The following is a 114923-nucleotide window of genomic DNA, read 5'->3' on the forward strand; positions in this document are numbered from 1 at the left end:
ATCGCGTCCAAATGCGGATTTGCAGGCTGCCGAGGCTTCGAAAACAAGCTCGGGCAGATGCAGCTCCCATGCGCCGAGTTGACCGGCCGTGAGCGCCGTTTGCAGCAGCTCTCCGCTTTCGGTCAGATCGGCAAGGATCGCACGCGCCTCGTATTGCCGGCGCCTTCCACGCACGGCGGAGCCGACGATGCTGACGAGCGTGGTTGGGTGAAACGGCCGCTCGAGAAAGGTCACGTTCCCCAGCGCCTGCCCGATCCGCGCCGCGTCGGGGTTACGCTCGGGACCGCCGCCCTGATGCGTCAGCAAGACGATCGGGAAATCGGACCATGCCGGCTGATCGCTGAGCCAGTTGACGAGACTGCGCAGGTCCGCGGTCTTGATCGCCTCGTCGGCGATCACGGCAAGACCCGCGCCGACCTCGATCTCGCTCAGCAACGCTGGAAGATCCTCACAGGCTTGCGCGTGATAGCCAGCCTCGCGGATCAACGCAGACGCGACCGCAGCGTCGCGGCCTTTCGGCGCGAGAATGAGGGCCCGCTCGGAGGACGGACCAGCCTTCACAGCTCCTGGTCCTCCAGCAGAGGTTTGCCCTCGCCGACATAGACCGGAACGCCCCGCAGCACGCCCTGGAAGCCGACAAGCGGCCCGCCGAGGGTAAGGCCGCGGTTGTCGATGCGATATTCGCGGATCGTTGCTTCATGCGCACTGGTGCGTTTCTTGATGACCGACAGCGCCCGGCGCACACTGCCGATGGCCTCGAAATAGCGCAGCAGGACCACGGTATCCGCAAGATACGTAACATCGACCGGCGTCTTCATGTCGCCGACCAGGCCGTGCTGCGCGACGGTCATGAATGTCGTCGCCCCCTGGCGATTGAGATATTGCAGCAACTCGTGCACGTGCAGGATCAACGAATTCTCCTCGGGCATCGCAGCCTGATAACCGTTGAGGCTGTCGATCAGCACGGTCTTGACGTTGGACTCATTGACCCGCTTTCGAACGCGATGGGCGAATTCGCCAGGCGACAGTTCGGCAGCGTCGACTTGCTCGACGGAGAGGTTGCCGCTGCGCTGCATCGCTTCGAGGTCGATCCCAAGGCCTTTCATGCGGTCATACAGTAAGCCCAACTCTTCATCGAAAACGAAGAAGGCGGCCTTCTCACCCCGCGCTACCGCGGCCACGAGAAAAACGATGGCGAGCAGCGACTTGCCGGTCCCCGCCGGCCCCAGGATCAGCGTGCTCGATCCGCTCTCGATGCCGCCGCCGAGAAGCTGGTCAAGTTCGGCGATCCCGCTCGAAAGCTTGCGCCTCTTGTAGCTTGTCCGATGTTCCGAGGCCACCAGCCGCGGAAACACGTTCATTCCGCCGGTGGCAATGGTGACGTCATGGAAGCCGCCGCGGAATTTGACGCCGCGATATTTGATGACGCGCGCACGACGCCGCTCCGCGCCATAGGCCGGCGCCAGTTCCTCCAGCCGCAACACGCCGTGCGCAACGCTGTGGATGGTCTTGTCGCCGAGGTCGGAGGACATATCGTCCAGCAACAGCACGGTAGCGCCAAAATTCGAGAAATAATGCTTGATCGCCAGAATCTGGCGACGGTACCGCAGCGAACTCTGCGCCAGCAGCCGTATCTCGGAAAGGCTGTCCAGCACCACCCGGTCCGGCTGCGCGCGATCCACGGCGGCAAAGATCTGCTTGGTGGTTTCGCCCAGTTCGAGGTCCGAGGAATAGAGCAGGCTCTGCTGCTGCTCGGAATCGAGCAGGCTCTCCGGCGGCAACAACTCGTAGATTTCGATGCGCTCGTCGAGCGTCCAGCCGTGGGAGGCCGCACCGAGCCGCAATTCGCGCTCGGTTTCGGACAGCGTAATATAGAGGCATTTCTCGCCGGCGCGGGCGCCCTCCATCAGGAACTCGAGCGCAATCGTGGTCTTCCCGGTTCCGGGCGCCCCCTCGATCAGAAACATATGCTCCCGCGTGAATCCGCCAGCCAGGATATCATCCAGGCCCCAGATACCGCTCTTCGCCTTACCCTCAGCCGCCTCGACCAACATACCCTCCCAAACCGAGATCAATTCCGAGCGGTATCAAGCAGTTCCACGAACCCGGAACATTTCTGCATGGAAGGTGGCTGACAGCTACCTGCCTTGACCTGATGGGAGGGGGGCACCAAGGCAGCGCGCCGTTCCATCGGCCGCGTCGGCCCGGCGAGTTCGCCATCCGGGCAGTAAGCTTCCCCAGCGATTGGGCTCAGTCTCGAAACACTGCGCGCAGGGCGCCGGCTGCACCCATGGCTGCGCGCTGCGTTAGGGAAATGCGCGACCGGCACCAGCCACGACGTATCGCCCACCGTGCCGGCGCGAAGGCTTACGATTTCGGGCCGGCCGTCGCGCTCGCCGTAAAGCCGCGTGCCGCAAGTGCCGCCGAACCGCAAGATCACCGCCGTGCCGTTCGGCGAGGTGTGATGCCAGCCGGCCGGCTCGCCGTGCAGGATGCGAAAATCCCTCAACCGGACCGCATGTTCAGCGCGAATGCGCTGCCCGTCTGGTGCTGACAACCGGTGCCGTTGCGGGTGTAAAGCAGCAGCGGAGACGACGCGATCTTGTAATGGTCGCGCCGCACTGGCAGCCACCGGTCATCGGGAGGGAGGGTCGCGGCGATATCATGGCCAGGCTAGGATGCGAATGCCCTCGCATCCTAGCCCCGGCGGATCGATGGTCTATCGATGCGCCGCGTCAACCGGCCATGCGCCGCTCGGAAACCTTCTTGTCGAAATTGTTGGGCACTTCGATATCGACCTCGAGCGTCGAGACCGTCTTGCCACGGTCGAGCTTGACGATGACCTTGTCGGGGTCGAGCTGGATGTGTTTCGACACCACCGCGAGAATTTCCTCCCGCAATGTGACCAGCAGGTCGGACTGACCGAGCAGTCCGCGCTCGTGCGACAGCAGAATCTGCAGCCGCTCCCGCGCAACGGGGGCGGTCGCTTCGCGGCCGCCGAACAGCCGCAGCAGCCTTATGCTCATGCAGCCCTCCGACCCAGCAGCCGATCCATAAAGCCCTTGCGCTCGGTCGGCACGACCATGGCGACTTCCTCGCCCATCAGGCGGCGCGAGGCGTCGGTGTAGGCACGGGCCGGCGCGCTGTCGGCATTGTTGAGCGTCACCGGCGTGCCGACGTTGGATGCCTTCAGAACATCTTGGCTTTCGGGAATGATGCCGAGCAGCGGCGTGGCGAGGATTTCGAGGATATCGTCGATGTTGAGCATCTCGCCCCGCGCGGCGCGCCCCGCATCGTACCGGGTGATCAGGATGTGCTTTTCCACCCGCTCGCCGCGCTCGGCCCGCACCGTCTTCGAATCGAGCATGCCGATGATGCGGTCGGAATCGCGCACCGAGGAAACCTCGGGATTGGTGACGATGATCGCCTCGTCGGCAAAGCGCATGGCGAGCGTGGCTCCGCGCTCGATGCCGGCGGGGCTGTCGCACAGGATCCAGTCGAACCGGCTCCTGAGTTCGTCGATGACGCGGCCCACGCCCTCATCGGTCAGCGCATCCTTGTCCCGGGTCTGCGAGGCCGGCAGCAGCCAGAGAGTTTCCAGCCGCTTGTCGCGGATCAGGGCCTGCGGCAGCTTGGCGACACCCTGCACCACGTTGATGAGATCGAACACGACGCGGCGTTCGGCGCCCATCACCAGATCGAGGTTGCGTAAGCCGACGTCGAAATCGACCACCACCACATTTTGCCCGCTCTGGGCAAGCGCTGCGCCAAGCGCAGCCGTCGTGGTTGTCTTGCCAACGCCTCCCTTGCCCGAAGTAACGACAAGCACCTTGGCCATACGCGATCTCCTTACCGGTTAATTCAGCGGTGTAATTTTCATGGTGTCGCCCTCCAGCCTGGCTTGCGCCGGGCGGTTACGGAGTGAGACGTCGATTTCTTCTGCAGTCTGGTAGTAACCATCGATCGCGAGCAGTTCCGCCTCGATCCTCTGGCAGTAGATACGTGCGCTGGAATTGCCGTTGACGCCCGCCATCGCGCGGCCGCGCAGCGTGCCGTAGATGTGGATCGATCCGCCGGCGACGATCTCCGCGCCGGAGCCGACCGACCCCAGCACGGTGACGTCGCCTTCCATGAAGACGATCGACTGGCCTGACCGCACCGGGCTGTCGAGCAACAGCGACGTCGGCTTCGGCTTGGCTTCGGGCTCGGCCTTTTGCGCCGGTTCGTTGCGCGTGATGACGCAGGCGCGTCCGCCGGTCAGCAGGGGCGGCATGTTCGCCGCGAGTCGTTCTTCCTCGACGCCCTCGATGCCGAGGACGCGGATGTTGCGCTCGTTGAGGCTGCCGACGAGATGGGCGATGGCGGCGCCGGAGAGGTCGACGGCGGCGAGGTCGAGCACGATCGGCTTGCCGACGAAATAGCCTGGCGAGCGCGCCAGCGTGGCGTCAATCTCGGCGAGCCATTCGACGATCGGCACGACGGGGCTGAACACGAACGCGACGTAGGAACGGCCGCGCAGCCGGACCAGTTGACGCGTGGGATCGGCTCGGACGTCCATGATGTTCGACTCGCCTTTCTTATTGAAAGGTTAAGAATCGACCAGTTTGGTTAACGAGTAATTAATGCGCTGACCCGCCCCGCGCGCGGAAAACTGCGAAATTGAAGCCGAATCCGGCGTATTTGTGGCCGATTCTGGCTGCCGCGTTTGGTCCCACGTTCACCAAAGCCTTGTAAACAAGGGTCTTGTGAGTTGTAGCCAAGCCCAACTCAACTTACTTTCGTCACGTTTCCGACCTAAATTAGTCCTTGCGCGGTTCCAAAAAAGTTATGTGCGCTGGTGGACTTGCTTAAGTCTGGCAGCCCATTCCGTCAGGCAGACGGATATTGCCGGCAGGGGAATTGAGGCCGTGGGAGCCGTGGGGAAGGTGTGGTCGCGAGACTCGATCTCGCAGGCAGGGGGCGTCGAGCAAAAAGACGACGCACAACAGCCTGATTTGAATCTTTCTACCGAGCCTGTCGACGCGGGAGCGGACGATTCCTCCGCGCACCTCCTCCGCGAACTGGAACTTTTGTCAGATGCATGCCCCGTAGCCGTGTCGCCACCTGCGAGTGCTCCGGCTCAAGCCAATGCTCAGGTTCATCCACCGAGCGCCGATCCGACCCATTCCAGTCCGCCGAGTGCCAGTCCGCCGAGTGCCAATCCGGCCAGTGTCAATCCGCCCAGTGTCGTGAGGAGTGAGCGTATGAGTAGTGTGAGCGAGCAGGATCATCTCAATCCCCGCGATCCCTTGTACTACGCGCCGCGCTCGCTACGGGAAAGGTCGGCATCGCGCGGCGGGAGCCTTGAGGTGCCGTACACGGCGGCCTCGTTCGATTCCCAGCTCGAAAGCGCGGTATCCGATGCGCTGCGTCATCCTCTCGATCCCGAACTCATGCACGAGCCCACCGTCGAGTCGAAGAAGGCATGGTGGACCGTCGCGGCGCGTTCCGCCGCCGCGATCGGCGTCGCGGCTCTGATCGCCCTGTTCTTCGTCGTTGCCGGGCCGGGCTCGCGCCCGAGCGAAGGCGACCAGGCCTCGGCATTCGCCAACTTCGCACAGTCGGTGAAGAACGCGCTGCCGCAACCCGGAGACGGCGCGCAAAAGCCCGCCATCAACGAATTCCAGGCCCTGCTCGCCGCCACGCCGGCGAGCGCACCGGCCACGCCGGCGAGTACCCAGCCGGCGTCCGAGCCGTCGAACCAGTTGCTCCAGCAGTTCATGCAGTGGCGCGAGAAGCCGGATCCGGCCGCGCCACAACGCACCACCCCCTGATCCGACGGAGGGCTGATCATGCCCGAGAACCGACGTGCGGCGATCTCGTTCTCAAAGGAATTTACCATGACCTCCCACCGCCTTCCCCTGCTGGTCGGGGCCATGATGTTAGGCCTCGCCGCCAGCGCGCAAGCCGCCGGCGACATTACGATCGTTCGCGACCTTGCCAGCCGCGTCGGTCCCGTGATCGGCTCGGCGCAGGCGTGCCGCGACATCGCACGTCCGCGCATCCAGACCATCGTCGACAAGTTCTCCCAGGTGATCCGTGAGGCCTCGTCGAACGAGGCGGAGCGCTCCGACCTGACCCAGACGTTCGATCGCACCGTGGCCGAAGGGCGCTCTGCCGTAACCTCGGGCAGGATGGACTGCATCCGGGCCGACCGGCAACTGGCCGACCTCGAACGCTCGATCTCCGGACCGAGCCTATCCAACGTCATCGGCACGACGCCGGCTGCGGCTGCGACCGCCGCAAACGCGGCGACCGCGCCGACCGCTCCCGTCCCGACCGGACCGCTGCCCCGCGGCATCGGCGAAAAGGAAATCCGCTTCGGCATCGCGGCCCCCTTCTCCGGCTCGGCCCGCGAACTCGGGCGCCAGATGAAGCTCGGCATCGAAACCGCCTTCAACCGGATCAACGATGCGGGCGGCGTCGACGGCCGGATGCTGAAGCTGTTCGCCGCCGACGATGGCTACGAGCCCACGCGTACCGTCGAGGCCATGAAGCAGCTCTACGAGAAGGATCAGGTGTTCGGCATCGTCGGCAATGTCGGCACCCCGACTGCGGCGGTCGCGATCCCTTACGCGCTGGAACGCCGGATGCTGTTCTTCGGGGCCTTCACCGGCGCAAACATCCTGCGCAACGACCCGCCGGACCGCTACGTCTTCAACTATCGCGCCAGCTACGTTCAGGAGACCGACGCCGTCGTTCGCTACCTCGTCAAGATACGCCGCCTGCAACCGCGGCAGATCGCCGTTTTCGCGCAGCAGGATTCCTACGGCGACGCCGGATTTGCCGGGGTCGCCAAGGCGTTCCGCACGATGGGCGTCAGCGACAGCGCCATCCTGCGGCTCAACTATGCGCGAAACACGGTCGACGTCGACGAAGCGGTCAACCAGTTGAAGCTGGCGAAGCCGCCGATCAAGGCCATCGTCATGGTCGCGACCTACCGGGCGGCCGCACGGTTCATCGAGAAGACCAAAGACGCCTATCCCGGCCTGATCTACTCCAACGTCTCGTTCGTCGGTTCGACAGCGCTTGCCGAAGAACTGAAGCTGCTGGGGCCGCGCTACACCAACGGCATCATCGTGACCCAGGTGGTCCCGGCGGTGTCGGGCTATTCGTCAGCCGTGCTCGAATACAAGAACGCGCTCGCCAAATATTTCCCGGGCGAAGCCGCCGACTACGTTTCGTTCGAGGGCTATGTCGCCGCCAACGTCCTGATCGCAGGCATCAAGCGGGCCGGGCCGCAGCTCGACACGGAGAAGCTGATCGACACGCTGGAGACCATGCGCAATCTCGACCTCGGTCTCGGCACCCAGCTTTCGTTCGGCCGGTCCGAGCACCAGGCCTCCAACAAGGTGTGGGGCACCGCGCTCGATGAGAACGGGCGCTATCAACCGCTCGAACTCGAATGATCAAAAAAACACCGACACCGTCGCATCGTCAGGGCGATTTTAGCGCCCGCGATGCGGCGTGCCGGAATTTCAGTAAACTTCAAACTCGAGAGTTTTGTAGTGCGTATTTTGGTAAACCTGCGTTGGACTTCCCTTCTCGTTAGTTCCCTTTTCATCACGGCCGCACAAGCGGCTCCCGGCGACAAGATAGAGTTGGTTCGAGACCTCGCCGGCCGTGTCGGCCCGGTGATCGGGTCGGCGCTGGCCTGCCCGGACGTCACGCGTCCCCGTGTCCAGGCGGTGATCGAAAAGTTCGCGGCTGTGATCCGCGATGCCGCCAGCAACGAGGCCCAACGCGCCGACCTCGCGCAGCAGTTCGATCGCAGTGTCGCGGATGGACGGAACGCCGTTTCGACGGGAAGGATGGATTGCATCCAGGCGGAACGCCGGCTTGCCGACCTCGAACAGTCGCTGGCTCCGCCGGCGTCCCCTCCGGCCGCCGCCGTCGCCATCCCCTCGCTCGCCCCGCCCGCCTTCGCCGCGGCGCCGACGACGACGCTGCCCACAGCGACCGGCCTCGGAAATCCGGTGACGGCCGTCCGTGGCGTATCGGACAACGAAATCCGGTTCGGCATCACCGCAGCCTTCACCGGCCCGGTGCGGGAACGCGGCCGCCAGATGAAACTCGGCATCGAGACCGCCTTCAACCAGGTCAACGACGCCGGCGGCATCGCAGGACGCAAGCTGCGGATCATTGCGGCCGACGACGGCAACGAGCCGGCGCGCACGCTGCTGGCCGTGCGGCAGCTCTACGAGAAGGACCAGATCTTCGGCCTCATCGGCAGCATCGGCACGGCAACGGCGGCGGTCGCGGTGCCGTTCGCGCTCGAACGGCGGATGCTGTTCTTCGGGGCCTATACCGGCGGCAATGTCGTGCGCCGCGATCCGCCCGATCGCTATGTGTTCAACTATCGTCCGAGCTACGCCGAGGAAGCCGACGCGGCGGTGCGCTATCTGGTGAAACTACGCAAAATCCCGATCCGGCAGATCGCCGTGTTCGCCCAGACCGACGACCTCGGGGATGCCGGGTTCTCGGGCGTGGCCAAGGCCTATCGCGCGATGGGCCTCAACGACAGTGCCATCCTGCGCCTCAACTACCCGCGCAACACCATCGAGGTCGACGAGGCCGTCAATACGTTGCGCGTGCAAAAGGTGCCGGTCCGGGCGATCATCATGTCCGCTTCCTACCGGGCCGCCGCCAAATTCATCGAGAAGACGCGCGCCCTCTATCCCGAGATGATCTTCACCAGCATCTCGGGCGTCGGCGGCTCCTCGCTCGCCGACGAGCTGAAGCTGCTCGGACCGCGCTACACGACGGGCGTGCTCGTGACCCAGGTGGTGCCGGCGGTGTCGGGCTATTCGAGCGCGGTGCTCGAATACAAGAACGCGCTCGCGAAGCATTTTCCAGGCGAAGCCCCCGACTACGCCTCGCTGGAGGGCTTTATCGCAGCCAACATCCTGATCGACGCGCTGAAGCGCGTCGGGCCGCAGCTCGATACCGAAAAGCTGGTCGATACGTTGGAGGCGACCCGCAATCTCGATCTGGGCCTCGGCGTGGCGCTCAATTTCGGCCGCTCCGAACACACCGCCTCGAAAAAGATCTGGGGCACGGCGCTCGACGAGAGCGGCCGTTTCCAGGCGGTCGACCTGGAATAACCGCGGGCTGGTCAGCGCTTCTCGATGACCAGGGTCTGGATGGCGCGGCCGAAATAGCCGCTGAAATCGGCGAGCCTCGCCATGGCGAGGCCCGCGCCGTCGGGACCGATCCAGGTCTCGGCGTCAACCAGGATCCAGTCGCCGGCCGGCTCACGCGAGAAATTCACGGTCAGGTCGGCGTTGAGAAAGGTCCATTGGCGGAAATCCAGCACCGCCGAAGTGCCGTTGCAGAAATCCGCCGCCGCCATCGTCCGCATCGACTGCGAGACCGGCGCGCCCTCCACGATCGGCCGGTCGACGCGATACCAGATCGCGCCCGGTCCCACCCGGCCGAAGTGACCGCGGGCGGCGCGCAGCGACATTCCGGTCACGAACGGACTCGATGAGAAATCGACATCCTCGACACGCGACTGTTCCGGTCCCGGCAGCGTGACCTGCTCGATGTCAGCTTCCGACGGCAGCTCCTCGGCCTGCACCCTGATCTTCAATACCGTCGCGCTGACGACTACCACACCCTTCGCGAGCAGCCTGACGGCGCAGAGCTGGATCTTCCGTCCTTCACGCACCACGTCGCTCTCGATCGTCAGCGGCGCCACCGGCACCGGGCGCATCAGGTCGACCGTCACCCGGGCGACCCGCATCGGCACCGCCGTCGGGATCCGCTCCGCAGCCCAGACGACCAACGACGCCGGAGGCGAGCCGTGCTGCATGCCCGGGTCCCACGGCCCCGCCGCATAGGGACTGGTGACGACGTCGTTGCCGTCAACACGAAAGATCGCTTCCATTGGGTGAGAGTCCTGTCGGGTGGAGAAGAAAGGTTCTTGCCCGGTCTGTCCGACGAAGTCGAGATGATCGCACAGCAGCCCCCTGCGCGCTATTCGCGCCTGCTTGCGACCGGCATCAAATGAACGCCATGCCGCCGTTGAGGATGATGGTCTGGCCGGTCATGTACGCGTTGCCGAGCACCATCGCGACGGCCTGCGCCACTTCCTCCGGCTGGCCCATGCGGCCGAGCGGAATGTTGCGGGCCAGGTCCGTTCGGCCCTTCATCATGTCGGTCTCGATCAGCGACGGCGCCACGTTGTTGACGGTGATGCCCTCTTTGACCAGCCGTGCGGCATAGCCCCGGGTAAGGCCCTCCATGCCGGCCTTGGAGGCGTTGTAATGCGGACCGATGGCGCCGGCGCCGCGCGCGGCACCCGACGTGATGTTGACAATGCGGCCCCATTGGCGCGCCCGCATCGCCGGCAGTACCGCCTGTGTGCACAGGAACGCCGATTTCAGATTGACCATGATGGTGCGGCCGAAATCGTCTTCGGTGAGATCGTCGACGCCACGCACGATCGCGATGCCGGCATTGTTGACGAGGATGTCGATCGACCCGAGTTCGCGCGCTATCCGTTCCACCATACCGGCCACGGCCGCCGACTGCGAAACGTCGGCGGCGACGGCGAAGGCGCGACCGCCGCCGGACTTGATTTTGGCGACGACCGCCTCGGCATCCCCGGCGCGTTCGCGGTAATTGACCGCGACCGCGGCGCCTGATTCCGCCAGCCTCAGCGCGATTGCCGCACCGATGCCGCGCGAAGCGCCCGTCACCAGCGCGACACGCGCGCTCAGATCCTGTCCGGCCGCCATGGATCCTCCGTCGCGTTCACGACGGCCCGCCCTACAGTGCGGGGTCGACCGCCTCGTCATATTCCTTCTTGAACCGCGCGATCAGTTCGGCCGCCGGCAACACCTTGCCGATGCCGCCGATGCCCTGGCCGGAGCCCCAGATTTCCTTCCATGCCTTCGGCTTGCTGCGCTCGCCGGAGGCATCGGTGCCAAAGCTCATCTTGGAGGGATCGGAGGTCGGCAGGTCGTCGGGATTGAGGCCGGCCTTGACGATGGACGGCTTGAGGTAGTTGCCGTGCACGCCGGTGAACAGGTTCGAATAAACGATGTCTTCCGCCGACGAGGCGGTGATCATCTGCTTGTAGTCTTCGACCGCGTTGGCTTCCTCGGTCGCGATGAAGGCCGAGCCGATATAGGCGAAGTCGGCGCCGAGAATGCGCGCCGCGCGGATTGCGCGGCCGTTGGCGATCGCGCCCGACAGCGCGATCGGTCCGTCGAACCAGGCGCGCGTCTCCTCGACGAAAGCGAGCGGCGAGATCGTGCCGGCATGGCCGCCCGCGCCGGCCGCCACCAGGATCAGCCCGTCGGCGCCCTTCTCGATCGCCTTGTGCGCGAATTTCTGGTTGATCACGTCGTGAAAGACGATTCCGCCCCACCCGTGCGCCGCCTTGTTGAGATCCTCGCGCGCGCCGAGCGACGTGATCAGCATCGGCACCTTGTACTTCTCGCACATCGCCATGTCCTGCTCGAGCCGGTTATTCGACTTGTGCACGATCTGGTTCACTGCAAACGGCGCCGATGGCCGCTCCGGATGCGCCTTGTCATACGCCGCCAGTTCCTCGGTAATCCGCGCCAGCCATTCGTCGAGCAGTGCTGCGGGGCGCGCGTTCAGCGCCGGAAACGATCCGACCACGCCGGCCTTGCACTGGGCGATCACCAGATCGGGCACGGAAATGATGAACAGCGGCGACCCGATGACGGGTATCGACAGGCGGCCCTTGAACAGCGCGGGCATGGACATGCAGGACGATCCTTTGGTTATTCAGGCGAGCGAGGCGGCTCTAGAGATGCCAGACGTCATACCAACCATCAAGGCAGTCTTTCCAGTGTCAAATATTGCGTTTTGACGCTGGCGGAGTTGCGTTTGGCATGACCGCTCAAGAAGCGAGAATTCGCTACTGGCACAGCGCCCGCGTCACGAAATTTTCGGTCTTGCAATCGCCCGGCTGACGCTTGTAGCCCGGCATGTACACTTTCGGCGAGCATTTCTCGGCCGCATCGGTATCGAGGCTCTTGCCTTCCTTGAAGCCGTTGCCCTGGCATAGCCGGTCGGCGCCGGCCTTGCAGTCGGGCGCACCGTTGGATGCCACCAGACAGGCCGTGCGCCCTTTCACCATGGTCGAAGGTTTTGCGATGTTGGAGAGGCTCTGGCCGGCATCCTTGGTGCGCGCGTTGAGATCGTCGAGGGTCTCGCTCGGACTCTTCAGTGGCGGCAGCAGCGATTTTGACTTTTCGAACAGTTTTCCGATTTCGTTGATCAGGCCCGGATTCTCGTCACGCGTTGCCGGCGGTGGCTCAGCGGGTGTCGACGCGGGAGCCGGTGACTGCAAACCAAGCGTAGGCGGCGGCGCGGCCTGTGGCCTGGCGGTTTCGGGAGCCACCGCCAGCAGAGACGCCACGAGGCCGCCGATCGCAAGTTGCGTGCCGAATGATTTGAACATTGCACGAGCCTAGCCTGAAGCCGGGAGGCCGGCAAAGCGTCGGATCAGCGCGATCCGGATCAGCTTGTAAGCGATCTAGATCAGCTAGTAAGCGATCTAGATCAGCTAGTGAGCGGTCTAGATCAGCTTGAACGCGATGACGAAGCCGAGCACCAGCACGATGCCTCCGATGGCGACCCACAGGCCGAGCCGCTTTTCCAGTTCGCTGCGGATCAGGTCGCCATAGCGGTTGAGCAGAACGGCGACGACGAAAAATCGCCCGCCCCGCGCCACAATCGAGCACAGGATGAACAGCCAGATATTGTAGCCCGCAAAGCCCGAGGTGATGGTCACGAGCTTGTAGGGTATCGGCGTCAGCCCCTTCAGCAGGATGATCACCGCGCCCCATTCGGCGTAGGAGGCGCGGAAGGTTTCGACCTTGTCGCTGAGACCGTAGAGGGTAATCAGCCAGTGCCCGATCGAATCGTAGAGCAGCGCGCCGATGGCGTAACCGAGCACGCCGCCGGCGACGGACGCGATCGTGCACACGGTCGCGAACCACCACGCCTTCTTCGGCCGCGCCAGCGACATCGGCAGCAGCATGATATCGGGGGGAATCGGGAAGAACGAGCTTTCCGCGAAGGCAATCGCCGCCAGTATCCAGAGCGCGTAGGGCTTGTCAGCGGCGTCGATGCACCAGTCGTAGGTCCGTTTCAGCATGGCCGCATCAACCATCATGCGGCGGATTTGTCCATGCCGGAATAGAACGGAAGTCGGAAGGAATCAGTGCCGTTTGCGTATGGAGCGGTTTTCCAGCGCGACAATTCGCCGCCTGGCCGCAGGCGCCGCTGTCGACTTTGCCAATTCCTTCGGCAGCACCTTGTCGGCTGCCGCCTCGTCCGCAATTGCCTTACCGGAAAGCGCCTTCGGCATCTTGACCGCCGACTTCGGCAGCTTCTCGGCGATCCCCAGCAGATCTTCGCGCCGATCCATTTCGCGCCAGACATCCTCCGGCTTCACACCGGCGGACGCCCACAGCACGGTCAGATTATAGAGCAGGTCGGCACTCTCGCGGACCACTGCGTCAGCTTTGCCGTTGACGGCGTCGATCACGACTTCGATGGCTTCCTCGGCGAGCTTCTTGGCCATCCTGGAGGGACCGCGCTGAAAAAGCCTGGCCGTACGCGACGTGGCCGGATCGAGATCACGGGCCGCGAGCACTGCCTGATAAAGCCGTTCGAGCGAATCACTCATTGTTCCAATCTAGTCCAAAGCCGTGGCAAGCGTGTTAACGACCTGACCCGCAACCAGAAAAATCCACCGGCCGCCGCGGCCGGTGGATTCATCTTTAACAGTTGCGATTTTAGCGGTCGCGTTTACCAGCCGCGATAGTGGTGCCCGTGGCCGTAATAGGGACCGCCGCCGTAATAATAGGGCGCCGGGCTGCCGTAATAGGCCGGACGGCCGTAATACCCATCGTCATAATAGTGGCGGCGGTTCTGGGTGGCCGCGATCGCAATGCCCGTGCCGACGATGCCGGCGAAGGCCGCCGCAGCCGCGGCACCGCCGCCGCCGCGGCGGTAGTGCCGACGGCGCGCGCTGATATCGGTCGCATCGCTGGTCCCTGCGGTCGCAGCTACGCCCTTGGCGGGGGTCGCGGAGCCGGCAAAAGCCATGGTCGGCGCGACCGTCGTCAGCGCAACCGCAACAACCGTCGCCGCCGCGCTGGCGCGGCCAATCGATGAAAACATACCCTTTCGCGCAAACATCTCAAAAATCCTCCGTGGGAGCTGGCCTGAGGACAGGCCTCGATTAGCTAACCACTCAGCCCTACTTAGGTTCCCCAATCCGAACGGCAGCTGAACGATCCCAGGCAAAATCGTGGCAGTCATCGCTTGTTCAGGTTACATGCTGCAGAATGGCTCGTTCCAGGGGATTCCTTGGGCGATTCATGCCGTTGGCGATGCGGCACTTGTCCCACCTCGTGCTGATGTACCCCGATGCGTGCTGTCAGGACCAATGCCACCCACTCCCGCCCGAGCGCTCTCCCCAGGGTTCTCTCAAGGGTCTTTTTGGCCTCCCTTGCCGGGCTGTGTGCGATTGCGGGCCTGATGACGGGCGACGTGCTGGCGGCGGACGAGCCACGGCCGCCGCTCGCGATCCAGTTTTCGCTCGATCGTCCGATCGATGCCGCCGCCGCCCCGTTCGTGTTGGCCGCAGCCGGAGGCCTGTTCAGCGCCGAAGCGCTGGCGGTCACCATCAACATCGCCAGCGGCTCGCAGGACGCGATTGCGCGCGTTGCGGCGGGCACCAGCGATTTTGCGGTCGTGGACATCAACGCCTTGATACGGTTTCGCGACAAGGACAAGGGCGCCCCCCGGATCAAGGCCGTGTTCATGCTGTTCAACAAGGCGCCCTATTCCATCATCGCCCGCAAGAGCCGCGGCGTGCTGGCGCTGACCGACATCGAGGGCAAAACGCTCGGCGTCGCCGAAGGCGACCTGTCGGCCCGGCTGTGGCCGGCGGTTGCCAACTTGAATGGCATCAAGCTCAAGAGCGTGAAGCAGAGCAGCATCAGCGCGGCGGTGCGCGAGCCGATGCTGTCCGCGGGCCAGATCGATGCCGTGACCGGCTTCTCCTATCTGTCGGCGATCAATCTCAGGGATCGCGGCGTGCCCGCAGACGATCTGGCGGTACTGAAATTCGCCGACTTTGGCTGCGAGGCCTATGGCTTCGCCATGATCGTCAGCCCGGCGCTGGCGGCAGCCAAGCCGGAGGCGGTGAAGGCATTCGTGCGGGCCGTGATCGGCGGCGTCAATCTGACCATCAAGGATCCGACAAACGCGGCGGCCGAAGTCGCCAGCCGCATGGACGGCGGCTCAAAAGATCTCGAACTCGAGCGCCTGCGGAGCATTCTGCGCGACAACATCCTGACCAGCGAGGTGAAGCGCAACGGCATCGGCGCGATCGATCCGGCACGCTTCGAACGCGCGATCGACCAGGTCGGAGAGGACTTCAAGTTTCAGAAGCGGCCGCAGGCCTCCGATATTTTCGACGACCAGTTCTTGCCGCCGCTGAACGGGCGTTTGATCAACTGATGAGCCGCTAAGACGCGGGAGTCAGCGAGCGCGACCTCGAGCCGGAACAAAATTGATCCCGCTCTGGCCCTCCATCGCATCCCTGTCTAGAATGCGTCCACGCCGACAACGCCCCTGCCCGCTTTCGAGTCCTTCCGAATGTCCATGCTGCGCCTTTACACCCGCGTTCTCCAACTGCTCGGCAAGGAAGCGCGGCTGGGCTGGATTCTCGCCGTCGCCAATTTGCTGCTGGCCGGCGCGCAATTCGCCGAGCCCGTGCTGTTCGGCAAGATCGTCGACGTGCTCTCCGGCAAGCCGCAGGCCGGCCCGCTGGCCGCCAGTTCGGCGTGGCCGCTGCTGGCAGCCTGGGTGGCGTTCGGCCTGTTCACCATCGCCTGCAGCGCGATGGTCGCGCTCCATGCCGACCGGCTGGCGCACCGCCAGCGCCAGGCGGTGTTGACCGATTATTTCGAACACATCATGCAGCTGCCGCTGACCTTCCACACCGGCACCCATTCCGGGCGGCTGATGAAGGTGATGCTGAACGGCACCGACGCGCTGTGGCGGCTCTGGCTCGGATTCTTCCGCGAACATTTCGCCGCGATCCTCTCGCTGGTGGTGCTGCTGCCGCTGGCATTCTACATCAACTGGCGGCTGGCGGTGCTGCTGTTCGTGCTGTGCGTGGTATTCACCGTCCTGACCACGCTGGTGGTGCGCAAGACCTACGGCATGCAGAGCGAGGTCGAGGCGCATTACAGCGACCTCTCCGCACGCGCCTCCGACGCGCTCGGCAATGTCGCGCTGGTGCAGAGCTTTGTGCGAATCGACGCCGAGGTTCAGGGCCTGCGCTTCGTCGCCGACAAGCTGCTCGCCGTGCAGATGCCGGTATTGGGATGGTGGGCGCTGGTCACCGTCATCACCCGCGCCTCCACCACCATCACCGTGCTCGCGATCTTCAGCGTCGGCATCTATCTCCATGGCCGGGGAGAGACCACGGTCGGCGAAATCGTGATGTTCGTGAGTTTTGCGACCATGTTGATCCAGAAGCTCGAGCAGGTGGTGAGCTTCATCAACAACGTGTTCATGGAAGCGCCGCGCCTGCAGGAATTCTTCGACGTACTGGATGCGGTGCCGGCGGTGCGCGACCGGCCCAACGCCATGGACACCGGACGGCTGTCCGGCCTCGTCGAGTTCAACGACGTGTCGTTCTCCTATGACGGCAAGCGGCCCGCAGTCGAGGACGTCACTTTTACCGCGCTGCCCGGCCAGACCATCGCGCTGGTCGGCCCCACCGGCGCTGGCAAATCGACGGCGATCGCGCTGTTGCACCGCGCCTTCGACCCGCAATCCGGCATCATCAAGATCGACGGCATGGACATTCGCGGCCTGAAGCTGACGGCGCTGCGGCGGAACATCGGCGTGGTGTTCCAGGAAGCGCTGCTGTTCAACCGTTCGCTCGCCGACAATCTGCGCGTCGGCAAGCCTGATGCCACCGACGAGGAAATGCGCGTTGCGGCCAGCCGCGCGCAGGCGCTGGAGTTCATCGAGCGCAGCGACAAGCAATTCGAGACCCATGCCGGCGAACGCGGCCGCATGCTGTCCGGCGGCGAGCGACAGCGACTGTCGATCGCGCGCGCCCTGCTGAAGGACCCGCCGATCCTGATCCTCGACGAAGCGACCAGCGCGCTCGACGCGGTCACCGAGGCCAAGGTCAACGCCGCGCTCGACGAGGTGATGAAGGGCCGCACCACTTTCGTGATCGCGCACCGCCTTTCCACCATCCGCAACGCCACCCGTATCCTGATGTTCGACAATGGGCGCGTGATCGAAAGCGGAACGTTCGATGAACTCGTCGCCAAGGGCGGACGCTTTGCGGAACTCGCAAAGGCCCAGTTCATGGTGCATGAAGATGCGCGCGCCGCGATCGAGGCCAAATAAGCCGGCGTGAGCGCAATCACGGTATCGGCATTGCCGAATCTGCGATGATTTCGTCCACGATTTAATCGCCCAGCCCCTGTTCTGGCCCACCAAGGCGGTATAGGTTTGCGCTGCCGCAAAGCGACGGCGCCGGACACGCTTGAAACCCGAACGTCAGATCTACAAGGACCTCCTTTTTCAAGGCGGGTCTCAAAGGACCGGAACGGAACAGTGCATCTTCTTCGCCTGCTGCCTCGCCATACGTTGAACTGGATCTTCCTCATGACGGCGCTTGCCGTCGTGGCGCCGCGCGCCGCGCTTGCCGAGGCGCTGCTGGTCGTCGAAGCCGACACCGGCAAGGTGCTGCAGGCCGACAACGCCACCATGCCCTGGTACCCCGCCTCCGTGACCAAGATCATGACGGCGTACGTCACGCTGAAGGCCGTCAAGGAAGGCCGGATGACGCTCGACACGCTGCTGACGGTGTCGCCCGTCGCCGCCTCGCAATCGCCGTCCAAGATGGGCTTCCCTCCGGGCACCCAGGTCACCATCGACAACGCGCTCAAGATGATGATGGTGAAGTCGGCCAACGACATGGCCGTCGTGCTTGCCGAAGGGGTCGGCGGATCGGTCGACGGTTTCTCGGCGATGATGAACCAGACCGCGCAAAAGCTCGGCATGACGCAGACGAGCTATGTCAATCCCAACGGTCTGCCGGCGGACGGGCAGATCACCTCCGCGCGCGATCTCGCAATTCTCGCCCGCGCCGTGATTCGCGATCTGCCGGAATACGAATATTTGATGCACATTCCCTCGATCCGCTACGGACGCAGGGTGACGCAGAATTTCAACAAACTGATCGGACGCTATCCGGGCGCCGACGGCTTCAAGACCGGCTTCATCTGCGCCTCCGGCTACAATCTGGTCGCCTCGGCGACGCGCAACGGCAAGCGGCTGATCGCGGTCGTGCTTGGTTCAACCTCCGGCCACGCGCGCGCGGTGCGCGCGGCGCAGATACTGGATCGCGGTTTCGGCGGCAGCGGGCTCAGCTGGTTGAAGCCTGAGCTTGGTACCGTCGACAGTCTGGCCCCGATCGATGCGACGCCGCCGAACCTGCGCGACGAGATGTGCAACGGTAAGCGCAAGCGGCCGGCAACCGACGAGGACGCCGATGTCGTCGCCGCTAACGGCAACGCCTCGACCGGCGAAACCGCGGTGACGTTCTTCACCGCCGGTTTACAGCCGCCGGCGGGCAAGCCGTCAGACCTGATCGCCGCGGCGCCGCTGCCGTCCGAGCCCATTCCGGTCTATACCGGCCCGACCAAGACCGGCACGGCGCTGATCGCCGCCGTGGCGGCGGAGGCCGAGAAGCAGACGTCCAGGCGCGGCAAGAAATCGAAGATCGCGGCGAAGAAGCCTGATGCTGCGAAGTCCAAGGCTGAAGCCGGCGCCAAGCCGGCCGCGATCAGGCATGCAAGCGCCAGACCCGAGGCCGCCGCCAAGCCGGCCGCCTCGGCCGACAAGAAGCCGGCCGCCAAGCCCACCGCCGCGGACAAGCCTGCGCCGAAGCCGGCCAAGCCGAACGCTGCCGCCAAGCCGAAGGGCGAAAACAAGCCGGCTGGTTAACGGGCCAAGACGCCGCGCAATTAGGCAGTTTTCCTGCCGTTCGCCCGAACGATTCCAGTTCGCTGCAATGCGTCGTTAGCGCACAGCCGCTTGCCATCGGCATCAGCATTCACAATACTGCCCCAAAACAAGGCGTGCCCGGCCAGAAAACAGGGACACTCAAAACAAGAATAGAGCACGGATCTGCTCCACATCAGAGCCGGGTTCGGAACCAGAGGGGAACTACCATGGAGCGGATCTGGCTCAAGCAATATCCGGCCGGCGTGCCCGCCGATATCGACGTCACCCAATACTCGTCGCTGGTCGAGTTGCTGGAAGAAAGCTTTGCGAAGTTCGCCGACCGCAAGGCGTTCATCTGCATGGATAAATCGATCAGCTACCGCGATCTCGACCAGATGTCGGCCGCGCTCGGCGCCTATCTGCAGAGCAAGGGCCTGCCAAAAGGCGCCCGCGTCGCGCTGATGATGCCGAACGTGCTGCAATACCCGGTTTCGACCGCTGCCGTGCTGCGCGCCGGCTATGCGGTGGTGAACGTCAATCCGCTCTACACCCCGCGCGAGCTCGAGCACCAGCTCAAGGATTCCGGCGCGGAAGCGATCGTCGTCCTCGAGAATTTCGCCGCGACCGTTCAGCAGGTCATCGCAAAAACCGCGGTCAAGCACGTGATCGTTGGCAGCATGGGCGACCTGCTCGGCTTCAAGGGCGTGATCGTCAACCTCGTCGTCCGCAAGGTGAAGAAGATGGTGCCGGCCTGGTCTATCCCGGGCGCGGTTACGTTCAACGACGCGCTCGCCGCCGGCCGCAGCCTCAAGCTCAACAAGCCCAAACTGACGCTCGATGACGTCGCCTTCCTGCAATATACCGGCGGCACCACCGGCGTCTCCAAGGGCGCGACGCTGCTGCACAGGAACATTCTGGCCAACGTGCTGCAGAACGACGCCTGGCTGCAGCCGGCGCTGAAGAAGCCACCGCATGTCGAGCAACTCTTCATTGTCTGCGCGCTGCCGCTCTATCACATCTTCGCGCTGACAGCGTGCTTCCTGCTGGCGATGCGGGCCGGCGGCGTCAACCTGCTGATCCCGAACCCGCGCGACATGCAGGGCTTCATCAAGGAACTGATGAAATACCAGGTCAACAGCTTCCCGGCGGTCAACACGCTCTACAATGGCCTGTTGAATTCGCCCGGCTTCGACAAGGTCGACTTCTCCAAGCTGAAGACCTCGTTCGGCGGCGGCATGGCGACGCAGAAGTCCGTCGCGGAGAAATGGCTTGCGGTCACCGGCTGCGCGCTGTCGGAAGGCTATGGCCTGTCCGAGACCTCGCCGACGCTCACCTGCAACCCCGCCGACACCGACAAGTTCTCCGGCTCGATCGGCATTCCGGTGCCGTCGACCTATATCTCGATCCGCGACGACGACGGCAAGGAAGTGCCGCTCGGCCAGCCCGGCGAAATCTGCGCCAAGGGCCCGCAGGTGATGTCCGGCTACTGGAACCGGCCGGAGGAGACCGCGAACGTGATGACCGCGGACGGCTTCTTCCGCACCGGCGACATCGGCGTGATGGACGAACAGGGCTACACCAAGATCGTCGACCGCAAGAAGGACATGATCCTGGTCTCGGGCTTCAACGTCTATCCCAACGAGATCGAGGAAGTGATCGCGAGCCATGCGGGTGTGCTGGAATGCGCGGTGATCGGCGTGCAGGACGCCAAGTCGGGCGAAGCGGTGAAGGCCTTCATCGTGCGGAAGGACCCGAGCCTGACGGCCGACGACGTCATCAAATATTGCGGCACGCAACTCACCGCCTACAAGGTCCCCAAGCAGATCGAGTTCAGGACGGAACTGCCCAAGACCAATGTCGGCAAGATCCTGCGCCGCGAACTTCGCGACGAGAAGAAGGCCGCAGCCTGAAGCCGAAGGGGCGCTCTCGTTAATGATTGACGATTCGGTCACGCCGGCCGCCATCCTGGCGTTCTGGCGCGACGCCGGCGCCGATCGCTGGTACCGGCGTGACGACGCCTTCGACGCCGAGGTGTGCTTGCGCTTTCTCGGCCTCTGGCAGCGCGCGGCAGCCGGCGAATTGGCCTCGTGGGAAGCGAGCGATGACGGTGCTCTGGCGCTCGTCATCGTGCTCGACCAGTTTCCCCGCAACCTGTTCCGCGGCGATGCGCGGACGTATGCGAGCGATGCCCTCGCGCGCGAAGTGGCAGGCCGCGCCATTGAGCATGGCGTGGACGCGCGGATCGATCCAGTGTTGCGTGAATTCCTCTATCTGCCGTTCATGCATTCGGAGCATCTCGCCGACCAGCTGCGCTGCGTCGAGCTGTCGCGTGCGGCCGGCCATGCCGAAAACCTCAAATGGGCCGAGCACCACGCCGACATCATCCGCCGCTTCGGCCGTTTTCCTCATCGCAACCGCCTGCTGGGCCGCGCGACCACGCCGGACGAGCAGGCCTTCCTGGACGAAGGGGGCTTTTCGCCCTGATGACGCGGGCGTGAACAGGCGCATTCGTTGCCGTTTCAGCCCCCGCGAATATTGTGCCGGTCACCTGCCCGGTCTAAGAAACTAGCTGATCATTGAGGGAGAATTGACGATGACAATCCAAGTTGGCGATACGCTACCGGAAGCCAAGTTTCGCGTCATGACCGCGGAAGGCCCGCAGGTCAAAACCACCGACGACATTTTCAAGGGCAAGAAGGTGGCGCTGTTCGCGGTGCCCGGCGCCTATACCGGCACCTGCCACAAGATGCACCTGCCGAGCATCTTCCTCAACGCTTACGCCATCAAGGACAAGGGCGTGAACACCATCGCCATCGTCTCGGTCAACGACGCCTTCGTCATGAACGCCTGGAAGCGCGACACCGACCAGCGCGATGAGGCGGTTTTCCTCGCCGACGGCAATGCCGACTTCACCAAGGCGATCGGCATGGAGCTCGACGCCTCCGGCAACGGCCTCGGCATCCGCTCCAAGCGCTATTCGATGCTGGTGGAAGACGGCGTCGTCAAGAAGCTCAACCTCGAGCCGGCGCCGGGCAAGGTCGAGGTCTCCGGCGGCGATACGCTGCTGGGGCAGCTGTAAGCATATAAGCGCAGCCTCGCGCGATATTTTCTTCCTTCTCCCCTTGTGGGAGAAGGTGGCGCGAAGCGCCGGATGAGGGTTTCTCCGCGAATTCTAAAGTGAGAGAATTGCTCGCGGAGAGAACCCCTCACCCGTCTCGAATGAGCTGCGCTCATTCGATCCACCCTCTCCCACAAGGGGAGAGGGGAAGACCTACGTCTTCAATCTCGCCATCGCCACGCCCTCGCGTGCCAGTTGGTCGGCGCGTTCGTTTTCGGCGTGGCCGGCGTGGCCCTTGATCCAGTGCCAGCGCACCTGGTGCGGTTTCAGCGCGGCATCGAGCCGCTGCCATAGTTCGACGTTCTTGACCGGCTTCTTGTCGGATGTCCGCCAGCCGTTCTTCTTCCAGCCGTGAATCCAGGCGGTGATGCCCTGGCGCACATACTGGCTGTCGGTGGTGAGGTCGACCACGCACGGCTTCTTCAGCGCCTCCAGCGCCGAGATCGCAGCCATCAGCTCCATCCGGTTGTTGGTGGTATGCGCCTCGCCGCCCTTCAGCTCTTTCTCTTTTTCGCCGAACCGCAGGATGGCGCCCCAGCCGCCGGGGCCGGGATTGCCCGAGCAGGCGCCGTCGGTGAAGACCGTGACGTGAGGCAGTTCGCTCAAGCGACGCATCCCGGCTGGGTCAGACCGTAATCGCGCACGCTGGCGACGCTCTGGTGGAAGCGCAGCTTGCGGACGTATTCCAGCGGGTCCTTCGGCTTCACCAGCGCACCCGGCGGCACGTTGAGGAAATCGACCAGCCGCGTCAGCAGGAAACGAAGTGCGGAGCCGCGCGCCAGCAGTGGCAGCGCCTCCTGTTCGGCATCCGACAATGGCCGCGCGCGGCCGTAGGCGTTGAGCAGCGCGCGCGCCTTGGTGACGTTGAAGGAATGATCGGGCTCGAAACACCACGCGTTCAGGCAGATCGCGACGTCGTAGGCCAGCATGTCGTTGCAGGAAAACGGGAAATCGATCAGCCCTGATAATTTGTCGCCGAGGAAGAAAACGTTGTCGGGAAACAGGTCGGCATGGATGACGCCGGGCGGCAGATCCTTCGGCCAGTGCGCTTCGAGATAATCGAGTTCATTCGCGATGAAATCGTGCAGGCCGGGCGCGACGCCGTCGGCCCGGGGCGCGGCGAGATCGAACAACGGCCGCCAGCCCTCGACCGACAGCGTGTTCTTGCGGACAAGCGGAAAATCGCGCCCCGCCAGATGCATTTTCGCCAGCGCCTCGCCGACGCCGGCGCAATGCATGACGTTAGGCCGCCGTGGCCACACACCTTCGAGGAAGTTGATGATCGCCGCAGGCCGCCCGGCCAGTTCGCTGTAGACCTCGCCCTTGCGATTGCGCGCCGGCTGCGGGCAACGCACGCCGCGCTCGGCCAGATGCGCCATCAGCGACAGGAAATACGGCAGGTCGTCCACCGCCACGCGCTTTTCATAGAGCGTGAGGATGTATGAGCCCTTGCTCGTGTGCAGCAGAAAATTTGAGTTCTCGACGCCTTCGGCGATGCCCTTGTAGGAGAGCAACTCGCCGATGTCGTAGCCTTTGAGGAATTCCGCGAGGTCTTCGGCGGCGACGTCGGTGTAAACCGCCATGAAGAACCTCAGGCGGCGTCGGGTCGCAGCGAGCGCGGCAGCGGGAAGAACTCGTTCTCCTCGGCGGCCGACACCGTCTCCACATGCAGCTGATAGCGCTCGGCGAAGGCGCCCATGATTTCCTCGACGATCACTTCGGGCGCGGAGGCGCCCGCCGTGATGCCGAGGCTCTTGATGCCCTCGAAGCGCGACCAGTCGAGATCCGAGGCGCGCTGCGCCAGGATCGCGATCTTGCAGCCCTCCCGCTCGGCGACTTCGCGCAGGCGCTGCGAGTTCGACGAGTTCGGCGCGCCGACCACGATCAGGGCATCGACCACCGGCGCCACCTTCTTGACCGCGAGCTGGCGGTTGGTGGTGGCGTAGCAGATGTCTTCCTTGTGCGGGCCATTGATGTTCGGGAAACGCGCCTTCAAAAGCGCGACGATCTCGGCGGTGTCGTCGATCGACAGCGTCGTCTGGGTCACGAAGGCGAGGTTGTTGGGATCCTTCGGCGTGAAGGTCTTGGCGTCTTCCGCGGTCTCGATCAGCGTCACCGCACCGGCCGGCAATTGGCCGAGCGTGCCGACCACCTCCGGGTGGTGCGAATGCCCGATCAGCAGGATTTCACGGCCACGCTTGAAATGGATCGCGGCCTCGCGGTGCACTTTCGTGACCAGCGGGCAGGTCGCATCCAGCGAGAAGAAATTGCGCGCCCGGGCATCCGCGGGGACCGACTTGGGAACCCCATGGGCCGAGAACACCACGGGCGCGTTGGTATTGTCGGGGATTTCGGCCAGTTCCTCGACAAAAATCGCGCCCTTGGTCTTCAGGCTGTCGACCACGTAACGGTTATGCACGATCTCGTGACGGACATAGACCGGGGCCCCATAGATGGCGAGCGCCCGTTCGACGGTATCGATGGCCCGGACTACCCCGGCGCAGAAGCCGCGGGGAGAACAAAGCACGATTTTGAGGTCTGGTTTGGCTGGCATCAGGGCTATCTCGGGACCGAATCACCCCTTGCCGGCGGGCAGGGAACGGCCAGTTTGAATAAGGACTTGGGACTGCTTTCGGGCCCTGTCAAGGCACTTTAGCAGACCATTGCGCCAATACCCCGGGAAGGCGTATATAGCGCCCTAATTCCCGTCATCACCGATGACCATAGGCTTCGCCTCCAGAAAGAGGTGGGCGAGGCACAAAGGAGATTTGCCATGAGCAATGCACCGCTGATGCCAAAGGCGACGGCCGTGTGGCTGGTTGACAATACCGCGCTGACCTTCGACCAGGTGGCCGATTTTACCAAGATGCACCCCCTCGAGGTCCGCGCCATCGCCGACGGCGACGCCGCCCAGGGCATCAAGGGCATGGACCCGATTTCGACCGGGCAATTAAGCCGGGACGAGATCGAAAGGGGTGAAAAGGACCCGAATTACCGCCTCAAGCTCGGCGAGAGCAAGGTTGTACTGCCGCCGGCCGCCAAGAAGAAGGGCCCGCGCTACACCCCGGTGTCGCGCCGCCACGAGCGCCCGAGCGCGATCCTCTGGCTGGTACGCAACCACCCCGAATTGAAGGACGCGCAGATCATGCGCCTGGTCGGCACCACCAAGACCACGATCGCCAGCGTCCGCGACCGCACCCACTGGAACGCCTCGACGCTCACCCCGATGGACCCGGTGACGCTCGGCCTGTGCTCGCAGATCGAACTCGATTTCGAGGTGCAGCGCGCCGCCAAGGAAAAGCCGGTGCCTGCAGCCTATGGCGGCGCCACGCTGCTGCCGGCCTCCGAGACCACCAAGAAGGAACCGGAATTCGAGACGAGCGAGAGATCCGAAGACGACCTCAACGTCGACGCCGTGTTCGCCAAGCTGAAGACGATCGGCGGCAAGAAGCAGGACGACGAGGAAGAGTGAGGATTTCGGCTACGGCTGAGGTCGAACGCGGCGGGGCAACCTGCCGCGTTTTTGTTTAGGGATCGCTTTCTTCCTTCTCCCCTTGCGGGAGAAGGTGGCGTGTAGCGCCGGATGGGGTTTGTCCCCGCGAATTCTAACGTGAGAGAATTGCTCGCGGAGAGAACCCCTCACCCGTCTCAATCGCGCTCAGCGCGATTGATCCACCCTGTCCCACGAGGAGAGAGGGTCAGCTAGCCCAGTTCGATCTCGTCTGAAATTTCATGCGACAGCGCGACGCCGCCGATGGTCAGCACCATCTTGGCCGACAGCTTCTCATTGCCCTTGAGCTTGCCGGATGCGACGGCGTCGCGCACGGCCTTTTCGATTTCGCGCTGCGAGGTGATGCCGACCTTTTTCAGGAATCCGCGCAGGCTGGTGTTGAAGACGTCTTCGTTCATGAGGGCCTCCTGATCACGGCCGGACCGGATTGTTGAGCATCTGCTCGGCCATATTGCGCTGGGCGCGGTCGGCGCGGGCGTTGGCGTTGCCGCGCTGCACGTCGCGGTTCTTGCGGCAGTTGACATAGTCGTTCGAGCCTGCCGCCACATTGTTGGCGCGGCAGAACGCGTCGTCATCGGCGCTGGTATCGACCATGGTCGGCTGGCCGCGCTCAAGGCAGCCGGCGAGCAACGGGGCTGCCAGCAGCAGTGCGACGAAGTACTTTGCGGGTCCCAGTTTCATTGGAGGCCTTCCGTTTTCCGATCTCATCATTGCCGGGCGCCTCCCCGACCCGATCGGGGATGATCCTGCAATCCATCGAAAAGATGGCGGCCTGCTTTGAAGCCTCGGAATGCCCGGGTCAAGCCTCCTTCAGCCCCACCTGGAACCGGAACGTCTTGCCGTCAATCCACGAACGTCACTGTATCGGCGACACTGGCCCGCGAGGTGCGGTAACTGTTCACCTTGGCCGCATGGTCGGCAAAGCCGAACGAAATGCCGCAGACCACCTTGCGGTCGTCGGCCAGCTTGAAGTGCCGACGGATCAGCCCGGAGTGCCGCGCCAGCGCGGCCTGCGGAATCGTGCCGAGGCCCAGCGCCTGTGCCGCCAGCATGAAATTACCGACATAGGCGCCGCAATCGACCGCGCCGTAGATGCCGAGCGGCTCGTCGGTGTGGATGATGGCGACATGCGGCGCGCCGAAGAAATTGTAGTTCTCCAGCGCCTGCTTCGCATACGCCATCCTGTCGCCGCGCGCGATGCCGAGCGTGTTGTAGAGCTGAAAGCCGCTCTCGCGGCGGCGCTCGAGATAGACGCCGAGATATTCGCGCGGCGGCGTGAAATCGTGATCGTCCTTCGCGCCGGACGCGGCCTCGGCATAGATCGCCTTGCGAAACGCTTCCTTGGCCGCACCGCTCGCAATCAGCACCTGCCATGGCTGGCTGTTGCACCATGACGCCGTGCGTTGCGACACCGCAAGAACGCGCTCGATGGTCTCGCGCGGCACTTCCTGCGGCAGAAAGGCGCGCACGGAATAGCGTTCGTTCAGGAGCTCTTCGAGCACGCCGATGCGATCTTCCGACGCATAACGCGCCTTTGCCGCAACATCCATGGTCAGCGCCCCTTGGTCGGGATCTTGTTGAACGGCACGTCCTTGTCGACGCGGATATCGCCGGGCAGGCCGAGCACACGCTCGGCGATGATGTTGCGCAGGATCTCATCGGTGCCGCCGGCGATGCGCATCGAGGGCGACGACAGCAGCATCTGCTGGAACTGGCCGCTCGCCGTTTCCTCATCGGCGCCGGTGAGTGCGCCCGCTGCGCCCTCCAGATCCATCGCATAGGTGGCGATATCCTGCAGCATCGAGCCCGAGACCAGCTTGCCGATGGAGTTTTCCGGGCCGGGCCGCTCGCCCTTCGACAACGAGGAGATGGCGCGGTAGCTGGTGTATTTCAGCCCGCTCGCCTTCACCGCCCAGCTCGCAAGCTTCGAACGCGTCGCGGGATCATCGATCGCGAGGCCATCGTCGGTCATCAGGTTCGAGCAGAACTCGAACATTTCCGGGAAACCCGTCGCCAGCCGCGAACCGATCGACATGCGCTCGTTCATCAGCGTGGTCAGCGACACGTTCCAGCCATCGCCGACGGCGCCGAGGCGCTGGCTGTCCGGGATCACGACGTCGGTGAAATAGACCTCGTTGAACTCCTGCATGCCGTTGGCCTGCTTGATCGGCCGCACCTCGACGCCCTTGCTCTTCATGTCGAGGAAGAACATCGTCAGGCCCTTGTGTTTCGGCACGTTGGGATCGGTGCGGGTGATCAGAAGGCCGTAATCGGAGTAATGCGCGCCCGAGGTCCAGATCTTCTGGCCGTTGACGATCCAGTTGTCGCCCTGTTTTTCCGCGCGCGTGCGCAGACCCGCCACGTCGGAGCCGCCGGCCGGCTCGGAGAACAGCTGGCACCAGATATGTTCGCCGGAGGCCAGCTTCGGCAGATAGTGCCGCTTGTGCTCCTCGTTGCCGAACGCCATCACCGTTGGGCCGCACATGCCCTCGCCGATCTGGAACGGCTGCGTCAGCTTGCCGTAGACGCCCTCTTCCTGCTGCCAGATCACCTTCTCGATCGGAGTCGCGCCACGGCCGCCATATTCCTTCGGCCAGTGCAGGCAGGCCCAGCCGCCTTCGGCCTTCTTCTTCTGCCAGGCCTTGCCGACATCGACGATCTCTTCCTTCTCCAGCCGGATGCGGCCGAGCGAGGACTTTGACAGCTCCGCCTCATATTTCTTCGGCGCGTTGGCCTCGATCCATTTGCGGGCGGTTGCGCGGAATTCGGCTTCCTGCGGGGTATCGTCGAAGTTCATGGCGGACCTCTTTTTCTACGAACTTGTTTATGCCCGGCCCTTGGTCGGGATCTTGTTGAACGGCACGTCCTTGTCGACCCGGATATCGCCGGGCAGACCGAGCACGCGCTCGGCGATGATGTTGCGCATGATCTCGTCGGTGCCGCCCTCGACGCGGGTGCCCGGCGCGCGCAGCAGCATCGCCTGGAATTTGCCGGCGACTTCGGCATCTTCACCGCTCAGCGCGCCGGCCGCGCCCTGCAGGTCGAGCGCATACATCGCGACTTCCTGGACCATCGAGCCCGCGACCAGCTTGCCGATGGAATTCTCCGGACCCGGACGGTCGCCTTTCGACAACGCCGATATCGCACGCATACTGGTGTATCGCAGGCCGCTGGCTTTCACCGCATAGTTCGCCAACCGCGAGCGAACGCTGCGGTCCTCGATCGCGGGGCCATCTTCCAGCATCAGGCTGTTGCAGAACTCGAACAGCTCCGGGAAGCCCGTCGCGACGCCCGCACCGATCGACATGCGCTCGTTCATCAGCGTGGTCAGCGACACGTTCCAGCCATCATTGACGGCGCCGAGCCGCTGTGAGTCCGGGATTTTCACATCGGTGAAGTAGACCTCGTTGAAGTCGGAGTGGCCGCTGGCCTGCTTGATCGGCCGCACCTCGACACCCGGGCTCTTCATGTCCAGGAAGAACATGGTGAGGCCCTTGTGCTTGGCGACGGTCGGATCGGTACGCGTGAGCAGGATGCCATAGTCCGAGTAATGCGCGCCCGAAGTCCAGATCTTCTGGCCGTTGATGATCCAGTCGTCGCCCTGCTTCTCGGCGCGGGTGCGCAGGCCCGCGACGTCGGAGCCGCCGGCGGGTTCCGAGAACAGCTGACACCAGACCTTCTCGCCGGAGGCCAGCGGCGGCAGGTATTGCCGCTTCTGCTCCTCGCCCGCGAACGCCATCATGGTCGGGCCGCACATGCCATGGCCAATGATGAACATGCCGCTGAGCTTGCCGAACGGCCCCTCTTCCTGTTGCCAGATCACGCGCTCGATTGGCGACGAGCCGCGGCCGCCATATTCCTTGGGCCAGTGCAGGCATGCCCAACCGGCGTCGGCCTTCTTCTTCTGCCAGGCTTTTGCCACCTCAAGCATGTTGGCGTTCTTCAGCCCGGAGCGGCCGAGCGAGGCCTTGCGCAGCTCGTCCTCATACTGCTTCGGCGCGTTGGCCTGGATCCATGCGCGGGCCTCGGCGCGGAACGCGGCTTCCTGCGGGGTGTCGTCGAAGTTCATGGCGTTCTCGCTGTCTGTGTAGGGTGTGTTAGCCGAAGGCGTAACCCACCAGGTCTATCTAGCTTCGCTACTGACAATGGTGGGTTACGCCTTCGGAAAACCCACCCTACGGTCAGCATTACGCCGCGTTCTTCTTGCGCATGCGGTCGATCAACTGGTCTTCCCAATATGACAGACTGCCGAGCGTCAGCGCGGTGGCGTTGGCGCGGCGGTAGTACATGTGGCAGTCGAACTCCCAGGTGAAACCCATGCCGCCATGAACCTGGATGTTGTTCTTTGAGCAATGCTGGAAGGCCTGAGTCGCGCTGATGCGCGCGGCAGCCGCGGCTTCCGGCAATTCCGAAGCGTTGGTCGAGAGCGCCCACGCGCCGTAATAGCAGTTTGAGCGCGCCAGCGTTGCCGAGACATACATGTCGGCCAAGATGTGCTTCACCGCCTGGAACGAGCCGATCGGCCGGCCGAAGGCGATACGGTCGAGCGCATAGTCGCGGCCCATTTCCAGCGCACGGTCGGAGCCGCCGACCTGCTCGAACGCCAGCAGCACGGCGGCGCGGTCGAGCACTTGCGTGAGGATGCTCCAGCCTTCACCGGCCGCACCGAGCGGCTCAGCCTTGGCGTTCTTGAAGGTGAGTTCGGCCTGGCCCCGGGTCGGATCGACATTGGTCAGTGACTTCGCTTCAACGCCGCCGGCCTTGAGGTCGACCAGGAACAGCGAGATGTCGGAGTCGCGGCCGGTCGAGCCGGTGCGCGCGGCAACGACGGCAAAATCGGCGATGGCGCCATCCGGCACCGGCTTCTTCACACCGCTAAGCGTGCCCCCGGAGGCCTGCAGCTTGATCGCCTTCGGCGACGGATTGCCCTTGCCTTCGAACAGCGCCAGCGTACCGATCGCCTCGCCGCTTGCGATCTTGGGCAGCCACTTCTGCTTCTGCGCGTCGGAGCCGGCCAGCAGCAGCGCCTCGGCCGCGAGATAGACGGTGGAGGAGAACGGCACCGGTGCGTTGGCGCGGCCCATTTCCTCCGCGATCACGCACAGCTCGAGATGACCGGCGCCCGCGCCGCCGAATTCTTCCGGGATCGCGACGCCGAGGAACCCCATGTCGGCGAGGCCCTGCCACAGCGCCTTGTCGTAGGTCGCCTTGCCGTCGAGCACTTCGCGCACGGCCTTCGGCGGGCACTTTTCGGTGAGGAATTTCCTCGCCGCGTCACGCATTTGTTTTTGGTCATCGGAGAAATCGAAGTTCATGGCGTGTTACTCGCGTTGTGTAAGAGTGTGTTTCCTTGGTTCGTCGTCCCCGCGAACGCGGAGACCTATAACCACCGGCGTTTGTTTTTTATTCGGTATTGGCTCCAACCTGACATCGACGGGCCCCGGCGTATGGGTCCCCGCCCCGTGCGCAATTGCGCACTAGGCGGGGACGACGTTGGTAGGTGAGTGGTTTCATTTCAGCACAATCACATCTTGGCCCGGCTTGTCGGCGTAAAGCTTCTCGACCAGCCCCTTACGGCGCTCAAGGCCTGCGCGCTGGTTGATGTAGCCCTTGTCGGTGAGTTCGTTGCCGTCGATCGAGGGCGGCTCGGCCATCAGCATGGCCCGCGCGATCCGCATGCTGCTGCCGGTGGCAGAGGCATTATGCGCTTCCAACCCGCGCTTCAGGCAGGCGATCACGTCGGGATGCCTGACGACATCTTCGAACGTCGCGTCGGGATTGCCGACCACCTGCCGACAGGCGTGCAGATTGGGCCACGCGAGCAGCCCGATGAATTCGCGGTCCTGGCCGGCCACCAGCGCGTCGTGCACCACGGGCGTGGCGGCGGCAATGGCGTCCGTGCGGAGCGAGCCGACATGGACGAAGGTCCCGGTCGTCAGCTTGAAATCCTCGACCACACGGCCGGCGAAGATGATGCCCTGCAGCGGATCCGCTTCATCGACGAATATGCCGGCGTCGCCGATGCAATAAAAGCCTTCCTCGTCGAACATCTTCCTTGTCAGATCAGGCTGACCGAAATAGCCGGGCGTGACGTTGATGCCGCGCAGGCGCAGCTCGTATTTCGAGCCGCACGGCACCAGCTTCAGTTCGACGCCGGGGAACGGCAGGCCGATCAGGCCGACGCGCTCGGTGTCCCAATAGGTGCCGGTCGAGGTCGGCGCGGTCTCGGTCGACCCCCAGCCGGTGTAGAACACGATACGCTCGCCGGTGGTCTTCACCGCCAACGCCTGCATGCGGTCATAGAGGTCATCCGGCAGCCGCGCGCCGCCATAGGCCATGATGGAGAGATTCTTGAAGAAGCTGCGGCACAGCGCGTCGTCTTTCTCCATCGCCGCCGCCAGCGCCGCGTAACCGGCGGGCACGTTGGCGTAATAGGTCGGCGAAATCTCGCGCAGGTTCCGCAGCGTCTCCTCGATCTGGCCCGGCATTGGCCGCCCATCGTCGATATAGAGCGTGCCGCCATCGACCAGGATCGGATGGAACGCGGCGTTGCCGCCCATGGTGTGATTCCACGGCATCCAGTCGAGCATGGTCGCAATCGGGCCGTTGGGATCGCGTGGGCGCACCTGCATCATCATCGCCGCATTGGCGCACATCATCTCCTGCGTATTGATGACGGCCTTCGGCATCCCGGTCGAACCCGAGGTGAACAGCAGCTTGCCGACGGTCTCGGGCGCGATCTTCGCAATCGATTCCTCGACGGCGTTCGTCACCGGCGTGGCGGCAAGGTCGGCAAACGACACGCTCTTGATGCCGTCGCAGGGCCGCAGCACGTGCACGACGGTGACGCCGGTGAGATCGAGGGCTTTCAAGGCCTTCTCGAAGGTCGGCCCGTCCTGCACCATCACCACCGCGGGCTTCACCAGGTTGAACAGATATTTGAGCTTGAGATGATCCTGGCTCATCAGCGAATAGGCTGGCGACACGGGTGCTGCCGGAAGGCGGGCCTGCATCGCCGCCTGCGTCATCAACGCATGCTCGATCGAGTTACCGGAAAGGATCGTGACGGGACGTCCGTCGGCTACGCCAAGATTGAGCAGGCCCTGCGTCAGCCCATCCACGGTGCGCTTGGCTTCGCCGTAGGAGACCTTCCGCCATTGCCGGTCCGCGCCGCCGCGCTGCGCCAGCCAGATCCGTTCGGGCGCCTCCTTCGCCCATTTTGCGAGCGACGCCGGAATATGCTTCTCGTAAGGCTGCAGCGGAATGCGCGACTTCAGAATGATAATGCCATCCGGACGACGCTCGACCGCGATGTCACGCGCCAGCCATTCGATCTTGCGAAAGGCCGGTTTTGTCAGCACGGCGGCTGCACTCCCACTCATATTGCGTCTCCCGGAATTCAGTCCTTTGCGGATCTTGTCGTCATCGCTTGATATAGACAGGCTTTCGCTTTTCGAGAAAGGCCCTGATGCCTTCGTTGAATTCTTCCGAGCGGCTGCACAACACCTGATTGCGGTCTTCCATCGCGATCACGGCCTCGATCGAACCGGTATCGACGCTCATGTTGAGGCACTCCTTGGACAGCCTTAAACCCACCGGCGAGGCCGTCATCATCGCATCGACATAGGGCTCGACGGCCGTATCCAGCCCGCCTTCCTCGACGACCTCGGAAACCAGGCCGACCGCCAGTGCACGTTCCGCGCCGATGAAGCGGCCGGTGAGGATCAGTTCGGAGGCGACCGACACGCCAACAAGGCGCGGCAGGAAATAGGAGGTGCCGATATCGCAACCGCCAAGGCCGAGCTTGATGAAGGCGCAGTTCATCCGCGCCGATTTCGTGGCGATCCGGATATCGGCGGCCAGCGCCAGCGCAAAACCGCCGCCGGCGGCAGCGCCCTGAACCAGCGCGATGATCGGCTGCGGGCAGCGCCGCATCAGCATCACGATGTCGGCAATACGGCGCTGCGAGTCCAAGGACTCCGTTACCCCTGGCGGCTCCTGCTGCCCGGCGCGGCGCTTCATCGCATGCTTGAGGTCGAGGCCGGCGCAGAACGAGGCGCCGGCGCCCTTCAGCACCACGACGCGCGTGGAGCGGTTGCGCTGCAGGCCTTCAAAGTAGGTGTTGAGCGCGTCGATCAGCGAGGGATCGAGCGCGTTAAGGCTGTCCGGGCGATTGAGCGTCACCCGGTCGACGCCGTCATGGTGTTCGATCAGCAGCGGTTGAGACATGCGAGGCTCCAGCAATACGCCGTCGGACTTCACCCTCCCTTGAGGGGGAGGGTCGGCGCGAAGCGCCGGGGTGGGGTGATCTCTCCACTCGGGCACTGTTCAAAGCGGAGAGACCGTCACCCCACCCCGCTCGCGCTGCGCGCGATCGACCTTCCCCCTCAAGGGGAGGGTAAAAACGCAGCGTCGCTTTACCGCGGGGCCATGCGAATGGCGCCGTCGAGGCGGATGGTCTCGCCGTTCAACATCGGGTTCTCGACGATGTGAACCGCGAGATTGCCATACTCCGAGGCATCGCCGAGGCGCGCCGGGTGCGGGACCTGCGCGCCGAGGCTCTTGCGGGCCTCTTCGTTCAGGCCCATCAGCAGCGGTGTCAGGAACAGGCCGGGCGCGATGGTGTTGACGCGGATCTTGAGGCTAGCGAGGTCGCGCGCGGCCGGCAGTGTCATGCCGACGATCCCGCCCTTCGACGCCGAGTAGGCGATCTGGCCGATCTGGCCTTCATAGGCCGCAACCGACGCGGTGTTGATGGCAACGCCGCGCTCTTCGCCGATCGGCGGCGCGGTGGCAAGGCGCTCGGCGAACAGCCGCAGCACGTTGAAGCTGCCGATCAGGTTGACGTTGATGATGCGGACGAATTTTGCCAGCGGATAGACGCCGTCCTTGCCGACGGTGCGCTGCGAACCGCCGATGCCGGCGCAGTTCATCAGCACGCGCGCGATGCCGTGCGCGGCTTCTGCTTTCGCAATCGCCGCCTTGATCGCCTCTTCGTCGGTGACGTCGGCGTGCAGGGCAATGCCCTTCACTTCGGCAGCGACTTTTTCGGCGTTTTCCTTGTTCTGGTCGATGACGCCGATTTTCGCACCCTTGGCGGCCATGGCGCGGGCGGTGGCGGCGCCGAGGCCGGAACCACCGCCGGTGATGAGAACGGCTACGTCTTGCAACTGCATGGTAACAACCTTTCCTTGGACGTTTCTTCTCTGGACTTGGAACCTACTTGTATCGTGGCGATGCGACCGTCATCCAGTGGCCGCAGCCCCCTGATCTTTTTGATTGAGCATACCGCCGCAGATCAGCGCTTCCATATGCTTGATGTATTCGCGGCAGACCTCGTCGGTCACCGGACCGACGCCGGTCGCGCGCGACATCGCATGGCGGCCGAAGAACAGGTGGTCGCAGGCGCCGATCAGGCTGGTGTAGAACAGCACCGGATCGATCTTGCGGAACTCGCCGGCCTTGACGCCTTCGGCCAGCAGCCGGCGATGAAATTCCAGCAGCGGTGCGACGAAGAACTTCGACACCTCGTCGGCGGCTTCCGCGCTGCTCTCGTGCAAGAGGTAATGGATCAGCCGGTTCATATAGGGGAACTGGTGATAGGCGCGGATGATGCCGCCGATATGCAGGCGCAATTTCGCGGTTGGCGAGATCGGCTGGCTGATGAGGTATTCGAGCTGCGACACCTCGGTCGCCGCGTCGCGCGCCAGCAGCGCCAGCAGCAGACCATCCTTGTTGCCGAAGTGGTATTTCACCAGTGCGGCATTCACGCCCGACTTTTGCGCGATGTCGGATAGCGACACCTCGATGGCGGCGCGCTCGATCATCAGTTCGCTCGCCGCCACGAGCAGCTTTTCGGCCGTGCTGTTCCTGCCGCCGGGAAGCCTGCTCGTTGCGCTTGTATTCAAGGGTGTTCCTATTGCCCGCTGACCGTAAATCCGGGCCGCACATAAGCGCATGCCGCGGCTGCACTCAAGAGTTAATTGATTGATTGACTAAATCCCCCGATGCCCCTTAAATCCGGCCCAACTTACCAACACCACCAACAAACATTCAGGGAGAACAGACATGGCCGAGGCCTATATCGTCGCCGCTGCACGCACCGCAGGCGGCCGCAAGGGGGGACGTCTGGCAGGCTGGCATCCGGCCGACCTCGCCGCTTCCGTGCTGGACTCGTTGGTCGACCGCACCAAGGTCGATCCCGCGCAGATCGAGGACGTCATCATGGGCTGCGTGATGCAGGCCGGCGAGCAATCCAACAACATCGCCCGCAACGCTGTCATGGCCTCCAAGCTGCCCGAGAGCGTTCCCGCGACCTCGGTCGACCGGCAGTGCGGCTCGTCGCAGCAGGCGCTGCATTTCGCGGCGCAGGCGGTGATGTCGGGCGCGATGGACGTCGTGATCGCCGCCGGCGTCGAATCCATGACGCGGGTGCCGATGGGCCTCGCCTCGTCGCTTCCGGCCAAGAACGGCTTTGGCCACTACAAGAGCCCGGGCATCGAGAAGAAATATCCGAACATCATGTTCAGCCAGTTCACCGGCGCGGAAATGATGGCGGAAAAGTATGGCCTCTCGAAGGACCAGCTCGACGAATACTCCTACAACAGCCACCAGCGCGCGATTGCCGCCACCCAGGCCGGCAAGTTCAAGGACGAGATCGTTTCGCTGCAGATCACCCGCGCCGACAACTCGACCGACACCCACCATATCGACGAGGGCATCCGCTTCGACGCCAGCCTCGACGGCATCAAGGGCGTCAAGCTGATCGCCGAGAACGGCAAGCATACGGCGGCTAGCGCCAGTCAGATCTGCGATGGCGCCTCCGGCGTCCTGGTCGTCAATGAAAAGGGCCTGAAGTCGCTCGGCGTCAAGCCGCTGGCGCGGATCCATCACATGACCATGATGGGCGGCGACCCCGTGATCATGCTGGATGCCCCGCTGCACGCCACCAAGCGGGCGCTGGATAAGGCCGGCATGAAGATCGACGATATCGATCTGTTCGAGGTCAACGAAGCCTTCGCGGCAGTACCCGTGGCATGGCTGAAGACCACCGGCGCCGATCCGGCACGCCTCAACATCAACGGCGGCGCGATCGCGCTCGGCCATCCGCTCGGCGGCTCCGGCACCAAGCTGATGACGACGCTGATCAATGCGCTCAAGCAGAACAACAAGCGTTACGGCTTGCAGACCATGTGCGAAGGCGGCGGCATGGCCAACGTAACCATCGTAGAACGTCTCTAAAAACAAGAAAATCAATGACGACTGGCGAGCAGGGAGTGCGCTTCCTGCTCGCCATTTTCATATGAGGAAGCACCCATGACCCACCCGTCCATCCACGCCCGCACCTACCCGAACAAGATCGCCTACCAGATGGCCGGTACCGGCAAGGCGATCACCTATCGCGAACTGGACGAGCTTTCGAACCAGGGCGCGCAGCTGTTCCGTTCGCTCGGCCTGAAGGCCGGCGACCACATCGCGCTCTTAATGGAAAACCGCCTCGCCTTCATGGAAATCTGCTGGGCGGCGCAACGCGCGGGCCTCTATTACACCGCGATCAGCCGCTATCTGACTCAGGACGAAATCGCCTACATCGTGAAAGACTGCGGCGCAAAGGTTTTCATCACCACGCCGAAATGCGCCGAGCAGGTCCGCAGCCTGGTCGGCCAGATCGGCGGGCCGCTGCTCTACATGATGGACGAGCCCGAGCCGGGCTTCCGTTCGTTCGACAAGGAAGCGGCCGAGCAGCCGGCCATGCCGATACCCGATGAAGTGGCGGGCTACGACATGCTGTATTCGTCCGGCACCACCGGGCGACCCAAGGGCATCAAGAAGGATTTCGAGGGCAAACCGATCGACGAGCCGAATGCGTTTCTCAAGATCCTGTGCGCCGACATGTGCGGCATGTCGTCCGACAGCATCTATCTGTCGCCGGCGCCGCTCTATCACGCGGCACCCTTGCGCTTCAACATGATTGCGACCGTGCTCGGTGGCACCTCCGTCATCATGGAGCATTTCGATGCCGAGGAATTTTTGAAGCTGGTCGAAAAATACAACATTACGCAGTCGCAGCTGGTGCCGACCATGTTCGTGCGCATGCTGAAACTGCCGGACGAGGTGCGGCAGCGCTATGACGTCTCGACGCTGAAGGGCGCCATCCATGCCGCAGCGCCCTGCCCGGTCGACGTCAAGGCCAAGATGATCGAATGGTGGGGACCGATCCTGATCGAGTATTACGCCGGCTCCGAGGGCAACGGCGTCACGGTGTCGACCTCGCAGCAATGGCTGACCCATCGCGGCACCGTCGGCCGCGCCGTGGTCGGCAAGGTGAAGATTCTGGACGAGAACGACGAGGAGCGGCCGACAGGCGAGATCGGCACGGTCTACTTCGCCGACGCGCCGGTTTTCACCTATCACAACGATCCCGAGAAGACGAAGAAGGCCTACAACGAAAAGGGCTGGTCGACGCTCGGCGACGTCGGCTATCTCGACGCCGAAGGCTTCCTCTATCTCACCGACCGCAAGAGCTACATGATCATCTCGGGCGGGGTGAATATCTACCCGCAGGAGACCGAGGACGTGCTGATCAGCCATCCCGCCGTCTCCGACGTCGCGGTGTTCGGCGTGCCGAACGAGGAAATGGGCGAAGAGGTCAAGGCCGTGGTGCAGCCGCACGACATGTCGAAGGCCGGCAAGGCGCTCGAGGCCGAATTGATCCTGTTCTGTAGAAAGCATCTATCGCCGATCAAATGCCCGAAGAGCATCGACTTCGAAGCCGAACTGCCGCGCACGCCGACCGGCAAGCTGGTGAAGCGGCATTTGCGCGACAAATATTGGCCGAAGCCGGCGGTGAAGGCGTAGCACCCGCTTGACCCCGCCCCTTCGAGGGGCGGGTGGAGTTCATCGCGAATATTCTTTTCGTCATGCCCGGGCTTGTCCCGGGCATCCACGTCTTTACAGTCTCGTTTCACAAAAAGACGTGGATGGCCGGGATAAACCCAGCCATGACGAGGAAAATGTCATGACAGATCTCCCCGACATCCCGCTCCCCTCCTCGATCCGTTCCCGATATGTCGACAACATCAACGGCCTCCGCATGCACGTGCTGGAAGCCGGCTTCGAAACACCCGGCCGGCCCTGCGTGCTGCTGCTGCACGGTTTTCCAGAACTCGCTTATTCCTGGCGCAAGGTGATGCCCTCTCTCGCGGAAGCCGGCTATCACGTGATCGCGCCGGACCAGCGTGGCTATGGCCGCACCACCGGTTGGGACGCGGACTACGACGGCGATCTCGCCGCGTTCCGGCTAACCAATCTGGTGCGCGATGCGCTCGGGCTGGTGGCGGCATTCGGCTATCGGAGCGTTGATGCCGTTATCGGACACGACTTTGGCAGTTCGGTCGCGGCCTGGTGCGCGCTGATCCGGCCCGACGTGTTTCGATCGGTCGCCATGATGAGCGCGCCATTCGGCGGGCCGCCGCCCCTGCCGTTCAACACCGTAAACGGTTCGGCTAGCCCCACGGCGGAGGATCCCATCCATCGCGACCTCGCGGCGCTGCCGCGCCCGCGAAAACATTACCAGTGGTATTACTCGACGCGCGAGGCCAACGCCGACATGCACCGCGCGCCGCAGGGCGTGCACGATTTCCTGCGCGCCTACTACCATCACAAGAGTGCAGATTGGAAAGACAACCGGCCGTATCCGCTGACGTCATGGAGTGCGGGCGACATCGCAAAACTGCCGACCTATTATGTGATGGACCTTGCGAAGGATATGGCCGCGACAGTCGCGGAGGAAATGCCGTCAGCCGCCGAAATCGCCGCCAATAAATGGCTGCCGGATAGTGAGCTTGCCTTCTACGCCGCCGAGTATCAACGCAACGGCTTCCAGGGCGGCCTGCAATGGTACCGCTGCGGCACCTCTGGCGCGTTCCTGCCGGAATTGCAGACCTGGTCGGGCCGCACCATCGACATTCCCTCCGCCTTCATTTCGGGCAAGCAGGACTGGGGCACCTATCAGCGCCCCGGCGTCTATGAGGCGATGCAGTCCAGGGCCTGCACCAACATGATCGGCTGTCACCTCGTCGATGGCGCCGGTCACTGGGTGCAGCAGGAACAACCGACAGAGGTCAGCCGGCTTCTGGTGCAATTCCTGCAAGACGCCAAGGCAAAGGCTTGAGAAAAGGCGTTGCCCCATGAAGAATTTTGCCGACCTGACCGAGCGCGAAGTGCTGGCTGTTGCGATATCCTCTGAAGAAGAGGACAGCCGCATCTACATGACCTTCGCGGAAGACCTCAGCGCGCGTTATCCCGATACGGCAAAAGTGTTCGAGGAGATGGCCGAGGAGGAACGCGGCCACCGTCACCGGCTGCTCGAACTCTATGAAACCCGCTTCGGCCCGCATCTGCCGCCGATCCGCCGCGAGGATGTCAAAGGCTTTCTTAAACGGCGCCCGATCTGGCTGACCAAGAACCTGCCGCTCGACACGATCCGCAAAGAGGTCGAGACGATGGAGCTCGAGGCCGAGCGCTTCTACGCCAAAGCCAGCGAACAGGCCGAAGATGTCAGCGTGCGGCGCCTGCTCGGCGACCTCGCCGAGGAAGAGAAAGGCCACGAGCGGTTGGCGGTGAAGCTGACCGGCGAGATCCTCAGCCCCGACGTGCGCGCGGAAGAGGACAAGACCCGCCGGCGCATGTTCGTGCTGCAATATGTGCAGCCGGGGCTGGCCGGACTGATGGACGGATCGGTCTCGACGCTGGCGCCGCTATTCGCAGCTGCGTTCGCCACGCATCAGAACTGGCAGACGTTCCTGGTCGGGCTGGCGGCCTCGATCGGCGCCGGCATCAGCATGGGCTTTGCCGAAGCGCTGTCCGACGACGGCTCGCTCACCGGACGCGGCTCGCCGTGGCTGCGCGGCGCCGCCAGCGGTATCATGACCGCGCTCGGCGGTCTCGGCCACACGCTGCCCTATCTGGTACCGGATTCCTGGGCGAACGCGTTCTGGATCGCGACAGCCATCGCGGGCATCGTCGTGTTCTTCGAACTCTGGGCGATCGCCTATATCCGCGCGCGATACATGGACACGCCGTTCCTGCAGGCGGCATTCCAGATCGTGCTTGGCGGCGGCATCGTGCTCGCGGTCGGAATATTGATCGGGGGAGCGTAGGCTAGCTCCCGTTCAAGCTGCCGATCTCCGGGAAGAACATGTCCTTCCACGACGCCGGCTCGCGCTTGATGGTGCCGACCCGGCGCATGAATTTGGCGAACTTCATCGTGGCGGCAGGCGTCATCGTCCATTCGACGCCGGGGCCGGTCACGACCTTGGTCACCATCTCCAGCGGCAGTTTCGAATTGCTGTCGTTGATCCAGCTCTGCGCGGTGCCGCGGGGATCGGCCGCGATGATCGTCGTCGCTTCCTTCACCGCGTCGAGGAATGCGGCGTAAAGCTCGGGATTGTCCTTGCGGAACCGCGCCGAGGTCCAAGCCACGGTAAAGCTGTGCGGCCCGAGCACGTCGAACGACGACAGCACGGTACGGATGTTTTTCTGCTCCAGTTGCTGGAACTGGAATGGCGGCACGCTGAAGGCCGAACTGACGCCGCCCGCGCCGCTCAGAAGCGCGATCGTCGCGTCCGGCGGCGACATCGACACCGTGAGCGGGTCGAGCTTGGCATAGTTTTCCTCGCCATAGGCGGCCGCTGCCGCCATCTGCAGCAGCACCGCCTGCACCGACACCTTGATCGACGGCACCGCGATGCGGTCGCGCTCGGTGAAATCCTTGATCGATTTGACATCAGGATTGGCGGTGTTGAGCAGGAACGGCTGCGAGCTCAGTGCGCAGATGCCCTTGACCTCGAAGGATGTTCCCTGCGTCTTGTCCCATAGCGTGATCAGGCCGGGCACGCCGCCGCTGACGATGTCGGTTGAATTCGACAGCAGCGCTTCGTTCATCGCCACCGGGCCGTTGAAGCGTTGCCAGGAAACCTTGAAGTCCTTCAGGCCGCGCTGCGTGGCATATTTCTCGATCAGTCGGTCGCGCTTCATGACGTTGAACTGCAGGTAGCCCATCGAGAACTGTTCGGCCAACCTGATTTCCGCGGCGCCCGCCGCCGTCGCGCCGCCGATTGTGACTGATATCACAGCGGCCGCTATCCAGCCCGATCGCATCGGAGCCTCCCCGTGTTGTTTTGTTTATTCGTTGATCGGGAGACTAACGCGCGGAACGTCGTTTCCCAAGCGTATAGCGGCTTGGCCAGCCCGCCATTGTACAGCCATTGCTCTTGCGGCGTCGCCGCAAACTGCGCATCATTCACGCCGCATGAAACAACCAGAGCGGGAGTACCTCTTGGTCAAGTCGCAATGGAGCTTCAAGACCGCGGTTGAATTGTCGGCGGCCCTTGCCGCCAAGAAGGTTTCGGCCGTGGAATTGGCGGAGGACGCCATCGCCCGGATCGAGCGGCACGACGCAAAGATCAATGCGATCTGCGTTCGCGATTTCGAGCGTGGCCTCGCCGCCGCCCGCATCGCCGACGCCGAACTGGCGCGCGGCGTGAAGAAGCCGCTGCTGGGCATTCCCGTGACGGTCAAGGAATCCTACAACGTCGCGGGCCTGCCGACGACCTGGGGGATTCCGGCGCAGAAGGATTTCATCCCGGCCGAGGACGCGCTGGCGGTCACGCGCGTGAAGGACGCCGGCGGCGTCGTTCTCGGCAAGACCAACGTTCCGCTCGGGCTTGGCGACTGGCAGAGCTACAACGAGATCTACGGCACGACCCACAATCCGTTCGATCTCGGCCGCACGCCGGGCGGCTCCTCCGGCGGATCTTCAGCAGCGCTCGCGGCGGGCTATGGCCCGCTATCGCTCGGCTCCGATATCGGCGGTTCCTTGCGCGTGCCGGCGTTTCATTGTGGCGTCTATGCGCACAAGCCGACCTTTGCGCTGGTGCCCGGGCGCGGCCATACCCCGCCGCCGTTGCAGCCGCTGCCGCTCGACCGCGACCTTGCCGTGGTCGGCCCGATGGCGCGCAGTGCCGCCGATCTTTCCCTGCTGCTCGATACAATCGCGGGTCCCGATCCGCTGGAAGCCGGCAAGGGCTACCAGCTCGCGCTGCCGCCGCCGCGTCACGCGGCGCTGAAGGGCTTTCGTGTGCTGGTGATTGATACCGACCCATTGATGCCGACCGACAAAGTGGTGCGCGGCACAATCGACGCGCTCGCGGCCAATCTCGGCAAGGCGGGTGTGGCGATCGAGCGCAACAGCCCGTTGCTGCCGAACTTTGCGGAGACGACCCGGCTCTATATGCGGATGCTGATGTCGTTCCTCGCCGCGGGCTTTCCGCCGGAAACCTATGCCGGCGCGCAGGCCGCGGCCGCCGCGTTGCCGGCGGGCGCGACAAGCCTTGCCGCGGAACGCTTGCGCGGCATCGTGCAGAGCCACCGCGACTGGCTGATGGATGAGGCGGCGCGCGGGCGGCTGCGCGCGCAATGGCGCGAGCTGTTCAAGACCTATGACGCTGTGATCTGCCCGATCATGCCGACGCCGGCCTACCCGCACGATCATTCGGCGGAACAGGAGAAGCGCCGCATCAGGATCGACGACAAGGACTACGTCTATCCTGACCAGCTAGCCTGGCCCGGCATCGCCACTCTGCCCGGCCTGCCCTCGACCGCGATCCCCACCGGCTTTGCGCCGGACGGACTACCGGTCGGCGTGCAGATCGTCGGTCCCTGGCTGGAGGATCGCACAACGTTAAAGCTGGCCGAGCTGATCGAGCGCGAATTCGGCGGCTTCAAGCCGCCGCCGATGTTTGATGATTGAGCGGCAGCGTCATTGCGAGGACGGCCAGCAGGCACAGGGGCGGTATGCGGATTGCTGGGCGAAGCAGAACGGCAAGTGGCTGGCTGTGTCCGCGCAAGTGTCGCGGCGAACTCTCACCGCGTCGTCCCGGCGAACGCCGGGATCCATACCGCGTGATCTATCGAAAGGGCACGGTGGCTGACGCGCTGTGTTAGCCAGCCACCGTTGTGACCCGTTGAAGCCAAGTCGTCTTGCCTCGTGCCCATTTCGACGGCCACGGCGGATGGGTCCCGGCGTTCGTCGGGACGACGGAGTGGTAGGTTGGCGCCAAGCCTCAGCTATCGAACATGATCACGCTGCGCAGCGTCTTGCCGGCCTTCATGTTGGCAAAGCCCTCGTTGATTTCGGAGAGCTTCAGCTTGGCCGAAATCCAGTCTTCCAGATGCAGCTTGCCGCGCATGTAGAATTCGACCAGGCGGGGCATATCGACGCGGAAATGATTGGAGCCCATCGACGAGCCCTGGATGCGGCGCTCGCGCAGGAAGTCGAATCCGTGCAGTTCGATCTTCTGGCCGAACGGGATCATGCCGACGATGGTCGCCGTACCGCCGGCCGCCAGCATGGCGAACGACTGTTCCGCGGTTTCCTTGCGGCCCAGCACCTCGAAGGAATGGTGCACGCCGCCGCCGGTGAGTTCGCGCACCTGCTGCACCACGTCGCCCCTGGCGGGATCGACGATGTCGGTGGCGCCGAGCTTGGTGGCGAGTTGCAGCTTGGCCGGGTTGGTATCGATCGCGATGATGCGGCCGGCGCCGGCGATCGCAGCCCCGTTGATCGCCGCCATGCCGACGCCGCCGCAACCGATCACCGCGACGGTTTCGCCGGCCTTGACGCCTGCCGTATTCACGACCGCCCCGTAGCCGGTGATGACGCCGCAGCCGATCAGCGCCGCCAGTTCCAACGGCATGTCCTTGCGGATTTTGACGATGGCGTTTTCGTGCACCAGCATCTGCTCGGCGAACGAGGATAGATTGAGAAACTGATTGAGCTTCTCCGAACGGGCCCAGGACAGCCGGTTGGACTGGCCGGGCAGCATCTTCACGGTCGTGTCTGTGCAGAGCACCGTGCGGCCGGTGGTGCAGTTGTCACAGGTGCCGCAGAACACCGACAGGCAGGTCACGACGTGATCGCCGGGCTTCACATAGGTCACGTCGGAACCGACCTTCTCGACCACGCCTGCGGATTCGTGGCCGAGCACCGCCGGCAGCGGATGCGGATACAGGCCTTCCATGAAATGCAGGTCGGAATGGCAAAGGCCGGCGACGCGCGTTCGGATCAGGACTTCTCGCGGGCCGGGATTCGGCACGCTGACATCCTCGATCACCAGCGGCTTGTTGACTTCGAACAGAACGGCGGCCTTCATCGGGTACTCCCTGTCGTTTATAGTTTGTTTTTTAAACCGGTATTGGCGGCAGCCTACGCCGCAACGAGCAATTCTCCAACCTCGGCCATGCCGACGTCGCGCTCACCGAGCAAATGGTCGGTGATGGCGCGCTGGGTGGCATTTTCCGCGAGCCGGAACGGATCGCCCGTCGCGACGCGATGGTCGATCACCATCCGCGACAGCAGCAGCCGCTTGGCATCTCCGCGCATCTCGTGGATCCGGCCACCCTCCCAGGTCAGAGCGACGGCGCTGACGACATGATAGAGCAGGCTGGTGGCGCGCCGCGCGTCGCCCTCATTATCGCTGCTTCGGGCCACGTCGCGGGCGAATCCGACGGCGCGGTCGGCCAACTCACGCAAACGACTACGCCAGGCCTGCGGCACGTTGGCGCTGTCGTCGAGGCGCGCGTGCAAATCGGCGGCCAATGCGGCATCGGCGCCGTGGCGGCCCACGGCGCGCGTCAGGGTATCGATGGCGACGATGTTGCCGGTGCCTTCCCAGATCGAGCCGAGATGGGCGTCGCGCAGCAGCCGCGCGGTTGCGAATTCCTCGATGTAGCCGATGCCGCCGCGCATCTCCAGCGCATCGCCGCACACCTTGCGCGCATCGCGAGTCGCGCGGAATTTCAGCGTCGGCGTTAGAATGCGCAGCAGCGCCGCCGCATCCTGGCTGCCAGCCTCGGCGCGATCGAGCGCATCCGCGGTGAGAAAACTCATCGACAGCGCCTGCTCGGTCGGCAGCATGATCTTCATCAGTTGCCGCCGCGCCAGCGGGAGATCGATGATGCGCTGACCGAACACCACGCGGTTTCGCGCCACCGTCATCGCGTCATGGTGCGCGCGCCGCATCAGCGCGGTCGACTTGACGCCGTTGGAAAGCCGCGAGGAGTTGACCATCTCGGCCATCTGCACAAAGCCGCGATCGAGCTTGCCGACAGCGTAGGCAATCGCGCCCTCAAGCTTGATCTCGCCCGAGGCCATTGAACGGGTGCCGAGCTTGTCCTTCAGGCGCACGATCCGGTAGTGGTTCTGCGAGCCGTCGTCGAGATAGCGCGGCATCAGGAACAGCCCGACGCCGCGCGTGCCTGGCCCTGCTCCTTCGGGGCGCGCCAGCAGCATCACCACCTTGGCGTCGGCGTTGGAGCAGAACCATTTTTCGCCATAGAGCCGCCAGTGGTCGCCTTCCTGCACGGCCGTCGTCGTCAGCGTGCCGACATCGGAGCCGCCCTCTTTCTCGGTCATGAACTGGCCGCCCTGCGTCAGCTTGCTCATATCGGTCTGAGTCAGGCCGTCGAGATACTTCGCCTTCAGTGCTTCGCTGCCGAAATTATTGAGCAGCTTGGCGCAGCCGTCGGTGACGTTGATCGGGCAGCCCATGCCGAACTCGGCCTGGTTGAACAGGAACGTGAAGGCGTGCTTGGCCACCACGGGGTACTTGTCCGGCCAGCCCATGATGCCCTTGCGGATCGACAGCGCGTGGATGCCGAACTCGCCGAACGCGGCTTTTTCCAGTTCGCGGTAGGCCGGGTGATATTCGATGTATTGTGAATCGCGGCCGAACTTGTCGCGCTGGTGCAGCACCGGCGTGTGACGGTCGGCCAACCGCGCGCATTCGTCGAGATGGCCGCCGGCCAGTCCGCCGAGGCGGTCGAGATGCGGCTCGATATGGCGGAACAGCGCCTCGGGAAGATGCAACCGCAGCAAATCAGTCAGCGCCGGATCGGCCCGGTAGAAATTCATGCCCGTCGTATCAGGCGCGAGCAATCCCGGCTGGCTGGCCGGAACGGCTGCGCGGTCTTGCATGAGTGGATGCATAATTCGCCCTTGTTCGTTGCATCAGATATTGATCTTCTACCGATAACGCAGGCGGTCGCGCCGTCAACAACCATCATTGGAGGATCACCCATGGCGGACGGCTACCGCATCATCGGCGCCGAGATGTCGCCCTACTCCGTCAAGGTCCGCTCCTATTTCCGCTACAAGGCCATCCCGCATCAGTGGGTCTTGCGTAATGCCGCTAGCCAGGCCGAATTCGAGAAGTATGCCAAGATGCCGATCATTCCGCTGGTGGTGACGCCTGCCGGGACTGGCATCCAGGATTCCACCCCGATCATCGACCAGGTCGAAAAGCTTCATCCCGAGCCGCCAATCCATCCCGCCGAGCCGGTCACGCAATTCATTTCCGCGCTGATCGAGGAGTTCGGCGATGAATGGGGCAACAAGTGGATGTTTCACTACCGCTGGGCCCGCGATGTCGACCAGATCAGTTCGGCCGGACGCATCGCGCGGATGCGTGCGCCAACCGCCAGTGAGCAGGAACATGAATTGTTCGCGCGACAGGTTCGCGAGCGGATGGTCGACCGTGTCTGGTTCGTCGGCTCCAGCGCCGTTACCGCACCGCAGATCGAGGCCGGCTTTCAGGAGATGCTCGGCCTGCTCGACGCGCATCTCGCCACTCGCCCCTATCTGTTCGGCGGGCGGCCGGCGCTCGGCGACTTCGGTCTCTGGGGCCAGTTCTATGAAATGTGGACCGATCCGACCGCCGGCGCCCTGATCAGCGGCGGCGCGCCTCACGTGCTCGACTGGATCCACCGCATGCTGTGGCCGCGGGCCGAAGGCGCGTGCGAAACATGGACCGCGCTGGCGCCGACACTGATGCCGATCCTGACCAGGCAGGTCGGACGGCAGTTCTGGCCGTGGACGCTGGCCAATGAGCGGGCACTGGCCGAAGCCAAAGAGGAATTCAGTGTGGCGCTCGGCGAGAAGGTCTGGACCCAGAAGCCACAGAAATATCACGCCCGGTCGCTCGGCATGTTGCGCGCGAAGTATGCAGCGATTGCCGACAAGCGTGACCTCGACATGATCCTGGCCGCCGCGGGTTGCCTGGCGGGATTGCGCACCTAGATACCAGATCCCGGCTTTCTCTGGAGCGCGCGCATGGAAACTCCCAAATACAAGATCGCCCTGATCGTCGGCGCCGGCGAGGGGTTGAGCGCATCGCTGGCGCGGCTGTTCGCGCGCGAGCGCATCAAGGTCGCGCTCGCGGCGCGCAAGATTGAAAAACTCGGTGCACTCTGCACCGAGACCGGCGCCCGCGCCTTCGCCTGTGATGCGACCTCGACCGAGGAGGTCGAACGCCTGTTCGGCATGGTCGAGCGCGAGATCGGCACGCCCGATATCGTGGTCTACAACGCCAGCGGCCGGGCACGTGGCGCCTTCACCGATCTGGCTCCGGCGGAGGTCGCCAATGCGATCGCCGTCTCGGCCTTTGGTGGCTTCCTCGTGGCCCAGCAGGCCGCACAGCGCATGCTGCCCAACAAGCAGGGCGCGATCCTGTTCACCGGCGCCTCCGCCAGCGTCAAGGGCTTTCCGCAATCGGCGCCGTTCGCGATGGGCAAGTTCGCACTGCGCGGGCTCGCCCAGAGCATGGCGCGCGAATTGTCGCCACAAGGAATTCACGTCGCGCATTTTGTCATCGACGGCGGCATCAGGAGCGCGACGCGCACGGAGCCAGCCGACCGGCCGGACTCGATGCTCGATCCCGATGCGATTGCGCTCAGCTACTGGAGCGTGCTGCAGCAGCCACGCAGCGCCTGGACCTGGGAGGTAGAGCTGCGGCCATGGGTGGAGAAGTTTTAGCAACCGCCACAGCTGTCATTGCGAGCCAACGGGTCGCGCGAATGCGCGCCCGATGACAGGCTCCGCGACGCAATCCATAACGCGGCTTGACTGATAGATGGATTGCTTCCGCATTCGCTCTCAGAGCTACGGCGGACAAATCGTCGCGGAGTTTATCATCGGGCCGGCCGAAGGCCGGACCCCTCGGCTCCCCGCAACGACGAACCCAAACAACCACAGGGAAAACCATGACCGAAACCAAAGTCGACACCGGCACCGACGAACTGCTCTGCGTGATCCGCGACCGCGTCGCCATCATCACGCTGAACCGCCCCGAGGCGCGGAATGCGATGTCGGATAATCTCACCCCGGCCCTGCGCAACATGATCAAGGCCTGCGGCGAAAACCGCGATGTCGGTGTACTGCTGCTGACCGGCGCGGGCACCGCCTTCTGCGCCGGCGGCAACGTCAAGGGCATGGGCGCCAATCGCGACAAGGCCAAGCTCGCCATGTCCCATGACGAGCGGGTCGGTGACCTGCAGGAACGGCAGCGCCTGCTGACCGGCGCGCTGGTCGCGGTGCGCAAACCGACCATTGCCGCCCTGCCCGGTCCTGCGGTCGGCGCCGGCCTCGCGCTGGCAATGGCCTGCGACATGCGCATTGCCGCAAAATCGGCGTTCCTTTCCACCGGCTATCTCAAGGTCGGCCTCAGCGGCGACTATGGTATCGCCTGGCTCCTCACACGCCTGGTCGGCACCTCGCGGGCGCGCGAGCTGATGTTTACCTGCGAGCGGGTCGAGGCCGACCGGTGCGAGACCATCGGCCTCGTCAACCGCGTGGTTCCCGACGACAAGCTGCAGGCCGAAGCGTTTGCGCTCGCCAAGTCGATCGCCGAAGGTCCGACAATCGCGATCCGCTACATGAAGGACAATCTTGACGAAGCGTTGATGTTCGATTTCGCCACCGCGCGCGACCATGAGGCCGAACGCATGGTGCGAACCCAGGGCACATCCGATCACAAGGAGGCCGTGCAGGCGTTTATCGAGAAGCGCAAGCCGGTATTTTCAGGTCATTGAGAAGAATAGCCCGGTTCCGGAGGGGCCAGAACCGGGCTTAGTCGTCAAACCGCGAGCGAGGATCGTGCGCTGGGAGAGACGGCGGCGAGCCGCCAGCTGGCGCATGGGATTTCCTGCGGTTCGACAGAGATATCTTTCTGGAAGCGGGTCAGCTTCCAATCGCCAGGCGTATTGGCGAAACCGTAGCCAGCCTTGCGGGCGAGCCCGATCATCGCATCGTTGGAACGCAGCGTGTCACCGAACAGCCGCGTGGCACCGAACGAGGCGGCGCGGCATTCGATATTCTTCAACAGCGCCTTGCCGATGCCTTGACGCTGCCAGCGGTCGTCGATCGACAGGCCGAACTCCATGCTCGTGGTATCGCTATCCAAGGCGTAGCGTGCTTCGCCGACAATCGTCTCGCGGCCCTCGATCAGCATGGTCGCGATTACGCTGAACCGGTCGGCTTCGCCAATATGGATGAACTCCTCGAGCAGCGAAGGCGGCAATTCGCTGGCGGCGCCGAGGAAACGCTTGTAGCGGGACGGCGTCGTCAGCGACCGGAAATAGTTCTGCAACGCCTCGGCATCGCGCGGCTCGACAAAGCGCACGGTCACCGTCTCGCCATTCCGCGTACGCAGCACGTCGGAATATTGCCTGAGATCGCCGAGACGCATCGTGGTCATGGATCGCTCCCGCGGAGCTAAAGAAATTGGCTGGCGTCCCCGTCACCGGGCGGCGCCAGCCTTGGCTGCTGTTCAAGCCCGCCAGAACGGCTTATCGGCCTCGTAGGCGACATCGCTCCAGGAAATGCCGATATCGTGCAGCTCGCGGGCCGACCACTTCGCCAGTTCGCGGCGATCCCGATAGCGCTGCCGCCAGACGTGGAAGGTTTCGGCCACCTGGCTCAAAATCCTCCGCTCATGATGATTTATCATCGATTCATGGGTGAAAGTGGACATTTTCGGCTCCAATGCTAATCTTCTGCAGGGAATATCTGCTCCCTTCAGGCTTTCCACAAACGACACTTTGTACCGCTTCGGATGATATAAACTCATGTACTTGGAGATCGCGGAATGACCGCCCGGCTGCCGTCGCTGAACGGGCTGCGCGCCTTCGAGGCTGCCGCCCGGCATCTCAGCTTCACCCAGGCGGCGTCCGAGCTGAACGTCACGCAGACGGCGATCAGCCATCAGATCAAGCGGCTGGAGGAAGAACTCGGCGTCCGCCTGTTCATCCGCCAGAACCGTTCACTGACGCTGACCCAGCAGGCGCAGGAATATCTCCCCGGCATCCGCGCTGCCTTCAACGATCTCAGGCTGGCGACCGACCGCCTGCTGCGCAAGGACGACGACCATGTCCTGACGGTCTCGACCCTGGCCTCGCTCGCCGCCAAATGGCTGCTGCCGCGGTTGTCGGCATTTCAGGAAGCCCATCCGGGAATCGACGTGCGCATCACGACCTCCACCAATCTGGTCGACTTCCAGCGCGACAATGTCGACGCCGCGATCCGTTACGGCCGCGGCCAATGGCCGGGCTTGCGCGCCGACTGGCTGCTGGCGGACGAGCTTTTCCCGGTATGCAGTCCGGCGCTGCTGAAGGGAAACAAGCCGCTGAAGTGCCCCGAGGACCTCAGGGATCACGTGCTGCTTCACACCAGTAACTTCAACAGCGACGACTGGCGGCTGTGGCTGACGGTGGCCGGCCTGCCGGCCGATTACTCGAAACAGCCCGGCGTCACCTTCGACATGATCTTCATGACGGTGCAGGCGGCGATCGACGGCCTCGGGGTTGCGATGGGCCGCACGGCCTATGTGCAGGAAGACATCGCCAAGGGACGCCTGGTCGTTCCGTTCAAACTCGCCTTTCCGGTCGACGCCGGGTTTTACCTGGTCTCGCCCGCCGGGAGGAACGACCCGCCCAAACTCGCCGCCTTCCGGCAATGGCTGCTCGCCTCGGTGCAGAGCAAGCCCTGACATGACCGATATTCCGCGATGCGAATGGCATGCGACATCGTCGCATGGGGCCATGCGTATCGGCAACGTTCGCGCACGAGATGCGTGACGCCGCCGTCTCATCAGGCTAGAAAACAGCGGAGGCGGATGGATTTGCCTGGCCGCGCGCCGGTTCGATTTCCAGGCCAGCAACGATAACAAGAGCGCATGGCCGACCTGACCCAGAAATTCGATGTGCTTGTGATCGGCGGCGGCAACGCCGCTTTGTGTGCCGCGATCAGCGCAACGCGCGCAGGCGCTTCCGTGCTGGTGCTGGAAGGCGCGCCGAAATTCTATCGCGGCGGCAATACCCGCCACACCCGCAACATGCGCTGCGCTCACGATGCGGCGACCGAGATCCTCACCGGGCCCTACACCGAGGAGGAGTTCTGGGACGACCTGTTGCGCCTGACCGGCGGGCAGACCGACGAGGAACTCGCCAAATTCATGATCGCCGAGTCGAAGGACATCCTGAACTGGATCGTGGAACAGGGTGTGCGCTGGCAACCTTCGCTCGGCGGCACGCTGAGCCTGGGACGCACCAATTCGTTCTTCCTCGGCGGCGGGCGCGCGATGCTGAATGCGCTGTATCTGACCGCAGAGAAGCTCGGCGTCGAGATCCGGTATGATGCGGAGGTCGTCGATCTCCAGATTGAAGACGGCATGTTCCTCTCCGCCAGACTGAAGCGACCGATCGACGGCGCCAACGAAATCCGCGCTTCGACGCTGGTGGCGGCGGCCGGTGGTTTTGAAGCCAACATCGAATGGCTCAAGGAATATTGGGGCGATGCCGCCGACAATTTCCTGATCCGCGGCACGCCCTATAACCGCGGTTCGATCCTGAAGATGCTGCTCGACAAGGGCGTGCAGGACATCGGCGACCCCACGCAATGCCATGCGGTCGCGATCGATGCCCGCGCGCCAAAATTCGACGGCGGCATCATCACCCGCCACGACTCGGTGGTGTTCGGTATCGTCGTCAACAAGCACGCCCAGCGATTCTACGACGAAGGCGAGGACATCTGGCCGAAGCGCTACGCGATCTGGGGGCGGCTGGTCGCCGCACAACCCGACCAGATCGCCTACATCATCTTCGATTCCAGCGTCGTCACCAGCTTCATGCCGACGCTGTTTCCGCCGATTGGCGCGCCGACGATTGCGGAACTTGCGGTCAAGCTCGAACTCGACCCTGTCGCGCTGGAGAAGACCGTCAACGAATTTAACGCCGCCGTGCAGCCCGGCACTTTCGACCACACCATCCTGGACGATTGCCGCACCGAAGGCATCACGCCGGCCAAGACGCACTGGGCGCGGAAGATCGAGCACGCGCCCTATCTGGCCTATCCGGTGCGGCCCGGCATCACCTTCACCTATCTCGGCACCCGCGTGAACAGGCAGTCGCGAATGGTGATGAAGGACGGCAGACCTTCCGCCAACATGTTCGCGGCCGGCGAGATCATGGCCGGCAACGTGCTCGGCAAGGGCTATGCAGCCGGCATCGGCATGACCATCGGCAGCGTGTTCGGGCGGGTGGCGGGGCGGGAAGCGGCGCGCAATGCGAAGAACTAGGGAGTCACTTCGCCCCGCTCTCCGCGGGGAGAGGGAGATAACAACAATGGGAGGATCGACGATGCGCGTTGCGATTATTTCTGCGGCTGCCGTTCTGATGGGCGTGACACTCGCCAACGCCGCCGAGCCGATCGCGCTGCGCGACATGGGCTCGTTTCATGTCGGCGGGCGGCTGGTGGAGATTTCCGGCAAGCCGGTCAAGGAAGTCACCTTCACCCCCGGTGGTGTTCCCGCCAAAGTCGATCCCAACGGCACCTACCAGGTTGAGCAGATGTACGTGCAGTATTTTCTGCCCGCCAACGAGAAGGGCGCGTATCCGCTGCTGATGTGGCACGGTGGCGGGCTGACCGGCGTCACCTACGAGACGACGCCGGACGGACGCGAGGGCTGGCTGAACTATTTCCTGCGCAAGGGCTGGGCGGTCTACAATTCGGATGCAGTGGAGCGCGGCCGCGCCGGCTGGGCGCAATACCCTGACATCTTCAAGAGCGAGCCGGTGTTTCTCACCACGGCCAATCCGTTCGAGCGCTTTCGCATCGGCGATGGCGCGGGCTCCTACGATCCCGATCCGGCCAAGCGCAAGCTGATGCCGGGCAGCCAGTTCCCGAACGAGGGCTATGAGAATTTCGTCAAGCAGAACGTGCCGCGCTGGACCACCACCGATGACGCGATCATCGCCGCCTATATCGCCGAGATCGACCGCGTCGGTCCCTCCATCATCCTGTTCCACAGCCAGGCCGGCAGTTTTGGTTTCAAGGTGGCGCAGGCGCGGCCCGACAAGGTCAAGGCGCTGATCGCGATCGAACCCGCCGGGCTCGGCGATCCTGCCAGGGCCGATGCACTGAAGAACATTCCGACGCTGATCATCTATGGCGACTACATCGAAAAGGACTCGCGCTGGCCGAAGATCCGCGCCAACGGTATTGCCTTTGCGGACGCTGTCCGCGCTGCCGGCGGCAGCGTCGATGTCGTCGACCTGCCGCAGGCCGGCATCAAGGGCAATTCGCACATGGTGATGATGGACAAGAACAACGCCGAGGTCGCCGCCCTGATCCAGAAATGGCTCGAGGGCAAGGGACTGACCAAGTAAGCGGATCGGCGCGGGGGCAGGAAGCAACGGATGCACGGAACGCGAATTCTGGAAGAGGCCGACCGGCTGATGACGGTCTGCAATTCCTGCCGCTATTGCGAGGGCCTCTGCGCGGTATTTCCGGCGATGGAAATGCGCCGCGCGTTTTCCGACGGCGACCTCAACTATCTCGCCAATCTCTGTCACGCCTGCGGCGCCTGCTACACCGATTGCCAGTTCTCGCCGCCACATGAATTCAACGTCAATGTGCCGAAAACACTGGCCGTGGCGCGCGCGGAGTCCTACGCGGCCTATGTCTGGCCCCGCGCCTTCGCGGGCGCGTTTACACGGAACGGGCTCGTCATCAGCCTCGTGGCGGCGCTGAGCGTCGCCGCCTTCATCTTCGGCTTTGCGGCGCTGAACGACCGGCAGGTGCTGTTCGGCGTCCATACCGGCCCGGGCGCGTTCTACAAGTTGATGCCGCATAATGCGATGGCCGCGTTGTTCGGCGCGGCGTTCCTCTATGCGATTGCAGCATTGACCATGGGCGTGCGCGCCTTCTGGCGCGACATCGGCGAGCCCGTCGGCATGAAGACCAATGCGGGCGCCTTGTTCCAGGCCATGCGCGACGCCGGCGAGCTGCGCTATCTCGACGGTGGCGGCGTCGGCTGCTTCAACGAGAACGACCGGCCGACCGACCGGCGCCGGCTGTACCACCATTTCACCTTCTACGGCTTTGCGCTGTGCTTCGCCTCGACCTGCGTGGCGACGCTCTATCACTATCTGCTGGCGCGCCAGGCGCCCTATCCGTGGTGGGATTTGCCGGTCGTTCTCGGCACGCTCGGAGGCCTGGGGCTGCTGATTGGACCGATCGGTCTTTTCGCCGAGCGAAGCAAGCGCGATCCCGTTCTGGTCGATGAAGCCCGCTACGGCATGGATATCGCGTTCATCGTGATGCTGTTCCTCACCAGCCTGACCGGCATGGCACTATTGATTTTGCGCGAGACGGCGGCAATGGGCCCGCTGCTGGCGCTGCATCTCGGCGTCGTGTTTTCGCTGTTCATCACCATGCCCTACGGCAAGTTCGTGCATGGCATCTACCGTTTCGTCGCGCTGGTGCGCTACGCGATGGAGCGCAAGGCGATGCATCGGGCGGCGGAATAAGGTTGCGGATTCCCGAAGTCGTTGCGAAACGCTCGCGCAGGATACCTTAAGCAGCAAAACCCATCATCACGTTCGGGCCATGAATTGATGGGTTTCGCAAAGAACTCAACCCATCCTACGAAAAAAGGCCCCGTCGCAACGGGGCCTTTCTAGCTTCAGCTATACTGCTGGCTTAGTTGTAGTCCGAGTACTTGAACTGCGGCAGCGCCTTGAGCTGGTCCTTGTTGCCGCTCATCACGGCATGGTCGGGGGTCCAGTCACTCGCGTTGCTGGTTCGCGTGGTCGTGGTGGTGGTGGCCGGCGCCGTCGTGGTCGCCGGCGCAGTGGCGGTACCGGTCGTGGTTTCACGCGTCGTGGTCGTCGTAGCGCTGGTGCGCACGGGTTCCTCGACGAACTTCAGCTTGTCCATGGTCACGGCAATGTCGTGCTCGCCCATGCCAAGGAAGCCGCCGACGCCGATCACCACGGCGCTGACCTTGCCGTCCTTGTCCAGGATCAGCTCATTGACGTCGCCGAGCTTTTCATTGGCTTCGTTGTAGACGTCGAGGCCCATGAGCTTGGACGCGCGCCATTTGCCCTTCAGCATCATCTTGTCGGAACTTGCGGCCGTGGTTGTGGTCGCGGCGGGAGCTGCGCGATCGGCGGGCTGCGCGGTCTGTGCATAGGCAGCGCCGCTGACGATCGCGGTGCTGAGAAGTCCGATGGTAACGAGATTCTTCATGTTGATCCTCCAGAAAGTGATGTCGCTTCCGTGAACGATCCAGCAAGCGGAATGTTCCGCGACATTTGTCATGCGATGCGCGGCGCAGCTCATTTGGTTAAAAATAGGAAACAATCCGCTTCGAGCGTGTTGATGTCGCGCTCACGCCGGGTGACAACCGGCCATAACGGAGATGATGGACGCGGCAATTTTGCCGGCTTCTTGTCGCGACATCAACGCATCGGTACGCGCTGACATCTAACCCGTTCTCGGCGTGAGCGCCTTCGGCAGGCGTTATCGGTCAGGGGTGGAGGATTCGTCAGATACCGAGTTCCTTGCGAACCGCCGCGGCCGAATTTCCAACCTTGTCCACCGCCCGCTGCAGTTCATTCCTGGAAACGCCGAGAGCCTTCAGCCAGTACTTGACCTCGAAATCCTCGCTGATGTTGATCTTGCTGCGATCCGGCGGATTTCTCTTCGTGAGATTATCCATACTTGAGTCCCTCCCTGGCGGGAGGAGAACGTCATCGTAATCGACCGGTTCCTGTGATGCGCCTGGTCTCATGAAGCGCTTTCGACGAACAATCACCGCGGCCGGCGTAGGTCGCCTCGGGGCGCGTAAGCTAGTATCGGCCGCGGGGCGAATTCGTATGTTGAACCGGAACAGAGTGAAAATCAGTCGGTTAGCCATGGGCGTGCCGGCCCAAGCGGGCCAATCAGAAGTCCGTTGTCATTGAGGCTGACATGGCCAATGCCAAATTCGAACGTGCTCGTGCGCGGGCGCGACTTGCGCTGATTGCGCCGGCGGTCGACGACGTCACCGCTGCCTATTTCGACAGGGCGGTCGACAAGGTACTGCTGGAAGCCAAGCAGCGCGGAGAGAGCTCGGATGAGGAATTGATATCGACGCTGCTCGACGCCGTCGCCAGAAAATTCTTTTCACTGGGCTTGCGTGACAACGAGGCCGGGCGAAGCGCGGAGAACCCTTCAGCGCACAAGCCAAACCCGACCGACCATTAACTGTTCACCGCAACGTGAGCGCATATACCAGATGCAAATTCATGCAGGGCTGCGTGCTATTTGGTCTGGCATCGCCGTCAGTCAATACCTATCTGTCTATCAGGTAGGAAATTCGTCCCAAGGATAACTCCTGATAATGGAGCCATCTAATGACGAATGTTCTAACCACTGGGGCCTTGTTTTCTGCTCCGACCAAAAAGCCCTCATTTTTTGTACGTTTGTTGCGCGCCCACGCTGAATCCAACCAGCAGCGGGCGGGTCGTGTCGTCGAGCGGTACATTGCCGACCACGGACTGCAGAAACTTTCGGATGATGCCGAGCGGCAGATCAGCCGCTTGATCGTCAAGGCGGGGAGATAGCCATGCTCACGCTCATCATCATCCACGCAGTGACCCGGCTCGCTCGTTTCGGCAACGATGTCGGCGAGACGTGGCGTGAAGCGCAGCGCCTTCGCCGTAGCCTGGCTGGTCCGATCGAGGAATAGCCAGGGGCGGGATGGACACGATTCGCGTCTCGTTCTCAAACGGTATGCAGAGCTTGCCCACCTGATCCGCAAATGGCGCGGAAGCCAAAGCTGGCCTCCGCGCCCATGCATGGTGCTCGCTCTCGCTTCAGTATCGCTCGATAATCCGTTCGAGCTTCCTGCTGAGCAACCAGGACAGGCCCAAGAACGCCACCAGCATTACGATGCCGAGTCCCGACGAGGCGTTGTTGAGGGCCGTTTCCGAAAAGTGGCCAAAGGCATAGCCGGCGGAAACAACGGCGCCGGACCAGAAGCCCGCCGCGACGAAGTTGAGCGCCAGGAACGTCGACCAGGGCAGCCGCGACATCCCGTAAGCAAATCCCGCGAGTCCGCGGACACCGTGCGGGAAACGGTGAAACAGGATCATCCACAAATAGTGCCGGTCCGTTAGACGGACGACTGTACGCACGGGCTTTTCGAACCGCGGAAAACGATCGAGCAGCCGCGGGCCGTAGCGCCGCCCGATCCAGAAACGAATGACGTCGCCGGTGAAGCTACCGAACCAGCTCACCGCGATCAGCGTGCCCAGATTCAATGCGCCCGCGTGGGCCGCATAGCCGGAGAACAGCGCCAGCAACAGGCTGTGCGAGGATGCATAGGCAAACACGAAGCTGTAGGCCGCATCGCCATGCTGGCGGATGAGGTCGAGAAATGAGGTCAGATCCGCCGGAAACAACAATGTCAGCCCGCCCTCTCATGGAATGTTCCCCCAGATGAGTGGGTTCGGAGCCGACGCTAGCATCCGGAAAACGGCCGCGAAAGCCGGCGCGGGTGCTACAAATCGACCACCACGTAGTCGCTCTCGACCGACACCGCGAGCGTTTCCGCCACATACGGGCCCTTTACCACCGCCGACCCCGGCTCGACATTGACCGGATAGGCCCGGGCGCGAAAGCGCCGGGGGTCGCAATAGGATTGGCCAGTGCGGATGTCGAATTCCCAGCCGTGCCAGGGGCAGCGAATGATCTCGCCGAGTTTGGTGTATTCGATCTCGCCGGGATCGGAGGATTGTGCGAGCCCGATCAGCGGCCCCTCGCACAAGGCCGCGCCCTGATGCGGGCAGCGGTTCAACAGGCCGAAGAACTCGCCCTTGATGTTGAAGATCGCGATCGGCCGCTCATCGATGGTGAGGAATTTTCGCGTCCCCGGCGGAAGCTCTTCTACCGGGGCGATCACATGCCGAACCATCAAGATATTCCATACAGCTTCTTCGCGTTGCCGAGATAAAACGCTTCGCGGTTGGCGTCGCTGACGCCGGCCGGCAGCACGCGTGAGGGTTCATCGAAATCCCAGTGCGGATAATCCGTCGCGAACAGCAGCTTGTCCCAGCCGATCCATTCGATCACCTGGAACAGATGCTCGCGGCGCTCCGGGTCTTCCATCGGCTGCGTGGTCCACCAGACGTGGTCGCGGATATATTCCGACGGCTTGCGCTTCAGGTGCGGAACCTCGCTGTGCAGCCGCTCGAAATTCTTGTCGAGCCGCCAGCCCAGCGATGGCGCCCAGCCGAAGCCGGCCTCGATCATCACCATCTTCAGTTTCGGATAACGCTCGAACACGCCTTCGAGCACCAGGCTCGCCAGCACGGTCTGCTGGCACTGCGCGTGGCCGACCATCTCCTCGATGTAGAAGCTCGGCCAGCCCGAGGGGGTAAGCGGATTGCCGCCGAAGCCGAAGGCATGAACGCCCACGGGAAGCCCGATTTCCTGCGCCGCCTCGTAGATCGGCCAGTAGCGGCGCTGGCCGAGCGGCTCGACATTGCGCGAGAGCAGCAGCACCTGGACGAAATTCTTGTCGCCTGCGCGCCTGCGGATTTCAGCGGCGGCGGCAGCACCGTCCTCGGTCGGGACGACGATCGAGGCCTTCAGGCGCGTGTCCTTGCTGGTCCATTTCTCGATCTGCCAGTCGTTGATCGCGACGCAAAGCGCGCCGGCAAAATCCTGGTTGCGCAGGCCCTGCCCGCTGGCGAGCGGATTGAGCACGCCGAGCGCGACATTATAGGGATCGAGCAACTGCTTCTGCATGAAGGACAGCGAGGAACCCTGCGGCCCGCCCTCCGGCGGCCAGGCGTCGCGGCGCGAGGCGTTGGGCTGCGCCTTCGGATACGGCGGGCCTTCCATCATGCCGTGATAGGCCTGGATGCCGTAGGTTTCGAGATGCGCGTGCCAGCGCTTGGCCATGAACGGATAAAGCTCGTCCTTGGTCGCGCGGGCCGGGTGAATATCGCAATCGGCAATCGCGGTCTTGACGCTGACGGATGCTGACGGCTCGGGACGGAACTGGACGTTCATGGCGTCGTCTCCTTCGCTACCAACCGCCCATATGTCGCGAGCGGATTGTCGATCATGATCTTGCGCACCAGTTCCGGCGACAGGCCCGGCGGCAACACCTCGTCGCCATCGAACTGCCAGTGCGGGTAGTCGGTCGAGAATAGGAGCAATTCGTCCGACTGCATATGGTCAAACAAGCGGTTCAGGGTTGCCGGGTCGGGAGGCGCATCCACCGGCTGCAGCGAGAAGCGGATATTGCTGCGCACAATATCCATTGGCGCACGGTCGACCCACGGCGTTTCCATCCGTACGCCGCGCCAGAACTTGTGCAGCCGCCACAGATAGGGCGGCAGCCAGGTGAAGCCTGACTCCAGCATCACCATTTTCAGCTTCGGATATTTGGCGAACACGCCCTCCACGATCAGGCTGGTGAGCTGGGTCTGGAACGCGGTGGCCTGCGCGACATAGTCCTCGATGTGGTAGGAGCCCCAGCCGACCGAGGTCGGCGGATTATGATAGGCGCTGCCGGCGTGGATACCGATCGTCAGCCCCAGCCGTTCGGCCGCCGCATAGATCGGCCAGTAGGCGCGCTTGCCCAAGGGCATGTCGCCCATGACCAGCATCAGCACCTGGACGAAGCGCTTGTCTTTGGCGCAACGCTCGATCTCGGCGACGGACTTTTCGACGCTCTGGGTTGGGATCACGATCGAGCCGCGCAGCCGGTCGTCCTTGTCGAGCCACTCCTTGACCAACCAGTCGTTCAGCGCGCGGCAGAACGCGTCCTGCATGTCTTCGGAGAACACCATCTGCACGCCGTACAAGGGATTGCAGATGCCGTAGCTGACCTGAAACCGGTCCAGCGCCTGCTTCTGCATGTCGGCCAGGTTCGAGCCCGGCTTGCCCTGCCCCGGCCGCCAGTCCGGGCGGGAGGAGATCGGCGAATTCGTCGGATAGGATTGCGAGACCAGGTCGGTCATGCCGCGCGTCGTCACCTGGTCGCGCCAGTAGTCGTTCATGTAGGGCAACAGGCTGGTGAGATGAGGAACGGCGGGATGCAGATCGCAATCCACGCCCCCGGCAATCGGCGACGTCATGGTGTTTCCTCTTCGGCCCGCGTGGCAGCTTTGTTCAGGATATTCAATCAGGACCGTCCCTGCGCCGCAACTCGGCAAATGTGGACCTCCTGTGCTAAGAATACATGACTGGCGGACTTTTGGGAGCTGAGATGAAAGAACTCGTAACGATAGCCGAGAGAATCGCCGCAAAGCTGATCGAGCGAAAACAGACGATTGCGGTTGCGGAATCCTCGACCGGCGGACTGATCTCGGCGGCGCTGCTGTCGGTGCCGGGCGCATCCGCCTATTTCCTCGGCGGCGCCGTGGTCTATACGCGCGACGCGCGGCGGCTGCTGATGGACATTCCCGACGAGGCGATGAAGGGCATCCGCTCGGCGTCCGAACCTTACGCGCGGCTGCTGGCAAGCCAGGTTCGCACGCGCTTTGCGACCGACTGGGGACTATCGGAAACCGGCGCGACCGGGCCGACCGGCAACCGCTACGGCGACGCCGCCGGCCATAGCTGCATGGCGGTGGCGGGGCCGCAGAACCAGGTGTTCACGTTGGAGACCGGCAGCAATGACCGGCAGACCAACATGCAGGCGTTTGCGCGAACGGCGCTGAGTTTGTTGCTGGAGAATTTGTCGAAGTAGATTGTAGGGAAGCCGTCATGCAACAATTCGACCGCGCTGCTGAGGATCTCGGCAACTCGATCCATTTCGAGCACGTCAACGTCACCATTCCCGACCAGCGGCTGGCGACGCTGTTCTATGTCGCCGGCCTCGGGCTGACGCGCGATCCCTATCTGATGGTGTCGGACACCAACATGTGGGTCAATGTCGGCAGAAGCCAGTTTCATTTGCCGCACGGCAACGCGCAGGTGCTGCGCGGCCATACCGGCCTCGTCATCGCCGGCCGCGCGGCGCTGCTGGAGCGGCTGGCGTCGGTCGCGAAACGGCTGGAAGGCACGGCGTTCGCATTCACCGAGCATAACGACCATGTCGAGGCAATCTGCCCCTGGGGCAACCGCCTGCGCTGTTACGAGCCGGATGCGGCCCGCTTCGGGCGCATCACGCTCGGCATTCCCTACGTCGAGTTCGACGTGCCGGCCGGCACTGCAAAGGCGATCGCGGCCTTCTATCCGGCGATCATGGGAATGCAGGCCGAATTTGTGAACGGCGATGCGGCCATGGCGCGGGTCAAGGTGGGCAAGGACCAAGTTCTGCAGTTCCGGGAGACCGACCGGCGTCACCCGGAATTCGACGGGCACCACGTCCAGATCTACATCACGGATTTCTCAGGCCCCCACCGTCGCCTGAAGGAGCGCGGCCTGGTCTCGCAGGAAGACAACCAGTATCAGTACCGCTTCCGCGACATCGTCGATCTCGACGGCGGCAAGCATCTGTTCACCGTCGAGCACGAGGTCCGCAGCGCGACGCACCCGATGTTCATGCGACCGCTGGTCAACCGCAATCCGGCCCAGACCAACCGCACCTACGCACCCGGCCACGAAGAGTGGGCATACGCGATGGGACCGGACGAGTATGATCGGCGATAGCGGGTAGTGTTAACCGCAAACAACGCTCGTCATCTCCCGCGAAGGCGGGGGATCCAGTACGCCGAGGCGCCTCGATTCAACAACTGCCTTCTCTGGAATAGTGGATCACCCGCTTTCGCGGTTGATGACAACTGAGGGGCTTTTGAGGGCGATGACAACTAAGAGCGCCCGCCCTCACCGCTCCCGGAACGAACGCATCAGTTGGTCGCTGAACGGTTTCATCAAGTACGAAAACATCGTGCGGTCGCCGGTCTGGACGAACGCTTCCACCGGCATGCCCGGGATGATCTTGACGTTGTCGCCGAGGCGGGCGACTTCAGCCGGCGGCAGCGAGACGCGGATGGTGTAGTAGCTCTGGCCGGTGCGCTGGTCGGTGGCGACGTCGGCGGAGACGCGGGTCACCACACCATTGAGTTCCGGCGTGGTGCGCTGGTTGAAGGCGGAAAGCCGCAAGAGCGTCTTCTGGCCGATCTGCAGCTTGTCGATGTCCTGCGGATTGACCTTGGCCTCGACCGATAGATCGTCCGCCTTCGGCACGACCATCATGATGGCATCGCCTGCGGTGATGACGCCACCGACAGTGTGTACCGTCGACTGCAACACGACGCCGTCCTGCGGCGCGCGGATGTCGATGCGGCGGAGTTGATCCTCGGCGGTGACCTTGCGCTCGACAAATTCGCCGATCTTGTCGTTGGTCTCGCGCAGATCCTTGGAAACCTCGCTGACAACGTCCTTGTCGACCTGGATGATCTGCAGTTCGGTCTCGGTGATCTTGCCCCTCGCCTGCGCGCGCGCCGCAATGTATTGCCCGCGCTCACCGGTCAGGCGGGCAAGGTCGCGCTCCAGCACGGTCAGGCGCGAGATCTGGATCAGGCGCTGCTCGTAGAGCTGGCGCACACCGACCAGTTCCTTTTCGACCAGCGAGATTTCCTTTTCCTTTGCCTGCTCCTGCGCCGTCAGTCCCACGATCTCCTCGTTGAGCTGCGCCACCCGCTCGCGCAGCTGCGATTTTTGACCGGCGCGTCCGTTGACCCGGACCTCGAACAGCTTGGTTTCGCTGGCCAGGACGTCGCGGACTTCAGGGTCGCCGGCCTGGTCGGTCAACTGTGCGGGAAACTTGATCTTGTCGAGGCCGCGTTGCTCGGCCTCCAGCCGCGCCGCACGCGCCCACAATCCGTTCAACGTCTTGACGACGATGGCCAAGCCCGCCTTGACCACGGTCTCGTCGAGCCGCACCACGATGTCGCCGGCCTTGACGACGTCGCCGTCACGCACGCGCACTTCCCCGACCACGCCGCCGGTCGGGTGCTGCACCTTCTTGACGTTGGAATCCACCACCACCGAGCCCGGCGCGATCAGCGCGCCCGATATCTGCACCGTCGAGGCCCAGCCGCCGAACCCGCCGGCCAGCACCAGAATCAGCGCGAGGCCGACGATCAGATGCCCGCGGATGGAACGGTGTGCGCCTTTCAGTTCGGCGGTCATGATTTCTTCACGGCTCCCGCATCGGATACGATCTTGATCGGCGGCGGCGGCGCCCGCTGCAGCACCTGGCCGAGCACGGTCTCCTTCGGCCCGAACGCCTGCATGCGGCCGTCCTTCAGCACCAGCAGCTGATCAACTGCCTCGATGCCGATCGGCCGGTGCGCCACCACGACCACGACCGCGCCGCGCTCTCGCGCGCTACGTACCGCGCGCGTCAGCGCCTCGTCGCCCTCGCTGTCGAGATTGGAGTTCGGCTCGTCGAGCACGATCAGGAACGGATTGCCGTAAAGCGCGCGAGCCAGCGCCACGCGCTGGGCCTGGCCGGCGGAAAGCGCCGTCCCCTGTTCGCCGATCTGGGTGTCATAGCCATCGCGCATCTTGATGATCATCTCATGCACGCCGGCTTCCTTGGCAGCGGCAATGATCGCCTCCGACTTCGCCTCGGGATCGAAGCGGCAGATGTTCTGCGCCACGGTGCCTGCGAACAATTCGACGTCCTGTGGCAGATAGCCGATATAGCGGCCGAGCACGTCGGACGACCACTGATCGAGCGCCGCGCCGTCGAGCCGGACCTTGCCACGGGCCGGCGTCCAGACGCCGACGAGCGCGCGCACCAGCGACGACTTGCCTGAGCCGCTCGGGCCGATGACGCCGACGCCGGTGCCGGCATCGGCCGCGAAATTGACGTCCTGCACGATGACGCGCTGCTCGCCCGGCGGCACGATGCTGACGGCTTCGACCGACAGCCGCTTCGACGGGGCCTGCAGCAGCGTCTGCTCGTTCGCCGGCGGTATTTGCTGCAGCAGTCTGGACAGGCGATCCCAGCTCTGGCGCGCGGCGACAAAACCCTTCCAGTGCGCGATCGCGAGATCGACCGGCGCGAGCGCGCGGGCGCTCAGGATCGAGCCCGCGATGATGATGCCGCCGGTGGCTTCCTGATGGATCACGAGGTAAGCGCCGACCGCGAGCACCGCCGATTGCAGCATCATGCGCAAGACTTTGGCGACCGCCCCGAGGCCGCCGGCGACGTCGCTGGCACGCTGATTGCCCGCCAGATAGGTCTCGTTGGCCTCGCTCCAGCGCCGGGTCAAGCGGCCGGACATGCCCATCGCAACCAGCACCTCGGCATTGCGGCGGCTGGTGGCGGCGAGATCGTTGCGCTGCGCCGCCAGCGTCATCGCCTCCTTGGCCGGCGTGCGCGACATGAACTCGGTGATCAGCGTCAGCGTCACCAGGATGATCGCGCCGACCAGGGCGGTGACGCCAAGCAGCCAGTGAAACGCAAAGCAGATCGCCAGGTAGAACGGCAGCCAGGGCAGATCGAAGAACGCGCCCGGCCCCATGCTGCCGAGAAACGACCTGATATTGTCGAGATCGCGCAAGGGCTGCAGGCCCTCATTGCGGCTACCGACCAGCAGCGGCAGGCGGACCACGGTTTCAAACACCCGCGCATTGAGCGCTTCGTCGAGCGCGGTGCCGATGCGGCCCAGGATTCGACCGCGAATCAGGTCGAGGCCGCCCTGGGCGATGTAGAGGCCGGCGGCGAGAATCACCAGGCCGACCAGGGTCGGCACGCTGCGGCTCGGCAGCACGCGGTCATAGACCTCCAGCATGAAGATCGAGCCGGTGAGGTACAGCAGATTGATCATGCAGCTCATGACGCCGACGCCGATGAAGGCGTTGCGGCAGGCGCGCAATGCCTCACCGAGCTCGGATCGCCGGACGGGAGCGGCTGCCATCGGATGCGTATCTCTGCAAACAAATAAGGAACGGGCACGTTTTAGCGATGTTTTTTGACACCGTCTATTTTAAGTCACGTTAACCTTCTCGCAGTTCCCCCCTATGAAACGGCCCACATAAGGGGCGTCTTGAACCTCGAATTTGGTGCCGGGCCGGCGCGTGGAGGCGCCTGGGCTTTCAGACGCCCGGAACGGCAACCGAATCACCGGTATTCGCGACCCGATCGACCTCTGGCAGGACTCGACTTCCAGGCCGGCCTCGGCCGGCGCCTGAAGGCGATGCGGGACCGGGACACGACAGGCGCCGGGCACAGGGAGGGCGAAACTTACGGCACCGCAGCTGCCACGCTCGTCAGAACCTTCCTCTGGTGCGGAGCATCCGGACGACCACCAGCAGGATCACCGCGCCGACGGTGGAATAGACGATCTCCGACACCAGTCCGGTGCCGAGGCGGATGCCGAGTTTGGGAAACAGCAGGCTGGCGAGCAGCGCACCGGCGATCCCGACCAGGATATCGCCGATGAGGCCGAAGCCGGTGCCATGCACGATCTTGCCGGCCAGCCAGCCGGCCACCAGACCGACAAAGAGGACGACGAGAATGCCTTCGTTGGAAATCTGCATGGGAAGTCCTTGCATGTAGCCGCGCCGGCCGTTCGGCAACCTATCCCGTTGTCGTCCGGCATGGCGAGCCGTATTCCGCGCACCGGCCGACGACGCCTGCGAGGTGAAACTTTTTTACGTCACACGTGTTATGTCGGCATGAAACAAGGCGACACGTGGTATGTGACTTTTGGTCCGGACAAAGCGGATGAGGCCGCGGAGAGCATGGCGCGCTCGACCCGCACCTTCAAATCAGAAGTCGACGCCAAGTTGTTTGCCATGCAGATCCTGTCCAAGGGCTGGACCGCAAGTGCGGGCACCATCAATCCGCATCAACCGAAGCAGGTCGTAGGACCGCGACAGATCGAACGCTGGGCCGATCCGGGGCTGGGCGGGTAGCCGATCCTTAGGCGGTCGCTACCGCCGACTCCGCCAGAACACAGCGCGCGGTTCGGTCCGCGGACACCTGTACATTTGGCGGCAATCCTTCAGTGCAGCGCGGCTGCGCAAAACTGCAGCGTGGCGCGAACGAGCAGGTGGCGGGCGCCTTGTCCAACGACGGCGGCGTGCCCGGGATCGTCTCCAGCCGCTGTCCGCGTTTGGCACCATGGACGGTGGAAGCGAGCAGTCCCTTGGCATAGGGATGAACCGGCGTACGCACAATGTCGCGCAGGCGGCCCTGCTCTACGATCTGTCCGGCATACATCACGGCGACCCGGTCGCAGATTTCGATGGCGACGCCGATGTCGTGGGTCACGAAAATCACGGACATGCCGAACTCGCGCTGCAACTCGCGCAGCAGCAGCAGGATCTGGATCTGCACGGTGGCGTCCAGCGCCGTCGTCGGCTCGTCGGCGAGCAGGATTTTCGGCTTGCAGGCCAGCGCCAGCGCGATCATGGCTCGCTGCCGCATGCCGCCAGACATTTCGTGCGGATAGGCCTCGAGGCGCCGCCTGGCGGAGGGAATGCGAACCACCTCCAGCATTTCCAGCGCGCGCGCCATCCCTTCCTTCTGGCTCTTGCCTTCATGGCGCATCACGCTTTCGGCGATCTGATGGCCGATCGTATAGACCGGATCGAGCGCCAGCGCCGGCTCCTGGAAGATCATGGAGACGGTCTGGCCGCGAAACGCCGAAAGTTCCTCGTCGTTCATCGCCAACACGTCGCGACCCAGAACTTTTACCGTGCCCGAAATCTGCGTCCGCTTCCGCGGCAACAGCCGCATCAGCGCGCGCAGGGTCACGCTCTTGCCCGAGCCGGATTCGCCGAGCAGGCCGAGCACCTCGCCCTCGCCGAGCGAGAGCGAGATGTCATTGACGGCATGCACCGTACGTTCGCCGGTGAAGCGGATGTTGAGGTTTTGGATGTCGACGAGATTGCTCATGCGGCTTTGGGCACCTGCTGGTGATAGTCGGTGGCGCGCTGGAACGCCGCGCCGATGCGCACCAGCCCGGCCTCGTCGAAGGCGCGGCCGATCAGCTGCATGCCGACCGGCAGACCGTTCGCGGTGAAGCCAGCGGGGATCGAGAGCGACGGCAGGCCGAGATAGTTGATCGGCCGGGTGAACTTTGTGATCCGCTGGATCACGGCTTCCGCATCGCGGCTGTTGCCGACATCGCTCTCGGCAATGGTCACCGCCGGCATCGGCGCCACCGGCGCGATCACGGCATCGGTACCGGTCACCGCCGCGAGGTAAGCAGCCAGCGCCGGCCCGCGCCAGCGCATCGCCTCGAGATAGGTCACGCCCGGTACAGCCAGCCCGTTCTGCAGCCGCATCAGAACCTGCGCGCCGTAATCCTGCGGCCGCTCGATCAGCCAGCGCTTGTGATAGGCGGCGGCTTCAGTGGCGAGCACGATCTGGCATGCCGCGGTAAGCTGGCGCTGGTCCGGCAGCTCGACCTTGACGATCTCGGCGCCCTCTCTCTTGAGCGTGGCGATGGTCTCGTCGAGCACCCGCGCGACTTCGGAATCGAGGTCGTCGACATAGAACGCGTTCGGTACGCCAATCCTGAGGCCTTTGAGCGAGCCCGAGGCCGCAGCCATGTAGTCCGGTACCGGCAACGACGCGGTGGTCGGATCCTCGGGATCGAAGCCGGCCATCAGCCCGACCAGCAGCGCGCAGTCTTCAACCGTTTGCGCGAGCGGCCCGACCGTATCGAGCGACTGCGACAGCGGCATCGCGCCGGCGCGGCTGATCAGGCCGACCGTGGTCTTGAAGCCGGTGACGCCGCAGAAATGCGCAGGCATCCGGATCGAGCCGCCGGTATCGGAGCCCAGCGCGGCAAAGGTCAGGCGTGCACCGACCGCCGAGCCCGAGCCCGAGGATGAGCCGCCGGTAATGTAATCGACATTCCAGGGATTCCGCACCGCGCCATAGTGAGGATTGTGACCGGTCGGACCGTAGGCGAACTCCACCATCTGCAGCGAACCGAGCCTGACGGTGCCGGCATCCTTCAACCGTTGCAACGCGGTCGAGGTCGTCGTCGGCACGAAATCGCGGCGGATCTTCGAGCCGCAGGTCACGACCTTGCCGGCCTCGTAATACATGTCCTTGTGCGCCAGCGGCACGCCGTGCAGCGGGCCACGATGGTTGCCCTTGGCGAGATCGGCGTCGGCGGCGTCGGCCGCGGCGAGCGCTGCATCCGCTTCGATCGCCATAAAGGCGTTGACGCGCGGCTGCCATTGCGCGATCCGGTCGAGACAGGACTGCGTGACCTCGCGCGAGGAGAGTTTTTTGGCGGCGATCGCTTTCGCGACGGCGACCAGCGACATCAACGCCGGTTCACCGCTCATTTCGACACCTTCGGGCGCTGCACCAGCAGATAACTCGCGGGCTCCAGATCCATCGGCAAGGTGCCGGCGACCGGCGCAAAGCCGTCAAAAGCCGGGCCGATGGAGTTGGCGATACGCTCGGCGACGTCCTTGTCGGCCGGCACGCCTGCGACTTCGGTCATCGCCATGACCTGCTTGGGATCGGGTCTTGTCATGCGGCGCTTGTTCCCCTGTTACCGATTGGCCGGAGCGCGGCTATGCCCCGAGCCCGGAATGGCCATATAGCACGCGGCCTGATGGCCCATTGTATCGACATCGCTGAGTTTTGGCGTCGCATTTGCGCAGAGCGGCTCCGCAAACGGACAGCGAGTATGAAACCGGCAGCCGGGCGGCGGGTCGATCGGATTGGGCGGATCGCCCGAGATCGGCGGGGTTTCGGTGCGATTGTCCGGATCGGATGACGGCATCGCGGCGAGCAGCGCCTTCGTGTAGGGATGCACCGGCGCATCCCAGACCTTGTCGACCGGGCCGAGTTCAACCACCTCGCCGAGATACATCACCAGCACGCGATCGGAGATGTAGCGCACGACGTTGAGATCGTGGCTGATGAACAAGTAGGTGAGTCCGAATTCGCGCTTCAGATCCGCCAGCAGGTTGAGCACCTGCGCCTCGACGGATTTGTCGAGCGCCGATACCGCTTCGTCGAGGATCACCAGCCGCGGCGACAGCGCCAAAGCGCGCGCGATATTGACGCGCTGGCGCTGGCCGCCGGAAATCTCGTGCGGATAGCGGTTGGCAAAGGTTTCGGGCCGCAGGCCCACCTTGCCGAGCAGCTCGCGCGCCAGCGCGCGCGCCGCGTCATCGGCCATGCCGTGGACCTTGGGGCCGAACGCGATCGATTCCTCGATCGTCAGGCGCGGGTTGAGCGAGGCGTAGCTATCCTGAAACACCATCTGCATGCCGCGGCGCAGCTCCCGCAGCGACAACGCCCGGCCGACCTGCATGCCGTCATAGATGATGTCGCCGGCATCGCGTGTCATCAGGTGCATCAACAGCCGCGCGGTGGTTGACTTGCCGCAGCCGGACTCGCCGACGATCCCGACGGTTTCGCCCTTGGCGATGGAGAAGGAGACATCATCCACGGCGCGCACGGTCTTGCGAGCGCTGAACAGATCGCCTCGCACCGGGAAATGCTTGGTCAGGCCGACGACCTGCAGCAGCGGCTGCGCCGCACCGCCGACATCCGCGACCGGTTCCAACAGTTCGACTGACTGATACGTCTCACTCATCGCGTCAGTTCCTGATGTCCATGGCGCTGCGCATGCCGTCGCTGAGCAGATTGAAGCAGATCGAGACCGCAAAGATCATAACGCCCGGCAGCGCCGCCACCCACGGATTGACATAGATCGCGGTGCGCAGCGTGTTCAGCATCAGGCCCCATTCCGGCTCCGGCGGTTTTGTGCCGAGGCCGAGGAACGATAAGCCCGCCGCCAGGATCATCGATACCGAGATCAGCCCGGTCGCGTAGACGAAGATCGGTCCCAGCACGTTACCGAGCATATGCACGCGCATGATGGTGAAGGGTCCGGCGCCCGAGGCGCGCGCGGCCTCGACGAAATCCATGTTGCGCACGCCGGTCGTCACGCTTTCCGCAACGCGGGTGATCTGCGGCACGAACACGATCGTCAGCGACACGATGGAGTTGACGATGCCCGCCCCCAATGCGCCGGAGATCGCAATCGCCAGCAAGACCGACGGGAACGCATAGAACACGTCGATGGTGCGCATGATCGCGGTGTTGAGCTTGCCGCCGACATAGCCGGCGACGAGGCCGAGCGACGTGCCGATCATGAAAGCGAGGATCACGGGCAGGATGCCGATGATCAGCGACAGCCGTCCGCCATAGATCAGCCGCGCCAGCATATCGCGCCCGAGTTCGTCGGTGCCGAGCGGGTAGTTCGGCGTGCCGATGTGACGAAGCCTGCGGATCATCGAACCCTGGTAGGGATCGGCGAGGCCGAGCCATGGCGCGAACAGCGCGGAAAGGAAGATCAGCACCAGGACAAAGGCGCAGGCCATGGCGACCTTGTCGCGCCTGATGCGGCGGCCGACGGTCGCCCAATAGCCGCGCGCCTTGGTTGCGGGAGCGGCCTGCAGTGCGGCATCCGACATTACAGCCATCATCAGCCCCTCTTGATGCGCGGATCGATCGACGCTTGCGCGATATCGACCAGCAAATTGAGGGTGACGAAGAACAGCGCCAGCACCAGGATCGTGCCCTGCAGCAACGGCAGGTCGCGCTGGAAGATCGCCGAATTGAGCAGCAGGCCGGAGCCCGGCCACGAGAACACGGTTTCGATCAGGATCGAGCCGCCCAGCATGTAACCGAGTTGCAGGCCCATCACCGCCAGCGCGGTCGGCGCTGCGTTCTTGATGACGTGCTTGAACACGTCGAGTTCGCGCAGGCCTTTTGCGCGCAATGCCTCGACGAAGTCCTGCGAGAGAATATCACCGGTCAGCGCGCGCACCGTGCGGGTGACGATGCCCATCGGGATCACCGACGTCGTGACCGCCGGCAGGATCAGATATTTCATGTGCTCCCAGTCCCAGCCCCACGAACCCGAACCGCCGGGACCGGCGCCGACCGCGGGCAGCCAGTTGAGCTGCACCGAGAAGATGATGACCATCACCATGCCGAGCCAGTAATGCGGCACCGAAACGCCGGCGATCGCAATTGACGTGGCGACCTTGTCGACCCAGGTGTCGCGGAAATAGCCAGCGATCAGACCGAACAGCAGCCCGAGCGTGAAGCCGATCAGGGCCGCTGCAATCGCCAGCGTCACGGTATTGCTGACTGCGCGCAGCACTTCAGCCAGCACCGGGCGGCCAGTAGCGATCGAATTGCCGAGATCGCCATGGAGCGCACGCCATAGCCAGAGCCCGAACTGCACCGGCAGCGGCCGGTCGAAGCCATAGGCCGCTCGCATTTGCGCCGCGAGTTCCTGCGACGCATCCGCGGGCAACACCGCGACCAGGGGATCACCGGGCGTGATGTGCACCAGGAGGAAGCACACCAGCGCGACGCTGAGCACGATCGGAATGACATAGACGATACGTCGGGCGATATAAGCGAGCACGATTCACTTTTTCTTCTTCCCTTCTCCCCTTGTGGGAGAAGGTGGCGCGCATTCATACGCGCCGGATGAGGGGTTCTATCCGCGGAGATGGAACTCCGCGATGAGAGATATCTATCCGCGGAAAGATACCCCTCACCCGTCTCGAATGAGCTTCGCTTGTTCGATCCACCTCTCCCACAAGGGGAGAGGGGAAGCGAGCTCGATGCCAATACTTACGGCGCCATCGACACCGGCGAGAAGTCGACGAACCAGCTCTTCGGCTGCACGAAGCCCTTCACCTTCGGGCTCATCGCGCGCGGCGAAACGTCGTGGGCGACGTAGAGGAACGCCGCATCGTCCACCGAGGCCGCGTGCAGTTCGGCCAGCGCCGCGTCACGCGCGGCCGGGTCGAAGGTCTGGCGCGCCTTGGTCACCAGTTCATCGAACTTGGGGTTGTTGATGAAGCCCCAGTTGTTCGACGTCGGCGGCGCCATCGACGACTGCAGGAAGCGCACCAGCGCGAAGAACGGGTCCATCGCCGCGTAGGTAACGTTGGTGGCGTTGGCACCGTTGGCGCTCGGGTCCTTGGCGCCCCGGCGCCAGTTGGTGAACAGCGTGTTCCACTCGATGACGTCGAGCTTGACGTCGAAATAGCATTCGGCCAGCGCCTGCTGCAGATATTCGTTCATCGGCAGCGGCTGCATCTGGCCCGATCCCGACGCCGACGTCTGCGTCTTCACCGCCAGCTTCTTGCTGGGACCGTAGCCGGCTTCCTGCATCAGTTTCTGCGCGGCCTTCAGATCGTACTTGATCTCGAAGGTCGGCTTGCCGCGCCAGGGGTGGCCGGGCTCGAATGTTCCGGTCGCCGGCACCATCAGTCCGGCGAGCAGGCCGTCCCTGAGGCCTTCGCGGTCGATGCAGAGATTGGCCGCCTTGCGGACGCGGATGTCGTTCCAGGGCGAGCCTTCGATACGCGAGAACTGCCACGGCCACACATGCGGGGATTCATTGGCCTGCAGCTGGAAGCCACGCTGCTTGATTTCCTTGACTGCATCGGGCGCCGGCGCCTCGACCCAATCGACCTGGCCGGACAACAAGGCCGCGGTACGGGCGTTGGCCTCCGGCATCGGCAGCAGCACCATCTTGTCGATCTTGGGAACGCGCGCCTTGTCCCAATAGCCCTCGTTCTTCACCAGCTCGAGCCGTTCGCGCGGCGTGAACTGCGACATCTTCCAGGGGCCGGTGCCCGACGCGTCCTTGGCGAACGCCGCCCACGCGGCCTGCGATTTCGCCTTTGCGTCGGCGCCCTCGGCCTTGTCGTAAAACGCCTGCCACTTGGAAGGGCTGGCCATGAACAGATTGGTCAGGTTGATCGGCAGAAAACTGTCGGGCTCCTTGGTGACCAGCTCCACCGTCATGTCGTCGATCTTCTTGGCGGAAGCCAGCGTCGGCATGCGAGAGGCGGTGACGCCGACCTGGCTGGCGTCGAACTGCGGCGCGTCCTGCTTCAGCACTTTTTCGACGTTCCAGACCACAGCATCGGCATTGAACGGCGAGCCGTCATGGAATTTGACGCCGGGACGCAGCTTGAAGGTCCATTTCTTCTTGTCGGCCTCGTCGACCTTCCATTCGGTCGCAAGCCCGGGAATCATCACGCTGGGCTTGTCGGCCGAAGACAGGTCCCACATCGTCAGCGCGTCATACATGGTGAGGCCGGTGAAGCGGTTGCCCTCAAAACCCTGATCGGGCTGGCCGAGCGTGCGCGGAATATCCGCGGCGGTCATGCCGATCCGCAGCACCGACTGGGCGCTGGCGAGTTGGGGCAGTCCGACCACCAGCGCCGTCGCCAGCAACCATGCGGTGGCCGCCCTGTTAGATTTGGTATTACGCATATGCAGCAATTCCTTCTGGACTGGGGTGACTATTTCTTATGCACTGGTATGCAACGCCTGTGCCAAGGACTGGCCAGGGTCGGCGCCGGCGTGGAGACGATTAGCCGCACAACTCCCTGTGAACATGTATGCAAATGGGGGTCTTCATGCTCCATCTGGCACCAAGCTTGCATTTTTCGACTCCATACCTCGCCTTATGGAGCCTAATTCATGCGCACCCGATATTCGATGCTTCTTGCTGCCGCGGCAATGGCCGTCGGATGGTTTCCCGGCCTGCCTACGATTTCAGCAAAAGCCGAAACCGTCGTGCGCTACGGGATTTCGATGGCGGACATCCCGCTGACCACCGGCCAGCCCGACCGCGGCGCCGGCGCCTACCAGTTCTCGGCCTATACGATCTACGACCCGTTGGTGGCCTGGGAGATGGACGTTTCCGACCGGCCCGGAAAACTGGTGCCGGGCCTGGCCACCGAGTGGAAGGTGGACGACAGCGACAAGAAGAAATGGCGCTTTGCCCTACGCAAGGGTGTCAAGTTTCACGACGGAAGCGACTTCAACGCCGACGCGGTGATCTGGAATCTGGACAAGGTGCTCAACGACAAGGCACCGCAGTTCGACAAGCGGCAAAGCGCGCAGGTAAAAACCCGCCTGCCCTCGGTGGCAAGCTACGCCAAGATCGACGACAACACGGTCGAGATCACCACCAAGACGGTAGATTCCTTCTTCCCCTACCAGATGCTCTGGTTCCTGGTCTCCAGCCCGGCACAATATGAAAAGCTCGGCAAGGACTGGGACAAGTTCGCCAGCCAGCCCTCCGGCACCGGACCGTTCAAGCTGACCAAGCTGGTGCCGCGCGAACTCGCTGAACTCACCAAGAACGCCGACTACTGGGACAAGAAGCGTCTGCCGAAGGCCGACAAGATCGTGCTGATCCCGATGCCGGAAGCGTTGACGCGCACCAATGCGCTGCTGGCGGGCCAGGTCGACCTGATCGAGACGCCGGCACCCGACGCCGTACCGCAGCTCAAATCCGCGGGGATGAAGATCGTCGACAACGTCACGCCGCATGTCTGGAATTATCATTTGAGCGTGCTGCCCGGCTCGCCCTGGACCGACATCCGTCTGCGCAAGGCGCTCAACCTTGCGATCGACCGCGAGGCCGTGGTCGGACTGATGAACGGACTGGCAAAGCCCGCCAAGGGCCAGGTCGACCCGTCGAGCCCGTGGTTCGGCAAGCCGGGCTTCGAGCTCAAATATGATGTCGCCGCGGCGAAGAAGCTGGTGCAGGAGGCCGGCTACTCCAAGGAGAAGCCGCTGAAGACCACCTTCGTCATCGCGCAAGGCGGCACCGGGCAGATGCTGTCGCTGCCGATGAACGAATTCCTGCAGCAGAGCTTCAAGGAAATCGGCATCGAGATCGACTTCAAGGTGGTCGAACTCGAGACTCTCTATACCGCATGGCGCAAGGGTGCGGCCGACGAGATGAACGCCGGCATCACCTCCAACAACATCGCCTACGTCACCTCAGACCCGCTATACGCCATCGTCCGCTTCTTCCACTCCGGCCAGGTCGCGCCCGTCGGCGTCAACTGGGGCGGCTACAAGAACCCGAAGGTCGACGCGCTGATCGACGAGGCCAAGCAGACCTTCGATGTCGCCAAGCAGGACGAACTGCTGGCGCAGGCCCACGCCCAGATCGTCGACGACGCCACGCTGGTCTGGGTGGTGCATGACACTAACCCGCACGCGCTGTCGCCAAAGGTGAAGAAGTTCGTGCAGGCGCAGCACTGGTTTCAGGATCTGACGCAGATCGGGCTGGAGTAGCGGAAAACATCCCGCTGCCGTCCCGGCGAACGCCGGGACGGCAGAAAATTACTTACTTCGTCAGCAGTGCGAACGCGCCGTTCCAGTCTTCCGGCGGCGGATTGTCAAGATAGCTGCGAATGCGGGCTTCGTAGAGATTGTAGAGCAGCTCCAGCGCGTTTGCCTCGTCGGTCTTGCGGCCGCGGGCGATGGCAGCCAGCGCGCCGTCCCAGTCGCGATTGCGGTAGCACGACAGCATCTCGATGGTCAGGTTGCGCAGGCGCTGGAAGCGGCCGGACTGCGCGACGTCGTCGCGGCCGGCAATGGCGTAGATCACTTCCGGCTCCGTCTTGCCCTTGACCATGATGAAGTCGAGTTCGAGAATCGCGAACCTGTCCTTGACTGCCAGCGCCGTGCTGGATCCCACGATGATAGGAAAACCATACTCCTTTGACTGGCCCTCGAGGCGCGAAGCGAGATTGACGCTATCGCCCAACACCGAATAGTTGAACTTTATGTCGGATCCCATGTTGCCCACCGTGCAGGTGCCGGTGTTCAAGCCGATACCGACATTGATCGGAATGAAGGCATGACCATCATCCAGCGCCTTCTGTTTCCGACTCCGGTTCAGCTCGTCGATTCTCTCGAGCATGTCGATCGCAGCCTCGCAGGCATTGATCTGATGGTTCTTGTCGTCGAGCGGCGCATTCCAGAACGCCATGATGGCGTCGCCCATGTACTTGTCGATATAGCCCTTGCGCGCCAGGATCGCGTTGGTCAACGGCGTCAGGAACTGATTCATCAATGCCGTGAGGCCCTGCGGATCGTGCTTGTAGGTTTCCGATATCGTGGTAAAGCCGCGAACGTCGGAGAACATGATCGTCATTTCACGATCTTCGCCGCCGAGCACCAGCTTTTCCGGTGCGTGGGCGAGCTGCTCGACCAGGGCTGGCGACATGTATTGCGCGAACGCCGACCTGATCTGCTTTCGCTGCGCCTGCTCGCGCACGAAACTTGAAAAGATCAGCGTGAGATAGATCGCCGTGGTCGACATCAGAGGATAGGTGAAGTCGATCAGCAGCCTGTTGTAGACGTAGAAATAGGCCGAGAGCCCGATCAGCATGCTGGCGAACGCCGCGCCGAGCACGACCAGCGTGACCGGCCCGAACTGAGGCGCGAACGCGATCACCAGGAGCCCGAACAGCAGTGCGGTCGCGAATTCGACGGCTATGCCGAAGATCGGCTGCGAGATCACCGCGCCGGTGAGCGCACTCTCCAGCACCTGGGCGTGGATCTCGACCCCTGGCATCGCGCGCGACACCGGTGTGGTCTTGATGTCGTTGAGGCCGACCGCGGAAGTCCCGATCAGCACCAGCTTGCCGGCGATCATGTCGGGCGCGACGTTTTTCTCGAGCACATTGACGGCGGGGACATAGATCGAAGCATCGTTGCGGGCGTAGTGCACCCAGAGCAGGCCGTTGCGATCAGTCGGGATCTGGATGCCCTTGATGCCGATGCTCTTGATGCCGCCCGGTTCGGCCTTGATCAGGATGGTCCCCGATCCGCTGGCGACACGGAGCATTTCGAAGGTCAGCGACGGCATGGTCTGGCCCTGCGCCTGCATGATCATCGGCACTCGCCGCACGATGCCGTCGCGTTCGGGCTTGATCGTAAACAGGCCGCGCCCGGCAGCGGCATGTTCAAGCACCGGCACGTTACGCAACAGGCCCGGGAAATCGACCATGAAACGTTGCGGCTCTTCGCCGAGCATCGCTATACCCGTGACCGGCAGCGTCTTGTCGAGGGCCGCGATTTCCTCCGGCAGACCGGATTCGCCGAGCACGACGCGCGAAGCCTTGATGGCGTCGGCGAAGACCTGGTCGTTGCTCGGCAGCGCCCGCAGCCGGGCGCGCGTTTCTTCGTCGAGATTGCGGAAGGTGTCGGCCACGAAGGCAGGATTGAGACGGTCGGGCTCTGAGAACACCGCGTCGAACGCGATTACGAGGGCGCCGAGCCGGGTCAGCTCGGTCACGAGTTCGGCAATCCGGGTGCGCGGCCACGGCCACTGCCCGAGCTTTTCCAGACTCTTGTCGTCGATATCGACGATCGTGACCGGCCTGATGGCCTTCTTGCGCGGGTCGATGCGCTGGAAGGTGTCGAAGGTCCTGACCCGGATTTCCTCGACGGGGGCCGGGTCGGCAGCGCGAAGCACGGCGAACCCGATCAACAGCGCAAGGCACAGCAACCGGGCATAGCCGATGCGCCGCGTGAACCATCTTGGCAGTGCTCGCAGTCGTTTCATGGAAACCGATTGGCCTGGCCGAGGCGCCCGTGAGAACCGAGGCTCCAACCCTAAAGCGTCTCCTCACCCTAGCGGGATGACGCCTCGAAGAGAAGGGAAGTCAACTTCGTCAGGTGCCGGCCTGATACGGCGTGACGATGAAGTCGCTCGCATGCAAGCTCGATAGAGCGATGTTCTTCAGCGTGAGCGCATCATTGCCGATCGTGATCATGACATCGTTCGGGTTGGTCGCACTCTGCGCCGCATTGGTTTCGAGCCAGTGATCGATGTTCGCCGGATTGACGTCGGAGAACAGTCGCAGATCGATGTAGTCCTCGCCCGGCGTAAAATCGGTGATGATGTCGCTGCTGGATTTGGCTTGTGGAGCGAACACGAACTGATCGGCCCCCGCTCCGCCGGTCAGCACATCGTTGGCGGAAGTCGCGTGAATGACGTCGTCGCCCGGCGTGCCGTTGATGACCACGGCTCCCTGCTCGACTTCGGCAAACACGAAGCCCGCCATGAGGTTGGACGACCCATCCGGGGGACTGTCGGCCCCGACAAGCGTGATGGTCAGCTCCTGGGCCCCGGCATTGCCGTGACCGTCGCTGACCTCTGCGACGTACTTGATCTCGAGAACGTCGCCGACATGCAGGAAGCCGAAATCTGCATCGATCGGCTGATAGGTCCAGTGCAGGTCGACCGTTGCGCCGTTGCTCGACGCAATATCGAACGTCACATTCGTGGCCTTGAGAAGCGCCGAGATGTCGATGCCGCCAGGGATCGTCGTCGATCCGTTGTATTCGAACGTGGCGTTGCCGACGACGACACCCGTCAAGGCGTCGCCGACGTCGGCATCGTGGACGCTCAGCGTGCCCGTGACCGGTCCCGAGAGCCCGATATCCTCCGGCACGTATCCGGCGGAAATATTGTCGATCTCGAACGCGTTCTCGCCGCTGGCGAGTACCACCTTGTCGAACAGCGGCAGGTGGGCAAACTGCACATATCCGTTGGACGAGAACGAGCTCGTGTTGCCGCTCGGGAACAGCGGCGAGAACTGGTCGCCGGCGTAGAAGGCGACGATGGTGTCGCCATCGTAGAACGCGATGGAGTTGTAGGAATCGAGCGATCCCCAGTAGAGACCGAAGCTGTTCTTCTCCGACGTGAACGTGATGGTTTCGCTGCTGCCGCTGCCGATGCTCAGATAGTTCGTTGTATCCTGGCCGCCGTGTGCCGGCCCGACATAGGGCGCCGCCGTAACCCCGGAGGACGACCCGTTGACGACCCCGGAATGTCCGGACGCCGAGAACGTCGCGCCGAGCGCTTCGCTGTAGAAATTCCCGTGGCCAGTGCCGTTGTTGGAGGCCGAGCCGGCCGTCACCTGGTCGAACGTCTCGGTATGCAGGCCGAGCGAATTGTCGAGCACGCCCGGGTCGAGCACATCGAGCGCGGTCGGAACAGCCACGATGACGGTTTGCGGCGCCGGATCGACTTCACCCACGATGGACGGCGCGTCGTTGGTTCCGGTGACGGTGACCACGAAGTCCCGGGACGTGACGCCGCCGTCGCCGTCGTCGATCGCGACGGTGTATTTCAGTGTGAGAACCTGACCCTGTTCGAGATAATCGAACGCACTCGATGCCGCCGAAAATGACAACTCGACCGACCCTGACGTGGAGCCGGCGGCCTTGGTTACCTCCTCGGGCTTGATCAACGCGATCAGCGCCGCCTCGTTGAGGGCCAGGCCGTTGGTGGCGCCGGACGCCACCGCATGGGTGACGCTTGCGCTGTGGCCGACATCCGACAAATCGAGATCGGTGAAGTTCACCGCAATTGTCGAAGTCAACGCGCTGGCGCCGCTCTGCTCGGTCAGATTCTGCTGCGCGATCGCGCCGATGACAGGCGCGTCGTTGCTGCCCGTGACGGTGACGACGATGTCCTGCAAGGCGCTGCTACCATGGTGGTCATCGACCTCGACCGTGTAGGTCAGCGTGACGGTCTCGCCGTCGGCAAGATAGTCGAAATAGCTGTCCGGCGCCGAGAACGTCCAGCTTTGCGAGCCCGGCAAGCCGTTGGTGGAGTCGCTCAGCGGTCCCAGTGACAGCCAGTTGAGCTGCACCGCGCCGTTGGCGAGGCCCGTCACCACGCCGGAGGCGCTGACGCCGGCGAGTTTGACGTTATGGGTATCGCTCAAATCGGCATCGACGAAGGTGATCGCACCGCTTGCGGTATCCGGCGTCGCCGAATGGTGGGCGTCGGCGTGTTCCGTGATCGTCGCCGTCTGCGGCTCGCCGGTGATGTCGACCGCATCGTTACTGCCGGTGACGGTGACGGTGATCGGCTTGGTGACCACGCCACCATGGCCGTCATCGACGGTCGCAGCGTAAGTCAGCGCCAGGACCTCGCCGTCGGCCAGGAAATCGAATGCGTCGTCGGGGACGCTGTAGCTCCAGCTGGCCGAGCCATTATTGGTATTGCCAGAGGTTTGCAGCACCGTCAGCGGCTCGTCCACCGCCGAGATTGCCGCTAGCTGCGCGCCCGTGAGCAGCGAGGTCACTTCGACCCCGTAGGCGTTCAGATAGCTGAACGAACTGAAGGCGGCGCTCGCCACCGGGCGATCGGTCAGGTCGACGTCGGTGAAGCTGATCGTTCCTGCCGCCACACGGATCTCGCCGGAGCCGGTCTGGCTCGCAAGCTCGGCAAAGCCGTCGCTGGTGGCATCGATGGTCGGTACGTCATTGGTGCCGATGACGACGACATCCGCGCCCTTGATCGAGACCGTGATCGGCGTCGAGACGACGCCGCCATGACCGTCATCGACCTGGGCGACGTAGTTGAGCGTCAGCGTCTCGCCCTTGGCGATGAAGTCGAACTTGCTGTCTTCGACGCTGTAGGTCCAGGTCGCCGATCCATTGTGGGTGTTGCCGGCCGCCTGCGCCACGTTCAGCGGAACCGCGACGGCAATGATCGCCGCGATCTGCGCCGCTGTCAGCGTCGCGGTGACGTCGTTGCCCTCCGCATCGAAATAGCGGAATGGATCGGTCTGCGAGATCGCGGCGCTGACGACGGGGCGGTCGGTCAGGTCGACATCGGCGAAAGTAACGGTGCCGGTCACGGTATCGACGACCGAATTGCCGGTACCGATCCGCTCGGTGATTTCGCCGCCGGTCGCCGACAGCGTCGGTTTGTCGTTGGTACCGGTGATGACGATCGTGAACGGCACGAACGTCGTTTCGTTGCTTGGCTTGTAGTTGGTGTCGACCCGCGCCAGATAGGTCAGCGTCAGCGTCTCGCCGGAGGCGAGGAAGTCGAACGCGCCATCGGCAATGTTGTAGGTCCAGGTGGCGTTACCGGTGTTCTTGCCGTTCGGGTCCTGCACCACGACGAGGGGCACTTCGACCGCCTTGATCGCCGCCAATTGCTCCGCCGTCAGCGTCGCGGAGACATTGGCGCCCTGTGCGTCCTTGTAGTCGAACGAAGAGAATTGCGCACTGACGCTCGGCCGGTCTTGGGGATTGATGTCGGCATAGCTGACTATGCCGGACACGCTGCTGAGGGTCGTGTCGGCTGTAACATCAGTCCGTTCGGCAACCGCGCCGCCGGACGCGGACGCCAATGGCGGACCCGCAATACGATCTGGCCTGATCTCCGTACCGGGCGACGGACCGCTTGCGGGCCTGTCCGGGATGTTGATGAATTGAAGCGTCACCGGCACGACATCGTTGCTGGCCAGCTTGAGGAATACCGTTTCCGGAACGATCGTATCGGTGAAGTTGGTCGTCAGCTTGGTGTTCGGGTTGTTGAGATCGCTGAACTTCAGCGAGAACACGTCGCTGATGATCTTCTGCGCGTCCGGCGAAAGTTGCACGGACGACTGGAAGCTGACCGCGCCCTGTCCGTTGATAATGGTCTGCGTGCCGGCGCGGTTGACGGTCGCGATCTGCGTCAGCGTGACCTTGTCATACAGGATATAGGAGCCGGTGGTGCCGTCGGGTTCGACCAGCACCTGGAATTTGGCCGGCGGTGCGCCGCCCTGCACCGGCACGTCGAAGTCGATCTCGACCAGAACCGCGGTGCCGCGGATGCCCATGGTCGCGACCGGCGTGTCGACCTTCATGTCGCCTTTCTTGGCGGTCGCGCCGGCGACGAACGAGATCGTGCCAGCCACCAGGCTGAGCAGCGATTTGTTGTCCGACCCGTTGGGGTCGTAGATCATTTCGTTCAGCACCATTCTGGCGTTCGAGGCGAGGCCGAACACGGTGCCGTCGATGAAAGTGATGCCGAGCGTCGAGTCGGAGCCGGACTGGACGACGTCGCCCTTGTGGACGTTGTCACCCTGGCTCAGGATGATCGAGACGCCGTTGCGGATCGCGGTCGCATTGCCCGCCAACTTGGTGACATGGCCGATGACGGCAGGGGCGACGCTGGCGCTACCGTCGGCCTGGGCAAACTGGGTGTGTCCGGTCAGCGCTTTGACGAGATCACCACTGAGGTGGGCGCCGTCGGGCGACGCCAGCGCGGCGCGCTTCTCGCCCCTGAAGTAATCATGCAGCACCAGTTCGCGGTCGCCGCCGGTTAGGACAAGGTCGACGCCAGACCGCTTGAAATCGCCGTTAAACAGCAAATCGGCATCAGGAATGATAATGGCGTCAGCCGGCGCATGCGTCGAAACGCTGTCAACGCGGACAGAACCATGGAGGTGCGAACCATGGTCGCCCGACAGCACATCGGTAAATTTGCCGGCCAAGCTCAAATGGGCACCGTTGCCGCTAAGGTTAATATTTATATAAAATTCGACAGTCTAAACTTGCATATCATTGTATCGCTCGCCGCGGAACCATCTAATGCTTGTTAAAATTCCAGAAGACGCTCCCCCCAAGATTGCTTTTAGTAGGAAGCGCCGAGATGTTTCAGGTCTTTTTGGCTACCTTGGCGGCACATGGGTGCACTTCGCTGGTCTAAATCGCAAAAATTCGAGTATTCAAAGTATAAATATAAAAAACTATACTTGGCACTGCTTTCCCGTGGTTCCACGGTGCCATATAATAGGATTTTTGAAGTTCGAATTGTGAACCTGTCAACAAATCATACAATTTTCAGCACAAAAGTCACATTACCTGAAAAACAACCATAACTCGTGGTTAAGGCGATCTCCAGCCCCCGGCCCGTGAGGCATGCTTAAGCCGATCGGTAAAATTCTCGCCGGATCGGCGGAAGTTATTTTGGGCTGTTTTGCAGTTAACGGCCGACTTCCCTTCGGTTTAAGCGGATCAAAAGCCACGCCGCCCATCCTGCCCTGCAAATGATCCGGTCACGCCCAGGCGCAACACGCCTGCCGATGCCCGGACAAAGGGCGTCACATGGGGTTGTCAGTCATCTCGCGCGCATGGAGCGCGGTCATTGTTGCGTGCAGCCTGGCCTGGTTCGGAGCAGCCGACCTTCGGGCCGAGACCGCCAGACCGGCCGAGTCGGCGGAAGTGATTCAGCGATCGGCGGAGCCGTTCGGACTGGTCGCGTCTGCCCTCCCGGGCGGCGGACTTCGCGACAAATGGCTCGCCGCGCAACGCCGGCTCGACGACGAAATGGTGCAGCTTGCGCTCTGCGAAGGCGACCGTGATGGATGCGCGTCTGCGGCCGCGCTGAAATTCCTAGACATCGTCGACGCCGCCCGGGCGCGCGAGGGCCGCGCACGCCTCGGCGAGATCAACCGCGCCGTCAACCTGGCGATCCGGCCGATGAGCGACGTCGCCCATCACGGCGAGATCGACGTCTGGTCGTCGCCGCTCGCCACGTTCGCCCGCGGCGGCGGCGATTGCGAGGACTATGCGATCGCGAAATTTACGGCTTTGCGACACGCCGGCCTTTCCCCCGACGATCTCAGGATCGTGGTGCTTCACGACACCATCCATGGCGAAGACCACGCGGTAGCCGCCGCGCGGCTCGACGGACGCTGGCTGATGCTCGACAACCGCCGCATGGCGATGGTTGAAGACGCTAACGTCAGGAATTTCCGGCCGACATTCGTGATCGGCGAGCACGGCGTGATGCGATACATCGAGGCACCGCGGCCCGTCGGCGCCGCAGGCCATGATCCTGCGGCACCGCTCGTCGTGAGTTCGTTGGCCGCCGCGACGGATCCGTCAGCCGAACGCCTCGAGTGACGAAAAAGGCTGCGCAGATATTGCGCGGCAGCAGCGACCGACAATCTGTTTCAGTCAGCGCCGATGTTGCGCCGCGGCCGTTATACCAGCCTGGATCTATCCGGCCAAAATATCGCAAGACGAATTTTCTTTTTCATCCCGCGCGTCCTGCATTGATTGACGCGATCCTTCTCACCGGAATAGCATTCACCCAGATCCGCTAGAGATCGTTGGGAGGGAACATGATGACACGTTGGCCGTGCGTTGCTTCCGCTTGCCGTTTTTTTTCTGAAATGGCAGCCAGTCCGAATAGAACAGCGCTGGCGATTGGGCTTAGTCTGACATTCTGTTACGGCGCGCAGGCGCAGAGCCCCGCCAAGGGAACCCCCGAGCACATCAAGGCCGTGACCGCGGCGGTCGACGGTGCGTCGATCAAGGCCAACACCGCGACCTCGAACGACTGGCCGACCATCGGCCTCGACTATGCCGAGACGCGCTTCTCGAAGCTCAACCAGATCAACGCCGACAACGTCAAGCAACTCGGGCTGGTATGGAGCTATCCGCTGGAATCCTCCCGCGGCGTCGAAGCCACCCCGGTCGTGGTCGACGGCATCATGTACCAGACCGCCTCATGGAGCGTGGTGCACGCCATCGACGCCCGCACCGGCAAGCAGCTCTGGACCTACGATCCGAAAATCGATCGCGAGAAGGGCTACAAGGGCTGCTGCGACGTGGTCAACCGCGGCGTCGCACTGTGGAAGGGCAAGGTCTATGTCGGCGCCTATGACGGGCGGCTGATCGCGCTCGACGCCGTCACCGGCAAGGTAGTCTGGGAAAAGGACACGATCGTCAGCAAAGAGCACTCGTACACGATCACCGGCGCGCCGCGCGTGTTCAACGGCAAGGTGGTGATCGGCAATGGCGGCGCCGAATATGGCGCGCGCGGTTACGTGACCGCCTATGACGCGGAAACCGGCAACCAGGCCTGGCGCTGGTTCACCGTGCCCGGCGATCCGTCAAAACCGTTCGAGGACGAGTCGATGGCAGCCGCGGCCAAGACCTGGGATCCCGCCGGCAAATACTGGATCAACGGCGGCGGCGGAACCGCATGGGACACCATCACCTTCGATCCCGACCTGAATCTCGTCTATATCGGCACCGGTAACGGCTCGCCGTGGAACCAGAAGATTCGCAGTCCCTCCGGCGGCGACAATCTATATCTGTCCTCGATCGTCGCGCTGAATGCGGATACCGGAAAATACGCCTGGCACTACCAGGAAACGCCCGGCGATCACTGGGATTACACCGCAACCCAGCCGATGATTTTGGCCGATATCACGATCGACGGCGCGCCGCGCAAGGTGATCCTGCACGCGCCGAAGAACGGCTTCTTCTTCGTCATCGACCGCACCAACGGCAAGTTCATCTCGGCGAAGAACTTCGTCGACGTGAACTGGGCGACCGGCTACGACGCCAACGGCCGGCCGATCGAGGTGAAGCAAGCGCGCGAGGATGCCGCCTATGACAGCATCCCCGGCCCGTTCGGGGCGCACAACTGGCATCCGATGTCTTTCAATCCGCAAACCGGGCTGGTGTACCTGCCGGCACAGGGCGTGCCGCTCAACCTCACGCCGGAGAAAGCGCTCACGCATAACGCGGCGACGCCCGGCAAGTTCGCGGCGGCGGCCGGCTGGAATGTCGGCTTCATGCTGAATGCCACGCCACCCAAGAGCCCGGCGTTCGGACGGCTGCTGGCCTGGGATCCGGTCAAGCAGAAGGAAGCCTGGCGCGTCGAACACGTGGCGCCGTGGAACGGCGGCACGCTGACCACCGCCGGCAATCTGGTGTTCCAGGGGACGGCCGACGGGCGTTTCGTCGCCTACAACGCCACCTCGGGTGAAAAACTCTGGGAGAGCCCGACCGGCACCGGCGTGGTCGCGGCGGCCTCGACCTATATGCTCGACGGCCAGCAATATGTATCGATCGCGGTCGGCTGGGGCGGCGTATTCGGGATCTCGCAGCGCGTCACCGAATTGCAGAGCCCCGGCACCGTCTACACCTTCGCGATCGGCGGCAAGGCGCCGCTGCCGGCCTTCGTGAAGTACCAGACCGAGGGCCTGCTGAAGGGCGTGAAGTACGATCCCAAGGACGTCGAGGAAGGCACCGGCATCTATGTCGCCGCCTGCGCGCAATGCCATGGCGTGCCCGGCGTCGACAAGGGCGGCAATGTCCGGAATCTCGGCTACGTCCCGACCGAAACCATCGCCAACCTGAAGGACTTCGTGTTCAAGGGCCCGTTCCGCGACCAGGGCATGCCGGACTTCACCGGCAAGCTGAAGGAAGAGGATATCCCGAAGCTGCAGGCCTTCATCCAGGGCACGGCGGACGCGATCCGGCCGAAGTAAGGTACGATAGAGCAGAGATCGTCATTGCGAGCAAAGCGAAGCAATCCATAGCGCCACAAGTCGCTTCGTTCCTCGCAATGACGGGGTTCAGTATCGACACAGAATGCTACGGCAAAAGAAAAGGGCTGCGCGAGATCATCGCGCAGCCCTTTAACGTCGAGCCGTACCGGCTGAAGTAACGCCTGCTCAGAACATCAGACCTTCCTTGACCAGCACCCAGCGGCCGTTCTTGATCTGCTGGACCTGGGTGATCGTGTTGGCGAGATGATCGGTCTTGGAGAACTTGGTCGGCGGCGAGTTGAAGATGTCGAGGAACTTCTCGCCGGACTCCAGCGAGTCCATCATCTTCTGGCCGGTCAGATCCTTGCCCGCCTTCTGCGCATAGAACGCAAAGGTCATCATGGCGTTGTAGCCGATGATCGCCTGCGTATTGGCGTCCGTGTTGAACATCTTCTTGTAGTTGGCCAGCCAATCCTTGACCTTGCCCTTCGCCGTGTCCTCGTACGGAATTTCGAAGCCAGACGCCGCGTAGAGGCCTTCGACCGCTTCCTTGCCGAGCGCCGGGACTTCCAGCACGTTGGTCGGCGTCGCACCGAGGAAGGTGACGTCCCAGCCGAGCTTCTTGGCTTCGCCCATCGCGCCGATGGTTTCGCGAATGACGGTGCCGAGCACGACCATGTCGCAGCCGTCGGATTTCATCTTGGCGATCTGCGCGCTGAAGTCGGACGCGCCGCGCTTGTAGCTGGTCACCGACGCCGGCGTCGCCTTCATCGCGGTAAGCTGCTGGGTGAAGCCGTCGAGCACGTTCTTCCCGTACTCATCGTCCTGATGCATGATGCAGGGCTTCTTGAAGTTTTTCGCCTCCATCATGTACTTGACCGCGGCGCGCGTGCTCTCGACATAGGGCAGCAGATTGTTGAACTTCAGCCGCTCCTGCGGCTTGGCCGGATCGAACTTGAAGGTGAATTCGGCGGCGGTCAGCGGGAACAGCTGCAGCACGCCGGCGTCGAACAGGATGTCCTGCGCGGCGAGCACGGTCGGCGACCCCATCGCGCCGATCATGGCGAAGATCTTGTCGCGCTCGACCATCTTTTGCGAGGCCAGCACGGCCTTCTTCGGATCGTAGCCGTTGTCTTCCAGAATCATCTTGACCTTGCGGCCGTTGATGCCGCCGGCGGCGTTGATTTCCTCAACTGCCATCTTCATGCCGTTGGAAACCGGCACGCCCCAGACCTTGATCGGGCCCGACAAATCCTGATGGGTGCCGACGACGATCTCGTTCGCCGAGACGCCCTCATTGGTGACCTTGGTCTGAGCCGCGGCCGGCAGTTGAGTCAGCGCAAGGGCGCTCACCGCAAGGCCCAACGCCCTAAACGATTTCGACATTGCAATATCCTCCTTGTTGGCCCGTGACGAGCGAAGGGCGGGGCCTTCTCAATCCTTCGCCGTTTTCAATCTTTCGTTCCCGATAGGCTTGACCGCTTACGCCACCGCTCGTTCGCCATACATGGCGTCGATCTCGGCGGCATAACGCTTGTTCACGAAACTGCGCTTCAGCTTCATGGTCGGTGTCAGCTCCTCGTCCTCGGGCGTGAGCTGACGTTCGATCAAATAGAACTTCTTGATGGTTTCGACGCGGGCGAAATTGGCGTTGACCGCCTCGATCTCGCGCTGGATCAGGTCCTGGATCTCGGCAGCACGGCACAGGCTTGCGTAGTTGGTAAAGGGAATGTCGTGGTCCTGCGCGTATTTTTCGACATTCTCCTGGTCGATCATCAGCAGGCAGGTCAGGTAAGGCCGCTTGTCGCCGATCACCACAGCGTCGGAAACGTAAGGCGAGAACTTCAGCTGGTTCTCGATCTCCGACGGCGTGATGTTCTTGCCGCCCGAAGTGATGATGATGTCCTTCATCCGGTCGGTGATCTTGACGAAGCCTTCATTGTCCATCGAGCCGACATCGCCGGTGTGCAGCCATCCCTTGGCGTCGATAGCTTCCGCGGTCTTTTCCGGCTGGTTCAGATAGCCCATGAACAGGAAGTCGCCGCGGATCAGGATTTCGCCCTGCGGCGAAATCGCGACCTCGCCCCACGGCGCCGCCTTGCCGACCGAGCCCAGCTTGATGCGATCGGGCGGCATGATGGTCGCCACGCCGCAATTCTCGGTCTGGCCATAGACCTCGCGCATGTCGAGGCCGAGCGCGAGATACCAGCGGATCAGGTCGGGCGCGATCGGCGCCGCACCCGTGAATGCAAGCCGGCAGCGGTCGAGCCCGAGCATGCGGCGGATGTTGCGGAACACCAGCCAATAGGCCGCCCAGTTCGCGAGCTGCAACGACAGCGGCGGCGTATCGCCCTGCAGCTTGTATTCGGTCATCCGATTGCCGATGGCGAGCGCGTTGCGGTACATCCAGTTCTGGAACGCCGTCGCGTCCTTCAGCGCGATGGTGATCCCGGAATAGAACTTTTCCCAGATCCGCGGCACCGCGAGAAACGCGGTCGGCTGCACCTCGCGCAGGTTGTCCGGCACGGTTTCCGGGCTTTCGGCGAAATTCATCACCGAGCCCAGCGCCAGCGAAATGTAATATCCGCCGATTCGCTCCGCGACGTGGCAGAGCGGCAGGAACACCAGCCGCTCTTCATCGTCGGTGGATGGGAACAGGTCGTTGGCATGGCGCATCTGGTGCGTCACGCTGCGATTGGAATGCATCGCGCCCTTGGGCGGACCCGTGGTACCCGACGTGTAGACGAGAATGGCGAGATCGTCGGCGGTACGGCTTCCGATCATTTCGTCCCATAGCGATTCCCTGCCCTGGGCGTGATTGCGCCCGAGCGCCATGAACTCGGCCAGCGACAGCACCATCGGGTCGCTGAAGGCGCTGAGGCCTTCCATGTCGAACACGATGATCTTCTGCAAGGTTGGGCAGCGCGAGCGGCAGGACAGGATCTTGTCGAGTTGCTCCTCATCCTCGGCGAAGATCACCTTGGTCGATGAATCGTTGATCAGGTACTCGACCTGCGCGGACGAGTCGGTGGGATAGATACCGGAAGAGACGCCGCCGGCGCACAGGATGCCCATGTCGGCATAGACCCACTCAGGAACGGCATTGGCGATGATCGAGGCGACGTCGCCGGGCCGGAAGCCGCTAGCATGCAGGCCGAAGGCGATGTCCCTGGAAATCTGCAGCCACTCGCGCCAGCTGGTCGGCTGCCAGATGCCGAATTTCTTCTCGCGGATCGCGGGGCGGTCGCCGCGAGTCTCCACGGACTTCAGAAAGCTCCTCGCGATCGTGTCGGCGACCGTCAGCACTGCCGGTCTGGCCATGCGCTCTTCCTCCCTCTATCGCCTGTTTCGGCCACCGGTCTTGCAAGCCGGTCTTGGTTCGAAGCAGGACTCGAATTTAGCTCAAATTCACTCGCAACGCCAATGCCTTAACTGCGTCAAATAGAGCAGGATGACGCTTCTTCGAACCGCCTCCCGCTCTATTTCTCTGATTTGAGCATGATCTTTTCGGAAAACCGGCATCCACTTTCCGGATCATGCTCTAGCGCCAGGTTTTCTTCTTTTTCCAGCGCCGTTCGCCACGGGCGCCCTCTTCCTTGGCGCCGAGATAGAATTCCTGGATGTCCTTTGAATTCATCAGCCGCTCGCAGGTATCGTTCATCACGACGCGGCCGATTTCCAGCACATAGCCGTAATGCGCCGTCTCCAGCGCTACCTTGGCGTTCTGCTCGACCAGCAGGATCGACATGCCCTGCTCCTCGTTGACGCGCTTGATGATGGTGAAAATCTCCTTCACCAGGATCGGCGACAGCCCGAGCGACGGCTCGTCCAGCAGCAGCAATGCCGGCCGGTTCATCAGCGCCCGCCCGATCGCCAGCATCTGCTGCTCGCCGCCGGAAAGCTGTCCGGCCGGCTGGTTGACGCGCTCCTTCAGCCGCGGGAAATAACCGTAGACGCGGCCGAGATCCTCCGCGACGCCGTCGCGGTCCTTGCGCGGATAGGCGCCCATCATCAGGTTTTCGCGCACCGACAGGAACGGGAACACCTCGCGCCCCTCCGGCACGTGACTAAGCCCCAGCCGGACGATCTTGTCGGCTTCCATGCGCTGGATCGGCTTGCCCAGAAACTCGATCGATCCCTTCTGGGGATCGAGAATGCCGGAAATCGTCTTGAGCACCGTGGTCTTGCCGGCGCCGTTGGCGCCCAGCAGCGTCACGATGCGGCCGCGCGGCACTTCGAGGCTGATGCCCCTGATCGCCTGGATAGGTCCGTAATAGCTCTCGATATTGCTGAGCTTGAGGATGATGTCGGAAGCACTCATGGCATCGTCCTCATGCGCCGAGATAGGCCGCGACGACGTCGGGATGGCGCTGCACCTCGGAAGGCGAGCCCATCGCGATCACGCGACCATAGTTGAGCGCGATCACGCGGTCCGACACCCGGTTCACCAGCGACATGTCGTGCTCGACCATCAGCACGGTGATGCCGAGGTCGGTCTTCAGGTCGCGGATCCAGAACGACATGTCGCCCGTTTCCTCGACATTCAGCCCGGAGGACGGCTCGTCCAGCAGGATCAGCTTCGGCTCCGAGCACAGCGCACGCGCGAGTTCGATCACCTTGCGGACGCCGTAAGGCAGTCCCGAAATCAGCTTGTCACGATAGACTTCGAGATCGAGAAACTCGATGACCTGCTCGACACTGCGACGATGGGCTTTCTCGCGGGCGCGCACGTTCGGCAGAAACAGCAATTCCTGCCACAGCTGGGTGGTGGAGTGCCTGTGGCGGCCGACCAGGAGATTGCTCAGCATGGTCGCGTTCTCGAACAATTCGATGTTCTGGAAGGTGCGCGCGATGCCGAGGCCGGCGATTTCGTAGGCCGGCTGCTCGGTGATGTCCTGGTCCTCGAAGAAGATCTTGCCCGAAGTCGGCGGGTAGATGCGCGAGATCAGGTTGAAGATCGAGCTCTTGCCGGCGCCGTTGGGGCCGATGATCGAAAGGATCTCGCCTTTCTCCACGGCGAAGCTGACCGAATCGACCGCTTTGAGACCGCCGAAATGCAGCGAGAGGTTATCCGCACGGAAATACGTCATCGGTTCCGCTCCGATTTCACGTAGATCTTCTGCCGCTTGAAGGTGGCGCGCTTGTAAAGCGGGAACAGCTGGAAGAAAAGTTTGATCTTCAGCCAGCGCCCATACAGGCCAAGCGGCTCGAACAGCACGAACAGCACGATGATCACGCCGTAGATGGCGCCCTTCAATCCGTTGGCGGAGGCAATCGCGGCGACGTTGGCGTTAACTTTCCCCGCCGTCGCGCTGTCGGCGCCGAACATCGCAGCCAGCCCCGAGATGATGCCGGGCAGGTCGTCCTTCAGATAGGTCAGGAAGGGATCAATCATGACCAGGAAGATCGCGCCGAGCACCGCGCCATGCAGGCTGAAGGTACCGCCGATCAGGATCACAATGATGAACTCAATCGAGAGCTGCAGCGTGAACATCTCTGGAGAGATGAAGGAAAGCTTGTGCGCAAACAAAACGCCGGCAAGGCCGGTGATTCCCGCGCTGATCGCAAACGACTTCACCTTGTAGAGCGAGACGTTGACGCCCATGCTGCGCGCCGCCGTTTCGCTGTCGCGGATCGCGACAAAGGCGCGGCCTGTCGGCGAGCGCAGCAGATTGAGCGTGCCGACGATGACGAGGATCAGGACGCCAAGACAAAGGAAATAAAAGGTTGGCCCGTTCTGCGGCACCGCCTGCCCGAATAGACTCAGCGTCTTGACCCGCATACCCTCATTGCCGTGGGTCACGCTTTCCCAGCGCGCCAGCACTTCCTCGACGATGAAGGCAAAAGAGATCGTTGCAATGACGAGGTAGATGCCTTGGAGCCGCAGCGCTGGGAATCCGACCAGCGCGCCGACCACGGCGGTGAGCAGGCCACCGGCCAGAAAGTAGATCGGGAACGGCACGTTGTATTGTTGCAGATAGCCCGCGGTATAGGCGCCGATGGCGAGAAACGCGGCGTGGCCGAGCGAGGCCTGCCCGGTGAATCCGGTAAGGATCATCAGGCCCACGCCCACGGTGGCGTAGATGCACACGAACACCAGCTGGCTGACGAGATAGCTCGACAGCACGAACGGCGCGACCAGGAGGAACGCCAGCAGGACGCCGTAGGAAACGATATAGCCGCTATGCGGAAACAACCTGATATCGTCTTCGTAATCGGTCTTGAAGAGGAACCGCATCAGACTTTCTTCCGCGTATGAACACCGAACAGGCCTTCCGGCTTGAGCAACAGCACCACCAGAAGCACGAGATAGGGCGCGATGTCCTTCCAGCCCTGCGGCAGGTAGAAACCGGCCATGCTCTCGATCACGCCGATCAGCACGCCGCCCACCACCGCGCCGGGAATCGAACCGAAGCCGCCGAGCACCGCGGCCGGAAACGCCTTCAGGCCCAGCACGAGGCCGACATTGGAGTGAATGAAGGTGATCGGCGCCAGCAGCACGCCGGCGGCGGTCGCGACCGCTGCCGAGATCGCCCACACGATCGACACCACGCGCTTGACCGGGATGCCCATGTAGTAGGCAGCCAGCATGTTCTCCGAGCTGGCGCGCATCGCGGTGCCGAGCGTGGTGCGGTTGAAGAACAGATACAGCAGCGCGCAGAGGATCACGGTCGCGGCGATCACCGAGAGCTTGTCGTAGGCCAGCACGAGGCTGCCGATTCGCAACACCCCGTCGCTGAACGGCGTCTCGATCTTGAAATCGTCGGTGCCCCAGATCATGCCGACCACGGAGCGCAGGAAATATCCGAGGCCGATCGTCGCCATGATGATGGAAAATTGCGGGTAGCCGAGGATCGGACGCACCACGACGCGTTCGGCCAGCATGCCGAACGCCGCCATGCAGATGACCGCGCCGGCGAATCCAAGCCAGTAATTGAGGCCGAGCATGCCGATGAAGGTGAAGGCGAAGAACCCGCCCAGCATCATCAAATCGCCCTGGGCGAAATTGACGACCTCGGTTGCCTTGTAAACAAGCACGAAACCGAGCGCGATCAAGCCGTAGACGCAGCCGAGCGCGATACCACTCACCAGCTGCTGAACGAAGTCCAGCATCAATTCCCTCCCCGATGCCAGGCGATTCTGTCGATCGCCTTTTCTGCATCTTGTGTCTACACGCTATCGCCTGTTCGCGATGCATGTAGCCGCATATGTCCCGTTGCATTGAGCCTAAAGCGTCGACCGCTGTCAACAAAGCGCTGGCCGCGCCACCGTTAACAATTGCGGACAAATGCCGCAGCCCGGGAAGTTGCGGGGGTCGACACCATTTGGGCCACGCGATTCACCGGGCCTAAAGTTCTTCCGAGTCATGCTTCCCGGCGACAAACCAATCCGGACTGTACGGTCATCATGCACCCCAATCGATCGGCACTCGAAGTACGAGGGTTAACGAAGTGTTTTGACCGGCCGGCCGTCGAGGCACTCGACCTGACCGTTCGCGCCGGCGAGTTTTACGCCCTGCTCGGCCCCAACGGCGCCGGCAAGACCACGACGTTGCGGATGGTCGCCGGCCTGCTCAAGCCGGACGCGGGCTCCGTCTCCATCCTGGGCATTGACGCCATCGCCGATCCCGTCGCCGCCAAGCAGATCACGGCATGGGTCTCCGACGAGCCGATGATCTACGACAAGCTGACGCCGCTGGAATATCTCGAATTCGTCGCCGGCCTCTGGGGCATCGACCCCGAGGTTTCCGCACCCGCAGCGCAACAGCTCCTGCTGTCGCTCGGCCTCGAGCCGCACCTGCACGAGCGCTGCGAGGGATTTTCCAAGGGCATGCGTCAGAAGGTGGCGCTGGCCGGCGCGCTGGTTCACGATCCGCGCCTGATCATCCTGGACGAACCGTTGACCGGCCTCGATGCGCTGTCGGCGCGTCATGTGAAAGGGCTGCTGCAGGACCGCGTCCGTGCCGGATGCACCGTGATCATGACGACGCATATTCTCGAAGTCGCCGAGCGGATGGCCGACCGGATCGGCGTCATCGCCAAGGGCCGGCTGGTGGCCGAGGGCACGCTCGCGGAATTGCGCCAGCAGAATGGCCGCAACGACACCAGCCTCGAAGATGTGTTCATCGCGCTCGTCGACGCCAACGCGATCGCCGCATGAGTTCGACTGCGGCGCTTTCCTGGTTTGCCCGGCACGAGATCCGCCTGGCCTGGCGCGAATGGCTGGCGATGATGACCGGCAGCCGCGGCAAGCGAAAGCGCGCGATCATCGCCCTCGTCGTGTTCGCCGCCTTCCTGCACCTGCCGGCCTATGCGGTGGTCGGGCGCTTCGCCGACCTGCAGGCCCCCCTCGGCAAGCAGGAACTGATCGTCATCACTTCTTCGATCTTTCTCGCCTGGGCGCTGATGCTGTCACAGGCGATCGAATCGGTGACGCGGGTATTTTACGCGCGCGCCGATCTCGACCTGATCATGTCCTCGCCTTCGAATCTTGCCAACGTATTCTCGGTCCGGATTGCCGCGATCGCGCTGTCGGTCACCGGCATGGCGCTATTACTGTCGACGCCCTTCGTCGACGTGCTCGTGATCGGCGGCGGCGCAAGGTGGCTGCTGGCCTTTGGCGTCGTCGTCGCGATCGGTCTCACGGCAGCTGCGGTCGCCATTGCCATCACGGTATTTCTGTTTCGCCTGATCGGCCCGAGCCGTACCCGCCTCGTCGCGCAGATCGTCTCTGCGGTCATCGGCGCCGGCTTCGTCATCGCACTGCAGATCGCCGCCATCCTTTCCTACGGTACGCTCTCGCGCTTTACGGTGCTGACTTCCGAGGCCGCCGCCGCCCATGCGCCCGATCTCGACAGCCCGCTATGGTGGCCGGCGCGCGCAGCGATCGGCGACGGCGAGGTGTTATCCTGGCTCATCGCCGCCGGCCTTTTGCTGCTCGGCGTCGTCATGGCGGTCTTCTCGCCGAGATTCGCCGATACCGCCGTGCGCGTCGCCGCGACCGCACGGGCGGCCCGTCACGGACCGCGCACGACCGCCTTCCGCAGCGGTTCGCGGCAACGGGCGCTGCGCACCAAGGAATTCCTGCTGCTGCGGCGCGACCCGTGGCTGCTGTCGCAGAGCCTGATGCAACTGCTCTATCTGCTGCCGCCTGCCCTGATGCTGTGGCGAAGCTTTTCCGAAACCTCGTCCGCGATCGTCCTGATTACGCCCGTGATCGTGATGGCGGCTGGCCAGCTCGCCGGTGGTCTCGCCTGGCTGACGATCTCGGGCGAAGACGCCGCCGACCTGGTCGCGACCGCGCCGCTCCCGCCCTCGAACGTCATCCGCGCCAAAGTCGAAGTAGTGCTGCTCTCGATCTGCGCCATCTTCGGGCCGCTGATCGCAGCGCTCGCCTTTGCCTCGCTGACACAGGCGATCGTCACCGCGCTCGGCGTCATCGTCGCCACCGTCTCGGCGGGCGCAATCCAGCTCTGGTTCCGCGTGCAGGCCAAGCGCAGCCAGTTCCGCCGCCGCCAGACCTCGTCGCGGCTCGCGACATTCGCGGAAGCCTTCTGCTCGATCGGCTGGGCCGCGACTGCGGCGCTCGCCGTCACCATTCCAATCGCCGCAGTCTTCAGCGGCGTGACGACGGCGGCAATACTTGCAGCGACGTGGAAGATCAGCCCGCAGCGAGCGTGACACTTTGATGACAGTTTCGTGACAGCGCCGGTTAGAGGTGCTGCGCTTTGGTCACGTTGAACCGAAAATCAGATTTCCGACGACCTGAATTGAGAGTAGACGCGCCAGGCGTCATCGATTTGTTCGTGCGTGACAGCTATCTTGCCGGTCCTTCGCCGCGGCACCATGTAGCTAGCGGGAATATGTTTGAGGAGAAGAAGCGCGATGAGCGAAACCATCAATGTCCCGGCGGTCATGGTGGACGCCACCGCAGTTTCGCGCATCAAGTCGGACATCGACATCTCGGACCGGTCGCGCATCGTCACCTTCGGCGATCGTGCGCAGCGTTCGGTCGTCGAGTTCGCCGACCGCATCCTCGCCCAGACCCAGAACCGGGAGCTTGGGACCACCGGAAAATTGCTGTCGGACATCCTGGCCAAGGCCCGCGGTCTGGATCCCGCCTCGCTGAAGGACAGCGGCTTCTTCGCCCGCCTGTTCTCGTCGATGGAATCGCGCTTGCGGCGATTCTCCGAACAATTCGGGGATGTGGCCTCGCAAATCGACCGTGTCTGCATCGAACTCGATCGTAACAAGGAAACGTTGCGGCGCGACATCGCCGTTCTCGACGAGTTGCACGAACAGACGAAGGCCTCGCTCGGCGACCTCGATTCGCATATCGCTGCCGGCAAGGCGTTTGCAGAAGAATTTCGCCGCGGCAAGCTGCTCGAGCTGGAACAGGCGGCGAAGGCGGCCGGCGCCGGCAGCGATGCGATGCTGGCGGCGCAGACCTATCAGGATGCCGCCCAGGCGCTCGACCGGCTCGAAAAGCGCGTCTTCTATCTGCAGCAGGCGCGTCAGATCGGTATCCAGCAATTGCCGCAGATCCGCATTGTCCAGTCCGGCGACGAGACCCTGATCGAAAACCTGCAGGCCACGACCGAACTCACCATCCCGGTGTGGAAGCAGAAGATGATCCTGCTGCTCGGCCTGAGCCGCCAGAAATCGGCGCTCGACCTGCAGAAGACTGTTACCGACGCCACCAACGAAATGATGAAGCAGGCGTCCGAAATGATGAAGACCCAGGCGATCGAGATCGAGAAGCAATCGCAGCGCGGTATCATCGACATCGAGACGCTGGAAAAGACCAACAGCGATTTGCTCGATACGATTTCGGGCGTCCTCAACGTCCAGCAAGAAGGCCGGAAAAAGCGCGCCGAAATCGAACAGCGGATGGCGCAGCTGACCGACCAGTTGAAGACAGCGTTGTCCAAGTCGCCCGCATGAACAGAGCCGTGCTACGCGTTGCCGCCGGACTGCTGTTGGCGCTGGCGCTTGGCGCCTGCTCTGGGCCCGGCCCGCAATTCACCATCCTGTCCGGCTCGGAAAACGACATTCTCGAGCCGATGGTCCAGGAGTTCTGCCAGTTGCGCCGCGCCACCTGCACGGTGAAATACCAGGGTTCGCTGGACATCGCGCTGGCGCTCAAGGCCGGCAACGATCCGCAGGCCGACGCGGTGTGGCCCGCGGCGTCGATCTGGATCGACATGTTCGACACCGCCCGCCGCGTCAAATCGGTCAAGTCGATTGCACAAATGCCGGTTATCCTCGGCGTCAAACGATCCAAGGCGCAAGCGCTGGGCTGGGTCGGCGCCAAGGTGACGACAAGGGATATCCTCACCGCGGTCGAGGGCGGCCGACTGAAATTCCTCATGACGTCTGCGACCCAATCGAATTCGGGCGCCTCGGCCTATCTCGCCATGCTGGCGGCCGGGATCGGCAAGCCCGATCTCATCGAGTCCGGCGATCTTGACAAGCCCGAAGTGCTCGCCACTGTCCGCGGCCTGCTGCGCGGCGTCGAGCGCTCCTCGGGATCGAGCGGATGGCTCGCCGATCTCTATCGCGAGGGCGAGCGGACCGGCGCGCGTTATGAGGCAATGTGGAACTACGAGGCCATCATCAAGGAGACCAACGACAAACTGATCGCAGACAGGAAGGAACCGCTTTACGCGATCTATCCCGAGGACGGCGTATCCGTCGGCGACTCCCCGCTCGGCTTTGTCGACCGTGGACGCGGCAAGGAGGTCGAGAGCTTTTTTGCCGACCTGCAGGCGTTCCTGCTCAAAGGCGAAACCCAGACGCGGATCGCGGCGACCGCGCGACGGGTCGAGCTTGGCCGCGCCGCCCCGCTCAAGGCCGACACCGCCACCAATCTCGATCCGAGCCGGGCGTTGACGGTGGTCCGGCCGCCGGAGCCCGCGGTCATTCAAAAGGCGCTGTCGCTTTATCAGGAAGCCTTGCGGCGACCCTCGCTGACCGCCTTGTGCATTGATGTCTCCGGCAGCATGAAGGGGCACGGGGAGGAGCAACTGCTCGAAGCGATGCGTTTCCTGCTGACGACGGCGCGCACCCGGGAAGTGCTGGTGCAATGGTCCAAGCTGGACCGGATCATCGTGCTGCCATTCAGCGATCGGGTGCTGTGGGCGGCGACGGGCAGCGGCGACGACGGCGATCAAGCCGCGCTGCTCGCCAAAACCCTCGAATTGCGCGCGCGCGACGGCACCGATTTCTACACCTGCGGGGCCCGCGCGCTGGCCGAGATGAAGCCGGTTCTCGATGCCGGCCAGCACTTGCCGGCCATCGTCATCATGACCGACGGCAAGAGCCAGGGGGCCATGTCGACGTTCGAGGCCGCGTGGCGCGCCGATGGGCGTGGCGTGCCGGTGTTCGGCGTCACCTTCGGTGACGACGCCGACCGCAGCCAGCTCGACAATCTAGCCAAGCTAACCGGCGGCCGGGTGTTCGACGGCACCAAGAGTCTGACCCAGGCTTTTCGCGCGGTGCGAGGGTACAACTGAATGCCGTCGGCATGGTCAGGATTGAATTGGATCGTGGCCGGCGCGGCGGCTGCTATCCTGTTGCCGGTTCTGGCGATCGGCGTCGGCATGCCGTTCTGGATCTCCGGCATCATCAGCGTCGCGGCAGGCGCGGGGCTGATATTCATGCTCTCGCCGCGCCAATTGTTCGAAGGGCTGGACGCCAGCGGCGTCGCGCGTGGCAAGATCGAATTTGCGCGAGAGCTCCTGACCGGCGCCGAACCGCTCGCGATCCGTCTTGAAGTCGCCGTGAGCACGATTCGCACCCAGGCGGTCGCAGAACGCGTCCGGCACATGGCGCGGATTTCCCGCGAAATCTTCGCCGGCGTCGAGGAGGATCCGCTGCGCGTCGACCGGGTGCGGCGCTTCCTGACCTATTATCTGCCGCGCGCGGCGGACCTTGCCGAAGCCTATGCTATACTCGAAAAGAGTGGTAACCGCGACACGACGCGGCTGGTGGCGACCAGTGATCTGATCGACCGCCTAGACACCGCTTTCAGCCACTACGCGACCAATCTGCAGGAAGCCGATCTCGGCAATCTCGACATCGAACTCAAGCTTTTGAAAAGTTCGCTCGACGAGGATCTCGGCTCATCGCAGCTTCCTGTTTCCGATCCGGGTAAAAGGAGAGCCTGATGGCCATTTCCCGTCGGGCTTTTGGCATTGGATTGCTTGCTGCCAGCGCCGCCGGCACCGGTGGCTACGTCTATCTGCGGCAACATCCCGAGATTGCTGGCCGGTTCGGCGAACCGAAACGGCTGTCGGGGTTCGCCGGCGGCGAGAAGGAAGGTTTTCTCGCCAATGCGCGCGTCCGCAATCTGCTCGAGCGCCGCTTCGGACTGATCCTCGACGCACGGCGCGCCGGTTCAGTCGAAATGGTGCGCGAGCGCACGCTCCTCGATCAGAAGCCGCAATTTTTGTGGCCCTCCTCGTCCGTGCTGGTTGAGCTGGCGCGCAACTCCGGCGTCAGGATTTCGCGCGACCAGGTGATCTTCAATTCGCCGATCGTGCTCTACTCCTGGGACCGCATCGCCGATGGCTTGGTCAAAGGCGGTTTTGCCGAGCCCGCCGGCGGCCCGCGCTACACGGTCGATCTGCTCAAGGTGCTCAAGGCGATCATTGCCGGCGAAACCTGGGAGGCGATGGGCGTCGGCGGATTGTTCGGCCGCGCCCGCGTCGTCTCGACCGACCCCAACAAGTCCAATTCCGGCTTCATGTTCGCGGGGCTCACCGCGAGTCTGCTCAGCGGCGATGTGATCGCACTGGACTCGCTCGGGCGCATCGACGGCGACGTCGCGACCGTGTTCCGCAGGATGGGGTACAAACCGCCATCCTCGGGCAAGTTGTTCGATGATTACGTGGCCGGCGGCGCCGGCGCCCAGCCGCTGATTGTCGGTTACGAAAACCAGTTGATCGAGTGGGTGCTGCAGGACGCGGACCGCTGGAAGCGCGTCGAGGCGAGCGCGCCTTCCAAGCCGGTCATCCTCTATCCGCGGCCGACGGCGTTCTCGGCGCATCCCTTGATCAGCACCGACCGCGCCGCGGATGAATTGATCGATGCGCTGGTCAGCGAGAGCCTGCTCGAACTCGCCTGGGAGGAGCACGGTTTCCGCGGGCCGCTCGGCACCATCGGCAAGGCCCGCAACACGCTGCTGCAATCGCGGCTGATCGAACGGGTCGATCAGGTGCTGCCGATGCCCGACGCGCCGGTCATGATGGCCCTGCTCGACCGGCTGGCGACGGCCTGACCTGTCCGCCCTTCATTTGGGTCTCGGCCAATAATGGCTCGGCAGGATTCTCCATCCCGATTTTAACGCCACCGCCTTCTATCGCTTCGTTCTCGTATCGGCCAATTGCTCAAGCAGCCTATTTTGCCGGAAGAACTTGCGGCTTGGACGCGCAGGATAACCTGCCCAGCGCTCACCGGCAGGAATATCGCGAGTAACGCCACTCGCTCCGGCTATCCTTGCGCCATTTCCGATGGAGATATGTGGAGCGATGCCCGCCTGCCCGCCAATGGCTACAAAATCACCTATTGTAACGGAACCGGCGATGCCGACCTGCGCGGTAATCAAGCAATGTTTCCCAATGTTCACATTGTGAGCGATTTGCACGAGATTATCAATTTTCGTCCCGTTACCGATGATCGTGTTGCGGGACGATCCCCTGTCGATCGTCGTGTTCGCGCCAATCTCGATATCGTCCTCGATGATGACGCCACCGATCTGCATCATCTTGCTATGGCCTGTTGGCTCCGAAGCGTACCCGAAGCCGTCCTGCCCGATAGCGACACCGGGATGAACGATCACGTTTTGGCCGATCGAGGCGTGCGAAATACTTGCACCCGCGCCAATGGAGCAGTTCTTCCCAATCGTCACGTCTGGCCCAACGATGACGTTCGAACCGATCCAGGTTTGTGCTCCGATACGAGCTCGCGGCCCTATCACAGCTCCCGGGTCAATAGTGACGCCCATGGCCACGACAGCCGTGTGATGAATCGTTGCTTTCGATGAAATGCCATCAGTCTCAAAGGTAGAAACGGGACTTGCAGCTTCGGGATAGAGCAGCCTTAGAACCCTTGAATAGATCAGATGGGGATCCAAAGAAACGATGGCGATCGTATTGGCCGGGACGACGCCGCTAAAGCGTGGCGAGACAAGGCATGCTCCAGCGTGAGTATTCTTCAAAGCGTGAAGGTATTTTGGGTGATCCATGTAACTCAGGTCACCGACACCTGCAGTCTCCAATGCGGCACCCGCCCGTATCGCAATATCTTTTGCGAAGAACTTGAGGCCAGCCATATTGGCGATTTCACTCGCAGCGATTGTTCTTTCAGGAACAAAGAATTCGCGCTGATAAGACATGAAAGGTTCCTTTTCGGCGCCTATTTGAACTAGGATCAACTATATGACCGCTGTATGTGTCAGATAGGCGATCAATCAGCGCGATCGACGGCCTATTGCGAGGCGCAGTACAGGACGTAGCGTAAGCAGCTAGACCGTCTCGAGCAGTTGTGCAACCAGATGCGTCGCAGTGCCGACGCCGGAGGAGAACGTTACCTTGCCCGATTCTGTCCGGCGTGGGGCGATAAGCTCGGGCACCGAATTGTAGGGCGGTTCGCGTGAAGAAAACGCGTCGTTCAAGGTCGACTTTGCCGCATGGTCAGCGGCCACCGGTGTCCACTTCGCCTGAAAACACTTCAGTCGCGCATCAATTGCATGACGGCATCGGCAAATGCCTTCGGCGCTTCCTGCGGCACATTATGTCCGGCACCTCGTACCACCCGATGAATGCGGCGACCGGTGAATTTGGCGGCGCTCGCGCGTCCGTCGCTCGCGGGCAGCACGCCGTCCTTATCGCCATCCAGCGTGATGGAAGGCACGGGGATTGGCGGCATCGTCGCCAGCCGCCGCTGCAGTTCCGCATAGCGCGGATCGCCTGCCGCCAAGCCGAAGCGATGGCGATAGCTGTGAATGACGACATCGACATAATCAGTGTTGTCATGCGCCGCCGCAGAGCGCTCGAAAGTGGCGTCCTCGAAATTCCACGCCGGCGACCACTGCTTCCACAACAGCCGGGCAATCTCGCGACGGTGCGCGGCGAGCCCGGCCCGGCCGCGCTCCAGCTGAAAATAATACTCGTACCAGAGCGCGACTTCGTATTTCGGGCTGATCGGCACCCCGGCGCGCGTCAGGTCCTGTATCAGGTAGCTGTTCACGGTCACCATGCCGCGAATGCGCTCCGGCCACAGAGCTGCGGCAACGCAGGCGGCGCGGCCACCCCAATTATGCCCGCCCAGCACGGCGCGGCGGATGTTCAGCGCATCCATCAGCGCGATGACATCGGCGCCGATCGCCGCCTGCTCGCCCGAGCGCAGCGTCGCCGGATCGCGAAACCGCGTTGCACCGAAGCCGCGCAGATAGGGAACGATGACACGGCAGCCCTGCGCCGCCAGCTGCGGAGCGACATCCACATAGCTGTGAATGTCATAGGGAAAGCCGTGCAGCAGGATCGCGACCGGACCATCCGCAGGTCCCTCTTCGTAGTAGGCAATGTCGAGGACGCCGGCATCGACGTGCTTCAGCGGCTCCATCCGCCGCAACGGCGGCGAGGATGCGCCGCCCTGGGCAAAAGCCCTGGCGGCGACGCCCGACAAGGCCGCGCCGAGCAGCAGGCGGCGACCGCGGTCGACAGCATCGGACATCGGCTAGCCCTTGATCAACTCCATAACAGCCGCGGCAAACGCCTCGGGCGCCTCCTGCGGCAGATTGTGTCCGACGCGCGGAACGACGCGATGAACGCGGCGGCCGCTGAATTTTGAAGCATTCTGGGTGCCATCGGTCGCCGGCGCGACGCCGTCGCCTGCGCCGTCCAACGTCACGGCCGGAACGGTGATGGGCGGCAGCGCTGCCAGCCGACGCTGGATTTCGGCATATTGCGGATCGCCCTCGGCCAGACCGAAGCGGTGCCGATAGCTGTGGATGACCACGTCGACATAGTCGGGATTGTCATGGGCCATGGCTGATCGCTCGAAACAGGCATCGTCGAACGGCCAGTTCGGCGACCATTGCGTCCACAGTATTCTTGCGATTTCGCGCCGGTTGGCGGCCAGCCCCGCCCGGCCGCGTTCGAGTTGGAAGTAATACTGGTACCACAGCGCCACCTCGCGCTCGGGGCGCGCGGGCGCCATCGCGTTGGCGATATCCTGGATCAGATAGGAATTGACGCAGACCAGCCCGATACAGCGCTCCGGCCATAGCGCCGCACCGACGCAGGCCGCGCGGCCACCCCAGTCATAGCCGGCGAACACCGCGCGTTGGATGCCAAGCGCATCCATCAGCGCCATCATGTCGGCGCCGACCGCCGCCTGCTCGCCCGAGCGCGGCGTCGCGGGATCGCGAAACCGGGTCGGTCCGTAGCCCCGCAGATAGGGGACAATGACGCGGCAGCCCAGCGCTGCCAGTCGCGGCGCGACATCGACGTAGGAATGAATGTCGTAGGGAAAACCATGCATGAGCATCACGGCCGGCCCGTCGGCGGGACCCGCCTCGAAATAGGCAATATTGAGAACGCCGGCATCGACATGTTTCAACGGCTCCAGCCGCTGCGATGACGGGGCGCGCGGGGCCGAAGTGGCGGGCTTTTCAGTCACGGCAAACTCCCTTGTTGAATGTGACAATACGCCATTTTGTCCACCTCGGATGGAGCAACTCCGGCGCGCTGCTGTGCGCGAATGTCATCATGACGGCCACGAAATTCGACGATAGAGTAGCCACAGCGGCCTCCGCCGCGGATGGATCAAGCCATGCTGCGATCGCTTGTCGTACTTGTTGCCACCGCCTTTGCCCTGTCCGGTGCGCTGATCGCCCCCGCAGCCGCCCAGCAGCCGCTGCGCAGCGAGTGCCTGGCGATGGCGAACGCTCCCCCCCGCGTCGTGCCCGTCAGCCTTCGCCGCACCGCCGCCAAGGCCGAAGAGGTCACGATCACCTATGTCGGGCATTCCACCTACTACATCGATACCCCCGGCGGCGTGCGGATCGGGACCGATTTCAACGGCGCCTACCGCACCGGACGGCTGCCCGACGTCGTCACCATGAACCGCGCGCACTCGACGCACTACACGTTGTTCCCCGATCCAAAAATTGCACACGTCCTGCATGGCTGGGGCGAGAACGGACAGGCGGCCAACGTCTCTACGCAGGTTGGCGACGTCTTCATCCGCAACGTCCCCACCGACATCCGCCGCTATTATGGCGACGGTAACGGCGCGATGCTCCGGGACGGCAACTCGATCTTCATCTTCGAGGTCGCCGGCCTCTGCATCGGCCATCTCGGTCATCTGCATCACAAGCTCGACGACACGCATTTCGCAGCGATCGGCCGGCTCGATATCGTGATGGTGCCGATCGACGGCACCTATACGATGTCGCTCGACGGCGTTTCAGAGATCACCAAGCGGCTGCGCTCCGCCGTGGTCCTGCCGATGCACCGCTTCGCCACCCCGCTCGACGAATTCATGCGCCTGATCGGCCAGCAATTCGCCATCGACCAGCGAACCGAGCGGACCCTGAAGATTTCGCGGGACACGCTGCCGGGCACGCCGACGGTGATCATTCTGGATGGGGTGTGATTGCCGGGCGCAACTGTCAACGCCGTCATTGCGGGCGAAGCGACTTGTCCGCCGAAGCTCAACGAGCGCAGGCGGAGGCACTCCATGGCGCCGTGGGATTGGAGATGGATTGCTTCGTCGCTTCGCTCCTCGCAATGACGAGGAACCATACCAACAACAATAACGCCCAGGGGAGAGAAACGCATGGCCGCCAGCACCGCACCCGCCTCCAGCAGCGGGCTCTACGCTAATCCACGCGAAGACTGGCTGGCGCAGTACTCCGAGGAGATCATCGACCCTGCGCGCCCGATCGTCGATCCGCATCACCATCTCTGGGACCGCGGCGGCCTGCGCTACATGATCGAGGAGATGGCGGCCGACATCGCCTCCGGTCACAACATCGTCGCCACCGTCTATGTCGATTGCCGTTCGATGTATCGCGCGCACGGCCCCGAGGCATTCCGCCCGGTCGGTGAGGTCGAGTTCGCCAACGGCGTGGCGGCGATGGCGGCGAGCGGCGGCTACGGCAAGGCAGCGATCTGCGCCGGCATCGTCAGCCACGTCAACCTGCTGCTCGGCGACGGCGCCAAGGCGGTGCTGGAAGCCGAGATCGTCGCCGGCAATGGCCGCTTCCGCGGCATCCGGCATTCCTCGGCGTGGGATTCCGATCCCGACGTAGCCGGCATGTATGCGACGCGGCCGAAAGGCCTGCTGCTCGACGCGACGTTTCGCAAGGGCTTTGCCTGCCTTGCGCCGCTGGGCCTGAGCTTTGACGCCTGGCTGTTCCACCCGCAGATCGGCGAACTCACCGACCTCGCCCGCGCCTTTCCCGGCACCAGGATCGTGCTCGATCATTGCGGCGGACCAATCGGCATCGGCAGCTATACCGGGCGACGCGACGAAATCTTTCCAGTGTGGAAAGCTTCGATCCAGGAAATCGCCAGATGCGAAAACGTCGTCGTCAAGCTCGGCGGGCTCGCAATGTGCCTGCTTGGCTACGATTTCCATCTGCGGCCCAAGCCGCCGTCTTCCGAAGAAGCCGCAGCGGCGTGGCGTCCCTATATCGAAACCTGCATCGAGGCGTTTGGACCGAACCGATGCATGTTCGAGAGCAATTTTCCGCCCGATAAAGGCCAATGCAGCTACCAGGTGATCTTCAACGCCTTCAAGCGGCTGGCCGCGCAGTACAGCGAGGCGGATAAGACCGCGCTGTTTTCGAAGACGGCGACGGAGTTTTACAAGCTGAAGTTCGAGTGATCGCCGATCGCGATGAGGGATGCCGCGTCACCCCGGCATCCCTCTCCACGCGTCGCTATCGCCTTGGCGGATCAGTTCTTGTGCTTGGCGATGTCGGTGTCGATCGCCGAGACGTTCAGATGAACCGCCGCGTCCGATTTCGAATCCCGGTTGGCCAGCAGAAAGACGGTGATCTTGGCCTCGGCTTCGCCGGTCGCCTTGTATTTGAACTGGTGGACGAAGCTCTCTTCCGACCGGGCCGTCAGATAGGCCATCGACGACTGGTCATTGACGCTGAACATCAATTGGGCATTCGCGCCTTTCTCGGCGGCGGCAAAGCCCGATACGAAGAACGGAATCTCCTCCCCGGGCCTGGCGTCCGTCAGCGGAATGGAGAATGAGAAAACACGCGTCACGATCGGCGGCGCCGTTCTGCCGTCGATGACGGCCTCGAGCCCGCCAAATGTGGCCGTGAAGGCCTTCTTGTCCGGGCTGAGGGCAATATCGAAGCCGACTTCCGAGTTAAACGTAGGCCCGGGCCCGAACGTAGCGTCACCGGTAACGGTCTGAAGCATTTCAACCTCCTCGCGAATGAATCCGGTCAATTTGAGATTGCCCGGGAAACATATCGCGAGGCCGCGCTGCGGCGTGTGAAACAGCTCTCACACACGCACTTATTTGCCGCTTCGCCCGCGGAGGAGCCGCCGCGCGCACGTTCGCCACCGCCGATGTAGATTCGCGAGCGCCTTACGCCCACTCGCCTTTGCGGAACACCGGCACGCTGCTTCCGTCGGCGTGAATGCCGTCGATATCGGTCTCGCCCGATCCGATCATCCAGTCGATGTGAATGAGGCTCTTGTTGCCGCCTTGGGCTGCGATCTGCGCCGGTGTCAGCTTGTCGCCGCCGACGAAGCATTTCGAGTAGCACTGGCCGAGCGCGATATGCGAAGCCGCGTTCTCGTCGAACAGCGTGTTGAAGAACAACAACCCGCTTTTCGAGATCGGCGAGGAATGCGGCACCAGCGCCACTTCGCCCAGCCGCGCCGCGCCCTCGTCGGTGTCGAGCACCTTCTTCAGCACCTCTTCCCCGCGCGAGGCCTTTGCCTCGACGATGCGGCCTTCTTCGAACCGCACCTGGATGTTGTCGATCAGGGTGCCCTGATAGGACAGCGGCTTTGAGGAAACGACATGGCCGCTGACGCGCCGGCAATGCGGCGTGGTGAACACTTCCTCGGTCGGGATGTTGGCGTTGCAGGTGATGCCGTTCTTGGCGGTCGAGGCGCCGCCTTCCCATTCGTGGCCGTCGGCAAGGCCGATCGTGAGATCGGTGCCGGGCCCGGAATATTTCAGCGCCTGAAACCGCTGGCCGTTCAGCCACTGGGTGCGCTCGCGCAGAACCGCGTTGTGCTTTTCCCAGGCCGCGACGGCGCCGTCCTGATCGACGCGGGACGCCGCGAAGATCGCATCCGCCAGCTTTGCCACCGCGACATCCTCCGGGACATCGGGGAAAACCTGCTTCGCCCAGGACGGGCTCGGATAGGCGATGATGTTCCAGTTGGTGTCGAAATTGACGATCTTCTCCAGCGCCGGCTGATAGGCGATCGAATTGGCCTTGCTGGCGCGGGCTACCTTTGCGGGGTCCTCGCCCGACAGCAGCATCGGATTGTCGCCGACAATGGCGAGCCGCGCAGTGTTGGCGGAGAATGCTTTCGCCATGCCCTCGTAGAGCCAGCCGGCGGCGCGATCGAAGCTCTCACTATGGCCGTAACGATAGCGCGCCAGCGTGATTTCCTCGTCCGACAGGAACGGGGTCACGATCCCCGCACCGGCCTTGTAGGCATGTTCGGCAATCTTGCGCACCAGCGGCAGCGCGACCGATGGCGCGGTCAGGAGCAGGTCCTGCCCCGGCTGCAATTGCAAGCCGACCCGGATTGCGACTTCGGCGAGGCGGTCGAGTTTGACGGGATCGATCGAGGCGGAAAGGCTGCGCTGATGTGCGGTCATGATTCTCTTGGCCGGTACTGTCGGGTTCAGGGCTTCGCCGCCTTTGACCGTGATCACGCCAAAGCGAGCGAAGCACCTGACACCAGCAATAGCACAAGAATGGTCCGGCGAAACCTGACCTCGTCGATGTTCCGGAACACGACCATGCCGCGCACGGAACCGGCTAGCCGCGCCGGACGGCCGGTGGGCAGCGCGGTGACGCCGAAACTGCGCCCCGTTACAGGAATTCAGGCTTTCTGGCGCACCCGTCGGATAGCGGGATTCGGCGTGCCGCTTTCGTGGTCGCTTCGGCTGCTCTTTCCGGCTGGCCGAGATTGCGGCACTCTGCTTGCGGGACGAACCTGCGCCTGCCCGGCGATCAAATGACGATAGCGGCGCAGCAACTGTATCGTGTTCCGACGCCGCGAACGGTGAAGCGCTTCGAGCAGGCGCACAAGGAATCCCTTGCCATTCTTGTGCAACCTGGACTCACCGTCGGAAGAAATACGCATTGCCATGCCTCGCGTGCCAGCGTGTGTTTCGCGCGAGCAGAATGTCAGCCTGTGCGAGCAAGCAATGCGAGATAGTTCACAGGAGCTTCTATGCGCGGGACAATTAGACGTGAGAGGCCTTGAAGATTTCTTGAGAAGCGCTTGTGTGATCCGGGCACAGATCAACTCAGGGCATGCGCGCTGCGCGCTCTCCCGCCAATCCGCGATGGTATTTCGGCGATGTCAGGCGTTCCACGGTCGCGCCGCCGACAGGCCCGTCGCGGTCAGCACGATCGCGTCCGCGCCCACTTTTTAATGATAGCGGCCGTCGCGTTCGCGTCGGGTGAATTTCAGTTGAGCGATGGCGTTGACGCTCAGGCGCCGTCCTCGCCCTCGCGATTCACTCGCTACCCGCGAAACTTCTTCTTTTTCTTCTTTCCGAGCGCTGGCTTTGCAGACGCGCCATTTTCTGGCCGCGGCCGTGCCGCGTGCGCCTGCTCGCCCCGATCCCGTCTTTTAGTGTCGTAATGCGCCTTCTTGTCGAACGCCGGCTTGTCGAAGGCCTTTGCGTTTTTGCCGTGCGGCTTCGGCTTCCATTCCTTCTCGCGAGCCTCCTGGCGAGGGGCATCCTGGCGCGGCGCATCCTTCATCGCCTCGATCCGGATGTTGTCCTCCTTGTCGGGGCGGCGGATTTGCGCCGCGAAGCGGTCGGCGGCGCGGGCGGAAATCTCGAACTCGGTGACCGTATCCAGAATGCGGATGGCCCCGATGTCTTCCTTCGTGATGCTGCCGCGGCGGCATATCATCGGCAGCAGCCAGCGCGCCTCGGCATTCTTGCGGCGGCCGATCGCAGCACTGAACCAGACGGTATCCTCCGCCATGCGGTGCCGCGGCGATGATTTGGCGGGCTTCGATCCAGGCTTCGATCCCGGGCCGGCCTCGCGATCGGTCCTCTCCCGGGCGCGTTCCGCACGTGATTTCACACGATCCTCGGCGGGATCGAGGATATCCTCCGGCGACGGCAAGCGCGCACGATAGAGCCGCGCCAGCGCCGCGGCGATGTCTTCCGCCGACCGCTCGGCGAGCATCGCCTGTGCGAGCGCCTGATCCTCGGGCGTCGTTTCCGCCGCGAACAGGTCGCCGCGCAGCATCCGCTCCTGATCGAGCTTGCGGATTTCATCCGGTTGCGGCGCCAGGCCCATGGCCGCATCAATCCCGGCGAGCTTGAGCAGCATTTCGGCGCGACGACGCCGCGCCGGCGGCACCAGCAAGATGCTGACGCCCTTGCGGCCGGCGCGCCCGGTGCGCCCCGAACGGTGCTGCATGACTTCCGGATCGTTCGGCAGGTCGGCATGGATGACGAGGTCGAGATTCGGCAGGTCGATGCCGCGCGCTGCGACGTCGGTCGCCACGCAGACGCGGGCGCGACCATCACGCAACGCCTGCAGTGCCAATGTCCGTTCGTTCTGGGTCAGTTCGCCCGACAGCGCCACCACCGAGAAGCCGCGCTCCAAGAGCGTCGCCTGCAGATGCCGGACGGCGTCGCGGGTATTGCAGAATACCAGCGTGCCCGGTGATTCGTAATAACGCAGCAGATTGACCACGGCGTGCTCGACATCGCCGGCCGTGATCCGGATCGCGCGATATTCGATGTCGGCATGGCCGCCCTCGTCGCCCGCGACTTCGACACGAAAGGCATGCTGTTGATATTCCTTCGCCAATGCGACGATGCCCCGCGGCAGGGTCGCCGAGAACAGCAGCGTGCGGCGATCCTCCGGCGTGGCCTTCAGGATGAATTCCATGTCCTCGCGAAAGCCGAGGTCGAGCATCTCGTCGGCTTCGTCGAGCACGATCGCCTTCAATTCAGAAACATCGAGCCGGCCGCGCCGCAGATGGTCGCAGAGCCGCCCCGGCGTGCCGACCACGATATGGGCGCCGGCGGCGAGTTCGCGCTGCTCGCGGCGCGGATCCATGCCGCCGACGCAGGAGACCACGCGGGCATCGGCATATTGATAGAGCCAGGCGAGTTCGCGATGCACCTGAAGCGCCAGTTCGCGCGTCGGCGCGACGATCAGCGCCAGCGGCGCGGCGGCGCGCTCGAACCGTTCGGCGCCGTCGAGCAGGTTGTTCGCCAGCGCCAGGCCATAGGCGACCGTCTTGCCTGAGCCGGTCTGCGCCGATACCAGCAGGTCGCGGCCGGCGGCATCGTCGGCGAGCACGGCGGTCTGGACCTGTGTCAGACGATCGAAGTTGCGTTCCGCCAAAGCTCGGGCGAGCGGCGGATGGGTGGGCAATAATGTCACGAGATATCAGACCTCAGGTTGGCTCTATCAGCCGGAAATGTTGAATACCGCCTCGAACCGAAATGGCTCGAGGCTTGCGCGTTTCACAAAGCGCAGCCATGCGGCCTGACCGATTTCACTGAGGTTGCGGGTGCTTTAGGCGAAAACCAGCCCGGACGCCATCCATTCTTTGCAGGTCAGGCGATCACTTCTGCGACGGTTAACGCTTCAGGCGGAATGGAGCGACGCTGGGAATCCGGGAATGATCGGTTACACTGCCCATTTGAGGCGTTTTACGCCTGTTTTGACTTCAGCTGCGCCATTGATGGGGACACGTGACCGCGTTCAAGACCATTCGCGCCCGGGCCGAAAAGCGCAAGGGCGGGCCCAAAGCGCTCGCCAAGCTACTACCGGCCAGGCCCGACCCGAAGGCGCTCGCCCGGCTCGGCGACGACCGGATTCTCGCCGAAATGACCAAGCGGGTGTTTTCGGCGGGGTTCGCCTGGAGCGTGATCGAGAACAAATGGCCGGGTTTCGAAAAGGCATTTCTCGGCTTCAAGCCGGGACCGCTTTCGCTGAAGCCGGACGAGTTCTGGGACGACCTGATGAAGGACACGCGCATCGTCCGCAACGGCGCCAAGATCATGTCGGTGCGCGCCAATGCAAGTTTTGTCCGCGACATCGCCAAAGAACACGGCAGCTTCGGAAAATTCCTCGCCGACTGGCCCTCGTCCGACGAGGCCGGGTTGCTCGAACTGCTGGCCAAGCGCGGCAGCCGGCTCGGCGGCAACACCGGTCAGATGATGCTGCGCTTCATCGGCTGGGACGGCTTTGTCACGTCACGGGACGTTGTCTTTTGTCTGCGGGATGCCGGACTCGATATCGCGGAGACCGTCACCTCCAAGCGCGACCTCGCCAAGGTGCAGGCGCAGTTCAACGCGTGGGCCGAGGAAAGCGGCCTGCCCTACGTGCAGATTTCGCGGATCTGCGCGCTGTCGATCGGCGAGAATTACGCGGCCGAGAAGCTGGCGAGCATGGTCGGCGCGGAGGAATAGCTTCAGATCACGAAGAAGCCATGCGTGCCATCGCGGCGGAGTTGTTCGACGAGGCCGTATTCCCAGTCGAGATAGGCCTGCATCGCGCTTTCCTTGACGTCGGTGCCCTCATAGGGACGGCGATAGCGGTGCGATGGATCGGGCTTTGGGATCACAAGCGGCGGACCGATCTCGAGCTTGCCGTCATAGCGGCCTTCGAGCACATAGACCTCCCATCCCATCTGTGCGAGCCACGACGCGGTCATGTCAGCGCGTACGCGCAGATTGTCCGTGAGTATGATTCGCGCGCCGCGCACCGGGGCCGCCATGTCGATCTCCTGCACCAGTTGCCCGCCGGGATAATGGCGGAAGCCGGCGAGATGACCGGCGGTGAATTCCTCCTCCGAACGCACGTCGAAGAGATAAAGCGTGCGGCCGGTCTGCGCCCGCAACCCCGCCATCTCGGCCGCGCCGATGTGCCGTACGCCGGCGCGATAGGCGACATCGCGCGCATTGGCTTCGCCCCCTGCGATGGCACCGATCTCGCCGCGCTTGCTGGAGCCGTGATCGAGCGTCTGCTTGGCCAGCGTCCAGCCGATGGTGCCGTTGCGCAGCGCCCGCACCCGGTTGGTGACGCCGGCATTGATCAGCGACTGGGTGCCGATGATCGATCGGGTGCGGCCGGCGCAGTTGACGATGATGGTGGTGCCGGGATCCGGCGCAGCGCGGCCCGCGCGCAGCACCAGTTCCGCGCCCGGCACGCTGATCGAGCCTGGAATGTTCATGGTCGCATATTCGTCGAACCGGCGGACGTCGAGGATCTGAATGTTCGCGCCCTCGGCGATCAGCGCTCCGACTTCCTCGGCTGCCAGAGACGGCGTGTGGCGGCGGTGCTCCACCAGTTCGCCAAAGGCTTTTGCATATGAATTGACGTCCTGGAACAGTTCATAGCCCGCCTGTTTCCAGCCCTGCAGCCCGCCGTCAAGCTGGCGGACGTTGGTGTAACCCGAGGCTTTCAAGCGATCCGCCGCCACGGCCACCAGACCTTCGCCGTCATCATAAAGAACGATCGGCGCGTCCTTGCGCGGCAGCCGCGCTTCGGCTTCCAGCCCGATCCTGTCGGCCGCCATGTTGGCGGCGAACAGCGGATGGCCGGTGGCAAACGCGGCCTCGTGCCTGACATCGAGCAGCGCGATTTCCTCGCGCAGCAAAAGCGCCGTGCGGATTTCGGACGGGGTGACGGACGGCAAGGTCATGTATCGGGAATTCCAGGCGTGGATGGTATCTCCATGATTAGCAGCATCGGCTGCGCCCCGTCACGCCCGCCAGCGCATTAACTCTCATGTCATGGGAGCATTGACTAATCGCGCGGGCTGGCCCGAAACCGCATATGATGCCCGCCGAATGAGTATTTAGGCCCCGATGGACCTCAAACAATTGCGCACCTTCCGCGCTGTAGCCGAGCTCGGCAGCCTCAGCAAGGCGGCGGACCGGCTGCGTGCCGCCCAGCCGGCGCTGAGCCGGCACATCAAGCTGCTTGAGCACGAGTTGCGCGTCGAGCTGTTCGTGCGCAACGGCCGCGGCATGCTCCTGACCAGCGCCGGACGGATGCTGCTCGACCGTACCACCGGGTTGATCCGCCAGATCGAGCAGGTCAGCGACGACCTCAAATCGGCGAACGGCAATCCGTCGGGCCGCGTCATCCTCGGACTGGTGCCGACGGTGAGCGCGGTACTGTCCGGACGGTTCGCCCGCCGCGTCATCAACGAACTTCCCGACGTCTCGCTGCGTATCGTCGAGAGTTATGGCGGGCATCTGGTCGAGTGGCTGCATCGCGGCGAAATGGATCTAGCGATCATCTATGGTCCCGCGGTGGATCTGCATCTTCAGGTCCAGTCGATCGGCCGCGAGGATATCGTTGCCGTCGGGCCGCCGGGGTCGGGGCTCAGCAAGCGCAAACAGGTCGACCTGAAATGGCTGGTGAAGCAGAGGCTGATCCTGCCCAGCATCTCGCACGGCCTGCGGGCGCTGCTGGAAAAGGCGCTGGCGCGCGAGAAGCTGAAGCTCGATGCCATGATCGAGGTCGATTCCTATCGCGCGCAGATCAGCCTGATGGAGGAAGGGCTCGGCTACACGCTGCTGCCGCCGTCCGCCATCCGCACGGAAGTGGCGGCGAAACGGCTGGAGATGGCGGCCGTCAGCCCCTCCGTGTCGCGCGAACTGATCCTGGCTTCGCCGATCGCCCATCCGCCGTCGATCGCAACGACGACGATTGCGACGCTGATCGTATCCGAGATTCAGCAGCTCTCAAAGGAAGGCTTCTGGAAGATCAACATGACGGAGTAGCGCTGCACTCTCTCGTCGTCATGGCCAGGCCTGTCCCGGCCACCCCACGCTTTGCTTGCGCGAGGTTCACCTTGAGACGTCATGCCCGGGACAAGCCCGGGCATGACGTCGTGCAGGTGGCACACCTCAATTAAACAG

The 114923-nt window shown here is 63.4% G+C and carries 106 protein-coding genes (2 of these 106 running past the window's edge); 42 read left to right on the top strand and 64 right to left on the bottom strand.

The genetic code is table 11. The features are described 5' to 3' along the window. The 6 genes from QUH67_RS31770 to minC all read right to left on the bottom strand — a co-directional run. Nucleotides 1-561: the 5' end (the start) of an ATP-binding protein gene (locus QUH67_RS31770; RefSeq protein WP_300943640.1), read on the bottom strand. 1494 nt of this gene lie to the left of the window's left edge; the window shows 561 of its 2055 coding nt (coding positions 1-561); it begins with the start codon at nt 559-561; its stop codon lies beyond the left edge, outside the window. Then, nucleotides 558-2054: an ATPase domain-containing protein gene (locus tag QUH67_RS31775; RefSeq protein ID WP_300943642.1), complete on the bottom strand. Its 1497-nt coding sequence runs from the start codon at nt 2052-2054 to the stop codon at nt 558-560. The genes QUH67_RS31770 and QUH67_RS31775 overlap by 4 nt, the downstream gene beginning before the upstream one ends. A gap of 17 nt (nt 2055-2071) precedes the next feature. Further along, nucleotides 2072-2632, bottom strand: a complete 561-nt coding sequence (locus QUH67_RS35070) for a GFA family protein (RefSeq protein WP_407080373.1) — start codon at nt 2630-2632, stop codon at nt 2072-2074. Nucleotides 2633-2735: 103 nt separating this feature from the next. After that, nucleotides 2736-3026: a cell division topological specificity factor MinE gene (gene minE, locus QUH67_RS31780; protein ID WP_300943643.1), complete on the bottom strand. Its 291-nt coding sequence runs from the start codon at nt 3024-3026 to the stop codon at nt 2736-2738. After that, nucleotides 3023-3838: a septum site-determining protein MinD gene (minD, locus tag QUH67_RS31785; protein ID WP_300943644.1), complete on the bottom strand. Its 816-nt coding sequence runs from the start codon at nt 3836-3838 to the stop codon at nt 3023-3025. The genes minE and minD overlap by 4 nt, the downstream gene beginning before the upstream one ends. A gap of 18 nt (nt 3839-3856) precedes the next feature. Further along, on the bottom strand, nt 3857-4558 hold the full coding sequence (minC, locus tag QUH67_RS31790) for a septum site-determining protein MinC (protein WP_300943645.1): 702 nt from the start codon (nt 4556-4558) through the stop codon (nt 3857-3859). Between the two features lie 685 nt (nt 4559-5243). On the opposite strand from minC, the gene QUH67_RS31795 reads away from it, so the two are divergent. From QUH67_RS31795 to QUH67_RS31805, 3 genes are all read left to right on the top strand, one after another. Beyond that, entirely contained in the window at nt 5244-5813 is a 570-nt protein-coding gene (locus QUH67_RS31795) for a hypothetical protein (RefSeq protein ID WP_300943646.1), read from the top strand. A 105-nt stretch (nt 5814-5918) separates the two neighbouring features. Next, entirely contained in the window at nt 5919-7448 is a 1530-nt protein-coding gene (locus QUH67_RS31800) for an ABC transporter substrate-binding protein (protein ID WP_407080492.1), read from the top strand. A 51-nt stretch (nt 7449-7499) separates the two neighbouring features. Continuing rightward, a complete protein-coding gene (locus QUH67_RS31805; protein WP_300943648.1) occupies nt 7500-9143 on the top strand; it encodes an ABC transporter substrate-binding protein in 1644 nt (547 codons plus the stop codon). A gap of 11 nt (nt 9144-9154) precedes the next feature. On the opposite strand, the gene QUH67_RS31810 is transcribed toward QUH67_RS31805, so the two are convergent. The 7 genes from QUH67_RS31810 to QUH67_RS31840 form a co-directional block, all read right to left on the bottom strand. Beyond that, nucleotides 9155-9928 carry a thioesterase family protein gene (locus tag QUH67_RS31810; RefSeq protein WP_300943650.1) on the bottom strand — a complete coding sequence of 258 codons (774 nt, stop codon included), beginning with the start codon at nt 9926-9928 and terminating at the stop codon, nt 9155-9157. A gap of 115 nt (nt 9929-10043) precedes the next feature. Then, nucleotides 10044-10781 (bottom strand): SDR family NAD(P)-dependent oxidoreductase, encoded by a 738-nt coding sequence (locus tag QUH67_RS31815; RefSeq protein ID WP_300943652.1) that lies wholly within the window; start codon nt 10779-10781, stop codon nt 10044-10046. Between the two features lie 31 nt (nt 10782-10812). Further along, entirely contained in the window at nt 10813-11781 is a 969-nt protein-coding gene (locus tag QUH67_RS31820) for an NAD(P)H-dependent flavin oxidoreductase (protein ID WP_300943654.1), read from the bottom strand. 154 nt (nt 11782-11935) lie between these two features. Continuing rightward, nucleotides 11936-12481 (bottom strand): hypothetical protein, encoded by a 546-nt coding sequence (locus QUH67_RS31825; protein ID WP_300943656.1) that lies wholly within the window; start codon nt 12479-12481, stop codon nt 11936-11938. Nucleotides 12482-12598: 117 nt separating this feature from the next. After that, nucleotides 12599-13180: a YqaA family protein gene (locus tag QUH67_RS31830; RefSeq protein ID WP_300948245.1), complete on the bottom strand. Its 582-nt coding sequence runs from the start codon at nt 13178-13180 to the stop codon at nt 12599-12601. 63 nt (nt 13181-13243) lie between these two features. Continuing rightward, on the bottom strand, nt 13244-13714 hold the full coding sequence (gene hisE, locus QUH67_RS31835) for a phosphoribosyl-ATP diphosphatase (RefSeq protein ID WP_300943658.1): 471 nt from the start codon (nt 13712-13714) through the stop codon (nt 13244-13246). Between the two features lie 122 nt (nt 13715-13836). Next, on the bottom strand, nt 13837-14229 hold the full coding sequence (locus QUH67_RS31840; RefSeq protein ID WP_300943660.1) for a hypothetical protein: 393 nt from the start codon (nt 14227-14229) through the stop codon (nt 13837-13839). A 342-nt stretch (nt 14230-14571) separates the two neighbouring features. Between QUH67_RS31840 and QUH67_RS31845 the strand changes: the two genes are divergently transcribed. The 6 genes from QUH67_RS31845 (at nt 14572) to QUH67_RS31870 (ending at nt 22159) form a co-directional block, all read left to right on the top strand. Further along, nucleotides 14572-15558 (top strand): ABC transporter substrate-binding protein, encoded by a 987-nt coding sequence (locus QUH67_RS31845; protein ID WP_300948246.1) that lies wholly within the window; start codon nt 14572-14574, stop codon nt 15556-15558. Nucleotides 15559-15696: 138 nt separating this feature from the next. Then, on the top strand, nt 15697-17475 hold the full coding sequence (locus tag QUH67_RS31850) for a glucan ABC transporter ATP-binding protein/ permease (protein ID WP_300943662.1): 1779 nt from the start codon (nt 15697-15699) through the stop codon (nt 17473-17475). A 210-nt stretch (nt 17476-17685) separates the two neighbouring features. Beyond that, the gene (locus QUH67_RS31855; protein ID WP_300943664.1) at nt 17686-19080 is read left to right on the top strand and encodes a serine hydrolase; all 1395 of its coding nucleotides are present in this window, start codon (nt 17686-17688) and stop codon (nt 19078-19080) included. 227 nt (nt 19081-19307) lie between these two features. After that, nucleotides 19308-20990 carry a long-chain fatty acid--CoA ligase gene (locus QUH67_RS31860; RefSeq protein ID WP_300943666.1) on the top strand — a complete coding sequence of 561 codons (1683 nt, stop codon included), beginning with the start codon at nt 19308-19310 and terminating at the stop codon, nt 20988-20990. Nucleotides 20991-21012: 22 nt separating this feature from the next. Then, complete coding sequence (locus tag QUH67_RS31865) at nt 21013-21564, top strand: DUF924 family protein (protein ID WP_300948247.1); 552 nt, start codon at nt 21013-21015, stop codon at nt 21562-21564. Between the two features lie 109 nt (nt 21565-21673). After that, on the top strand, nt 21674-22159 hold the full coding sequence (locus tag QUH67_RS31870) for a peroxiredoxin (RefSeq protein WP_300943668.1): 486 nt from the start codon (nt 21674-21676) through the stop codon (nt 22157-22159). Between the two features lie 192 nt (nt 22160-22351). Here the strand turns inward: QUH67_RS31870 and rnhA are convergent, their stop codons facing one another. Genes rnhA through ispH form a run of 3 tightly spaced genes read right to left on the bottom strand, consistent with a single transcriptional unit; the run spans nt 22352 to nt 24752 of the window. Then, nucleotides 22352-22813, bottom strand: coding sequence for a ribonuclease HI (gene rnhA, locus QUH67_RS31875; RefSeq protein WP_300943670.1), 462 nt, complete (start codon nt 22811-22813; stop codon nt 22352-22354). Next, a complete protein-coding gene (locus QUH67_RS31880) occupies nt 22801-23781 on the bottom strand; it encodes a homoserine kinase (protein ID WP_300943672.1) in 981 nt (326 codons plus the stop codon). Before QUH67_RS31880 ends, rnhA begins: the two co-directional genes overlap by 13 nt. 8 nt (nt 23782-23789) lie before the next feature. After that, nucleotides 23790-24752, bottom strand: coding sequence for a 4-hydroxy-3-methylbut-2-enyl diphosphate reductase (gene ispH, locus QUH67_RS31885; RefSeq protein ID WP_300943674.1), 963 nt, complete (start codon nt 24750-24752; stop codon nt 23790-23792). Between the two features lie 219 nt (nt 24753-24971). On the opposite strand from ispH, the gene QUH67_RS31890 reads away from it, so the two are divergent. After that, on the top strand, nt 24972-25670 hold the full coding sequence (locus tag QUH67_RS31890; RefSeq protein ID WP_300943676.1) for a DUF1013 domain-containing protein: 699 nt from the start codon (nt 24972-24974) through the stop codon (nt 25668-25670). Between the two features lie 230 nt (nt 25671-25900). On the opposite strand, the gene QUH67_RS31895 is transcribed toward QUH67_RS31890, so the two are convergent. The 10 genes from QUH67_RS31895 to QUH67_RS31940 form a co-directional block, all read right to left on the bottom strand. Continuing rightward, nucleotides 25901-26107: a DUF6494 family protein gene (locus tag QUH67_RS31895; protein ID WP_300943678.1), complete on the bottom strand. Its 207-nt coding sequence runs from the start codon at nt 26105-26107 to the stop codon at nt 25901-25903. Nucleotides 26108-26120: 13 nt separating this feature from the next. Further along, on the bottom strand, nt 26121-26390 hold the full coding sequence (locus QUH67_RS31900) for a hypothetical protein (protein WP_407080374.1): 270 nt from the start codon (nt 26388-26390) through the stop codon (nt 26121-26123). Between the two features lie 161 nt (nt 26391-26551). Then, the gene (locus tag QUH67_RS31905; RefSeq protein ID WP_300943680.1) at nt 26552-27259 is read right to left on the bottom strand and encodes a nitroreductase; all 708 of its coding nucleotides are present in this window, start codon (nt 27257-27259) and stop codon (nt 26552-26554) included. Between the two features lie 2 nt (nt 27260-27261). After that, complete coding sequence (locus QUH67_RS31910; protein ID WP_300943682.1) at nt 27262-28506, bottom strand: acyl-CoA dehydrogenase; 1245 nt, start codon at nt 28504-28506, stop codon at nt 27262-27264. A gap of 27 nt (nt 28507-28533) precedes the next feature. Continuing rightward, on the bottom strand, nt 28534-29778 hold the full coding sequence (locus tag QUH67_RS31915; protein WP_300943684.1) for an acyl-CoA dehydrogenase: 1245 nt from the start codon (nt 29776-29778) through the stop codon (nt 28534-28536). A gap of 118 nt (nt 29779-29896) precedes the next feature. Then, nucleotides 29897-31024, bottom strand: a complete 1128-nt coding sequence (locus QUH67_RS31920) for an acyl-CoA dehydrogenase family protein (protein WP_300943686.1) — start codon at nt 31022-31024, stop codon at nt 29897-29899. Nucleotides 31025-31219: 195 nt separating this feature from the next. Next, complete coding sequence (locus tag QUH67_RS31925; RefSeq protein ID WP_300943688.1) at nt 31220-33091, bottom strand: AMP-binding protein; 1872 nt, start codon at nt 33089-33091, stop codon at nt 31220-31222. A 40-nt stretch (nt 33092-33131) separates the two neighbouring features. Further along, nucleotides 33132-33938, bottom strand: coding sequence for an enoyl-CoA hydratase/isomerase family protein (locus tag QUH67_RS31930; protein WP_300943690.1), 807 nt, complete (start codon nt 33936-33938; stop codon nt 33132-33134). A gap of 188 nt (nt 33939-34126) precedes the next feature. After that, nucleotides 34127-34885, bottom strand: a complete 759-nt coding sequence (locus QUH67_RS31935; RefSeq protein ID WP_300943692.1) for an SDR family NAD(P)-dependent oxidoreductase — start codon at nt 34883-34885, stop codon at nt 34127-34129. Between the two features lie 69 nt (nt 34886-34954). Further along, nucleotides 34955-35617 (bottom strand): TetR family transcriptional regulator, encoded by a 663-nt coding sequence (locus QUH67_RS31940; protein ID WP_300943694.1) that lies wholly within the window; start codon nt 35615-35617, stop codon nt 34955-34957. Between the two features lie 160 nt (nt 35618-35777). On the opposite strand from QUH67_RS31940, the gene QUH67_RS31945 reads away from it, so the two are divergent. The 4 genes from QUH67_RS31945 (at nt 35778) to mbfA (ending at nt 40870) form a co-directional block, all read left to right on the top strand. After that, nucleotides 35778-36950: an acetyl-CoA C-acetyltransferase gene (locus QUH67_RS31945; RefSeq protein ID WP_300943696.1), complete on the top strand. Its 1173-nt coding sequence runs from the start codon at nt 35778-35780 to the stop codon at nt 36948-36950. A gap of 75 nt (nt 36951-37025) precedes the next feature. Beyond that, complete coding sequence (locus QUH67_RS31950; protein ID WP_300943698.1) at nt 37026-38567, top strand: acyl-CoA synthetase; 1542 nt, start codon at nt 37026-37028, stop codon at nt 38565-38567. Nucleotides 38568-38727: 160 nt separating this feature from the next. Further along, a complete protein-coding gene (locus tag QUH67_RS31955) occupies nt 38728-39882 on the top strand; it encodes an alpha/beta hydrolase (RefSeq protein WP_300943700.1) in 1155 nt (384 codons plus the stop codon). A 16-nt stretch (nt 39883-39898) separates the two neighbouring features. Further along, nucleotides 39899-40870, top strand: coding sequence for an iron exporter MbfA (gene mbfA / locus QUH67_RS31960; protein WP_300943702.1), 972 nt, complete (start codon nt 39899-39901; stop codon nt 40868-40870). Nucleotide 40871: 1 nt separating this feature from the next. Here the strand turns inward: mbfA and QUH67_RS31965 are convergent, their stop codons facing one another. Then, complete coding sequence (locus QUH67_RS31965) at nt 40872-41843, bottom strand: ABC transporter substrate-binding protein (RefSeq protein ID WP_300943704.1); 972 nt, start codon at nt 41841-41843, stop codon at nt 40872-40874. A 205-nt stretch (nt 41844-42048) separates the two neighbouring features. Here QUH67_RS31965 and QUH67_RS31970 point away from each other — a divergent pair, with 205 nt between their 5' ends. Continuing rightward, a complete protein-coding gene (locus QUH67_RS31970) occupies nt 42049-43521 on the top strand; it encodes an amidase (protein WP_300943706.1) in 1473 nt (490 codons plus the stop codon). Nucleotides 43522-43834: 313 nt separating this feature from the next. Here QUH67_RS31970 and QUH67_RS31975 read toward each other — a convergent pair whose 3' ends face one another. Together QUH67_RS31975 and QUH67_RS31980 are read right to left on the bottom strand one after the other, a co-directional pair. After that, nucleotides 43835-44923, bottom strand: coding sequence for a Zn-dependent alcohol dehydrogenase (locus tag QUH67_RS31975; protein ID WP_300943708.1), 1089 nt, complete (start codon nt 44921-44923; stop codon nt 43835-43837). Nucleotides 44924-44976: 53 nt separating this feature from the next. Continuing rightward, nucleotides 44977-46746: an acyl-CoA dehydrogenase family protein gene (locus QUH67_RS31980; protein WP_300943710.1), complete on the bottom strand. Its 1770-nt coding sequence runs from the start codon at nt 46744-46746 to the stop codon at nt 44977-44979. A 102-nt stretch (nt 46747-46848) separates the two neighbouring features. On the opposite strand from QUH67_RS31980, the gene QUH67_RS31985 reads away from it, so the two are divergent. The 3 genes from QUH67_RS31985 to QUH67_RS31995 all read left to right on the top strand — a co-directional run bounded on the left by QUH67_RS31985 (nt 46849) and on the right by QUH67_RS31995 (nt 49637). Continuing rightward, on the top strand, nt 46849-47847 hold the full coding sequence (locus QUH67_RS31985) for a glutathione S-transferase family protein (protein WP_300943712.1): 999 nt from the start codon (nt 46849-46851) through the stop codon (nt 47845-47847). Nucleotides 47848-47880: 33 nt separating this feature from the next. Continuing rightward, nucleotides 47881-48582: an SDR family NAD(P)-dependent oxidoreductase gene (locus QUH67_RS31990; RefSeq protein ID WP_300943715.1), complete on the top strand. Its 702-nt coding sequence runs from the start codon at nt 47881-47883 to the stop codon at nt 48580-48582. Between the two features lie 227 nt (nt 48583-48809). Then, complete coding sequence (locus QUH67_RS31995) at nt 48810-49637, top strand: enoyl-CoA hydratase (RefSeq protein WP_300943717.1); 828 nt, start codon at nt 48810-48812, stop codon at nt 49635-49637. Between the two features lie 44 nt (nt 49638-49681). Here the strand turns inward: QUH67_RS31995 and QUH67_RS32000 are convergent, their stop codons facing one another. Both QUH67_RS32000 and QUH67_RS32005 read right to left on the bottom strand, forming a co-directional pair. Continuing rightward, nucleotides 49682-50302 (bottom strand): GNAT family N-acetyltransferase, encoded by a 621-nt coding sequence (locus QUH67_RS32000; protein WP_300943719.1) that lies wholly within the window; start codon nt 50300-50302, stop codon nt 49682-49684. A 72-nt stretch (nt 50303-50374) separates the two neighbouring features. Next, nucleotides 50375-50578 (bottom strand): DUF1127 domain-containing protein, encoded by a 204-nt coding sequence (locus QUH67_RS32005; RefSeq protein WP_300943721.1) that lies wholly within the window; start codon nt 50576-50578, stop codon nt 50375-50377. A 114-nt stretch (nt 50579-50692) separates the two neighbouring features. On the opposite strand from QUH67_RS32005, the gene QUH67_RS32010 reads away from it, so the two are divergent. The 4 genes from QUH67_RS32010 (at nt 50693) to tcuB (ending at nt 55412) form a co-directional block, all read left to right on the top strand. Further along, entirely contained in the window at nt 50693-51592 is a 900-nt protein-coding gene (locus QUH67_RS32010) for a transcriptional regulator GcvA (protein WP_300943725.1), read from the top strand. A 195-nt stretch (nt 51593-51787) separates the two neighbouring features. Continuing rightward, nucleotides 51788-53179, top strand: a complete 1392-nt coding sequence (gene tcuA / locus QUH67_RS32015) for an FAD-dependent tricarballylate dehydrogenase TcuA (RefSeq protein WP_300948249.1) — start codon at nt 51788-51790, stop codon at nt 53177-53179. A gap of 61 nt (nt 53180-53240) precedes the next feature. Then, a complete protein-coding gene (locus tag QUH67_RS32020; protein WP_300943727.1) occupies nt 53241-54269 on the top strand; it encodes an alpha/beta hydrolase family protein in 1029 nt (342 codons plus the stop codon). 30 nt (nt 54270-54299) lie between these two features. Further along, on the top strand, nt 54300-55412 hold the full coding sequence (gene tcuB / locus QUH67_RS32025; protein ID WP_300943729.1) for a tricarballylate utilization 4Fe-4S protein TcuB: 1113 nt from the start codon (nt 54300-54302) through the stop codon (nt 55410-55412). A gap of 172 nt (nt 55413-55584) precedes the next feature. Here tcuB and QUH67_RS32030 read toward each other — a convergent pair whose 3' ends face one another. After that, a complete protein-coding gene (locus tag QUH67_RS32030; RefSeq protein WP_300943733.1) occupies nt 55585-56133 on the bottom strand; it encodes a PRC-barrel domain-containing protein in 549 nt (182 codons plus the stop codon). A gap of 30 nt (nt 56134-56163) precedes the next feature. Here QUH67_RS32030 and QUH67_RS32035 point away from each other — a divergent pair, with 30 nt between their 5' ends. After that, nucleotides 56164-56367 (top strand): hypothetical protein, encoded by a 204-nt coding sequence (locus QUH67_RS32035; RefSeq protein ID WP_300943735.1) that lies wholly within the window; start codon nt 56164-56166, stop codon nt 56365-56367. 64 nt (nt 56368-56431) lie between these two features. Here the strand turns inward: QUH67_RS32035 and QUH67_RS32040 are convergent, their stop codons facing one another. Beyond that, a complete protein-coding gene (locus QUH67_RS32040) occupies nt 56432-56605 on the bottom strand; it encodes a DUF3606 domain-containing protein (RefSeq protein WP_300943737.1) in 174 nt (57 codons plus the stop codon). A 251-nt stretch (nt 56606-56856) separates the two neighbouring features. Between QUH67_RS32040 and QUH67_RS32045 the strand changes: the two genes are divergently transcribed. The 3 genes from QUH67_RS32045 to QUH67_RS32055 all read left to right on the top strand — a co-directional run bounded on the left by QUH67_RS32045 (nt 56857) and on the right by QUH67_RS32055 (nt 57616). Beyond that, nucleotides 56857-57132, top strand: a complete 276-nt coding sequence (locus tag QUH67_RS32045) for a hypothetical protein (RefSeq protein WP_300943739.1) — start codon at nt 56857-56859, stop codon at nt 57130-57132. A gap of 149 nt (nt 57133-57281) precedes the next feature. Continuing rightward, nucleotides 57282-57491 (top strand): hypothetical protein, encoded by a 210-nt coding sequence (locus QUH67_RS32050; RefSeq protein ID WP_300943741.1) that lies wholly within the window; start codon nt 57282-57284, stop codon nt 57489-57491. A gap of 2 nt (nt 57492-57493) precedes the next feature. Next, nucleotides 57494-57616, top strand: coding sequence for a hypothetical protein (locus QUH67_RS32055; RefSeq protein WP_300943744.1), 123 nt, complete (start codon nt 57494-57496; stop codon nt 57614-57616). A 127-nt stretch (nt 57617-57743) separates the two neighbouring features. On the opposite strand, the gene QUH67_RS32060 is transcribed toward QUH67_RS32055, so the two are convergent. The 4 genes from QUH67_RS32060 to QUH67_RS32075 all read right to left on the bottom strand — a co-directional run bounded on the left by QUH67_RS32060 (nt 57744) and on the right by QUH67_RS32075 (nt 61019). Then, the gene (locus QUH67_RS32060) at nt 57744-58334 is read right to left on the bottom strand and encodes a DedA family protein (RefSeq protein WP_300943746.1); all 591 of its coding nucleotides are present in this window, start codon (nt 58332-58334) and stop codon (nt 57744-57746) included. A 95-nt stretch (nt 58335-58429) separates the two neighbouring features. Then, a complete protein-coding gene (locus QUH67_RS32065; protein WP_300943748.1) occupies nt 58430-58843 on the bottom strand; it encodes a Rieske (2Fe-2S) protein in 414 nt (137 codons plus the stop codon). Then, the gene (locus tag QUH67_RS32070) at nt 58843-59946 is read right to left on the bottom strand and encodes an amidohydrolase family protein (RefSeq protein WP_300943750.1); all 1104 of its coding nucleotides are present in this window, start codon (nt 59944-59946) and stop codon (nt 58843-58845) included. Before QUH67_RS32070 ends, QUH67_RS32065 begins: the two co-directional genes overlap by 1 nt. Continuing rightward, nucleotides 59943-61019 carry an amidohydrolase family protein gene (locus QUH67_RS32075; RefSeq protein ID WP_300943752.1) on the bottom strand — a complete coding sequence of 359 codons (1077 nt, stop codon included), beginning with the start codon at nt 61017-61019 and terminating at the stop codon, nt 59943-59945. The genes QUH67_RS32070 and QUH67_RS32075 overlap by 4 nt, the downstream gene beginning before the upstream one ends. A 131-nt stretch (nt 61020-61150) precedes the next feature. Between QUH67_RS32075 and QUH67_RS32080 the strand changes: the two genes are divergently transcribed. Next, nucleotides 61151-61633, top strand: coding sequence for a CinA family protein (locus QUH67_RS32080; protein WP_300943754.1), 483 nt, complete (start codon nt 61151-61153; stop codon nt 61631-61633). 17 nt (nt 61634-61650) lie between these two features. Next, complete coding sequence (locus QUH67_RS32085; RefSeq protein WP_300943756.1) at nt 61651-62538, top strand: hypothetical protein; 888 nt, start codon at nt 61651-61653, stop codon at nt 62536-62538. Between the two features lie 174 nt (nt 62539-62712). On the opposite strand, the gene QUH67_RS32090 is transcribed toward QUH67_RS32085, so the two are convergent. The 3 genes from QUH67_RS32090 to QUH67_RS32100 all read right to left on the bottom strand — a co-directional run bounded on the left by QUH67_RS32090 (nt 62713) and on the right by QUH67_RS32100 (nt 66384). Next, nucleotides 62713-64023, bottom strand: coding sequence for an HlyD family type I secretion periplasmic adaptor subunit (locus QUH67_RS32090; RefSeq protein ID WP_300943758.1), 1311 nt, complete (start codon nt 64021-64023; stop codon nt 62713-62715). Then, on the bottom strand, nt 64020-65762 hold the full coding sequence (locus QUH67_RS32095; protein ID WP_300943760.1) for a type I secretion system permease/ATPase: 1743 nt from the start codon (nt 65760-65762) through the stop codon (nt 64020-64022). Before QUH67_RS32095 ends, QUH67_RS32090 begins: the two co-directional genes overlap by 4 nt. 352 nt (nt 65763-66114) lie before the next feature. Continuing rightward, entirely contained in the window at nt 66115-66384 is a 270-nt protein-coding gene (locus QUH67_RS32100) for a GlsB/YeaQ/YmgE family stress response membrane protein (protein ID WP_300943762.1), read from the bottom strand. Nucleotides 66385-66522: 138 nt separating this feature from the next. On the opposite strand from QUH67_RS32100, the gene QUH67_RS32105 reads away from it, so the two are divergent. Then, the gene (locus tag QUH67_RS32105) at nt 66523-66762 is read left to right on the top strand and encodes a Sec-independent protein translocase family protein (RefSeq protein ID WP_300943765.1); all 240 of its coding nucleotides are present in this window, start codon (nt 66523-66525) and stop codon (nt 66760-66762) included. Between the two features lie 7 nt (nt 66763-66769). Here the strand turns inward: QUH67_RS32105 and QUH67_RS32110 are convergent, their stop codons facing one another. The 7 genes from QUH67_RS32110 to QUH67_RS32140 form a co-directional block, all read right to left on the bottom strand. Next, entirely contained in the window at nt 66770-67747 is a 978-nt protein-coding gene (locus QUH67_RS32110; RefSeq protein ID WP_300943767.1) for an ABC transporter ATP-binding protein, read from the bottom strand. Then, nucleotides 67744-69156 carry an amidase gene (locus tag QUH67_RS32115; RefSeq protein ID WP_300943769.1) on the bottom strand — a complete coding sequence of 471 codons (1413 nt, stop codon included), beginning with the start codon at nt 69154-69156 and terminating at the stop codon, nt 67744-67746. Before QUH67_RS32115 ends, QUH67_RS32110 begins: the two co-directional genes overlap by 4 nt. Further along, nucleotides 69153-69350 (bottom strand): hypothetical protein, encoded by a 198-nt coding sequence (locus tag QUH67_RS32120; RefSeq protein ID WP_300943771.1) that lies wholly within the window; start codon nt 69348-69350, stop codon nt 69153-69155. The genes QUH67_RS32115 and QUH67_RS32120 overlap by 4 nt, the downstream gene beginning before the upstream one ends. An 18-nt stretch (nt 69351-69368) precedes the next feature. Then, nucleotides 69369-70424 (bottom strand): ABC transporter ATP-binding protein, encoded by a 1056-nt coding sequence (locus QUH67_RS32125; RefSeq protein WP_300943773.1) that lies wholly within the window; start codon nt 70422-70424, stop codon nt 69369-69371. 4 nt (nt 70425-70428) lie between these two features. After that, nucleotides 70429-71307, bottom strand: a complete 879-nt coding sequence (locus QUH67_RS32130) for an ABC transporter permease (RefSeq protein ID WP_407080493.1) — start codon at nt 71305-71307, stop codon at nt 70429-70431. Between the two features lie 11 nt (nt 71308-71318). Further along, the gene (locus QUH67_RS32135) at nt 71319-72272 is read right to left on the bottom strand and encodes an ABC transporter permease (protein ID WP_300943775.1); all 954 of its coding nucleotides are present in this window, start codon (nt 72270-72272) and stop codon (nt 71319-71321) included. Nucleotides 72273-72484: 212 nt separating this feature from the next. Beyond that, entirely contained in the window at nt 72485-74143 is a 1659-nt protein-coding gene (locus tag QUH67_RS32140; RefSeq protein WP_300943777.1) for an ABC transporter substrate-binding protein, read from the bottom strand. A gap of 210 nt (nt 74144-74353) precedes the next feature. Here QUH67_RS32140 and QUH67_RS32145 point away from each other — a divergent pair, with 210 nt between their 5' ends. After that, entirely contained in the window at nt 74354-75967 is a 1614-nt protein-coding gene (locus QUH67_RS32145; protein WP_300943779.1) for an ABC transporter substrate-binding protein, read from the top strand. 52 nt (nt 75968-76019) lie between these two features. On the opposite strand, the gene QUH67_RS32150 is transcribed toward QUH67_RS32145, so the two are convergent. Continuing rightward, complete coding sequence (locus QUH67_RS32150; RefSeq protein WP_300943781.1) at nt 76020-78248, bottom strand: CHASE2 domain-containing protein; 2229 nt, start codon at nt 78246-78248, stop codon at nt 76020-76022. A 109-nt stretch (nt 78249-78357) separates the two neighbouring features. Beyond that, a complete protein-coding gene (locus QUH67_RS32155) occupies nt 78358-82974 on the bottom strand; it encodes a VCBS domain-containing protein (RefSeq protein WP_300943782.1) in 4617 nt (1538 codons plus the stop codon). A 613-nt stretch (nt 82975-83587) separates the two neighbouring features. On the opposite strand from QUH67_RS32155, the gene QUH67_RS32160 reads away from it, so the two are divergent. Further along, on the top strand, nt 83588-84388 hold the full coding sequence (locus QUH67_RS32160; protein ID WP_300943783.1) for a transglutaminase-like cysteine peptidase: 801 nt from the start codon (nt 83588-83590) through the stop codon (nt 84386-84388). Between the two features lie 272 nt (nt 84389-84660). Next, a complete protein-coding gene (locus QUH67_RS32165) occupies nt 84661-86772 on the top strand; it encodes a PQQ-dependent dehydrogenase, methanol/ethanol family (RefSeq protein WP_300943784.1) in 2112 nt (703 codons plus the stop codon). Between the two features lie 186 nt (nt 86773-86958). On the opposite strand, the gene QUH67_RS32170 is transcribed toward QUH67_RS32165, so the two are convergent. From QUH67_RS32170 to QUH67_RS32195, 6 genes are all read right to left on the bottom strand, one after another. Further along, on the bottom strand, nt 86959-88158 hold the full coding sequence (locus QUH67_RS32170) for an ABC transporter substrate-binding protein (protein ID WP_300943786.1): 1200 nt from the start codon (nt 88156-88158) through the stop codon (nt 86959-86961). A 96-nt stretch (nt 88159-88254) separates the two neighbouring features. Next, complete coding sequence (locus tag QUH67_RS32175; protein ID WP_300943787.1) at nt 88255-90093, bottom strand: AMP-dependent synthetase/ligase; 1839 nt, start codon at nt 90091-90093, stop codon at nt 88255-88257. 220 nt (nt 90094-90313) lie between these two features. After that, nucleotides 90314-91093 (bottom strand): ABC transporter ATP-binding protein, encoded by a 780-nt coding sequence (locus QUH67_RS32180; RefSeq protein ID WP_300943789.1) that lies wholly within the window; start codon nt 91091-91093, stop codon nt 90314-90316. 10 nt (nt 91094-91103) lie between these two features. Beyond that, entirely contained in the window at nt 91104-91862 is a 759-nt protein-coding gene (locus tag QUH67_RS32185; RefSeq protein ID WP_300943790.1) for an ABC transporter ATP-binding protein, read from the bottom strand. After that, nucleotides 91859-93010 carry a branched-chain amino acid ABC transporter permease gene (locus tag QUH67_RS32190; protein ID WP_300943791.1) on the bottom strand — a complete coding sequence of 384 codons (1152 nt, stop codon included), beginning with the start codon at nt 93008-93010 and terminating at the stop codon, nt 91859-91861. Before QUH67_RS32190 ends, QUH67_RS32185 begins: the two co-directional genes overlap by 4 nt. Next, nucleotides 93010-93885, bottom strand: coding sequence for a branched-chain amino acid ABC transporter permease (locus tag QUH67_RS32195; protein ID WP_300943792.1), 876 nt, complete (start codon nt 93883-93885; stop codon nt 93010-93012). The genes QUH67_RS32190 and QUH67_RS32195 overlap by 1 nt, the downstream gene beginning before the upstream one ends. Nucleotides 93886-94179: 294 nt before the next feature. On the opposite strand from QUH67_RS32195, the gene QUH67_RS32200 reads away from it, so the two are divergent. From QUH67_RS32200 to QUH67_RS32225, 6 genes are all read left to right on the top strand, one after another. Beyond that, nucleotides 94180-94932 carry an ABC transporter ATP-binding protein gene (locus QUH67_RS32200; protein WP_300943793.1) on the top strand — a complete coding sequence of 251 codons (753 nt, stop codon included), beginning with the start codon at nt 94180-94182 and terminating at the stop codon, nt 94930-94932. Next, a complete protein-coding gene (locus tag QUH67_RS32205; protein ID WP_300943794.1) occupies nt 94929-96452 on the top strand; it encodes a permease in 1524 nt (507 codons plus the stop codon). The genes QUH67_RS32200 and QUH67_RS32205 overlap by 4 nt, the downstream gene beginning before the upstream one ends. Before the next feature lie 204 nt (nt 96453-96656). Further along, nucleotides 96657-97715, top strand: coding sequence for a toxic anion resistance protein (locus QUH67_RS32210; protein ID WP_300943796.1), 1059 nt, complete (start codon nt 96657-96659; stop codon nt 97713-97715). Then, complete coding sequence (locus tag QUH67_RS32215; protein ID WP_300943798.1) at nt 97712-99286, top strand: substrate-binding domain-containing protein; 1575 nt, start codon at nt 97712-97714, stop codon at nt 99284-99286. The genes QUH67_RS32210 and QUH67_RS32215 overlap by 4 nt, the downstream gene beginning before the upstream one ends. A gap of 21 nt (nt 99287-99307) precedes the next feature. Then, nucleotides 99308-99940 (top strand): 5-bromo-4-chloroindolyl phosphate hydrolysis family protein, encoded by a 633-nt coding sequence (locus QUH67_RS32220; RefSeq protein WP_300943801.1) that lies wholly within the window; start codon nt 99308-99310, stop codon nt 99938-99940. Further along, nucleotides 99940-101052 carry a hypothetical protein gene (locus QUH67_RS32225; protein ID WP_300943803.1) on the top strand — a complete coding sequence of 371 codons (1113 nt, stop codon included), beginning with the start codon at nt 99940-99942 and terminating at the stop codon, nt 101050-101052. The genes QUH67_RS32220 and QUH67_RS32225 overlap by 1 nt, the downstream gene beginning before the upstream one ends. Nucleotides 101053-101130: 78 nt before the next feature. Here QUH67_RS32225 and lpxD read toward each other — a convergent pair whose 3' ends face one another. From lpxD to QUH67_RS32240, 3 genes are all read right to left on the bottom strand, one after another. Then, entirely contained in the window at nt 101131-102168 is a 1038-nt protein-coding gene (gene lpxD / locus QUH67_RS32230) for a UDP-3-O-(3-hydroxymyristoyl)glucosamine N-acyltransferase (protein WP_300943804.1), read from the bottom strand. Nucleotides 102169-102503: 335 nt separating this feature from the next. Continuing rightward, on the bottom strand, nt 102504-103508 hold the full coding sequence (locus QUH67_RS32235) for an alpha/beta fold hydrolase (protein WP_407080375.1): 1005 nt from the start codon (nt 103506-103508) through the stop codon (nt 102504-102506). Nucleotides 103509-103511: 3 nt separating this feature from the next. Then, a complete protein-coding gene (locus QUH67_RS32240; protein ID WP_407080494.1) occupies nt 103512-104396 on the bottom strand; it encodes an alpha/beta fold hydrolase in 885 nt (294 codons plus the stop codon). 213 nt (nt 104397-104609) lie between these two features. Here QUH67_RS32240 and QUH67_RS32245 point away from each other — a divergent pair, with 213 nt between their 5' ends. Together QUH67_RS32245 and QUH67_RS32250 are read left to right on the top strand one after the other, a co-directional pair. Next, nucleotides 104610-105434: an MBL fold metallo-hydrolase gene (locus QUH67_RS32245; RefSeq protein WP_300943809.1), complete on the top strand. Its 825-nt coding sequence runs from the start codon at nt 104610-104612 to the stop codon at nt 105432-105434. Nucleotides 105435-105617: 183 nt separating this feature from the next. Next, on the top strand, nt 105618-106670 hold the full coding sequence (locus tag QUH67_RS32250) for an amidohydrolase family protein (RefSeq protein WP_300943811.1): 1053 nt from the start codon (nt 105618-105620) through the stop codon (nt 106668-106670). A 71-nt stretch (nt 106671-106741) separates the two neighbouring features. On the opposite strand, the gene QUH67_RS32255 is transcribed toward QUH67_RS32250, so the two are convergent. The 4 genes from QUH67_RS32255 to QUH67_RS32270 form a co-directional block, all read right to left on the bottom strand. Next, nucleotides 106742-107224: a hypothetical protein gene (locus QUH67_RS32255; RefSeq protein WP_300943813.1), complete on the bottom strand. Its 483-nt coding sequence runs from the start codon at nt 107222-107224 to the stop codon at nt 106742-106744. A gap of 172 nt (nt 107225-107396) precedes the next feature. Continuing rightward, nucleotides 107397-108653: an aminopeptidase gene (locus QUH67_RS32260; protein ID WP_300943815.1), complete on the bottom strand. Its 1257-nt coding sequence runs from the start codon at nt 108651-108653 to the stop codon at nt 107397-107399. 227 nt (nt 108654-108880) lie between these two features. Then, nucleotides 108881-109144: a hypothetical protein gene (locus QUH67_RS32265; protein WP_300943817.1), complete on the bottom strand. Its 264-nt coding sequence runs from the start codon at nt 109142-109144 to the stop codon at nt 108881-108883. 386 nt (nt 109145-109530) lie between these two features. Next, complete coding sequence (locus QUH67_RS32270; protein WP_300943820.1) at nt 109531-111426, bottom strand: DEAD/DEAH box helicase; 1896 nt, start codon at nt 111424-111426, stop codon at nt 109531-109533. Between the two features lie 314 nt (nt 111427-111740). Here QUH67_RS32270 and QUH67_RS32275 point away from each other — a divergent pair, with 314 nt between their 5' ends. Further along, complete coding sequence (locus tag QUH67_RS32275) at nt 111741-112460, top strand: DNA-3-methyladenine glycosylase I (protein WP_300943822.1); 720 nt, start codon at nt 111741-111743, stop codon at nt 112458-112460. A gap of 2 nt (nt 112461-112462) precedes the next feature. On the opposite strand, the gene QUH67_RS32280 is transcribed toward QUH67_RS32275, so the two are convergent. Then, a complete protein-coding gene (locus QUH67_RS32280) occupies nt 112463-113695 on the bottom strand; it encodes a rhodanese-like domain-containing protein (protein ID WP_300943824.1) in 1233 nt (410 codons plus the stop codon). Between the two features lie 166 nt (nt 113696-113861). Between QUH67_RS32280 and QUH67_RS32285 the strand changes: the two genes are divergently transcribed. Beyond that, nucleotides 113862-114785: a LysR family transcriptional regulator gene (locus QUH67_RS32285; protein WP_300943825.1), complete on the top strand. Its 924-nt coding sequence runs from the start codon at nt 113862-113864 to the stop codon at nt 114783-114785. Between the two features lie 126 nt (nt 114786-114911). On the opposite strand, the gene QUH67_RS32290 is transcribed toward QUH67_RS32285, so the two are convergent. Then, nucleotides 114912-114923 carry the final stretch of a thiamine pyrophosphate-dependent enzyme gene (locus QUH67_RS32290; RefSeq protein WP_300943827.1) on the bottom strand. The gene runs 591 nt beyond the window's last position, so only the last 12 of its 603 coding nucleotides appear in the window; the start codon falls outside the window, past its right edge; its stop codon occupies nt 114912-114914.

Source organism: Bradyrhizobium roseum, assembly GCF_030413175.1.
In the GTDB taxonomy this organism is placed as follows: domain Bacteria; phylum Pseudomonadota; class Alphaproteobacteria; order Rhizobiales; family Xanthobacteraceae; genus Bradyrhizobium; species Bradyrhizobium roseum.

Coding starts and splice junctions, on each gene's coding strand:
- QUH67_RS32000 (WP_300943719.1), bottom strand. CDS start 50,302: ATGACCACGATGCGTCTCGGCGATCTCAGGCAATATTCCGACGTGCTG.
- QUH67_RS32120 (WP_300943771.1), bottom strand. CDS start 69,350: ATGACAAGACCCGATCCCAAGCAGGTCATGGCGATGACCGAAGTCGCA.
- QUH67_RS31920 (WP_300943686.1), bottom strand. CDS start 31,024: ATGAACTTCGATTTCTCCGATGACCAAAAACAAATGCGTGACGCGGCG.
- QUH67_RS32095 (WP_300943760.1), bottom strand. CDS start 65,762: ATGGCAGCCGCTCCCGTCCGGCGATCCGAGCTCGGTGAGGCATTGCGC.
- QUH67_RS32175 (WP_300943787.1), bottom strand. CDS start 90,093: ATGGCCAGACCGGCAGTGCTGACGGTCGCCGACACGATCGCGAGGAGC.
- lpxD (WP_300943804.1), bottom strand. CDS start 102,168: ATGTCTTATCAGCGCGAATTCTTTGTTCCTGAAAGAACAATCGCTGCG.
- hisE (WP_300943658.1), bottom strand. CDS start 13,714: ATGAGTGATTCGCTCGAACGGCTTTATCAGGCAGTGCTCGCGGCCCGT.
- QUH67_RS32180 (WP_300943789.1), bottom strand. CDS start 91,093: ATGAGTGCTTCCGACATCATCCTCAAGCTCAGCAATATCGAGAGCTAT.
- QUH67_RS32030 (WP_300943733.1), bottom strand. CDS start 56,133: ATGAAGAATCTCGTTACCATCGGACTTCTCAGCACCGCGATCGTCAGC.
- QUH67_RS32080 (WP_300943754.1), top strand. CDS start 61,151: ATGAAAGAACTCGTAACGATAGCCGAGAGAATCGCCGCAAAGCTGATC.
- QUH67_RS32265 (WP_300943817.1), bottom strand. CDS start 109,144: ATGCGTATTTCTTCCGACGGTGAGTCCAGGTTGCACAAGAATGGCAAG.
- QUH67_RS31930 (WP_300943690.1), bottom strand. CDS start 33,938: ATGTCTCAACCGCTGCTGATCGAACACCATGACGGCGTCGACCGGGTG.
- QUH67_RS31990 (WP_300943715.1), top strand. CDS start 47,881: ATGGAAACTCCCAAATACAAGATCGCCCTGATCGTCGGCGCCGGCGAG.
- QUH67_RS32045 (WP_300943739.1), top strand. CDS start 56,857: ATGGCCAATGCCAAATTCGAACGTGCTCGTGCGCGGGCGCGACTTGCG.
- QUH67_RS32255 (WP_300943813.1), bottom strand. CDS start 107,224: ATGCTTCAGACCGTTACCGGTGACGCTACGTTCGGGCCCGGGCCTACG.
- QUH67_RS32200 (WP_300943793.1), top strand. CDS start 94,180: ATGCACCCCAATCGATCGGCACTCGAAGTACGAGGGTTAACGAAGTGT.
- QUH67_RS32195 (WP_300943792.1), bottom strand. CDS start 93,885: ATGCTGGACTTCGTTCAGCAGCTGGTGAGTGGTATCGCGCTCGGCTGC.
- QUH67_RS32110 (WP_300943767.1), bottom strand. CDS start 67,747: ATGAGCAATCTCGTCGACATCCAAAACCTCAACATCCGCTTCACCGGC.
- QUH67_RS32005 (WP_300943721.1), bottom strand. CDS start 50,578: ATGTCCACTTTCACCCATGAATCGATGATAAATCATCATGAGCGGAGG.
- QUH67_RS31800 (WP_407080492.1), top strand. CDS start 5,919: ATGTTAGGCCTCGCCGCCAGCGCGCAAGCCGCCGGCGACATTACGATC.
- QUH67_RS32115 (WP_300943769.1), bottom strand. CDS start 69,156: ATGAGCGGTGAACCGGCGTTGATGTCGCTGGTCGCCGTCGCGAAAGCG.
- QUH67_RS32165 (WP_300943784.1), top strand. CDS start 84,661: ATGGCAGCCAGTCCGAATAGAACAGCGCTGGCGATTGGGCTTAGTCTG.
- QUH67_RS32215 (WP_300943798.1), top strand. CDS start 97,712: ATGAACAGAGCCGTGCTACGCGTTGCCGCCGGACTGCTGTTGGCGCTG.
- QUH67_RS32140 (WP_300943777.1), bottom strand. CDS start 74,143: ATGCGTAATACCAAATCTAACAGGGCGGCCACCGCATGGTTGCTGGCG.
- QUH67_RS31775 (WP_300943642.1), bottom strand. CDS start 2,054: ATGTTGGTCGAGGCGGCTGAGGGTAAGGCGAAGAGCGGTATCTGGGGC.
- QUH67_RS31870 (WP_300943668.1), top strand. CDS start 21,674: ATGACAATCCAAGTTGGCGATACGCTACCGGAAGCCAAGTTTCGCGTC.
- QUH67_RS31880 (WP_300943672.1), bottom strand. CDS start 23,781: ATGGCGGTTTACACCGACGTCGCCGCCGAAGACCTCGCGGAATTCCTC.
- QUH67_RS31825 (WP_300943656.1), bottom strand. CDS start 12,481: ATGTTCAAATCATTCGGCACGCAACTTGCGATCGGCGGCCTCGTGGCG.
- QUH67_RS31860 (WP_300943666.1), top strand. CDS start 19,308: ATGGAGCGGATCTGGCTCAAGCAATATCCGGCCGGCGTGCCCGCCGAT.
- QUH67_RS31935 (WP_300943692.1), bottom strand. CDS start 34,885: ATGCAGTTGCAAGACGTAGCCGTTCTCATCACCGGCGGTGGTTCCGGC.
- QUH67_RS32020 (WP_300943727.1), top strand. CDS start 53,241: ATGCGCGTTGCGATTATTTCTGCGGCTGCCGTTCTGATGGGCGTGACA.
- QUH67_RS32075 (WP_300943752.1), bottom strand. CDS start 61,019: ATGACGTCGCCGATTGCCGGGGGCGTGGATTGCGATCTGCATCCCGCC.
- QUH67_RS32170 (WP_300943786.1), bottom strand. CDS start 88,158: ATGTCGAAATCGTTTAGGGCGTTGGGCCTTGCGGTGAGCGCCCTTGCG.
- QUH67_RS31915 (WP_300943684.1), bottom strand. CDS start 29,778: ATGAACTTCGACGACACCCCGCAGGAAGCCGCGTTCCGCGCCGAGGCC.
- QUH67_RS31810 (WP_300943650.1), bottom strand. CDS start 9,928: ATGGAAGCGATCTTTCGTGTTGACGGCAACGACGTCGTCACCAGTCCC.
- QUH67_RS32100 (WP_300943762.1), bottom strand. CDS start 66,384: ATGCAGATTTCCAACGAAGGCATTCTCGTCGTCCTCTTTGTCGGTCTG.
- QUH67_RS31975 (WP_300943708.1), bottom strand. CDS start 44,923: ATGAAGGCCGCCGTTCTGTTCGAAGTCAACAAGCCGCTGGTGATCGAG.
- QUH67_RS32085 (WP_300943756.1), top strand. CDS start 61,651: ATGCAACAATTCGACCGCGCTGCTGAGGATCTCGGCAACTCGATCCAT.
- QUH67_RS31995 (WP_300943717.1), top strand. CDS start 48,810: ATGACCGAAACCAAAGTCGACACCGGCACCGACGAACTGCTCTGCGTG.
- QUH67_RS31830 (WP_300948245.1), bottom strand. CDS start 13,180: ATGCTGAAACGGACCTACGACTGGTGCATCGACGCCGCTGACAAGCCC.
- QUH67_RS31895 (WP_300943678.1), bottom strand. CDS start 26,107: ATGAACGAAGACGTCTTCAACACCAGCCTGCGCGGATTCCTGAAAAAG.
- QUH67_RS31890 (WP_300943676.1), top strand. CDS start 24,972: ATGAGCAATGCACCGCTGATGCCAAAGGCGACGGCCGTGTGGCTGGTT.
- QUH67_RS32250 (WP_300943811.1), top strand. CDS start 105,618: ATGGCCGCCAGCACCGCACCCGCCTCCAGCAGCGGGCTCTACGCTAAT.
- QUH67_RS32050 (WP_300943741.1), top strand. CDS start 57,282: ATGACGAATGTTCTAACCACTGGGGCCTTGTTTTCTGCTCCGACCAAA.
- QUH67_RS32260 (WP_300943815.1), bottom strand. CDS start 108,653: ATGACCGCACATCAGCGCAGCCTTTCCGCCTCGATCGATCCCGTCAAA.
- QUH67_RS32285 (WP_300943825.1), top strand. CDS start 113,862: ATGGACCTCAAACAATTGCGCACCTTCCGCGCTGTAGCCGAGCTCGGC.
- QUH67_RS32245 (WP_300943809.1), top strand. CDS start 104,610: ATGCTGCGATCGCTTGTCGTACTTGTTGCCACCGCCTTTGCCCTGTCC.
- QUH67_RS32185 (WP_300943790.1), bottom strand. CDS start 91,862: ATGACGTATTTCCGTGCGGATAACCTCTCGCTGCATTTCGGCGGTCTC.
- minD (WP_300943644.1), bottom strand. CDS start 3,838: ATGGCCAAGGTGCTTGTCGTTACTTCGGGCAAGGGAGGCGTTGGCAAG.
- QUH67_RS32235 (WP_407080375.1), bottom strand. CDS start 103,508: ATGTCCGATGCTGTCGACCGCGGTCGCCGCCTGCTGCTCGGCGCGGCC.
- QUH67_RS32205 (WP_300943794.1), top strand. CDS start 94,929: ATGAGTTCGACTGCGGCGCTTTCCTGGTTTGCCCGGCACGAGATCCGC.
- QUH67_RS32010 (WP_300943725.1), top strand. CDS start 50,693: ATGACCGCCCGGCTGCCGTCGCTGAACGGGCTGCGCGCCTTCGAGGCT.
- QUH67_RS31795 (WP_300943646.1), top strand. CDS start 5,244: ATGAGTAGTGTGAGCGAGCAGGATCATCTCAATCCCCGCGATCCCTTG.
- QUH67_RS31820 (WP_300943654.1), bottom strand. CDS start 11,781: ATGTCCATGCCCGCGCTGTTCAAGGGCCGCCTGTCGATACCCGTCATC.
- QUH67_RS31955 (WP_300943700.1), top strand. CDS start 38,728: ATGACAGATCTCCCCGACATCCCGCTCCCCTCCTCGATCCGTTCCCGA.
- QUH67_RS31805 (WP_300943648.1), top strand. CDS start 7,500: ATGCGGCGTGCCGGAATTTCAGTAAACTTCAAACTCGAGAGTTTTGTA.
- mbfA (WP_300943702.1), top strand. CDS start 39,899: ATGAAGAATTTTGCCGACCTGACCGAGCGCGAAGTGCTGGCTGTTGCG.
- tcuB (WP_300943729.1), top strand. CDS start 54,300: ATGCACGGAACGCGAATTCTGGAAGAGGCCGACCGGCTGATGACGGTC.
- QUH67_RS32280 (WP_300943824.1), bottom strand. CDS start 113,695: ATGACCTTGCCGTCCGTCACCCCGTCCGAAATCCGCACGGCGCTTTTG.
- QUH67_RS31900 (WP_407080374.1), bottom strand. CDS start 26,390: ATGAAACTGGGACCCGCAAAGTACTTCGTCGCACTGCTGCTGGCAGCC.
- QUH67_RS32150 (WP_300943781.1), bottom strand. CDS start 78,248: ATGAAACGACTGCGAGCACTGCCAAGATGGTTCACGCGGCGCATCGGC.
- ispH (WP_300943674.1), bottom strand. CDS start 24,752: ATGCCAGCCAAACCAGACCTCAAAATCGTGCTTTGTTCTCCCCGCGGC.
- QUH67_RS32210 (WP_300943796.1), top strand. CDS start 96,657: ATGAGCGAAACCATCAATGTCCCGGCGGTCATGGTGGACGCCACCGCA.
- QUH67_RS32105 (WP_300943765.1), top strand. CDS start 66,523: ATGAAACAAGGCGACACGTGGTATGTGACTTTTGGTCCGGACAAAGCG.
- QUH67_RS32145 (WP_300943779.1), top strand. CDS start 74,354: ATGCGCACCCGATATTCGATGCTTCTTGCTGCCGCGGCAATGGCCGTC.
- QUH67_RS32065 (WP_300943748.1), bottom strand. CDS start 58,843: ATGGTTCGGCATGTGATCGCCCCGGTAGAAGAGCTTCCGCCGGGGACG.
- QUH67_RS31815 (WP_300943652.1), bottom strand. CDS start 10,781: ATGGCGGCCGGACAGGATCTGAGCGCGCGTGTCGCGCTGGTGACGGGC.
- QUH67_RS31845 (WP_300948246.1), top strand. CDS start 14,572: ATGACGGGCGACGTGCTGGCGGCGGACGAGCCACGGCCGCCGCTCGCG.
- QUH67_RS31840 (WP_300943660.1), bottom strand. CDS start 14,229: ATGTTTGCGCGAAAGGGTATGTTTTCATCGATTGGCCGCGCCAGCGCG.
- QUH67_RS31985 (WP_300943712.1), top strand. CDS start 46,849: ATGGCGGACGGCTACCGCATCATCGGCGCCGAGATGTCGCCCTACTCC.
- QUH67_RS32125 (WP_300943773.1), bottom strand. CDS start 70,424: ATGAGTGAGACGTATCAGTCAGTCGAACTGTTGGAACCGGTCGCGGAT.
- QUH67_RS32225 (WP_300943803.1), top strand. CDS start 99,940: ATGGCCATTTCCCGTCGGGCTTTTGGCATTGGATTGCTTGCTGCCAGC.
- QUH67_RS31980 (WP_300943710.1), bottom strand. CDS start 46,746: ATGCAAGACCGCGCAGCCGTTCCGGCCAGCCAGCCGGGATTGCTCGCG.
- rnhA (WP_300943670.1), bottom strand. CDS start 22,813: ATGCGTCGCTTGAGCGAACTGCCTCACGTCACGGTCTTCACCGACGGC.
- QUH67_RS31905 (WP_300943680.1), bottom strand. CDS start 27,259: ATGGATGTTGCGGCAAAGGCGCGTTATGCGTCGGAAGATCGCATCGGC.
- QUH67_RS31950 (WP_300943698.1), top strand. CDS start 37,026: ATGACCCACCCGTCCATCCACGCCCGCACCTACCCGAACAAGATCGCC.
- QUH67_RS31865 (WP_300948247.1), top strand. CDS start 21,013: ATGATTGACGATTCGGTCACGCCGGCCGCCATCCTGGCGTTCTGGCGC.
- QUH67_RS32070 (WP_300943750.1), bottom strand. CDS start 59,946: ATGAACGTCCAGTTCCGTCCCGAGCCGTCAGCATCCGTCAGCGTCAAG.
- minE (WP_300943643.1), bottom strand. CDS start 3,026: ATGAGCATAAGGCTGCTGCGGCTGTTCGGCGGCCGCGAAGCGACCGCC.
- QUH67_RS32040 (WP_300943737.1), bottom strand. CDS start 56,605: ATGGATAATCTCACGAAGAGAAATCCGCCGGATCGCAGCAAGATCAAC.
- QUH67_RS32130 (WP_407080493.1), bottom strand. CDS start 71,307: ATGTCGGATGCCGCACTGCAGGCCGCTCCCGCAACCAAGGCGCGCGGC.
- QUH67_RS32160 (WP_300943783.1), top strand. CDS start 83,588: ATGGGGTTGTCAGTCATCTCGCGCGCATGGAGCGCGGTCATTGTTGCG.
- QUH67_RS31850 (WP_300943662.1), top strand. CDS start 15,697: ATGTCCATGCTGCGCCTTTACACCCGCGTTCTCCAACTGCTCGGCAAG.
- QUH67_RS32090 (WP_300943758.1), bottom strand. CDS start 64,023: ATGACCGCCGAACTGAAAGGCGCACACCGTTCCATCCGCGGGCATCTG.
- QUH67_RS32055 (WP_300943744.1), top strand. CDS start 57,494: ATGCTCACGCTCATCATCATCCACGCAGTGACCCGGCTCGCTCGTTTC.
- QUH67_RS31945 (WP_300943696.1), top strand. CDS start 35,778: ATGGCCGAGGCCTATATCGTCGCCGCTGCACGCACCGCAGGCGGCCGC.
- minC (WP_300943645.1), bottom strand. CDS start 4,558: ATGGACGTCCGAGCCGATCCCACGCGTCAACTGGTCCGGCTGCGCGGC.
- QUH67_RS31925 (WP_300943688.1), bottom strand. CDS start 33,091: ATGAGTGGGAGTGCAGCCGCCGTGCTGACAAAACCGGCCTTTCGCAAG.
- QUH67_RS32190 (WP_300943791.1), bottom strand. CDS start 93,010: ATGCGGTTCCTCTTCAAGACCGATTACGAAGACGATATCAGGTTGTTT.
- QUH67_RS31910 (WP_300943682.1), bottom strand. CDS start 28,506: ATGAACTTCGACGATACCCCGCAGGAAGCCGAATTCCGCGCAACCGCC.